This window comes from Streptomyces coeruleorubidus (assembly GCF_008705135.1).
In the GTDB taxonomy this organism is placed as follows: domain Bacteria; phylum Actinomycetota; class Actinomycetes; order Streptomycetales; family Streptomycetaceae; genus Streptomyces; species Streptomyces coeruleofuscus.
The window spans coordinates 3825001-3940343 of record NZ_CP023694.1 but is presented as its reverse complement, the minus strand read 5'-3'; the positions used below and the strand labels follow the sequence as shown (position 1 = coordinate 3940343).

103 protein-coding genes, 1 tRNA gene, 2 pseudogenes and 1 riboswitch (1 of these 107 running past the window's edge) are annotated in these 115343 nt (G+C 71.4%); of the genes and pseudogenes, 64 read left to right on the top strand and 42 right to left on the bottom strand.

The genetic code is table 11. From position 1 onward, the window contains the following. Positions 1–185: 185 nt before the first annotated feature. From CP976_RS18090 to CP976_RS18025, 14 genes are all read left to right on the top strand, one after another. Positions 186–485 carry a hypothetical protein gene (locus tag CP976_RS18090; protein ID WP_150481316.1) on the top strand — a complete coding sequence of 100 codons (300 nt, stop codon included), beginning with the start codon at positions 186–188 and terminating at the stop codon, positions 483–485. A 12-nt stretch (positions 486–497) separates the two neighbouring features. Then, positions 498–1448, top strand: a complete 951-nt coding sequence (locus CP976_RS18085) for an ATP-binding cassette domain-containing protein (protein WP_150481315.1) — start codon at positions 498–500, stop codon at positions 1446–1448. Then, positions 1445–2185 (top strand): hypothetical protein, encoded by a 741-nt coding sequence (locus tag CP976_RS18080; protein ID WP_150481314.1) that lies wholly within the window; start codon positions 1445–1447, stop codon positions 2183–2185. Before CP976_RS18085 ends, CP976_RS18080 begins: the two co-directional genes overlap by 4 nt. Before the next feature lie 202 nt (positions 2186–2387). Then, the gene (locus CP976_RS18075) at positions 2388–3035 is read left to right on the top strand and encodes a SurA N-terminal domain-containing protein (protein ID WP_150481313.1); all 648 of its coding nucleotides are present in this window, start codon (positions 2388–2390) and stop codon (positions 3033–3035) included. A gap of 147 nt (positions 3036–3182) precedes the next feature. Further along, positions 3183–4199 carry a nucleoside triphosphate pyrophosphohydrolase gene (locus CP976_RS18070; RefSeq protein ID WP_150481312.1) on the top strand — a complete coding sequence of 339 codons (1017 nt, stop codon included), beginning with the start codon at positions 3183–3185 and terminating at the stop codon, positions 4197–4199. A 126-nt stretch (positions 4200–4325) separates the two neighbouring features. Beyond that, on the top strand, positions 4326–5606 hold the full coding sequence (locus CP976_RS18065) for a cytochrome P450 family protein (RefSeq protein ID WP_150481311.1): 1281 nt from the start codon (positions 4326–4328) through the stop codon (positions 5604–5606). A 147-nt stretch (positions 5607–5753) separates the two neighbouring features. Next, positions 5754–6737 carry a LysM peptidoglycan-binding domain-containing protein gene (locus CP976_RS18060; protein WP_150481310.1) on the top strand — a complete coding sequence of 328 codons (984 nt, stop codon included), beginning with the start codon at positions 5754–5756 and terminating at the stop codon, positions 6735–6737. 228 nt (positions 6738–6965) lie between these two features. Beyond that, positions 6966–7144, top strand: a riboswitch (cyclic di-AMP (ydaO/yuaA leader). 4 nt (positions 7145–7148) lie between these two features. Then, positions 7149–7829 carry a transglycosylase family protein gene (locus CP976_RS18055; protein WP_150481309.1) on the top strand — a complete coding sequence of 227 codons (681 nt, stop codon included), beginning with the start codon at positions 7149–7151 and terminating at the stop codon, positions 7827–7829. 265 nt (positions 7830–8094) lie between these two features. Continuing rightward, the gene (eno, locus tag CP976_RS18050) at positions 8095–9375 is read left to right on the top strand and encodes a phosphopyruvate hydratase (RefSeq protein WP_059424418.1); all 1281 of its coding nucleotides are present in this window, start codon (positions 8095–8097) and stop codon (positions 9373–9375) included. 104 nt (positions 9376–9479) lie between these two features. Continuing rightward, on the top strand, positions 9480–9956 hold the full coding sequence (locus CP976_RS18045) for an FtsB family cell division protein (RefSeq protein WP_150481308.1): 477 nt from the start codon (positions 9480–9482) through the stop codon (positions 9954–9956). Positions 9957–10001: 45 nt separating this feature from the next. Next, positions 10002–10532 (top strand): DUF501 domain-containing protein, encoded by a 531-nt coding sequence (locus CP976_RS18040; protein WP_150481307.1) that lies wholly within the window; start codon positions 10002–10004, stop codon positions 10530–10532. Then, positions 10529–11470 carry a Ppx/GppA phosphatase family protein gene (locus tag CP976_RS18035; protein ID WP_150481306.1) on the top strand — a complete coding sequence of 314 codons (942 nt, stop codon included), beginning with the start codon at positions 10529–10531 and terminating at the stop codon, positions 11468–11470. Before CP976_RS18040 ends, CP976_RS18035 begins: the two co-directional genes overlap by 4 nt. Positions 11471–11904: 434 nt before the next feature. Continuing rightward, positions 11905–13317 (top strand): NAD(P)/FAD-dependent oxidoreductase, encoded by a 1413-nt coding sequence (locus CP976_RS18030; RefSeq protein WP_086840150.1) that lies wholly within the window; start codon positions 11905–11907, stop codon positions 13315–13317. A 243-nt stretch (positions 13318–13560) separates the two neighbouring features. After that, the gene (locus CP976_RS18025; RefSeq protein WP_150481305.1) at positions 13561–14853 is read left to right on the top strand and encodes an SAM-dependent methyltransferase; all 1293 of its coding nucleotides are present in this window, start codon (positions 13561–13563) and stop codon (positions 14851–14853) included. Positions 14854–14934: 81 nt separating this feature from the next. On the opposite strand, the gene CP976_RS18020 is transcribed toward CP976_RS18025, so the two are convergent. Both CP976_RS18020 and CP976_RS18015 read right to left on the bottom strand, forming a co-directional pair. Then, positions 14935–17463 carry an ABC transporter permease gene (locus CP976_RS18020; protein WP_150481304.1) on the bottom strand — a complete coding sequence of 843 codons (2529 nt, stop codon included), beginning with the start codon at positions 17461–17463 and terminating at the stop codon, positions 14935–14937. A 38-nt stretch (positions 17464–17501) separates the two neighbouring features. Continuing rightward, on the bottom strand, positions 17502–18272 hold the full coding sequence (locus CP976_RS18015) for an ABC transporter ATP-binding protein (protein ID WP_150481303.1): 771 nt from the start codon (positions 18270–18272) through the stop codon (positions 17502–17504). A 484-nt stretch (positions 18273–18756) separates the two neighbouring features. On the opposite strand from CP976_RS18015, the gene CP976_RS18010 reads away from it, so the two are divergent. The 3 genes from CP976_RS18010 to CP976_RS18000 all read left to right on the top strand — a co-directional run bounded on the left by CP976_RS18010 (position 18757) and on the right by CP976_RS18000 (position 21336). Then, positions 18757–18840 (top strand) — tRNA-Leu (locus tag CP976_RS18010). A 134-nt stretch (positions 18841–18974) separates the two neighbouring features. Then, a complete protein-coding gene (locus CP976_RS18005) occupies positions 18975–20201 on the top strand; it encodes a 4-hydroxybenzoate 3-monooxygenase (protein WP_150481302.1) in 1227 nt (408 codons plus the stop codon). A gap of 226 nt (positions 20202–20427) precedes the next feature. Then, complete coding sequence (locus CP976_RS18000; RefSeq protein ID WP_150481301.1) at positions 20428–21336, top strand: Bax inhibitor-1/YccA family protein; 909 nt, start codon at positions 20428–20430, stop codon at positions 21334–21336. Positions 21337–21426: 90 nt separating this feature from the next. Here the strand turns inward: CP976_RS18000 and CP976_RS17995 are convergent, their stop codons facing one another. Beyond that, positions 21427–21657, bottom strand: a complete 231-nt coding sequence (locus tag CP976_RS17995) for a DUF4287 domain-containing protein (protein ID WP_086840140.1) — start codon at positions 21655–21657, stop codon at positions 21427–21429. A 101-nt stretch (positions 21658–21758) separates the two neighbouring features. Between CP976_RS17995 and CP976_RS17990 the strand changes: the two genes are divergently transcribed. Continuing rightward, complete coding sequence (locus tag CP976_RS17990; protein ID WP_167537356.1) at positions 21759–22064, top strand: hypothetical protein; 306 nt, start codon at positions 21759–21761, stop codon at positions 22062–22064. A gap of 68 nt (positions 22065–22132) precedes the next feature. Here CP976_RS17990 and CP976_RS17985 read toward each other — a convergent pair whose 3' ends face one another. The 3 genes from CP976_RS17985 to CP976_RS17975 form a co-directional block, all read right to left on the bottom strand. Further along, positions 22133–22915 (bottom strand): hypothetical protein, encoded by a 783-nt coding sequence (locus CP976_RS17985; RefSeq protein ID WP_150481300.1) that lies wholly within the window; start codon positions 22913–22915, stop codon positions 22133–22135. A gap of 273 nt (positions 22916–23188) precedes the next feature. Next, positions 23189–24406: an acetyl-CoA C-acetyltransferase gene (locus tag CP976_RS17980; RefSeq protein WP_150481299.1), complete on the bottom strand. Its 1218-nt coding sequence runs from the start codon at positions 24404–24406 to the stop codon at positions 23189–23191. A gap of 141 nt (positions 24407–24547) precedes the next feature. Continuing rightward, complete coding sequence (locus CP976_RS17975; protein ID WP_150481298.1) at positions 24548–25573, bottom strand: SGNH/GDSL hydrolase family protein; 1026 nt, start codon at positions 25571–25573, stop codon at positions 24548–24550. 157 nt (positions 25574–25730) lie between these two features. Here CP976_RS17975 and CP976_RS17970 point away from each other — a divergent pair, with 157 nt between their 5' ends. Then, entirely contained in the window at positions 25731–27119 is a 1389-nt protein-coding gene (locus tag CP976_RS17970) for a cystathionine beta-synthase (protein WP_150481297.1), read from the top strand. A gap of 337 nt (positions 27120–27456) precedes the next feature. Here CP976_RS17970 and CP976_RS17965 read toward each other — a convergent pair whose 3' ends face one another. Beyond that, positions 27457–28350, bottom strand: coding sequence for a helix-turn-helix transcriptional regulator (locus CP976_RS17965; RefSeq protein ID WP_150481296.1), 894 nt, complete (start codon positions 28348–28350; stop codon positions 27457–27459). A 145-nt stretch (positions 28351–28495) separates the two neighbouring features. Between CP976_RS17965 and CP976_RS17960 the strand changes: the two genes are divergently transcribed. Continuing rightward, positions 28496–29257 carry an SDR family oxidoreductase gene (locus CP976_RS17960; protein ID WP_150481295.1) on the top strand — a complete coding sequence of 254 codons (762 nt, stop codon included), beginning with the start codon at positions 28496–28498 and terminating at the stop codon, positions 29255–29257. Positions 29258–29272: 15 nt separating this feature from the next. Here the strand turns inward: CP976_RS17960 and CP976_RS17955 are convergent, their stop codons facing one another. From CP976_RS17955 to CP976_RS17945, 3 genes are all read right to left on the bottom strand, one after another. Continuing rightward, positions 29273–29698: a hypothetical protein gene (locus CP976_RS17955; RefSeq protein ID WP_167537560.1), complete on the bottom strand. Its 426-nt coding sequence runs from the start codon at positions 29696–29698 to the stop codon at positions 29273–29275. 139 nt (positions 29699–29837) lie between these two features. Further along, entirely contained in the window at positions 29838–30821 is a 984-nt protein-coding gene (locus CP976_RS17950; protein ID WP_229876182.1) for a M56 family metallopeptidase, read from the bottom strand. Beyond that, complete coding sequence (locus CP976_RS17945) at positions 30818–31210, bottom strand: BlaI/MecI/CopY family transcriptional regulator (protein ID WP_150481293.1); 393 nt, start codon at positions 31208–31210, stop codon at positions 30818–30820. Before CP976_RS17945 ends, CP976_RS17950 begins: the two co-directional genes overlap by 4 nt. Positions 31211–31323: 113 nt before the next feature. Between CP976_RS17945 and CP976_RS42935 the strand changes: the two genes are divergently transcribed. Next, entirely contained in the window at positions 31324–31497 is a 174-nt protein-coding gene (locus CP976_RS42935) for a hypothetical protein (protein WP_167537355.1), read from the top strand. 50 nt (positions 31498–31547) lie between these two features. Here CP976_RS42935 and CP976_RS17940 read toward each other — a convergent pair whose 3' ends face one another. The 3 genes from CP976_RS17940 to CP976_RS17930 form a co-directional block, all read right to left on the bottom strand. Continuing rightward, positions 31548–31829 carry a metal-sensitive transcriptional regulator gene (locus CP976_RS17940; RefSeq protein WP_150481292.1) on the bottom strand — a complete coding sequence of 94 codons (282 nt, stop codon included), beginning with the start codon at positions 31827–31829 and terminating at the stop codon, positions 31548–31550. A 31-nt stretch (positions 31830–31860) separates the two neighbouring features. Next, entirely contained in the window at positions 31861–34134 is a 2274-nt protein-coding gene (locus CP976_RS17935) for a heavy metal translocating P-type ATPase (RefSeq protein WP_150481291.1), read from the bottom strand. Positions 34135–34303: 169 nt separating this feature from the next. Continuing rightward, entirely contained in the window at positions 34304–34576 is a 273-nt protein-coding gene (locus CP976_RS17930) for a heavy-metal-associated domain-containing protein (RefSeq protein ID WP_150481290.1), read from the bottom strand. Positions 34577–34749: 173 nt separating this feature from the next. Between CP976_RS17930 and CP976_RS17925 the strand changes: the two genes are divergently transcribed. The 6 genes and pseudogenes from CP976_RS17925 (at position 34750) to CP976_RS17890 (ending at position 41259) form a co-directional block, all read left to right on the top strand. Next, positions 34750–35745 carry a hypothetical protein gene (locus tag CP976_RS17925; protein ID WP_150481289.1) on the top strand — a complete coding sequence of 332 codons (996 nt, stop codon included), beginning with the start codon at positions 34750–34752 and terminating at the stop codon, positions 35743–35745. A gap of 1209 nt (positions 35746–36954) precedes the next feature. After that, entirely contained in the window at positions 36955–38097 is a 1143-nt protein-coding gene (locus tag CP976_RS17910; protein WP_229876185.1) for a PLP-dependent cysteine synthase family protein, read from the top strand. Continuing rightward, positions 38094–39396: pseudogene (locus tag CP976_RS17905) on the top strand (MFS transporter). Before CP976_RS17910 ends, CP976_RS17905 begins: the two are co-directional and overlap by 4 nt. A 190-nt stretch (positions 39397–39586) precedes the next feature. Continuing rightward, the gene (locus CP976_RS17900; protein WP_229876192.1) at positions 39587–40039 is read left to right on the top strand and encodes a DUF6153 family protein; all 453 of its coding nucleotides are present in this window, start codon (positions 39587–39589) and stop codon (positions 40037–40039) included. Between the two features lie 88 nt (positions 40040–40127). Then, on the top strand, positions 40128–40814 hold the full coding sequence (locus tag CP976_RS17895; protein WP_150481286.1) for a DUF305 domain-containing protein: 687 nt from the start codon (positions 40128–40130) through the stop codon (positions 40812–40814). Positions 40815–41004: 190 nt separating this feature from the next. Continuing rightward, complete coding sequence (locus CP976_RS17890) at positions 41005–41259, top strand: beta propeller repeat protein (protein ID WP_190146994.1); 255 nt, start codon at positions 41005–41007, stop codon at positions 41257–41259. On the opposite strand, the gene CP976_RS17885 is transcribed toward CP976_RS17890, so the two are convergent. Beyond that, complete coding sequence (locus CP976_RS17885) at positions 41243–42139, bottom strand: DUF5134 domain-containing protein (RefSeq protein ID WP_229876195.1); 897 nt, start codon at positions 42137–42139, stop codon at positions 41243–41245. The genes CP976_RS17890 and CP976_RS17885 overlap by 17 nt on opposite strands. A 150-nt stretch (positions 42140–42289) precedes the next feature. Here CP976_RS17885 and CP976_RS17880 point away from each other — a divergent pair, with 150 nt between their 5' ends. Both CP976_RS17880 and CP976_RS17875 read left to right on the top strand, forming a co-directional pair. Then, positions 42290–43132 carry a MurR/RpiR family transcriptional regulator gene (locus tag CP976_RS17880; protein WP_150481285.1) on the top strand — a complete coding sequence of 281 codons (843 nt, stop codon included), beginning with the start codon at positions 42290–42292 and terminating at the stop codon, positions 43130–43132. Between the two features lie 102 nt (positions 43133–43234). Then, positions 43235–43819 carry a hypothetical protein gene (locus CP976_RS17875; protein WP_150481284.1) on the top strand — a complete coding sequence of 195 codons (585 nt, stop codon included), beginning with the start codon at positions 43235–43237 and terminating at the stop codon, positions 43817–43819. A 91-nt stretch (positions 43820–43910) separates the two neighbouring features. On the opposite strand, the gene CP976_RS17870 is transcribed toward CP976_RS17875, so the two are convergent. Further along, positions 43911–45302 (bottom strand): type III PLP-dependent enzyme domain-containing protein, encoded by a 1392-nt coding sequence (locus CP976_RS17870; RefSeq protein WP_150481283.1) that lies wholly within the window; start codon positions 45300–45302, stop codon positions 43911–43913. Between the two features lie 127 nt (positions 45303–45429). Here CP976_RS17870 and hutU point away from each other — a divergent pair, with 127 nt between their 5' ends. From hutU to CP976_RS17845, 5 genes are all read left to right on the top strand, one after another. Next, a complete protein-coding gene (gene hutU / locus CP976_RS17865) occupies positions 45430–47148 on the top strand; it encodes a urocanate hydratase (RefSeq protein ID WP_150481282.1) in 1719 nt (572 codons plus the stop codon). A 68-nt stretch (positions 47149–47216) separates the two neighbouring features. Beyond that, complete coding sequence (locus CP976_RS17860; protein ID WP_190146999.1) at positions 47217–48419, top strand: allantoate amidohydrolase; 1203 nt, start codon at positions 47217–47219, stop codon at positions 48417–48419. Continuing rightward, entirely contained in the window at positions 48410–49762 is a 1353-nt protein-coding gene (locus CP976_RS17855; RefSeq protein WP_190146995.1) for a formimidoylglutamate deiminase, read from the top strand. The genes CP976_RS17860 and CP976_RS17855 overlap by 10 nt, the downstream gene beginning before the upstream one ends. Beyond that, on the top strand, positions 49759–51048 hold the full coding sequence (hutI, locus tag CP976_RS17850; protein WP_150481279.1) for an imidazolonepropionase: 1290 nt from the start codon (positions 49759–49761) through the stop codon (positions 51046–51048). The genes CP976_RS17855 and hutI overlap by 4 nt, the downstream gene beginning before the upstream one ends. Positions 51049–51115: 67 nt before the next feature. Then, positions 51116–51439: a hypothetical protein gene (locus tag CP976_RS17845; RefSeq protein ID WP_150481278.1), complete on the top strand. Its 324-nt coding sequence runs from the start codon at positions 51116–51118 to the stop codon at positions 51437–51439. A gap of 102 nt (positions 51440–51541) precedes the next feature. On the opposite strand, the gene CP976_RS17840 is transcribed toward CP976_RS17845, so the two are convergent. Then, on the bottom strand, positions 51542–52468 hold the full coding sequence (locus CP976_RS17840; RefSeq protein WP_167537354.1) for an RNA polymerase sigma factor SigF: 927 nt from the start codon (positions 52466–52468) through the stop codon (positions 51542–51544). A gap of 238 nt (positions 52469–52706) precedes the next feature. Here CP976_RS17840 and CP976_RS17835 point away from each other — a divergent pair, with 238 nt between their 5' ends. From CP976_RS17835 to CP976_RS17820, 4 genes are all read left to right on the top strand, one after another. Further along, complete coding sequence (locus CP976_RS17835) at positions 52707–53084, top strand: STAS domain-containing protein (RefSeq protein WP_086562403.1); 378 nt, start codon at positions 52707–52709, stop codon at positions 53082–53084. Positions 53085–53327: 243 nt separating this feature from the next. Next, positions 53328–53882 carry an ATP-binding protein gene (locus CP976_RS17830; protein ID WP_150481277.1) on the top strand — a complete coding sequence of 185 codons (555 nt, stop codon included), beginning with the start codon at positions 53328–53330 and terminating at the stop codon, positions 53880–53882. A 337-nt stretch (positions 53883–54219) separates the two neighbouring features. Next, the gene (locus CP976_RS17825) at positions 54220–54921 is read left to right on the top strand and encodes an LPXTG cell wall anchor domain-containing protein (RefSeq protein WP_150481276.1); all 702 of its coding nucleotides are present in this window, start codon (positions 54220–54222) and stop codon (positions 54919–54921) included. Between the two features lie 31 nt (positions 54922–54952). Beyond that, positions 54953–55987, top strand: coding sequence for a hypothetical protein (locus CP976_RS17820; RefSeq protein ID WP_150481275.1), 1035 nt, complete (start codon positions 54953–54955; stop codon positions 55985–55987). Between the two features lie 53 nt (positions 55988–56040). Here CP976_RS17820 and CP976_RS17815 read toward each other — a convergent pair whose 3' ends face one another. Beyond that, the gene (locus tag CP976_RS17815) at positions 56041–57546 is read right to left on the bottom strand and encodes a peptide MFS transporter (RefSeq protein ID WP_150481274.1); all 1506 of its coding nucleotides are present in this window, start codon (positions 57544–57546) and stop codon (positions 56041–56043) included. Between the two features lie 518 nt (positions 57547–58064). Between CP976_RS17815 and CP976_RS17810 the strand changes: the two genes are divergently transcribed. Together CP976_RS17810 and CP976_RS17805 are read left to right on the top strand one after the other, a co-directional pair. Then, positions 58065–58742, top strand: a complete 678-nt coding sequence (locus CP976_RS17810; RefSeq protein ID WP_150481273.1) for a response regulator transcription factor — start codon at positions 58065–58067, stop codon at positions 58740–58742. Between the two features lie 38 nt (positions 58743–58780). Then, on the top strand, positions 58781–60058 hold the full coding sequence (locus CP976_RS17805) for an ATP-binding protein (RefSeq protein ID WP_150481272.1): 1278 nt from the start codon (positions 58781–58783) through the stop codon (positions 60056–60058). 16 nt (positions 60059–60074) lie between these two features. On the opposite strand, the gene CP976_RS17800 is transcribed toward CP976_RS17805, so the two are convergent. Beyond that, on the bottom strand, positions 60075–60581 hold the full coding sequence (locus tag CP976_RS17800; protein ID WP_150481271.1) for a GtrA family protein: 507 nt from the start codon (positions 60579–60581) through the stop codon (positions 60075–60077). Between the two features lie 162 nt (positions 60582–60743). Between CP976_RS17800 and CP976_RS17795 the strand changes: the two genes are divergently transcribed. Genes CP976_RS17795 through CP976_RS17785 form a run of 3 tightly spaced genes read left to right on the top strand, consistent with a single transcriptional unit; the run spans position 60744 to position 63633 of the window. Continuing rightward, on the top strand, positions 60744–61919 hold the full coding sequence (locus tag CP976_RS17795) for a 5-(carboxyamino)imidazole ribonucleotide synthase (protein ID WP_150481270.1): 1176 nt from the start codon (positions 60744–60746) through the stop codon (positions 61917–61919). Beyond that, entirely contained in the window at positions 61916–62440 is a 525-nt protein-coding gene (gene purE, locus CP976_RS17790) for a 5-(carboxyamino)imidazole ribonucleotide mutase (RefSeq protein WP_086854832.1), read from the top strand. The genes CP976_RS17795 and purE overlap by 4 nt, the downstream gene beginning before the upstream one ends. Positions 62441–62445: 5 nt before the next feature. After that, positions 62446–63633, top strand: a complete 1188-nt coding sequence (locus CP976_RS17785) for a dipeptidase (protein WP_150481269.1) — start codon at positions 62446–62448, stop codon at positions 63631–63633. On the opposite strand, the gene CP976_RS17780 is transcribed toward CP976_RS17785, so the two are convergent. Beyond that, positions 63573–64715: an alkene reductase gene (locus tag CP976_RS17780; RefSeq protein ID WP_150481268.1), complete on the bottom strand. Its 1143-nt coding sequence runs from the start codon at positions 64713–64715 to the stop codon at positions 63573–63575. The genes CP976_RS17785 and CP976_RS17780 overlap by 61 nt on opposite strands. Positions 64716–64768: 53 nt before the next feature. On the opposite strand from CP976_RS17780, the gene CP976_RS17775 reads away from it, so the two are divergent. After that, entirely contained in the window at positions 64769–65128 is a 360-nt protein-coding gene (locus CP976_RS17775) for a MerR family transcriptional regulator (protein WP_150481267.1), read from the top strand. A gap of 112 nt (positions 65129–65240) precedes the next feature. After that, entirely contained in the window at positions 65241–66374 is a 1134-nt protein-coding gene (locus CP976_RS17770) for a dipeptidase (RefSeq protein ID WP_150481266.1), read from the top strand. A gap of 16 nt (positions 66375–66390) precedes the next feature. Here the strand turns inward: CP976_RS17770 and CP976_RS17765 are convergent, their stop codons facing one another. After that, a complete protein-coding gene (locus CP976_RS17765; protein ID WP_150481265.1) occupies positions 66391–66786 on the bottom strand; it encodes a VOC family protein in 396 nt (131 codons plus the stop codon). 14 nt (positions 66787–66800) lie between these two features. Continuing rightward, entirely contained in the window at positions 66801–67172 is a 372-nt protein-coding gene (locus tag CP976_RS17760) for a VOC family protein (protein WP_150481264.1), read from the bottom strand. A 129-nt stretch (positions 67173–67301) separates the two neighbouring features. Here CP976_RS17760 and CP976_RS17755 point away from each other — a divergent pair, with 129 nt between their 5' ends. Then, complete coding sequence (locus tag CP976_RS17755; RefSeq protein WP_150481263.1) at positions 67302–67805, top strand: CGNR zinc finger domain-containing protein; 504 nt, start codon at positions 67302–67304, stop codon at positions 67803–67805. Positions 67806–67818: 13 nt separating this feature from the next. Here the strand turns inward: CP976_RS17755 and CP976_RS17750 are convergent, their stop codons facing one another. From CP976_RS17750 to CP976_RS17725, 6 genes are all read right to left on the bottom strand, one after another. Next, a complete protein-coding gene (locus CP976_RS17750) occupies positions 67819–68556 on the bottom strand; it encodes a cupredoxin domain-containing protein (RefSeq protein ID WP_150481262.1) in 738 nt (245 codons plus the stop codon). Further along, complete coding sequence (locus tag CP976_RS17745; RefSeq protein ID WP_150481261.1) at positions 68553–69053, bottom strand: hypothetical protein; 501 nt, start codon at positions 69051–69053, stop codon at positions 68553–68555. Before CP976_RS17745 ends, CP976_RS17750 begins: the two co-directional genes overlap by 4 nt. A gap of 111 nt (positions 69054–69164) precedes the next feature. After that, positions 69165–70169, bottom strand: a complete 1005-nt coding sequence (locus CP976_RS17740; RefSeq protein ID WP_150481260.1) for a cupredoxin domain-containing protein — start codon at positions 70167–70169, stop codon at positions 69165–69167. A 25-nt stretch (positions 70170–70194) separates the two neighbouring features. Then, positions 70195–71529, bottom strand: a complete 1335-nt coding sequence (locus CP976_RS17735; protein WP_150481259.1) for a copper resistance CopC/CopD family protein — start codon at positions 71527–71529, stop codon at positions 70195–70197. After that, positions 71526–72146, bottom strand: a complete 621-nt coding sequence (locus CP976_RS17730) for a hypothetical protein (protein ID WP_150481258.1) — start codon at positions 72144–72146, stop codon at positions 71526–71528. The genes CP976_RS17735 and CP976_RS17730 overlap by 4 nt, the downstream gene beginning before the upstream one ends. Positions 72147–72562: 416 nt before the next feature. Beyond that, complete coding sequence (locus CP976_RS17725; RefSeq protein WP_150481257.1) at positions 72563–73906, bottom strand: UDP-glucose dehydrogenase family protein; 1344 nt, start codon at positions 73904–73906, stop codon at positions 72563–72565. A gap of 185 nt (positions 73907–74091) precedes the next feature. On the opposite strand from CP976_RS17725, the gene CP976_RS17720 reads away from it, so the two are divergent. Continuing rightward, positions 74092–75249, top strand: a complete 1158-nt coding sequence (locus tag CP976_RS17720) for an acyl-CoA dehydrogenase (RefSeq protein WP_150481256.1) — start codon at positions 74092–74094, stop codon at positions 75247–75249. Positions 75250–75297: 48 nt separating this feature from the next. On the opposite strand, the gene CP976_RS17715 is transcribed toward CP976_RS17720, so the two are convergent. Then, positions 75298–75855, bottom strand: coding sequence for an acyl-CoA thioesterase (locus tag CP976_RS17715; RefSeq protein ID WP_059420204.1), 558 nt, complete (start codon positions 75853–75855; stop codon positions 75298–75300). Between the two features lie 119 nt (positions 75856–75974). On the opposite strand from CP976_RS17715, the gene CP976_RS17710 reads away from it, so the two are divergent. Continuing rightward, the gene (locus CP976_RS17710; RefSeq protein WP_150481255.1) at positions 75975–77276 is read left to right on the top strand and encodes an LCP family protein; all 1302 of its coding nucleotides are present in this window, start codon (positions 75975–75977) and stop codon (positions 77274–77276) included. A 72-nt stretch (positions 77277–77348) separates the two neighbouring features. Here CP976_RS17710 and CP976_RS17705 read toward each other — a convergent pair whose 3' ends face one another. Together CP976_RS17705 and CP976_RS17700 are read right to left on the bottom strand one after the other, a co-directional pair. Continuing rightward, complete coding sequence (locus tag CP976_RS17705; protein WP_150481254.1) at positions 77349–77711, bottom strand: four-helix bundle copper-binding protein; 363 nt, start codon at positions 77709–77711, stop codon at positions 77349–77351. Between the two features lie 123 nt (positions 77712–77834). Continuing rightward, on the bottom strand, positions 77835–79319 hold the full coding sequence (locus tag CP976_RS17700; protein WP_150481253.1) for an LCP family protein: 1485 nt from the start codon (positions 79317–79319) through the stop codon (positions 77835–77837). Positions 79320–79446: 127 nt separating this feature from the next. Between CP976_RS17700 and CP976_RS17695 the strand changes: the two genes are divergently transcribed. Beyond that, complete coding sequence (locus CP976_RS17695; protein ID WP_150481252.1) at positions 79447–80505, top strand: glycosyltransferase family 2 protein; 1059 nt, start codon at positions 79447–79449, stop codon at positions 80503–80505. Between the two features lie 52 nt (positions 80506–80557). Here CP976_RS17695 and CP976_RS17690 read toward each other — a convergent pair whose 3' ends face one another. The 6 genes from CP976_RS17690 to CP976_RS17665 form a co-directional block, all read right to left on the bottom strand. Next, complete coding sequence (locus CP976_RS17690; RefSeq protein WP_150481251.1) at positions 80558–82159, bottom strand: LCP family protein; 1602 nt, start codon at positions 82157–82159, stop codon at positions 80558–80560. Positions 82160–82251: 92 nt separating this feature from the next. Then, positions 82252–84042 carry an LCP family protein gene (locus CP976_RS17685; RefSeq protein ID WP_150481250.1) on the bottom strand — a complete coding sequence of 597 codons (1791 nt, stop codon included), beginning with the start codon at positions 84040–84042 and terminating at the stop codon, positions 82252–82254. A 227-nt stretch (positions 84043–84269) separates the two neighbouring features. Continuing rightward, entirely contained in the window at positions 84270–85901 is a 1632-nt protein-coding gene (locus CP976_RS17680; RefSeq protein ID WP_190146996.1) for an LCP family protein, read from the bottom strand. Positions 85902–85976: 75 nt separating this feature from the next. Beyond that, positions 85977–87719: an LCP family protein gene (locus CP976_RS17675; protein ID WP_150481249.1), complete on the bottom strand. Its 1743-nt coding sequence runs from the start codon at positions 87717–87719 to the stop codon at positions 85977–85979. 240 nt (positions 87720–87959) lie between these two features. Then, on the bottom strand, positions 87960–89180 hold the full coding sequence (locus CP976_RS17670; RefSeq protein WP_190146997.1) for an LCP family protein: 1221 nt from the start codon (positions 89178–89180) through the stop codon (positions 87960–87962). A gap of 304 nt (positions 89181–89484) precedes the next feature. Continuing rightward, positions 89485–90240, bottom strand: a complete 756-nt coding sequence (locus tag CP976_RS17665; RefSeq protein ID WP_150481247.1) for a TIGR03089 family protein — start codon at positions 90238–90240, stop codon at positions 89485–89487. A 150-nt stretch (positions 90241–90390) separates the two neighbouring features. On the opposite strand from CP976_RS17665, the gene CP976_RS17660 reads away from it, so the two are divergent. Together CP976_RS17660 and manB are read left to right on the top strand one after the other, a co-directional pair. Beyond that, complete coding sequence (locus CP976_RS17660) at positions 90391–91908, top strand: peptidoglycan recognition protein family protein (RefSeq protein ID WP_150481246.1); 1518 nt, start codon at positions 90391–90393, stop codon at positions 91906–91908. A gap of 134 nt (positions 91909–92042) precedes the next feature. Further along, positions 92043–93125 (top strand): mannose-1-phosphate guanylyltransferase, encoded by a 1083-nt coding sequence (manB, locus tag CP976_RS17655; RefSeq protein ID WP_150481245.1) that lies wholly within the window; start codon positions 92043–92045, stop codon positions 93123–93125. A 235-nt stretch (positions 93126–93360) separates the two neighbouring features. On the opposite strand, the gene CP976_RS17650 is transcribed toward manB, so the two are convergent. The 4 genes from CP976_RS17650 to CP976_RS17635 form a co-directional block, all read right to left on the bottom strand. Beyond that, complete coding sequence (locus CP976_RS17650; RefSeq protein ID WP_150481244.1) at positions 93361–94362, bottom strand: DNA-3-methyladenine glycosylase family protein; 1002 nt, start codon at positions 94360–94362, stop codon at positions 93361–93363. Positions 94363–94479: 117 nt separating this feature from the next. Next, a complete protein-coding gene (locus CP976_RS17645; RefSeq protein ID WP_150481243.1) occupies positions 94480–95808 on the bottom strand; it encodes a coenzyme F420-0:L-glutamate ligase in 1329 nt (442 codons plus the stop codon). Continuing rightward, complete coding sequence (gene cofD, locus CP976_RS17640) at positions 95805–96764, bottom strand: 2-phospho-L-lactate transferase (protein ID WP_150481242.1); 960 nt, start codon at positions 96762–96764, stop codon at positions 95805–95807. The genes CP976_RS17645 and cofD overlap by 4 nt, the downstream gene beginning before the upstream one ends. 116 nt (positions 96765–96880) lie before the next feature. Further along, a complete protein-coding gene (locus tag CP976_RS17635) occupies positions 96881–97387 on the bottom strand; it encodes a cysteine dioxygenase (RefSeq protein ID WP_150481241.1) in 507 nt (168 codons plus the stop codon). A 659-nt stretch (positions 97388–98046) separates the two neighbouring features. Here CP976_RS17635 and CP976_RS17625 point away from each other — a divergent pair. The 3 genes from CP976_RS17625 to CP976_RS17615 all read left to right on the top strand — a co-directional run bounded on the left by CP976_RS17625 (position 98047) and on the right by CP976_RS17615 (position 103772). Continuing rightward, entirely contained in the window at positions 98047–98310 is a 264-nt protein-coding gene (locus tag CP976_RS17625; RefSeq protein WP_010034659.1) for a WhiB family transcriptional regulator, read from the top strand. A gap of 267 nt (positions 98311–98577) precedes the next feature. Continuing rightward, a complete protein-coding gene (locus tag CP976_RS17620) occupies positions 98578–102249 on the top strand; it encodes a glycosyltransferase family 2 protein (RefSeq protein ID WP_150481239.1) in 3672 nt (1223 codons plus the stop codon). Next, positions 102246–103772 (top strand): DUF5719 family protein, encoded by a 1527-nt coding sequence (locus CP976_RS17615; protein WP_150481238.1) that lies wholly within the window; start codon positions 102246–102248, stop codon positions 103770–103772. Before CP976_RS17620 ends, CP976_RS17615 begins: the two co-directional genes overlap by 4 nt. Positions 103773–103859: 87 nt before the next feature. Here the strand turns inward: CP976_RS17615 and CP976_RS17610 are convergent, their stop codons facing one another. Next, positions 103860–104315: a metallopeptidase family protein gene (locus tag CP976_RS17610; protein ID WP_150481237.1), complete on the bottom strand. Its 456-nt coding sequence runs from the start codon at positions 104313–104315 to the stop codon at positions 103860–103862. A 294-nt stretch (positions 104316–104609) separates the two neighbouring features. Between CP976_RS17610 and CP976_RS17605 the strand changes: the two genes are divergently transcribed. The 9 genes and pseudogenes from CP976_RS17605 to CP976_RS17560 all read left to right on the top strand — a co-directional run bounded on the left by CP976_RS17605 (position 104610) and on the right by CP976_RS17560 (position 114048). Further along, positions 104610–105032: a DUF3499 domain-containing protein gene (locus CP976_RS17605; RefSeq protein ID WP_150481236.1), complete on the top strand. Its 423-nt coding sequence runs from the start codon at positions 104610–104612 to the stop codon at positions 105030–105032. Positions 105033–105166: 134 nt separating this feature from the next. Beyond that, positions 105167–106011 (top strand): annotated as a pseudogene (locus CP976_RS44670) (L-lactate permease). A 103-nt stretch (positions 106012–106114) separates the two neighbouring features. After that, positions 106115–107479 carry a phosphomannomutase/phosphoglucomutase gene (locus tag CP976_RS17590; protein WP_150481235.1) on the top strand — a complete coding sequence of 455 codons (1365 nt, stop codon included), beginning with the start codon at positions 106115–106117 and terminating at the stop codon, positions 107477–107479. A 244-nt stretch (positions 107480–107723) separates the two neighbouring features. Beyond that, positions 107724–107894: a Trm112 family protein gene (locus CP976_RS17585; protein WP_150481234.1), complete on the top strand. Its 171-nt coding sequence runs from the start codon at positions 107724–107726 to the stop codon at positions 107892–107894. A gap of 129 nt (positions 107895–108023) precedes the next feature. Next, positions 108024–109151, top strand: coding sequence for an SIS domain-containing protein (locus tag CP976_RS17580; RefSeq protein ID WP_150481233.1), 1128 nt, complete (start codon positions 108024–108026; stop codon positions 109149–109151). A gap of 55 nt (positions 109152–109206) precedes the next feature. Next, positions 109207–110358: a mannose-6-phosphate isomerase, class I gene (gene manA, locus CP976_RS17575; protein WP_150481232.1), complete on the top strand. Its 1152-nt coding sequence runs from the start codon at positions 109207–109209 to the stop codon at positions 110356–110358. Positions 110359–110511: 153 nt separating this feature from the next. Then, on the top strand, positions 110512–111492 hold the full coding sequence (locus CP976_RS17570) for a cation diffusion facilitator family transporter (protein WP_150481231.1): 981 nt from the start codon (positions 110512–110514) through the stop codon (positions 111490–111492). A 362-nt stretch (positions 111493–111854) separates the two neighbouring features. Continuing rightward, entirely contained in the window at positions 111855–113312 is a 1458-nt protein-coding gene (ahcY, locus tag CP976_RS17565) for an adenosylhomocysteinase (RefSeq protein ID WP_150481230.1), read from the top strand. A 121-nt stretch (positions 113313–113433) separates the two neighbouring features. Then, positions 113434–114048, top strand: a complete 615-nt coding sequence (locus CP976_RS17560) for a hypothetical protein (protein WP_150481229.1) — start codon at positions 113434–113436, stop codon at positions 114046–114048. Between the two features lie 35 nt (positions 114049–114083). Here the strand turns inward: CP976_RS17560 and CP976_RS17555 are convergent, their stop codons facing one another. After that, positions 114084–115076: an RDD family protein gene (locus tag CP976_RS17555; protein ID WP_150481228.1), complete on the bottom strand. Its 993-nt coding sequence runs from the start codon at positions 115074–115076 to the stop codon at positions 114084–114086. A gap of 127 nt (positions 115077–115203) precedes the next feature. Between CP976_RS17555 and CP976_RS17550 the strand changes: the two genes are divergently transcribed. After that, positions 115204–115343, top strand: partial view of a stage II sporulation protein M gene (locus CP976_RS17550; protein WP_150481227.1) — the start only. The gene runs 868 nt beyond the window's last position; the window shows 140 of its 1008 coding nt (coding positions 1–140); its start codon is at positions 115204–115206; its stop codon lies off the right edge, out of view.

Here is a 115343-nt window from a genome sequence, read left to right as displayed (position 1 = left end):
TCCGGCTCTCGGTGACCTTGTCGGCCGCGGGAGCGGGGGCTCCGCTCGGCCGTCACCAACGGTCAGGGTTCCGGCCGGTCACCCGGCCGGCTGTGCGGCCCGCGGAACCAGCCGGTTCCGCGGGCCGCACACCCCTTCCCGACACCCGACCCTTTGACAAGCCCTCGAGGAAAACCAAGGAAGACATGAGCAACGGATCCTTCTCGGCACGGGGGCAGGAAGCCCCGGAGTCCGTCCGCGGCGACGCCTGGCCCGTAGTCCCGCTCGCAGTGGCCCTGCTGCTGCTCCGCTGGCAGGGAGACCAGACCTGGGCGTACGTCACCGCTGCCGTGATCGGCGGCGTCGGGCTCCTGGCGGCGCTGATCGGACTCACCGAGTGCGTCAAGGCCGTCCGCCGCGGACTCGCGCCCGGCAAGGTCGTCTGGGTCGTCGCCGTCCTGTTGCTCGCGAGCTTCGGCGTGGTGCAGCAACTGATCGTGGCCTGAGGCGGGTTGAAGATGACCAAGGCGACGATCGAAGTGTCGGGGCTGGTCAAGACGTATGCGAAGAAGCGCGTCGTCGACGGCCTGTCCTTCACCGTGAACCCCGGAACCGTCACGGGGTTCCTCGGCCCGAACGGGGCCGGCAAGTCCACCACTCTGCGCATGCTGCTCGGGCTCACCCGGCCCGACGCCGGCACCGCGCTCATCGGGGGACGCGGCTACCACGAGCACCCCGAACCGCTCAGGGTCGTCGGCGCGTTGATGGACGCCCGCTGGACCCACCCCAAGCGCTCCGCCGGCGCTCATCTGACCTGGCTGGCCCGCAGCAACCGGATCCCCGTGCAACGGGTGGACGAGGTGCTCGCGCAGGTCGGGCTCACCGACGTGGCGGGCAAGCGGGTCGGCGGGTTCTCGCTCGGCATGGCGCAGCGCCTCGGGCTGGCGGGCGCACTGCTGGGCGACCCGGGCGTCCTCGTCCTCGACGAACCCGCCAACGGCCTCGACCCCGAGGGCATCGCCTGGATGCGGGGACTGCTGCGCGCACTGGCGGCCGAGGGACGCACCGTCTTCGTCTCCAGCCATCTGCTCGCCGAGATGGCGCAGCTGGCGGACGACGTGGTGATGATCGGGCGCGGGAAACTGATCACCCAGGGCTCCGTCACGGACCTCACCTCCCTCAGCTCCACCGAGGAGGTGCTGGTACGCGCCGAGGAGCCCGAGCGGCTGCGCGACCTGGTCGTGGAGCACGGCGCGACCGTCGTCGAGGCACCCGAGCGCGCCGAGGCGCTGCTCGTCTCCGGGATGAGCAGCGAGGACATCGGCCGGGCGGCGGCCCGGGCCGGACTGGTCCTGTTCGAACTGGCGCCGCGCCGCCGCACGGTCGAGGACGCCTATCTGAAGCTCACGGCCGATTCGGTCGAGTACCGGGGCTCCGTGCAGCAGCCGATGGAAGGGAGCCGGGTATGACCACGGCCGTACTGCGGACGGAAGTCGACAAGCTGCGGTCGCTGGCCTCGACGTGGTGGTTCCTCGGCATCACCGCCGCGGTGTCGCTGGCCCTGAGCGGCTTCGGGGTGCGGGAGACGGCGGAAGGACAGGAGCCGGGTATCGCCGACGTCCTGACGGGACCGGCCTTCGCCCAGTTGCTCATCATGGTCTTCGCCGCCCGTTCGGCCACCATGGAGTTCCGCACGGGCACGATCTGGGCCTCCCGCCTGGCCGTGCCGTCCTGGTACCGGCTGCTGACGGGCAAGGCGGCGGTCGTCGCCGGGCTCGCCGCACTCGCCGGGGCGGTCCTCATGGCCGGTGGCCTCGCCGTGGCGGCGCTGGCGGAGCCCACCGCGCGGCTCACCCCGGACTCCGGACTCGACTGGCGCCAGCTCCTCACCGTCCCCGTGGCGTTCGCGATCACCGCGGTGATCGGCCTCGCGGTCGGGCTGCTGCTCAAGAGCGGCGGCGCGACCGTGGCGGTCGTGCTGGTGTGGTCCCTGGTGGCCGAGCCGGCGCTGGGCGCCGCGGGCGAATGGCTGCTCCGCGTCGACATCGGTGCCTGGCTGCCCTTCATCGCGCTCAGCGACTTCCAGGGACAGCCCGGCGGAACGCCGTTCCCCGGCGGTCCCTACGCGGCGGGTCTCTACGTCACCGCCCTCGCCGTCGGCCTGCTGACGGCGGCGATCCGGTTGCAGGAGCGCAGGGAACCCTGACCGCACCGGAGACCCGGAAACCCCGGGAGGGGAGCCGCGCCCACCCCCCGGACGCGGCTCCCCTCCCGGCCCGGTCCGCGCGGCGGTGCCGGAAGTCCTGGTGAATCGTTGGTCGAATGGGTTGGCCAGAGCTGGGCCACTGCCTACCATCGATCACCGCAAGACCTTGTGCACCGTCGCACAATCTCCTCGGGAGGTCCCCTTGCACCGCCGCCGTCGCACCGCGCTCGTCCTCACCGCCGCGATCGCCGCGGCGGCGCCCCTGCTCACCGCCTGCGGCAACGACGCGCATCCCGGCGCGGCGGCCGTGGTGGGCGGCCAGCGGATCACCGTCTCCCAGCTGGAGGAACGGGTCGGCGAGGTACGCGCGGCCCAGCGGGCGGCCGTGCAGAGCGACGCCCAGTACCAGCAGGCCATCGCCGGGACCGGCGCGCTCACCCGCGACACCCTGCAGACCATGATCCTCGACCAGGTGCTGCACCGCGCCGCCGAGGACGCCGGTGTGACCGTCACCCGCAGGGAGATCCAGGAGATGCGGTCCGGGCTGGAGGAGCAGGCCGGCGGCGCCAAGCAGCTGGAGACGACCTGGCTCCAGCAGTACGGCGTCCCGCCGCAGCGCCTCGAGGAGAACCTCCGCCTCCAGCTCGAGGCCCAGAAGCTCGCCGAGAAGCTCGGCACCGACACCAACCGTCCCGAGTTCTGGAAGGCCCTGTCCGAGGCCTCCAAGGACCTGAACGTCGACCTCAACCCGCGCTACGGCACCTGGGACGTCCAGAAGAGCAGCCGGGCCGACGCGAAGACGCCGTGGGTGCGGGACGTGTCGGCGGCCCAGGCGCAGCAGGGCATGTAGCAGCGGAGCACGCGGGGACGCCCCGGCCACGGGGCCTGCGGAAACCGAGGCCTGCGGAAACCGGGGACTGTGGAAACCGGGGACTGTGGAAACCGAGGCCTGTGGATAACTTCGGGGGCTGTCGGCGGCGTGGGATAGCTTCGAATCGTGAACGCCAACAGCCCCGAAGCCACCCCGCGACCCGGCCAGGCCGCCCCCGGCACGGCCGACACCGCCGTCCCCGGCCGCATCGTCCTGCTCACCACCAGCCACCGCGTCGCCCCCGGCCTGCTGTCCTGGCCCGCCTGGCAGGCACTGCACGCGGCCGACCAGGTGCTGTGCGCGGACGGCGCGCACCCGCAGCTGCCGTATCTGCGCGAGGCGGGGATAGCCGTCGACGAGGCGTCCCCGACGGCCCAGGAGCTGCTCGACGCCTGCGCCGGCGGCCGCACGGTGGTCGTCGTGGCGACGGGCGAGGGCGAGCCGGCCCTGACGGACGGCCTGGCCCGCCTCGCCGGCACCGGCCGCGTCGCCATGCCCGAGCTGGAGCTGCTCCCCGCCTCCTACGACCTGCCGGGCGCCCGCCTGCTCGATCTCGTCCAGGTCATGGACCGCATCCGCGCCGAGTGCCCGTGGTCGTCCCAGCAGACCCACAAGGGCCTGGCCAAGTACGGCATCGAGGAGGCGTACGAACTCGTCGAGGCGATCGAGGAGGGCGACCGCGACGAACTGCGCGAGGAGCTCGGTGACGTCCTCCTCCAGGTCGTCTTCCACGCCCGGATCGCCGAGGACGACCTGGAGAGCCCCTTCTCCGTCGACGACGTCGCCGCCGGCATCGTCGCCAAGCTGATCCACCGCCACCCGCATGTCTTCGGCGACGAGACGGCCACCACGCCGGAGGAGGTCAAGGCGCACTGGCTGCGCACCAAGGCGGTCGAGAAGCAGCGCACCTCGATCACCGAGGGCATCCCCCTCGGCCAGCCCGGCCTGGCCCTCGCCGCCAAGCTGGCGTCCCGGGCCCGCGCGGCGCACCTGGACATAGCGCTCCCGCCCGTCGAGGGCATCGGCTACGAGCTGCTGGCCCTGGCGGTCCGCGCGGAGTCGGAGGGCGTCGACCCGGAGGCGGCCCTGAGAGCGGCGGCCCGCGCCTACCGGGACGCGATCAGGGAGGCCGAGCAGGGCTGAAACCGGCCCGGGGCAGGGCACAGGAGGCGGAGAACGGCCGGGACGGGCCGAGGGCAGGGAGGCGGAGGGCGGCTGGGGACCGGCCGAGGGAGGGGAAGGGGGCGGGGAGCCGGATACCGTCGGGGGGTGACCGACCAGCCCCAGCCCAGCACCCCGGCCGTCGCTCCCGACCTCTTCACCTGGGAATTCGCGAGCAATCCCTACCCCGCCTACGCCTGGCTCCGCGAGCACGCCCCCGTGCACCGCACCAAGCTGCCCAGCGGCGTGGAGGCCTGGCTGGTCACGCGGTACGCCGACGCCAAGGAGACGCTCGCCGACCACCGGCTCTCCAAGAACCCCGCGCATCACGCCGAACCCGCGCACGCCAAGGGCAAGACCGGCATCCCCGGCGAGCGCAAGGCCGAGCTGATGACGCATCTGCTCAACATCGACCCGCCGGACCACACCCGGCTGCGGCGGCTCGTGTCCAAGGCGTTCACGCCCCGCCGGGTCGCCGAGTTCGCGCCGCGGGTGCAGGAGCTCACGGACGGGCTCATCGACGGGTTCGCGCGGAAGGGGTCCGCCGACCTCATCCACGAGTTCGCGTTCCCGCTCCCCATCTACGCCATCTGCGACCTGCTCGGCGTCCCCCGCGAGGACCAGGACGACTTCCGTGACTGGGCGGGGATGATGATCCGTCACCAGGGTGGGCCGCGGGGCGGCGTGGCGCGGTCCGTGAAGAAGATGCGCGGCTACCTCGCCGATCTCATCCACCGCAAGCGGGAGGCGCTGCCCACCGAGCCGGCCCCCGGCGAGGACCTCATCTCCGGTCTCATCCGCGCCTCCGACCACGGTGAGCACCTCACCGAGAACGAGGCCGCGGCCATGGCCTTCATCCTGCTGTTCGCCGGCTTCGAAACGACCGTGAACCTGATCGGCAACGGCACCTACGCGCTGCTCACCCACCCCGAGCAGCGCGCGCGACTCCAGGCGTCCCTCGCCGCCGGGGAGACCGGCCTCCTGGAGACCGGCGTCGAGGAGCTCCTGCGCTACGACGGGCCCGTCGAACTCGCCACCTGGCGGTTCGCCACGCAGCCGCTCACCATCGGCGGGCAGCGGATCGCGCCCGGCGACCCGGTCCTCGTCGTCCTGGCCGCCGCGGACCGGGACCCGGAGCGGTTCGCGGATCCGGACGTGCTCGACCTCGCCCGCCGCGACAACCAGCACCTCGGTTACGGCCACGGCATCCACTACTGCCTCGGCGCCCCGCTCGCCCGCCTGGAGGGCCAGACCGCGCTCGCCACCCTCCTCACCCGCCTCCCGGACCTGCGGCTCGCCGCGGACCCGGCCGAGCTGAGATGGCGCGGCGGCCTCATCATGCGCGGGCTGCGCACCCTGCCGGTGGAGTTCACGCCGACCCCAAGGTGACACGCCGTCAGGAATGTGATCTTCACGTGATCTGCGCGGCATGAACTTGTGACAAGTGATCGTCTGCCGATACGTTCACCCATCATCAGCGCGGCCCGGGGGACCCTGCGCCGCGCCGGTCACTGCTGTCTCGCGAAAGGTCTCCGTATGCTCTCCGGGAACGGTCGGCACCGTCGCCCCCGCCAGGCTCCGGCTCTCCTCGTCGCGGCCGGAGTGACCGGCTCCGCCATCGCGATCCCGCTCCTCGGAGCCTCCGGCGCCAGCGCGGCCGACGGCACGACCTGGGACCGGGTCGCGGACTGCGAGACCGGCGGCGCCTGGAGCCAGAACACCGGCAACGGATACTTCGGCGGCCTCCAGTTGTCCCAGGAGGACTGGGAGAACCACGGCGGCCTCGACTACGCCCCGAGTGCCGACCTGGCCAGCCGTTCCCAGCAGATAGCCGTGGCCGAGAGAATCCTCGCCGACCAGGGGGTCGGCGCGTGGCGCACCTGCGGGCTGCTCTCGGGTCTCCAGCAGGACAAGGACTCGGACACCTCCGGCTCGTCCGCTCCGACGGACTCGCCCGGACTGCTCGACTCCTCCGAGTCGTCTTCTTCGTCTTCTCCATCCACGTCGCCGTCCCCTGACGCGCCGTCGACCTCGGAGGACGAAACCGCCGAGTCCGACAAGTCGTCTGATTCTGCCGATTCCTCGACTCGGGAACAGGCGCAGGAACAGCCGCAGGACCAGTCACGGGATCAGGAGCCCGACAGCTCTTCCTCGACTGATCCCGAGAGTGACAAGTCTGACAAGTCGCCGCAGAACGACGATTCTTCGGCCCTCACCGACACCGGCTCCGGCCGCCATCGCGGCCCCAGTGCCGACGAGGACACCACGGCCGAGGACGGCCGTCCGTCCGGGGCCGCGGGCCGGCACGCCTCGCGCGGCGACGAAGCATCGCGCGAGGCGACGGACGGCTCCTACGTCGTCCGCCCCGGCGACAGCCTCTGGTCCATCGCCGACTCCCTTGACCTCAGCGGCGGATGGCGCGCGCTGTACGTCGGCAACGAGGTGGCCGTCGGCGTCGACCCGAACCTCATCCGCCCCGGTCAGAAGCTGGCGGTACGGGTCGAAGCGGACGACGAGTAGCCGGTGGGGCAGTACGGAAACGGCGGCGGAAGTCACCCCTAAACCGTGCGAGTTCACGTCACCGTTCGCGCCGAATGTCCCATATAAGCCCGGTGAGAGATAGATCTCAGAAGCCCTGATCGTCTTTGAAATTCCGCGGATCGCATGTCTACGGTCATGACCGCTCGTCACCACGAGCCCCGGCTGCCGCAACGCCGAATCCTGCCAGCGGCCGCACGGGAACAGTCGTCGCGTCAAGCGCCGTAGGCAGGAGCGGGGGACCCAAGGTAAGTGCCGGGCCCGGCGGTCGAGGCAACTCGACGGCAGGTCCGGCTTGGGGTGAAGCCGTGTCCCGGGAGGGACGCGGCCGGGCAACTCAACCGGCCCGAACCCGACAGCTCACCTCGCAGGCGTCGGTGAGGGGATCTCTCCATGCTGTTTTCCGGCAAGGGCACGCACCGCCGTCCGTCCAAGGCCTCTCGGGTCATCGCCATCGCCGGTGTCACCGGTGCCGCCGTCGCCGCCCCGCTGATGGCGGCCGGCAACGCCTCCGCCGCCACCGCCTCCGAGTGGGACGCCGTCGCCCAGTGCGAGTCCGGCGGCAACTGGTCCATCAACACCGGCAACGGCTACTACGGCGGTCTGCAGTTCTCCGCCTCCACCTGGTCCGGCTACGGCGGCACCAAGTACGCCTCCACCGCCGACCAGGCCACCAAGTCCCAGCAGATCGAGATCGCCGAGAAGGTCCTCGCGAGCCAGGGCAAGGGCGCCTGGCCGGTCTGCGGCAAGGGCCTGTCGAGCGCCGGCTACAGCGGCGGCTCCGAGCAGAGCAGCGGCTCCACCGAGTCCCGCCAGGCCGAGCAGCAGCCGGCCTCCCGCTCCGACGAGCGCCCGGCCCAGACCCAGAAGACCCAGAAGACCGTCACCACCCCGACCGGCAAGAAGGTCAAGAAGGGCGACGGCGAGTACAAGGTGGTCAAGGGCGACACCCTCAGCTCCATCGCGACCGAGCGCAAGGTCGAGGGCGGCTGGGAGAAGCTGTTCGAGCTGAACAAGGACATCGTCCAGGACGCCAACCTCATCTACCCGGGCCAGCAGCTGCACCTGAAGTAAGCAGCGGCCCGCCCCCGTCCCCACGGGCTCCCCGCTCCGGTGCGTCTCCCCCCGTACGCACCGGGGCGGGGTTTTTTCTGCCGGTCTTTGCGATCCGGCTTTGTTCCGTTCGGAAACAATTTACTCTCGGTTCTGTCCATGGGGTGGGCGACCCGGTGGCCGATCGCGCCGAGCCGGTTAGGCTCATGTCGCGAGCCACCGCGGCCCGCACCGCGCAGGGCCCGAGCGGCCCGCGTACCCGCGTCACATCAAGAAGGAGATGCTCGTGCCGTCCATCGACGTCGTCGTAGCCCGGGAAATCCTGGACTCCCGAGGCAACCCCACGGTCGAGGTCGAGGTCGGCCTCGACGACGGCAGCACCGGTCGTGCCGCCGTCCCGTCCGGCGCCTCCACGGGCGCCTTCGAGGCCATCGAGCTGCGCGACGGCGACTCGAACCGCTACCTCGGCAAGGGTGTGGAGAAGGCCGTCCTCGCGGTCATCGAGCAGATCGGCCCGGAGCTGGTCGGCTACGACGCCACCGAGCAGCGCCTGATCGACCAGGCCATGTTCGACCTGGACGCCACCGACAACAAGGGCTCCCTCGGCGCCAACGCCATCCTCGGCGTCTCCCTCGCCGTCGCCCACGCCGCCTCCGAGGCCAGCGACCTGCCGCTGTTCCGCTACCTGGGCGGCCCGAACGCGCACCTGCTGCCGGTGCCGATGATGAACATCCTGAACGGCGGCTCGCACGCCGACTCCAACGTGGACATCCAGGAGTTCATGATCGCCCCGATCGGCGCGGAGTCCTTCTCCGAGGCCCTGCGCTGGGGCGCCGAGGTCTACCACACGCTGAAGAAGGTCCTGAAGTCGAAGGGCCTGGCCACCGGCCTCGGCGACGAGGGCGGCTTCGCCCCGAACCTCGGCTCCAACCGCGAGGCCCTCGACCTCATCCTCGAGGCGATCAACGAGGCCGGCTACACCCCCGGCGAGCAGATCGCCCTGGCCCTCGACGTGGCCGCGTCCGAGTTCTACAAGGACGGCGTCTACACCTTCGAGGGCAAGGACCGCTCGGCGGCCGAGATGACCGAGTACTACGCGGAGCTCGTCGACGCGTACCCGCTCGTCTCCATCGAGGACCCGCTGTTCGAGGACGACTGGGAGGGCTGGAAGACCATCACCGACAAGCTCGGTGACAAGGTCCAGCTCGTCGGCGACGACCTGTTCGTCACCAACCCCGAGCGCCTGGCCCGCGGCATCGAGGAGGGTGCGGCCAACGCCCTGCTGGTCAAGGTCAACCAGATCGGTTCGCTCACCGAGACCCTGGACGCCGTGGAGCTGGCCCAGCGCAACGGCTTCAAGTGCATGATGTCCCACCGCTCCGGCGAGACCGAGGACGTCACCATCGCCGACCTGGCCGTCGCCACCAACTGCGGCCAGATCAAGACCGGCGCCCCGGCCCGCTCCGAGCGCGTCGCCAAGTACAACCAGCTCCTGCGCATCGAGGAGATCCTCGACGACGCGGCGGTGTACGCCGGCCGCAGCGCGTTCCCGCGCTTCAAGGGCTGACCCGACCCGTAAGAGGCAGCGTCGTACGTACGTCCCCGTACCCGGTCCCGTACCGTGTCCGGGGACGTACGCGCGTATGACGGTGGAGCGGGAGGCGGACAGACATGGCCGTGAAGGACCGGGACCGGTTCTCCACCGCGACCAGGATCCGGGTGCTCGGCGAGCAGACCGCGGCCCGGGTCTACCGCTCCCAGACCAAGCGCCAGGCCCGCCGCTCCCGGCTGACCGGCCGGGCCGCGCTGCTCGCCCTGGTGATGTGCTCGCTGATCGTGGCCCTGGCCTACCCGATGCGGGAGTACGTCTCGCAGCGCGCCGAGGTCGACGACCTCCAGCGCGAACAGCGGCAGGCCCGCCAGCGCGTCGAACGGCTGCGCGACCAGAAGGCGCGCTGGCAGGACGACGCGTACGCCGAGCAGCAGATCCGGAAGCGGTTGCACTACGTCATGCCGGGGGAGACGGGGTTCATCGTCGTCGACCCGCACGCGGCGCGGCAGTCGCGCGCCGACCTCGGGGCGGCCGACCGCCCCTGGTACTCGAACGTCTGGGACGGGGTCGACAAGGCCGACGCCTCGGACCAGTGAAGTGACCCGAGAGAACACCCAGAGAAAGACAGCCTGAACACAGCCATGGAAACGCCCCCGCCGACCACTCCGCGCACCGAGCCCACCGACGCGGACGTCGAGGCCTTCAAGCAGCAGCTCGGCCGGCCCCCGCGCGGCCTGCGCGCGATCGCGCACCGGTGCCCGTGCGGGCAGCCCGACGTCGTCGAGACGGCCCCGCGGCTGCCGGACGGGACGCCGTTCCCCACGCTGTACTACCTGACGTGCCCGCGCGCCGCCTCGGCGATCGGCACGCTGGAGGCGAACGGCGTGATGAAGGAGATGACCGAGCGGCTCGCCTCGGACCCGGAGCTGGCGGCGGCGTATCGAGCGGCGCACGAGGACTACATCGGGCGCCGTGACGAGATCGAGGAGCTGAAGAACTTCCCGAGCGCGGGCGGCATGCCGGACCGGGTGAAGTGCCTGCACGTGCTGGTGGCGCACTCGCTCGCCGCGGGGCCCGGGGTGAACCCGCTCGGGGACGAGGCGATCGGGATGCTGCCGGAGTGGTGGCTCAAGGGCCCGTGCGTGACGGACGCCGAGGAGGACGCCCAGTGACCCGTGTCGCCGCCGTGGACTGCGGTACGAACTCCATCCGGCTTCTCGTCGCCGACGCCGACCCTGCCACCGGCGAACTGGTCGACCTGGACCGCCGTATGACGATCGTGCGGCTCGGGCAGGGCGTCGACCGCACCGGCCGGCTCGCCCCCGAGGCGCTCCAGCGGACCTTCGCGGCCTGCCGCGAGTACGCCGGGATCATCAAGGAGCACGGCGCGCAGCGGCTGCGGTTCGTGGCGACCTCCGCCTCCCGGGACGCCGAGAACCGGGACGAGTTCGTGCGCGGCGTGCTGGACATCCTGGGCGTCGAGCCCGAGGTGATCTCCGGGGACCAGGAGGCCGAGTTCTCCTTCACCGGCGCCACCAAGGAACTCGCCGGGCGCGACCACCTGGCCAAGCCCTACCTCGTGGTGGACATCGGCGGCGGCTCGACCGAGTTCGTCGTCGGCGACGACCACGTCCGTGCGGCACGCTCGGTGGACATCGGCTGTGTCCGCATGACCGAGCGGCACCTGATCCGGGACGGGGCCGTGACCGACCCGCCGTCCGAGGAGCAGATCGCGGCGATGCGGGCGGACATCGACGCCGCCCTCGACCTCGCCGGGGAGACGGTCCCGCTGCGCGAGGCCCGCACCCTGGTCGGCCTGGCCGGGTCCGTGACGACCGTGTCGGCGATCGCCCAGGAGCTGCCCGAGTACGACTCGGCCGCCATCCACCACTCCCGCGTCTCCCGCGAGAAGGTCCGCGAGATCACCGACTGGCTGCTGCGCTCCACGCACGCCGAGCGCGCGGCCGTGCCCTCCATGCATCCGGGCCGGGTCGACGTCATTGGGGCGGGGGCCCTCGTCCTGCTGTCGATCATGGAGCGGATCGGCGCGGAGGAGGTCGTGGTCAGCGAGCACGACATCCTCGACGGCATCGCGTGGTCCGTCGCCTAGGACAGGCTCCAGGCCGCTTCTGAGCAGGCAAGGATCACGTTTGAGCGGGTCCGAGGGGCGCGCGTGCGCCCCTCGGGGGCAGGCCCCCGGAAAAGTTCGTGAAGTTCTTCACAAGGAATTCGGCACTCCAGGGCGACTGGAAGGGCCGCGTTGACCCTTCTGGGGGGCCCGACAGCCCTTTGAACGTGTTCAGAAGCATGATATGGGCGCGCCCGGAGAGGTCGCCGGAGGAGGGTCCGGCGGAGCACTCACAGGGGGGCCGGCGGGCCAGAGAGGCAGCTCACGCGGCATTGACAACGGTCCGCAGTGCACAAAGGGACCCGGTTGTCACCATGACATGGATCACGGGAGTCGCGGAGGATAACACACCCCTCGGAAGAGCTTGTGAAGGGGCGCACGAGCTACCCCCCTGAGGCGGGTGGATACTCGATGGCATGAGCACCACGGAGCGTCCCAGGATCCTCGTAGTAGGCGGTGGGTACGTAGGCCTGTACGCAGCTCGGCGCATTCTCAAGAAGATGCGCTACGGCGAGGCGACCGTCACGGTCGTCGACCCCCGGTCGTACATGACCTACCAGCCCTTCCTCCCCGAAGCCGCCGCCGGCAACATCTCCCCGCGCCACGTCGTCGTCCCGCTGCGACGCGTGCTGCCGAAGGCGGAGGTCCTCACCGGCCGGGTCACCACCATCGACCAGGACCGCAAGGTCGCCACGATCGCGCCGCTGGTCGGCGAGGCGTACGAGCTGCCCTTCGACTACCTGGTCGTCGCGCTCGGCGCGGTCTCCCGCACCTTCCCGATCCCCGGCCTCGCCGAACAGGGCATCGGCATGAAGGGCATCGAGGAGGCCATCGGCCTGCGCAACCACGTCCTCGAGCAGCTCGACAAGGCCGACTCCACCAACGACGAGGAGATCCGCCGCAAGGCGCTGACCTTCGTCTTCGTGGGCGGCGGTTTCGCCGGTGCGGAGACCATCGGCGAGGTCGAGGACCTTGCCCGCGACGCGGCGAAGTACTACAAGAACGTGTCCCGTGAGGACATGCGGTTCATCCTGGTCGACGCCGCCGACAAGATCCTCCCCGAGGTCGGCCCCAAGCTCGGCAAGTACGGCAAGGAGCACCTCGAGGGCCGCGGTGTCGAGGTCTACCTGTCCACTTCCATGGACTCCTGCGTCGACGGCCACGTGGTGCTGAAGAACGGCCTCGAGGTCGACTCGAACACCATCGTCTGGACCGCCGGCGTCAAGCCGAACCCGGTCCTCTCCCGCTACGGCCTGCCCCTCGGGCCGCGCGGCCACGTCGACTGCGAGACCACCCTCCAGGTCAAGGGCACCGACTACATCTGGGCCGCGGGCGACAACGCCCAGGTCCCGGACCTCGTCGGCCGCAAGGCGGGCAACGAGAACGCCTGGTGCCCGCCGAACGCCCAGCACGCGCTGCGTCAGGCCCGGGTCCTCGGTGACAACGTCCTGTCCGGCATGCGGGGCTTCCCGCAGAAGGACTACTCCCACGCCAACAAGGGAGCGGTGGCCGGTCTCGGCCTCCACAAGGGCGTCGCGATGATCGTCATGGGCAAGATGAAGATCAAGCTCAAGGGCCGTCTCGCCTGGTACATGCACCGTGGCTACCACGGCATGGCGATGCCGACCTGGAACCGCAAGATCCGCGTCTTCGCCGACTGGACGCTCGGCATGTTCCTCAAGCGCGAGGTCGTCTCGCTCGGCGCGATCGAGACGCCGCGCGAGGAGTTCTACGAGGCCGCCAAGCCGGCCCCGGTCGCCTCCGCGCCGAAGGAGAAGACCGAGGCGAAGGCCAAGGAGAAGACCGAGGAGAAGGCTAAGGCCTCCTGACCTCCGGCTACTCCAAGTCCTGATCGAAGGACCTGATCAAAGGACCTTCACCGAAGGACCTCCCGCCATCCGTGGTGCGGGAGGTCCTTCGGCGTTCCCGCGGTGCTCCTGTGGCGTTCCTGCGGTTCCCTCGGAGTGGTGGTTTTGCCCAGACATGACGCGTGCCGGGGACTGCGCCGAGGCCCCGCAGGTGTTTACGTGGTGTCGGACATTCCGGGATTCCCCGTCACGGAGGTGTACACCATGGCAGACGCCGCGCCGCGGCTCCAGGGCCTCTTCGCACAGTTGCTGGGAGTATCGCTACCCGTGCGCATCCGCGCCTGGGACGGTTCGCAGGCGGGCCCGCCGGGCGCGCCGACCCTGGTCGTACGCAACCGCCGCGCGCTGCGCCGCCTGCTGTGGAAGCCGGGCGAACTCGGCCTGGCCCGCGCCTGGGTGGCGGGCGATCTCGACATCGACGGCGACCTCTACACCACCCTCGACCTGCTGGCCGGTCACATCTGGGAGCGCGACGAGGACGCCCGCACCCTGGCCCAGGCCCTGCGCGACCCCGAGGTCCGCGCCGCCGTACGCGGGCTCGTCAAGCTCGCCGGGACCCCGCTGCCGCCCGCGCCGCCCAGCGAGGAGGCCCGTCGGCCGCGCCGCAACCTGCACACCAAGCGCACCGACAGACGCGCCATCAGCCACCACTACGACGTCGGCAACGACTTCTACGAGATCGTCCTCGGCCCGTCCATGGTGTACTCCTGCGCCTACTGGCCCAGCCCCGAGAGCACCCTCGAACAGGCCCAGCACGACAAGCTCGAACTGGTCTGCCGCAAGCTCGGCCTGGGCCCCGGTCAGCGGCTGCTCGACGTCGGCTGCGGCTGGGGCTCGATGGCCGTCCACGCCGCCCGGGAGCACGGAGTGAGCGTCGTCGGCGTCACACTCTCCCAGGAGCAGGCCGCGTACGCCCGCAAGCGCGTCGCCGACGAGGGCCTCACCGACAAGGTCGAGATCCGGGTCCAGGACTACCGCGACGTCCGCGACGGGCCCTACGACGCGATCTCCTCCATCGGCATGGCCGAACACGTCGGCGCCGAACGGTACCTGGACTACGCCACCGACCTGCACGGGCTGCTGAAGCCCGGCGGACGGCTCCTCAACCACCAGATCGCCCGCCGCCCGCAGCGGGACGAGACGGCGTACGACGCCGACGCGTTCATCGACTCCTACGTCTTCCCCGACGGCGAGCTCCAGCCCATCGGCGTCACCGTCGCCCAGTTGGAGCGCGCCGGGTTCGAGGTGCGCGACGTCGAGTCGATCCGCGAGCACTACGCCCTCACCCTGCGCCGGTGGGTCGCCCGCCTGGAGGCCGACTGGCAGCGTGCCGTCCACCTCACCAGCCCCGGCCGCGCCCGCGTCTGGCGTCTGTACATGGCCGCCTCCGCGCTCGCCTTCGAGCACAACCGCATCGGCGTCAACCAGGTCCTGGCCGTGCGGACCCCCGAATCGGGAGAGTCGGGCATGCCGCTGCGCACCCGTACCTGGAACTGAGCGCAACCGCCCCCGAACCTGGAGCCGAGACGCCGAAGGGCCCCTTTCCCACCGTGGGAAAGGGGCCCTTCGACGTCTCGGCTACTCCGCCTTGATCGCCTCCAGCATGTTCAGCCGGGCCGCCCGCCGGGCCGGCCACAGCGCGGCGAGGACACCCACCGTCGCGGCCAGCAGCAGGAAGACACCCATCCGGGCCCAGGGCAGGACCAGTTCGTAGGTCGCCATCCTCGAGGCCAGCAGCTCACCGGCCGCCCAGCCGAAGAACACGCCCAGCCCGATGCCCAGCACGGCGCCGAACAGCGAGATCACCAGGGATTCCAGACGGACCATCCGCTTGATGCCCTTGCGGTCCAGGCCGATCGCCCGGAGCATGCCGATCTCCTGGGAGCGTTCGAAGACCGACATCGCCAGGGTGTTGATGACCCCGAGGACCGCCACGATCACCGCCATGGCGAGCAGGCCGTAGACCATGTTCAGCATCAGTGTGAACATCTGCGCGATCTCGTTGGAGATGGCCTGCTTGTCCTGGACCTTGATCGCCGGGTTGGTGCCGAGGGCCTTCTCCAGCTTGTCCTGCGTCGCGCCGGACGTGCCGCCGGAGGTCTTCACCATGACCTTCATGTTGTACGGATCCGACTCGTGCGGGGCGAGGGTCGCCTGGTCGAGCAGGATGCCGCTCAGGAAGTCGTTGCTCTCGTAGGTCCCGGCGACCGTCAGCTTCTGCTTCTTGCCGTCCTCGAAGGAGACCGTGAAGGCGGACCCGGCCTTCCAGCCGTAGGACTTGGCGGTCTCGCTGTCCACGACGATCCGGCTGCCGCCGACCTTGAAGGAACCGGTGTCGACCTCCGGGCCGGCCAGCTCGCCGATCGCCGCGCCGTTGACGCCGGTCAGGTACTCGGTCTGGCCGTCGATCCGGGAGACGGCGTTGAGCATCGGGCTGGTGGCGGTGACGCCGTCGGTCCGCTCCAGCTTCTTCTCGACGTCCGGCGACAGCGGGTTGCCGTTCGCCATGGACACCACGTAGTCCGCCTTGATCGACGACGACGCCATCTTCTCGATGGCCTGCTGGAGGCTGCCCGCCATCACCGTCATACCGGTGATCAGAGTCAGGCCGATCATCAGCGCCGAGGCGGTGGCGGCCGTACGGCGCGGGTTGCGCACCGAGTTCTGCCGGGCCAGCTTGCCGGAGATGCCGAAGGCGCGCAGCACGGGCGCCGCGGCGGCGATCAGCGGGCGGGACAGCAGAGGGGTCAGGATGAACACGCCGATGATCAGCAGCACCGCGCCGAAGCCCATGGGCACCTGGCCGTCCGAGCCGTCCATCGTCGTGGCCACCAGGATGACGGCGATGCCCACGGCCGAGACGAGGGCGCCCAGCGTGTTGCGCAGCACCAGCGACTTGGTCGTGGCCTTGGCGTGCACGCTGTTCATGGCCGCCACCGGCGGGATCTTCGCGGCCCGGCGGCCCGGCAGCCACGCCGCCAGCATGGTCACCAGGATGCCGACCGCGAGCGCGGTGAGGATCGTGGCGGGCTTGATGATGAGCGGCCCGTCCGGCACGGTCGCGTCGAACGTCCCCATCAGGGAGCGCAGTCCGGCTCCGATGCCGATGCCCGCGACCAGCCCGGCCACGGCGGCGACCGCGCCGACCACGAACGCCTCGATGAGCACCGACCGCGTCACCTGCCGCCGCGAGGCGCCGACCGCCCGCATCAGCGCCAGCTCCTTGGTGCGCTGGGCGACCAGCATGGTGAAGGTGTTGGCGATGATGAACGTGCCGACGAACAGGGCGATACCGGCGAAGACCAGCAGGGCCGTCTGCATGCCGCTCATCGACCGGGCGATCGTCTCCGCCTGGTCGTCGGCGAGCTGCTTGCCCGTGGTGGTCGCGACGGTGCCCTCGGGCAGTGCCTGGTCCAGCTCCGCCTTCAGCGCGGCCTGGGTGATGCCCGGCTTCGCCTTGACGTCGATCTGGTCGTACACGCCGGCCTTGCCGAACAGCTTCTGGGCGGTCGCCGTGTCGAACAGGGTGAGGCTGCCGCCGGCCGCGACGTTGCCGTCGTCGGTGGTGAAGATGCCGGTGATCTTCGGGGTCAGGACCGGCCCGTCGACCGACATGCGTACGGTGTCACCGACCTTGTAGCCGGCGCGCTCGGCCGTCTCGGAGTCGATGAGGACCTCGCCCCGGCCCTTGGGGGCGTGCCCGCTGACCAGGGGGTAGCGGGGGTCCTTGGTGCCCCAGTAGTTGCCGCCCTGCGACTGGAAGCCCTCGCCGATCAGCTTGCCGTCCTTGTCGGCGATGGCGGTGAAGCCCTGCACGACCCCGATGGCGGACGCGGCCCCGGGGACGCGCTCGCTCTCGTCGAGCGTGGCCTGGGTCAGGTCGTGGAGCTTGCCGACCCGGTCGCCCTCGGCGTCCTGATAGTCCGCCGTCATGGCGACGTCGACCTGGTCGAAGCCCTTGGCGGAACTCTTCTGGAAGGCGTCGGAAATGGTGTTGGTGAAGACCAGGGTCCCCGACACGAAGGCCACGCCGAGCATCACGGCGAGGACGGTCATCAGGAGCCGGGCCTTGTGCGCGAGCACGTTGCGCAAGGCGGTACGGAACATGGGTTCTTCTTCTCAGTCCTGTCGGTCCTGACGGGGGATCAGCTGGTGCGGCCCTTGGCGTCGAACGCCTTCATGCGGTCCAGGACCGACTCGGCCGTCGGCCGGTACATCTCGTCGACGATCCGTCCGTCGGCGAGGAAGATCACCCGGTCCGCGTAGGCCGCGGCCACCGGGTCGTGAGTCACCATCACCACCGTCTGACCCAGCTCCCGAACGGAGTTGCGCAGGAAGCCCAGCACCTCGGCGCCGGAGCGCGAGTCGAGGTTTCCGGTGGGCTCGTCACCGAAGATGATCTCGGGCCTGGAAGCCAGCGCCCGTGCCACGGCGACGCGCTGCTGCTGACCGCCCGACAACTGTGCGGGACGGTGGCCGAGCCGGTCCGCCAGACCCACCATCCGGATGACGGAGTCCAGCCACTGCTTGTCCGGCTTGCGGCCCGCGATGTCCATCGGGAGGGTGATGTTCTCCAGGGCCGTCAGGGTCGGCAGCAGGTTGAACGCCTGGAAGATGAAGCCGATCTTGTCCCGGCGCAGCTTGGTCAGCTGCTTGTCCTTGAGGGAGCCGAGCTCGGTGTCGCCGATGCGCACCGACCCGGAGGAGAAGGTGTCGAGACCGGCCACACAGTGCATCAGCGTCGACTTGCCTGAGCCGGAGGGGCCCATGATCGCGGTGAACTCGGCCTGCCGGAAGTCGACGGACACCCGGTCGAGGGCGACCACCTGGGTCTCACCCTGTCCGTAGATCTTCGACAGATCCGTGGCGCGCGCGGCCACGGCGGTGGCCCGGTCGGTGAGCGGTGCGGTGGTCACGGGATGACACTCCTGTCGGACGGCGGTGTTCTGGGAAGGACTCGTTCCATCGTCCGGGTCCCACGCCGCCGTGTAGTCAGCCGTTGTTCCGGTTCCGGGGGCCGACTGCGGTCTGACCGCGAGGGGCGGTGTCATACCTGGGGATGACGAACGCCCCTGAGGGGAACCGGTGTCGGAGGAGCGAGTGCTCAACGCGCCGGGAAACCGGGTGACCCCGTGTCAAGAACCGGGTGACCCCGTGTCAAGAACCGAGTGACCCCGTGTCAAGAACAGGTGGAGTGCCCTTGTTCAGACGGTGAAATTCCGTCATTCCGCATGCGCCGCCGACAGCCGCACGCAAGGCTACTGGCAAGTGCGGATGGCGCGTTCCACGTGCTGATGCACCCTCAGACGTCAATAAAATAAGACAACATCGGTCCGCCCTTCCGCTGTTCGGGGGACCCGTCCCGATAGTCTCGGAACCTCGATGCGGAGCCCATGGCCTGCCCGGATGGTGGAATGCAGACACGGCGAGCTTAAACCTCGCTGCCCCTTCGCGGGCGTGCCGGTTCGAGTCCGGCTCCGGGCACCTTCCGATCCCTGTGTGGTTCATTGAGAAGTTCGCGGCGTACCCGTTGACAGCGGTCGCATGCCGTCAGAGACTCGCATCCAATAATGGTGAAAAAAATTTCACTACACGAACGGATGAGAAGAGGGCGTCCGATGCGCACCACCGTCGGCATCATCGGAGCCGGCCCCGCCGGCCTCCTCCTCGCCCGGCTGCTCCACAACGCCGGCATCGACTCGGTCGTCCTGGAGATCCGCGACCGCGCCTACGTCGAGCGGCGGCAGCGCGCCGGCATCCTGGAGCAGGGCACCGCGGACGTGCTGCGCGCGGCCGGCGCCGGGGCGCGGCTGGACCGCGAGGGGCTGCGCCACGACGGCATCGAACTGCGCTTCGACCGCAGGCGTCACCGCGTCGACTTCCCCGCCCTCACCGGCGGACGCTCCGTGATGGTCTACGCCCAGACCGAGGTCTGCAAGGACCTCATCGCCCTCCAGCTCGCCGAGGGCGGCCCGCTGCTGTTCGAGGCGGAGGCACTGGCCGTGGAGGACGCCGGCACCGACGCCCCGCGCGTCCGCTTCCGGCACGAGGGCCGCGAGGACGTCCTGGAGTGCGAGTACGTCGTCGGCTGCGACGGCTTCTGGGGCGTGGCCCGCAAGGCGATCCCGGCCGAACTGGTCCAGGTCTTCGAACGGACGTACCCCTTCGGCTGGCTCGGCATCCTCGCCGACGTGCCGCCCTCGCACGACGAGCTCGTCTACGCCCGCCACGACCGCGGCTTCGCGCTCCTCTCCATGCGCCCGCCCGTCACCCGCCACCACCCTTCCAAGGAAGTCGCTTCGCTCCCCATTGAATCCTTCGTCTCCCGGCTCTACCTCCAGGTGCCCGACGGCACCGACGCCGAGGCGTGGAGCGACGAGGCGATCTGGGACGAGCTGGAGCGCCGCTGCGAGACCGCCGACGACTGGCGCCTGGAGCGCGGCCCGATCACCCAGAAGTCGGTCACGCCCATGCGCTCCTACGTCCACGAGCCGATGCGCCACGGCCGCCTCTTCCTCGCCGGCGACGCGGCCCACATCGTGCCGCCCACCGGCGCCAAGGGGCTGAACCTCGCCGTCGGCGACGTCGTGACGTTCGCCCGGGCCCTGGCCCACCGGCAGGAGACCGGCTCACCGGAGCTGCTCGACGCCTACTCGGAGACCTGCCTGCGCCGGATCTGGCAGGCCGAGCGGTTCTCCTACGACATGACGACCCTCCTGCACCGCGCCCCCGGCGCGACCGGCTTCGAGGACCGGCTCCAGCTCGCCCGGCTGGACCGCATCGCCTCCTCCCGCGCCGCCGAAACCGACCTGGCCGAGGGGTACACGGGCTTCTCGTTCGGGTGATGTCCCGGGTGGCGTAAGGGCGGCGTCAGCGGGTGATCTCCGTCCGGTTCCGGACGTGTCGCAGCTTGGTGATGAATGACCCCCTCCGATGAGGGGAATCACGAAGCCGCGTAGCGTGTTGCGCAGCACGACGAGGGAAAGATCCTCCCCAAGCACTAGGGTCATTCCTTTGCCTACCTATTACTCTTGAGCCAAGGTCACGCAGTGTTGGCCATGGAGGAGTGAAATGAGGAGCAGAAACCCGGTCTTCTCGCGACGGGGGTTCAGCCGCGACAACGGCTACGCGGGCTTCAACACCGCGCCGCAGGCCGGGGGTCCCGCTGTCGCCACCCAGGGCAACCCGTACGCGCAGCCGACGGGCAACCCCTACGCGCAGAACCCGTACGCGCAGAACCCTTACGCCCAGCAGGACGTGCAGCACGGCGCGCCGCCGCAGGCCCCGGCCACCACCGGCCGGATGACCATCGACGACGTCGTCCTGCGCACGGCGAGCACGCTCGGTGTGCTCATCCTCACCGCGGCGCTCTCCTGGGCCCTGCTGCCGGTCGACGACGCCAACATCAGCCGTAGCTACGGCATCGGTATCGGCGCCGCGCTGATCGGCATGGTCCTGGCGTTCGTCCAGTCCTTCAAGCGCAAGGCCTCGCCCGCGCTGATCCTGACGTACGCCGCGTTCGAGGGTGTCTTCCTCGGCGTCGTGTCCAACATCGTCGACAGCCGCATCGCCGACGGCGCGGCCATGCAGGCCGTGATCGGCACGATGGCGGTCTTCGCCGGTGTGCTGATCGCCTACAAGGCCGGCTGGATCCGCGTCAACCGCCGCTTCTACGGCTTCGTGATGGCGGCCGCGCTCGGCTTCATCATGCTGATGATGGTGAACCTGCTGTTCGCGGTGTTCGGCGGCGGTGACGGCCTCGGCTTCCGCAGCGGTGCCATGGGTGTCATCTTCGGAATCGTCGGCATCATCCTCGGCGCCTGCTTCCTCGCCCTGGACTTCAAGCAGGTCGAGGACGGAGTCGCCTACGGCGCCCCCCGTGAGGAGGCGTGGCTCGCGGCCTTCGGTCTCACGCTGACGCTGGTGTGGATCTACCTGGAGTTCCTGAGGCTCATCTCGATCCTCAACAGCAACGACTAGTCTGCGACGCGTCGTGCGCGAAGGGCCCCGGCTCCGGCCGGGGCCCTTCGGCGTCTGCCGGGCGGCTCCGTCGTCGAGACGTGTCCGCGCCTAGAGCAGTTTGCGCGCGGCCCTCCTCAGGTCGTACTCATGGATGATCGCCTTGGCGTGGCCGTACGCGAGGTCGTGTTCGTGCCGGAGCCAGCTGACCTTTTCCTCGAAACGGAAGAGTGCCGGGCCTTCTTCGACGGTGCGAAGCCAGTCGGAGATCTCACGACCGGTGCAGTGGGGGATGCGGGCGAGCATGTTGCGATGGGTCTCTTCGGAGAAGACTTGGGACATCGGCGCCTCCGGACGCTGGGATGTAAGCCGGTCCTTCAGGTCACCGTGCCTGAGTGTTCGCCCGTTGGCAACAGTCCCGGTGCGACGCGTACGCTCGCGGCGTGGTTGATACGACGCCTCTGACCCGTGCGGTGGATCACTTCGCCGATCGTTTGAGGGCTGCGCCCCAGAGCCGGTTGCAGCGGGGCGCTGCCGCTGAGGCTCTCGGGCTGGCCCGGGAGTTGGCCCGGAGGGCGCAGGTGCTCGAGGGGCTGGAGCCTCGGGAGATGCCGGATGCGGGGATGTTTGCAGCGGCAGATCAGATCACCGTTGCCGCGCATGATCTGGCGGTGGTGATTCCCAGTGGTGCCGATGTCGATGACGCGGTGCGGTTGGTTGAGGAGGCGCAGAAGCGGGCGGGGGTTTAGCGCCGTTCGCGGGTGCCGGTAGTTCGTGGCTGGTCGCGCAGTTCCCCGCGCCCCTTCGGGGCGCTCCCCTAGAGGGACGCTATGACCCTGTCGGCCAGGATGTAGACGTTTTCCTCGCCGCACTCGAACGTCAGGGTGTAGGCGCCCGAGATGCCGGAGCCGCCCAGGAGGACCGGGGTTTGGCCGGCGCGCAGGGCCGCGGCGAGGTGCTCCGCCGTCTCCCGGTGGCCCGGGGTCATGCACAGGGTCGTGCCGTCGGCGAAGACGTAGACGTCGAGGGTGCCCAGCGGGCCCGGGCGGACGTCCGTCAGTTCCACGCGCGAGGCGGCCAGCTCCTCCAGCGTGGCGACCGTGCGCTCGTGGTCGTTCGCCACCGGTGACTGCGTCGGCACGAAGTCCGGGTGGGAGGGGTGCCGGCGGCGGGCCGCGGCCAGCTCCGGGGACTCGGCGGCCGGCTCCTCGGTGTCCGCGCCCGGCTCGGACACCGGCTCCAGACCCGCGAAATCGGCCTGCCGGGGCAGGAACAGGTCGACGTCGGGCAGACCCAGCAGGGGCGGTGCGTCGGAGGCGTCACGGGCCTCCTGGGCGGCCCAGAACGCCCGCGCCTCGGCGAGCTCCCGCTCGCGTTCCTCCGCGAGCGCCGCCGCCACGGCGGCCCGTATCTCGTCGGTGTCGGCATGTGCGCGGGCGGCGGGCAGCAGTGCACGAGTGGTGGCGGCGCGGTTCTCGGCCAGCGCGGTGTGCAGGGCCGCGACCTGTCGGCGCAGCTGCAGCACGGTGCGCAGGACGGCGACACCCACGGCGCCCGTGGCGGCCGTGGTGACCAGCAACGCGATCGGCATGGCGCTCACTGACGTACTCCCGGTTCAAAGTCGACCCCCGACTTCCTACATCAGCTTGAAGGGCGGACTAACCAGCTGTCAGTGCGTAACGTCACGAAACGGACAGGGCTTCGGAGTCGGGGGCGTGGGTGGGGCTGCTGTGACCTGGGCTTCTCTCCGCGTAGAGGGAGATAGGTCACATCCTGGGGGAGATTGGATCACAAAACAGCCCAGAACCCCGGGGTTTCCGGGGTTCTGGGACGGGGCCTCACAGCGCGTGCTATGGCGGCTACGGTGCGGTGCTCAGCTCAGGCGCTCGATGACCATGGCCATGCCCTGGCCGCCGCCGACGCACATCGTCTCCAGGCCGAACTGCTTGTCGTGGAACTGGAGGGAGTTGATGAGCGTGGTCGTGATGCGGGCGCCGGTCATGCCGAAGGGGTGGCCGACGGCGATGGCGCCGCCGTTGACGTTCAGCTTCTCCAGCGGGATGCCCAGGTCGCGGTAGGAGGGGATCACCTGGGCGGCGAACGCCTCGTTGATCTCGACCAGGTCGATGTCGTCGATGGTCAGGCCGGCCCGCTTCAGGGCCTGGTTGCTCGCCTCGACCGGGCCGAGGCCCATGATCTCGGGCGAGAGGCCGGAGACGCCGGTCGACACGATGCGGGCGAGCGGGGTGATGCCCAGCTCGCGGGCCTTGGTGTCGGACATGATCACGAGCGCGGCGGCGCCGTCGTTCAGCGGGCAGCAGTTGGCGGCCGTGACCAGGCCGTCGGGGCGGAAGACCGGCTTGAGGCCCTGGACGCCGTCCAGCGTGACGCCGGCGCGCGGGCCGTCGTCCTTGGAGACGACCGTGCCGTCGGGGAGGGTCACCGGGGTGATCTCGCGCTCCCAGAAGCCGTTCTTGATGGCCTCTTCGGCGAGGTTCTGCGAGCGGACGCCGAACTCGTCCATGTCCTGGCGGGTGACGCCCTTGGCGCGGGCCAGGTTCTCGGCGGTCTGGCCCATCGCAATGTACGGGTCGGGCAGCAGGCCGTCCTCGCGCGGGTCGTGCCAGGTGGAGCCCTCGGACTGGGCGGTCGCGGCGGTGCGGGCCTCGGCCTCGGCGAAGAGCGGGTTGTGCGTGTCCGGGGTGTCGGAGCTGCCGAACGCGTAGCGGGAGACCATCTCGACGCCGGCCGAGATGAAGACGTCGCCCTCGCCGGCCTTGATGGCGTGCAGGGCCATGCGGGAGGTCTGGAGGGAGGAGGAGCAGTACCGGGTGACGGTGCAGCCCGGCAGGTGGTCCATCCCCATCTGTACGGCGACGATGCGGCCGAGGTTGTGGCCCTGCTCGCCGCCGGGCAGGCCGCAGCCGAGCATCAGGTCGTCGATGTCCTTCGGGTCCAGCTCGGGGACCTTGGCCAGGGCGGCCTGGACGATCGTGGCGGTGAGGTCGTCCGGGCGGAGGTCCTTGAGGGAGCCCTTGACGGCGCGGCCGATGGGGGAGCGGGCGGCTGAGACGATCACGGCTTCGGGCATCACGGCTCCATTGACGTACCGGGTGGTCTGGCTGGGCTGTCTGGGAAGTTACCCGTACGTATGGCCTGGGTCACGGGTGTGGCGGTGTGACCCTGACCGCAGTTTTCTAAGCGCTTGCTTTTTCCGGCTCCCCGGGCTTTCTCAGCTCGACGGTGTGGCGGGAGCCGGTTCCTGCTCGGGTACCCGCCGGCGCCTGCGGCGCTTCAGCAGCGCCCACGGCCCCCTCGGGCCGCTCGGCATGGCGGCCGTGACCTCCGTACCCGCCTCCGACGCGGCCTCCGCCGCCGCCCGGGCGACCGGCAGGAAGCCCTCGCGGCGGGAGGCGTCCGGGCGCTCCTCCTCGGCCGGCCACAGGCCGAGGGAGGCGCAGACGGTCGGCAGGACCGCCATCGCCGCCGTCGCGTAGCCCTCGGCAGAGGGGTGGTAGCTGTCCGGGCCGAACAGCTCACGCGGGTTCGCGGCGAACTCGGGGCCGAGCAGGTCGCCCAGGGACACGGTGCGGCCGCCCTGTTCGACGACTCCGATCGTCTGGGCGGCCGCCAGCTGGCGCGAGGCCCGTCGGGCCAGCCAGCGCAAGGGCTGCTGGACCGGCTCGATCGTGCCCAGGTCGGGGCACGTGCCGACCACGACCTCGGCACCGGCCGTCCGCAGCCGCCGCACCGCCGAGGACAGGTGGCGCACCGAGCGGGTCGGGGGCATGCGGTGGGTGACGTCGTTCGCGCCGACCATGATCACGCAGATGTCGGGGACCGGATCGGGGTCGGCCAGCACCAGGGCCACCTGACGGTCCAGGTCGTCCGAGCGGGCCCCGGGCATCGCCACCGTGCGCAGCTCCACCGGGCGTTCCGCCAGCGCCGCGAGGCCCGAGGCCAGCAGCGCTCCCGGGGTCTGCCCGGCCCGGTGCACGCCCTGGCCGGCGGCCGTGGAGTCGCCCAGCATCGTCAGCCGCAGCGGCACCTCACCGGGGACGTCGTACGTACGGCCGTACCGGCCGTCGGCGTTCGGCACATGGGGTGACATGCCGTTGCCCACCCGGCGCCGCGCCAAATGCACCTCCGCCAGCACCAGCCCGGCGGCTGCCGCCCCGGCCAGCCCGATCCCGCCACCGCCGTACGCCGCACCCGCCGCGATCCGCCGGGCCACCCGCGCCCTCGACATGCTCGTCATGCGTCGCCGCCACCTCCTCGAACCCGTACACCCAGTGCTTGCCCCGTACAGACCGTCGCCCAATCTCAACAGGGAGTGAACGACCGTCATGGATGACCGGCAGGCCATAGGCTGGCGGCATCAACCAAGACCATTTCTGCGGCAACCGGAGACAACGGTGCAGTTCCACGACTCGATGATCAGTCTCGTCGGCAACACCCCGCTGGTGAGGCTCAACAGCGTGACCCAGGGCATCAGGGCGACCGTCCTGGCCAAGGTGGAGTACTTCAACCCCGGCGGGTCCGTGAAGGACCGCATCGCCCTGCGCATGATCGAGGCGGCCGAGGAGAGCGGCGCGCTCCTGCCGGGCGGCACGATCGTCGAGCCGACCAGCGGGAACACCGGCGTGGGTCTCGCCATCGTGGCGCAGCAGAAGGGGTACAAGTGCATCTTCGTGTGCCCCGACAAGGTGAGCACCGACAAGATCAACGTGCTGCGCGCGTACGGCGCCGAGGTCGTCGTCTGCCCGACCGCCGTGGACCCCGAGCACCCGGACTCCTACTACAACGTCTCCGACCGGCTGGTCCGTGAGACGCCCGGGGCCTGGAAGCCCGACCAGTACTCCAACCCGAACAACCCCCTGTCCCACTACCACTCCACCGGCCCCGAGCTGTGGGAGCAGACGGAGGGGAAGATCACCCACTTCGTGACGGGCGTGGGCACCGGCGGCACCATCTCCGGCACCGGGCGCTACCTGAAGGAGGTCAGCGACGGCAAGGTGAAGGTCATCGGCGCCGACCCCGAGGGGTCCGTCTACTCCGGCGGGTCCGGGCGGCCGTACCTCGTCGAGGGCGTCGGTGAGGACTTCTGGCCCACCGCCTACGACCGTACCGTCGCGGACGAGATCGTCGCCGTGTCCGACAAGGACTCCTTCCAGATGACCCGCCGCCTGGCCAAGGAGGAGGGCCTGCTGGTGGGCGGCTCCTGCGGCATGGCGGTCGTCGCCGCGCTGGAGGTCGCCGAGCGGCTCGGCCCGGACGACGTCGTCGTGGTCCTGCTGCCGGACAGCGGCCGCGGCTACCTCAGCAAGATCTTCAACGACGAGTGGATGGCCGACTACGGCTTCCTGGAGGACGCGGGTCCGAGCGCCCGCGTCGGTGACGTGCTCGCCGACAAGGAGGGCGACCGCATGCCCTCCCTCGTCCACATGCACCCGGAGGAGACCGTCGGCCAGGCCATCGACGTGCTGCGCGAGTACGGCGTCTCGCAGATGCCGGTCGTCAAGCCGGGCGCGGGCCACCCCGACGTGATGGCGGCCGAGGTCGTCGGCTCGGTCGTGGAGCGCGAGCTGCTGGACGCGCTGTTCAGCAAGAGCGCCTCGCTGGAGGACCCGCTGGAGAAGCACATGTCCGGCCCGCTGCCCCAGGTCGGCTCCGGCGAGCCCGTCGCCGACCTGATGGCCGTCCTCGGCAAGGCGGACGCGGCGATCGTCCTCGTGGAGGGCAAGCCGACCGGTGTGGTCAGCCGGCAGGACCTGCTGTCCTTCCTCGCCCGGTCCGCGAAGTGACGGCGAACGGCCGGTGAACCACCCGTTGACGGGGCGCACTTGCCGTTCGTCCGCGATCTTCGTGGACTTCGCGGAAGTGGTACGAGCGCGTCACGTTCGCGCAGCACCCGCTTAACACGAGTCCTGCACATTGGTGGGTGTCGGCAGGGCGGGAGCGGCTCCCCGCCCCGGCCGGCGCCGTTGGCGTCAAGGACCTCCGGAGCGGCTCCCGGACCTCCACCGACGTCACAGACGCGCAAGCCCGGCCTGACCAGGCCCGCGTCTTCCGCGGGGACCGCCGTCGTCCCGCCCCCCGTCAAGGGGGTGCGGCGGTCCCCGCGCTTTTCTTTTGCGGGCGTCAGCCGGCCCGGCTCGTCATCCAACTCCCCAGCAGTGCCAGGCGCTCCGCCGTCTCCGAGCCGGGCTGCGGCGCGTACGCCACGATCGTCTGGTCCGGGGCGGCCGGGATCCTGAGGGTCTCGAACGGGAGGGTCAGCAGCCCCGCGACCGGGTGCCGGACCTGCTTCACGCCGTGGTCGCAGGGCTTGACCAGGTGGTCGGCCCACAGCCGGCGGAAGTCGGCGCTGGCGCGGGAGAGTTCACCGACGAGTTCGCCCATGGCGGGGTCGTCCGGGTGGTGGCCCGCGTTGAGGCGGAGGTGGGCGACCGTCTGAGAGGCGATCGCCGGCCAGTCCGGGTGGAGGTCGCGGGCGGCGGGGTCGAGGAAGACGCGGCGGGGCAGGCTGAGGTCGCCGGGGGACCTGTCGCTGAAGCCGACCACGGCGTCACCGAGGGCGTTCCAGGCGAGGACGTTCATGCGGTGGTCCAGGACGTAGGCCGGGTTGCGGTCCATGCCGTCCAGGATGAGCTGGACACCCGGACGTACCCGGGAGGTGGCCGCGACCTCCCGCGGCGCGGATTCCCGGGACGCGTCGGGACCGCCCTCGGCCCGCCGACGGGGCCGGGCCACCGCCCGCAGGTACTCGTGCTCCGCCTCGTCCAGCCGCAGCACCCGCGCGACCGCGTCCAGCACGGCGTCCGAGACTCCCCCGGACTTCGTCCGGGAGGGGTCCCCAGGACCCCTGCCCTGCTCGAGACGGATGTAGTAGTCGACGCTCACCCCGGCAAGCTGCGCCACCTCCTCACGACGCAGACCCGGGACACGGCGGCGGCCGTACGAGGTCAGCCCCACCTCCTCCGGCTGGATACGGGCGCGGCGCGAGCGCAGGAAGTCTCCCAGTTCTCCGTCCATGGGCCCGAGCCTAGGCGGCCCGGGGCCGGCGAACCTGGTACTGCCGGACCCAGGAAAAGCGGCGCCCTGGGTACGGCCGCAGCGGGAGCCGAGGGTGGTGGACGAGGCCGGGGAGACGCCCCGGCCACCACCGAGGGGACACTCCATGCCGTACGAGAACCTGGCCGGCCGTACCGCCGTCGTCACCGGAGCCGCGAGCGGGATCGGTGAGGCCGTCGCCGTCCTGCTGGCCGCGCAGGGCGCACGGGTGGCGCTGCTCGCCCGGCGTGAGGAACGGCTGGCGGCGCTCGCCGGGAAGATCCGCGCCGACGGCGGGCAGGCCCTGGCCGTCGTCGCGGACGTCACCGACGAGGCGTCCGTGACCGACGCCGCCGACCGGATCCACGCCGAGTACGGGCCCGTCGACCTGGTCGTCAACTCCGCCGGCGTCATGCTGCCGCACCCCGTCGACGCCCGGCGCGCCGACGAGTGGCAGCGGATGCTCGACACCAACGTCGCCGGGGTACTGCGGATCACCGGCGCCTTCACCGGCGACCTGGTGGGCGCGGCCGCGGACGGCCGTACGGCCGACATCGTGAACATCTCGTCCGTCGCCGCGCACGTCAGCTTCCCGAACTACGCGGTGTACGGCGCGACCAAGGCCGCCGTCACCCATCTGTCGCAGGCCCTGCGCTCCGAGTTCGGGCCGCGGGACGTCCGGGTCACCAACATCGAGCCCGGGATCGTCGAGAGCGAGCTGCGCACGCACATCGACGACGCGGAACTGGCACGGCAGGTGGCGGGCATAGTGGACGAGGTGGGCGCGCTGTCCGCCGAGGAGCTCGCCGACCTGGTGGCCTACGTGACCAGCCGCCCGCGCCGGGTCAACCTGCGGCAGATCGTCGCGCTGCCGACCCACCAGGTCTGAACGGCGCGTGCCCGCTCAGTCCTCCCAGTCGCTGTTCCGGGAGGACTTGCGGCGGCCGCCGAACAGACCCGGGTTGGTGCGGGCGGCCTGCACGACGTTGACACCGACGATGCCCGCCCAGGCGGTGAGCAGACCGGGCAGATGGGCCACACCCCCGCCGATCGCGGACAGCGGCACCGCCAGGACCAGGGAGACGATCCCGAAGCCGAAGCGCTCGCCCCAGGAGTCCGTGGCCCTTGGCGACCGGGAGTCCCGGGCCGTCTGCATCTGCTGCTCGGCGAGCTGCCGGCGCACCCGGCGCTCCACCGCGCCGTCGATCCGCTGGTCGACCTTCTCCAGGAACGAGTCGACCAGCGCGGACTCGTAATCCTCGCCCAGATCCCTGCGCGCGTGCAGGGTGGCGTCGAGTTCCTTCTTCAGGTCGGTGTCCCGCGCGTCCATTCCGGTCATGTCACTGACGGTAGAAAGCCGGGGCGCCCGCCGCACTGGGGTTAGCCCCCCTCTCCGGGCGGGGCCTGCCGGGCGCGAGGCGGAGAGCCGTCGTCGCGCACGGGGCGGGGTACCGGAGGATGCCCCGGAGTCAACCGGTGATACCCGGAACGGAACAGCAGGCCAGGACGAGCGGAGTCAGGGCCGCCGCCGCGCTGAGTGCCACGAACACCGTCCGCAGGGTCGGAGAGTATGTGTCCTGCGGTGTGAGGATGCGGCGCATGCGCAACACCGCCGACGGTCCGCCCGCCGCGAAGGCCATGTGGGGCGCCTGACCGGATGCCACGGCGTACAGGGCGGTGGCGAGTGCGTCCCGCGAACACCTGCGCAACGCCCGGTCGTCGGCTGCCATCTCCAGCAACAGCGCCACCTCGGTGTGGGCCAGCCGGGCCAAGGGCAGTCCACGGAAGAGGGCACCGAAGGCCCCGGCCGCGGCCACCAGCAGATGGTGGCGGCCGGCGATGTGCGCCCGCTCGTGTTCCAGCACCGCTGTCACCTGCTGTCCGGTCAGGACCTCAAGTGCTCCCGAACTGACCACGACTTGGGAGGCACGACCCGGCAGGCAGTACACGGCCGGGGTGTCATGCTCCAGCACCGTGGCACGCAACTCCGGTCGCCTGCTGCCGACGAGGCGCAGCAGTTCGGCGTGCCGTAGCCGCAGACGTCTCGCGCTCAGGAGTTCACGTGCGAAGGCGACGGCGAAGGCGGCGGGCACGGCGGCCGCCGCGACCAGGGCCGCCCACACGCGGGTGTCCACGCCCGCCGGGCCGTTCGGGAGGAGAGGCCCGCAATCCGCGCCGCCGGAGACGATGCAGGCCTCGGTGAAGCGGGACAAGTGGTGGCTGCTCGCTGTCGGAAGCGGCACTTGCAGGGCCGCCAGGGACACGGAAGTGATGAGGGACAGCCCGAGCAGGGTCCACACCGTGAGAGCCAGCCGGGGCGTCCGGTGCGCCCAGTGGCTGCGGGCGAGCGCCCTCGGCAGCAGCACTCCGGCCACCAGGGCGACGGTCAGGGGCGGCAGCACATGATGGCCGGGAACGAGCAACCCGCCTGAGTAACCGAGGAGTTCGGTCACGAGGGTGCTCCGGGCTCCTCGGCGCTGCCGGGAACGCGGCCCATCGCGCGCAGTGCGGCAGCCAGCGCGGACACGTCCTCCGGTGACATGTGCTCCACGAATCGCTGCAGCGCGGCCTGGCGGTCCTCGGTGTTGCCGAGCGCGTCCTGCATGAGGGCGGCGGTGTATTCCTCACGGCTGCGCTCGGGTTCGTACAGCCAGGCCCGCCCGGCCTTCTCGCGGCGGAGCAGGCCCTTGCGGTGGAGGATGTCCGCGACCGTCATCACCGTCGTGTAGGCGACCGGACGCATGCGATTGATGTCGTTGACGATCTCCCGGACCGTGGCCGGCCGGCCCCAACGCCAGAGCCGGTCCATGATTTCGGCTTCCAGGTCACCCAGCCGTCGCACCCGTCCCCCTCTTCTTCCCCGTCACCGAGGTGCCTCACATCGTATGGCACCCCTCTTCACCGCAGGATGGTCACACAGGCGTCACGTATACGGGTAGGGGGTATGTTGCCCTCATGTTCTCACTCGGCAGGGAAATCGCCGTCGGAGCCCCGAGAAGCCCGTGCGCGAAGGTCTGCGGAAGCGACCTGGGCGGCGCCGAGTTGGTGCTGCTGCGCCAGGTACTGGGCCTGTGTCTGCGCCTCAGCCTCCGGCTGAGCGCCGACTGCCCCGCGGGCAAAGGGGCCTGAGCAGCTCCGGGCCCGGGCGGTGGAACCGCCCGGGCCCGGGAACCTGGAGGTCACGCCCGTACGAGCCGGGCGATTGCCTTGGACGCCTCGTCGACCTTGGTCCTGGCCTGCTCACCGCCCTCCACGATGGCCTGCGTGACGCAGCAGTTGAGGTGCTCGTCCAGCAGGGCCAGCGCGCAGGACTGGAGCGCGGCGTTGGTGGCGGCGACCTGGGTCAGGACATCGATGCAGTAGGTCTCCTCCTCGACCATGCGCTGCAAGCCCCTCACCTGGCCCTCGATCCGGCGGAGCCGTCGCAGGACGACGTCCCGGTGGGTCTGCTCTGCGGCCACGGCGGCCTCCTTCCCGTCCTGGTCGGCCGCTTCAGCGGTCGGCGGGCTGGAAGCCGCGCAGCCGCAGGCTGTTGCCGACCACGAAGACCGAGGAGAAGGCCATGGCCGCTCCGGCGATCATCGGGTTGAGCAGACCGGCGGCGGCGAGCGGCAGCGCGGCGACGTTGTAGGCGAAGGCCCAGAAGAGGTTGGACTTGATCGTGCCCAGCGTCTTGCGGGACAGGCGGATGGCGTCCGCCGCGGCCCTCAGGTCGCCCCGCACGAGCGTCAGGTCTCCCGCCTCGATCGCGGCGTCCGTACCCGTTCCCATCGCCAGGCCCAGGTCGGCCTGAGCCAGTGCGGCCGCGTCGTTGACACCGTCGCCGACCATCGCGACCGAACGGCCCTCGTCCTGGAGGCGCTTGACGACATCGACCTTGTCCTGCGGCATGACCTCGGCGATCACGTGCTCGGGCGCGATGCCCACCTCCGCGGCGACGGCCTCGGCGACCGCCTTGTTGTCACCCGTCAGCAGGATGGGGGTGAGGCCGAGCCCGCGCAGCCGCTCGATGGCCTCCGGGCTGGTCTCCTTGACGGCGTCGGCGACCTCCAGGACCGCGCGGGCCTCGCCGTCCCAGGCGACCGCGATGGCGGTCCGCCCGGCCGCCTCGGCCTCGGCCTTGGCACGCCGCAGCTCCTCCGGCAGGGACATCGCCCACTCGTCCAGCAGCTTCTCGCGTCCGACCAGGACCGCGTGGCCCTCGACGATGCCCTGGACGCCGAGGCCGGCGATGTTGGCGAAGTCCTCCGGAGCGGGGAGCGTGCCGACCCGGGCGGCGGCGCCGGAGGCGACGGCCTGGGCGATGGGGTGCTCCGAGGAGTGCTCCAGGGCGCCGGCGAGGCGCAGGACGTCGTCCTCGCCGGTGCCGTCGGCGGTGTGCACGGCGAGCAGGGTCATCTTGCCGGTGGTGACGGTGCCGGTCTTGTCCAGGATGATGGTGTCGACCTTGCGCGTCGTCTCCAGGACCTCCGGGCCCTTGATGAGGATGCCGAGCTGGGCGCCGCGCCCGGTGCCGACCATGAGGGCGGTCGGGGTGGCCAGGCCCAGGGCGCACGGGCAGGCGATGATCAGGACGGCGACCGCGGCGGTGAAGGCGGCGGTCAGTCCGGCGCCGTTGCCGAGCCAGAAGCCCAGGGTGCCGAGCGCCAGGGCGATCACGACCGGTACGAAGACCGCGGAGATCCTGTCGGCGAGCCGCTGTGCGGCGGCCTTGCCGTTCTGCGCGTCCTCCACCAGCTTGGCCATGCGGGCGAGCTGGGTGTCGGCGCCGACGCGGGTGGCCTCGACGACCAGGCGGCCGCCGGCGTTCAGCGTGGCACCGGTGACGGCGTCCCCGGTGCCGACCTCGACCGGAACCGACTCGCCGGTGAGCATGGAGGCGTCCACGGCGGACGACCCCTCGACGACCACACCGTCGGTGGCGATCTTCTCACCGGGCCGCACCAGGAACCGGTCGCCGACCTTCAGCTCGCCGACGGGAATGAGCTCTTCCCGGCCGCCCCGCACCACCGTGACTTCCTTGGCGCCGAGCTCCAGCAGGGCCTTCAGCGCCGCCCCCGCCTTCCGCTTGGAGCGCGCCTCGAAGTAGCGCCCGGCCAGGATGAAGGCGGTGACGCCGGCCGCGGCCTCCAGGTAGATGTTCCCGGCGCCGTCGGTGCGGGCGATGGTGAGCTCGAAGGGGTGGGTCATGCCGGGCGTGCCGGCGGTGCCGAAGAACAGTGCCCACAGGGACCACAGGAACGCCGCCGAGGTACCGACGGAGATCAGCGTGTCCATCGTGGCGGCACCGTGCTTGGCGTTCGTCCAGGCGGCCTTGTGGAAGGGCCAGGCGGCGTACGTCACCACGGGGGCCGCCAGCGTGAGCGAGAGCCACTGCCAGTACTCGAACTGCAGCGCCGGGACCATGGCCATCGCGATCACGGGGACGGCGAGCGCCACAGCGGCGGTCAGCCGCTGGCGCAGCGGCCGCAGCTCGTCGCTCTCCTCCTGGGCCGGGCCCTCACCGGACGCCGAGTCGTCGGAGCGGGCGGTCTCGGGCCGGGGCTCCCGCGCGGTGTAGCCGGTGGCCTCGACCGTCGCGATCAGGTCCGAGACGGTCACGTCCTCGCGGAAGGTGACCTTCGCCTTCTCGGTGGCGTAGTTGACGGTGGCCTCGACGCCGTCGAGGCGGTTGAGCTTCTTCTCGATCCGGGCGGCGCACGAGGCGCAGGTCATGCCGCCGATGGCGAGTTCGACCTCGGCGGCGCCGGGCGTGGTGGTGGTCATGTCTGCTCCTCGGACTCACGGACGCGATGCGCGAAAGAAGAGATGCGCGAAAGAAGAGATGCGCGAAAGAAGAGATGCGCGAAAGGAGGGTTGTACGAAGGAAGAGGTGCGCGAGAGGACAGGGAGAACGGGGGCCGCGAGGATCTGCGGCCCCCGCCCGGCTCGTGGGTCAGGCGGCCACGCGGCCGGCGAAGTCGTAGCCGGCCTCGTCGACGGTCTTGGCGATCAGCGCGTCGAGCGCCTCGTCGGGCTCGGCCGCGGTCGTCACCGTGACCAGACCGGTGCCGATCTCGACCTCGACCGCGGTGACCTCGTCCAGGCCGCCCACCGCCTTCCGGACGACGCCCTGGCAGTGCGCGCTGCCCACGCCGCCGACCTTGTAGGTGGTCTTGATCTCCGTCGTGGTGTGGCAGCTTCCGTCAGGGGTGCAGCAGTTCGACACGGGTCCTCCGCAACTAGTAGTTCATACCCCTGGGGGGTATCTGCAACGGCTCCATGTATACCCCCCACCCGTATGTCATGGCAAGGGCTGTCCGGACTTGACTTCATACCCCCTGGGGGTATGTTGAAAGTATCGGTCGCATGCACGAGCGGCCCGGAGACTAGGAGTGGGTCATGAACACCGGACTGCGGATCACCGTCTTCGCCGCCGCGCTCGCCGCGACGTTCGGCGCCGCCTACGGCGTGGGCGGCGTGGTCGACCCGGTCTCGCCCGAACCGAAGAGCGGCACGCACAGTGACGGCGAAGGCCACGCGTCCGCCGGGCACGAGAAGGAGACGGCCGGGCACCACGAGGCGCAGGGCGGCGGTCACGCGGCGGCACCGCCAGGCGGCCTCGAGATCTCCAGCAGCGGCTACACGCTCGACCTGAAGACCCCGCGCGTCGAGGCAGGCAAGAAGACCGACCTGCGCTTCGCCGTGGTCCAGGACGGGACCGGACGCAAGGTCACCGCGTACCAGCGCGAGCACGGCAAGGATCTGCATCTGATCGTCGCCTCACGCGACCTGACCGTCTACCGCCACCTGCACCCCACCCGGGCCGCGGACGGCACCTGGTCGACGCCCGTGAACCTGCCCGAGGCCGGCGGCTACCGCGTCTTCGCCGACTTCAAGCCGAAGGGCGGCGAAGCGCTCACCCTCGGTGCCGACCTCGCCGCGTCCGGGCCGTACGAGCCCGGCGAGCTGCCCGAGCACAACACCACGGCGAAGGTCGACGGCTACGAGGTGAAGCTGCGAGGCGCGCTGACCCCTGGCAAGGCCGGCGAACTCACGCTGATGGTGGCGAAGAACGGCAAGCCGGTCCGCAACCTCCAGCCCTACCTTGGTGCTTACGGCCACCTTGTCGCCCTGCGCTCCGGCGACCTCGCCTACCTGCACGTCCACCCCAACGGCGAGCCCGGCGACGGCAGGACGAAGCCCGGCCCCGAGGTGTCGTTCACCGCGACGGCGCCGAGCGCCGGCGCGTACCGCCTGTTCCTGGACTTCCAGCACGAGGGCACGGTCCGTACCGCGGCCTTCACGGTGCACGCGGGCGGTGCGGCGGACGAGTCCGAGCAGCCCTCGCGGAGCCGGTCCGCCGAGGAAGAGGAAGAGACCGGGCACACACACTGAGGTGAGCGGGACCGTGGGCGACCACGGCCGGCGAGCCGCTAGGATCACGGCATGGTTACGGCTTGGTCGCCCTGGCGCAGCGTCAGGACCCGCTCCGGTGCGGGTCCGCTGTCGCGCGTGCTGGCCTTGGCCGTGCTCCTGTTCGGTGTCCTCGTCACGCACGGCGTGCACGTGGAGAGTGCCCAGGGGCACCTCTCCGCCGGCGCGACGGTCCTCGCCGCACCGTCGGCCGACGGTGTTCGCGGCGCAGCCGTCGAGCCCGCGCCGCCGGTCGCCGCGGAATCCGACGATCAGCATGGCGGCCATGGGCCGTCACATCCTGGCGAGCACTGCGTGTCCGGGCAGCCTCAGCAGGGCTCAGCCCTGGCATCTCCCTGCTCCACGGCGGCGGTTCGCGAATCGTCCCGTTCCTACGGCGCCTCGACCGTTCGAGGGCCGGCCGCCGGTGGCCCCATGGGCGGCGCGTCTCCCGTGGCTCTGAGAGCAGCCTCCGTAGTGCAGCAGGTCTAGGGGTACGGAGTTCCTCCGACCGGCTCGTCGAAGCCGTCCTGCCCCCACCCATGTCTGCGCCTCACTCCGTCCTTGCCGGAGACGTGGCAGCAGCGCGGAGGACCTGTGCCGACACATATCCGTACGCTCACGCATGCCCCATGGGCCCCATCCGGCTCTCGCCCGGGGCGCCGACTCGTCGCGGCGATCCGCGGCGCCCTCGTGATGGCACTCGTGCTGTGCGCCGTCCTGCACGGCGTGCCTCAGGAGACGCACGAACCGGTGCCCGTGCCTGCCGGATTCTCGGTGATGGCCGCAGGCGAGGAGCCGCATGGACCCCACGGTCCCCACAGCCCTCACGTCCCCGACGGTGCTGCGGACTGTGCGGCCGACGTGATCGTCCGGACCGCGGCCCAGCCGGCCGACGAGCTTCCCCTCGGCGCGCCGGCCGTCGTCGTACTCGTCGCCGTGTCACTGGCCGTGGGGAGACCCCTCGCACGGCATACCCACCGCAGACGCCGCAGTGCACGCACCGGCCGCGTGGAACTCGTCCGGACGTCTCGGTGGCGGATCTAGACCACCCGCTCGCAGCCGACCGACCTTACGGCTGCCGCGTGCCCAGGGCGTGAGCGCGGACCCGCAGTCCGCGTCCGCCGCCTCGCCATGGGGCGCGAGATGAACCCGCACCGGCATTCATCGAGCGAGAGTGAACACACAGACATGCAGTCATTGACCAAGGCCGCGATCCCCTCGGGCCGGTCCGCCCTGTCCGGGCTGGTGGGCAACACCCCGCTGCTGCGGGTGTCGGAGCCGCTGGCCCCGGCCGGACGCGGCTTCTGGGCGAAGCTCGAAGGGTTCAACCCCGGCGGCATCAAGGACCGTCCGGGGCTGCACATGGTGGAGCGGGCCCGGGCCCGTGGCGACCTGCGGCCCGGCGGACGGATCATCGAGTCCACCAGCGGCACCCTGGGCCTGGGACTGGCTCTGGCCGGAATGGTGTACGGCCACCCGGTCACCCTGGTCACCGACCCGGGTCTTGAGCTGTCCATGACCCGGCTGCTGACCGCGTACGGAGCCCAGGTCAACGTCGTCTCCGAGCCGCACCCCACGGGCGGCTGGCAGCAGGCCCGCCGCGAACGCGTCCAGCGGCTGCTGGAGCAGCACCCCGGCTCCTGGTGCCCGGACCAGTACAGCAACCCCGACAACGTCGCCGCCTACACCCCGCTGGCCCTCGAACTCGCCTCCGAGCTGGGCCACATCGACGTACTGGTGTGCAGCGTCGGCACCGGCGGCCACTCGGCCGGCGTCTCCCGGGTCCTGCGCCAGCTCTACCCGGAGCTGACCGTCGTCGGCGTGGACACGACCGGTTCGACGATCTTCGGCCAGCCCGCCCGGCCCCGGCTGATGCGCGGACTCGGCTCCAGCATCTACCCCCGCAACGTCGCCTACGAGAACTTCACCGAGGTGCACTGGGTCGCCCCGCGCGAGGCCGTGTGGACGTGCCGCCAACTGGCCGCCTCCCACTACGCCACCGGCGGGTGGAGCGTCGGCGCGGTCGCGCTGGTGGCCGGCTGGCTGGCCCGGACGATGCCCGCGGACGCACGGATCGTCGCGATCTTCCCCGACGGCCCGCAGCGCTACCTGGGAACGGTCTACGACGACGACTACTGCGCCGCCCACGGCCTGCTGGACTCGCCACCGTCGCCCGAACCGGAGCTGATCGGCCGCCTGGACGAGAAGGAGGTCACCCGCTGGACCCGGTGCACCACCGTGGTCGATCCCCTCACCCTGCGGAGCCAGGAGCAGGACGACGCCGGGGACCTGCCCGGCGGCGAGTCCGACGCCACGGAGGAGGGCCGGTGAAGGGGCTGCTCACCCAGGTCCGGTCGTACGAACGCAGCGTCCAGCTGCTGATGGTGAACCAGTTCACCATCAACCTCGGCTTCTACATGCTGATGCCCTACCTGGCCGCCCACCTCTCCGGCACCCTCGGGCTGGCCGGCTGGATCGTCGGACTCGTCCTCGGCGTACGGAACTTCAGCCAGCAGGGCATGTTCCTGGTCGGCGGCACGCTCGCCGACCGGCTCGGCTACAAGCCGATGATCGTCGCCGGGTGCGTGCTGCGCACCCTCGGCTTCGCGACGCTCGGACTGGTCGATTCCCTGCCCGCCCTGCTCGCCGCCTCCGCGGCCACCGGGCTGGCCGTGGGCGCTGTTCAACCCGGCCGTACGGGCGTACCTCGCGGCGGACGCGGGCGAGCGCAGGGTCGAGGCGTTCGCGTTGTTCAACGTGTTCTACCAGGCGGGCATCCTGCTGGGCCCGCTGGCGGGCATGGTGCTGACCGGTGTGGACTTCCGCGTCACCTGCCTGGTGTCCGCCGCGATCTTCGCGCTGCTGAGCGTCGTACAGATCCGCGCGCTGCCCGCCCGGCGGCCCGAGGACGCCAAGCGGCAGGACGGCGACGGCGGTCAGGGCGTGTTCGCCCAGTGGCGCGGCATCCTCGCCAACCGGCCGTTCCTGCTCTTCTCCGTCGCCATGATCGGCTCGTACGTCCTGTCCTTCCAGGTCTACCTGGCGCTGCCGCTTGAGGTGCGCCGGCTCGGCGGCGAGGGGGAGTCCGGCACGGCGGCGGTGGCGATGCTCTTCGCCGTCTCCGGGCTGACCACGATCCTCGGCCAGACACGGGTGACGGCATGGTGCAAGGCGCGCTACGAGCCCGGCCAGGCGCTCGTGCGCGGGCTGGCGGCGATGGGCCTGGCCTTCGTGCCTCTCCTGCTCGCCACCGCCGTGCCCGTACCGGAGTCCGGGATCGGGCTGTGGCTGCTCGCGGCGGTTCCGCCGACGCTCGCCGCGCTGCTGCTGGCCATCGGCACGATGATCGCCTACCCGTTCGAGATGGACACCATCGTCCGCCTCTCCGGTGACCGCCTCGTCGCCACCCACTACGGCCTGTACAACACGATCTGCGGCATGGGCATCACCGTCGGGAACCTGGGCACGGGCGCCGCGCTCGACGCCGCGCGGGCGGCCGGGATGCCCGCGCTGCCGTGGATCGCGCTGACCGTGCTCGGCCTGGCGTGCGCCGCCGCCCTGTACGGCCTGCACCGCACCGGCCGGCTGGCGGCACAGCCCGCTTCGGAGCCGCTGGCCGCGAGCGTCTGACCCACCGGTCCTCAGGACCAGGGGCGGGGCACCGCACGGTGGCCCGCGCCTGGCCCTGTCCCGGCGTCGACGAGGCCGAGCAGGGCGACAAGAGGCGTACGAGGGCCAGGACTCGTCCGAATCCGAGCGGTGGCGGTTAAGTCCCAACTGACTTAGTAGTATTCCGGTACGGTCGAGTACGGAGGGCGAGTTGACCAAGAGCGGGCGGCTGCGGGCAGGCGGGGCCTTCGGGTACCTCCTGTTGGTCGTCATGCTCACGCTGGGCGTATTCGCCATGCACACGCTCGGCCACCCGGAGGAGTCGCACGGGCCTGGCATGGCCGGCGCTGTCGCCGGTGCCGAAGGCGCCCGACACGACAGCATGGCCCGGAACACCGCGCCCCTGGACGACCCCGCGCCCGAGCACGGGAGCGCGGCGTCGGCCGCCAAGTCGCCGGTGCACGAGCTCCCCGGCGGCATGGATCCGATGTCCGTGTGCCTGGCGGTTCTCACCGTGTGGCTGATCGGGCTGTTCCTGCATGCGCTGGTGGTCCGCAGGCACGAGCGGCTGACCGCCCTGCTCGCTCGATCGATGGCCTTGGCGCGCCCGGGCACTCCGCCGCCGAGACCGCTCCTCTCCCAGTTGTCAGTTCTGCGGATATAGGCCGAACCGCCGCGCGGCCCCTTCAGTGCTGCCCGCGCAGACGCCCACTCCGCACAGCCAGAAACTGACGACAAGAGGTATTCCGCACATGACTGCCTACAAGCACGCCCTCAACCGCCGCCTGAGCAGCCGTCTCGCGGTGGTGGGCGCCATCACAGCGGGCGGGCTGCTGCTCGCCGCCTGCGGCGGGGACGACATGAAGGGCATGGACCACGGGAGCGGCAGCTCCGCCTCCGCCTCCGCCTCGCCGACCCGGGCGACGGGGGAGAGCGCGGCGCCCGGCGCGTTCAACGACGCGGACGTCATGTTCGCGCAGATGATGATCCCGCACCACGAGCAGGCCCTGGAGATGTCCGAGCTCGCGGACGGCCGGGCCTCCGACGCGGAGATCAAGAGCCTGGCCGCGGACATCGAGAAGGCCCAGGACCCCGAGATCCGGACCATGAAGTCCTGGCTGAAGGCCTGGGGCAAGCCGGAGTCCGCCGGGGAGAGCATGCCCGGCATGGACCACGGGTCCGGCGGCATGGATCACGGGTCGGGGATGTCCGGAATGATGTCCGACGAGGACATGAAGAAGCTCGAGGCCGCCAAGGGCACCGAGTTCGACCGGATGTTCGCGGAGTTGATGATCGAGCACCACAAGGGCGCGATCACCATGGCGGAGGACGAGCAGAAGAAGGGCCGTGACGCCACGGCCAAGAAGCTCGCCGCCGACGTCGTGAGGACCCAGTCCGCCGAGGTCGAGAAGTTCGAGAAGATCCTCGACCGGCTCTGATCCGCATCACCCACCGACCGCCCGGGGCTCCGAGGCGCACCCGAGGAGCCCGGGCGGTCACCCTCACCCTGGCCTCATGCTCCGACAGCGGAGACGGCAGAGACCCGACCGGCTCGCACATCACCCCCGGCCCCAAGGGGGAGCCCGAGCCGGTGGGCGACAGCAGGGCGCCCCGGGGAGGGGGCCGGTGATGGCCTTCCTCTCCTGGACCGCCAAGGACGGCCTCTACGGCATCGACAGCTCCGGCGGCCTCAACCGCAGCACGGACGGCGGCACCACGTGGAAGAAGGTCTCCACCCTGCCGGGCGGCCGGCCGCAGGCGCTCACCGCCGTCGCGGCAGAGCATGGCCTCGCCGCCACCCGGACCGGGTGTTCGAGAAGCGCCTGGCCGTCACGTCGAGCGGCGGCCACTGATCCGCGACGGGTGGTCAGGCGGCCATCATGACGAGCATGGCGCACATCGTGCCGCCCATGCCGATGTGGGCCGTCAGCGCCGCGCCCGGTGACGTGCCCGGTGGGCGACGGCGGCTTCGGCTGCCCGCTGCCGCGTGGGCCCGGCGCCGGTCGCCTCCCGGCCGTGCCCTGTCCCAGACGGAGAGGGCCAGGGACGCGGCGAACACCACGATCGCGTCGGGCAGGGCGAGGAACCGCCGCGCCCAGCGGCCCTTGCCCGCGGCGCGGCCCGCTCCCGCCGGCCGGTCGGTGCCACGGAGCCGCGCCCGGACGGCCGCGACGATCGACAGCAGGAAGTACACGGCGAGGGCGAGCAAGACGGCACGCCACACGGAAGTGGAGTCCGCCGACGCGGGGCTGTGGGCCGCGCCGCTCGTCATGTCGTGGGCGGTCGTCCCCGAGGAGTGGTCCATGCCCTCCATCCCGGCCGTGCCCGCCGCCCCCACGGTGTCGGAACCGTGCCCGTGCCCGTGACCCATGCCGGCCATCGAGTGCCCGCCCAACGCGAGGACCGGCGCGGAGTTCGTACCCGGCATGGCGAGCGTCATGATCACCATGGCGGCACTGCCGATGATGTGATGCGCCCAGCGGCGGCCGTGTCGCCAGCCGTGCAGCCGGGCGTGGCGCACGGACAGGGCCACGCCACCCAGGCCGACGGCGGTGAAGACCCCCACCCACCACAGACCGTGGTCGCCGAAGCCGGCCGCCGTCGCGGGCAGGAACATCGCGGCCATGCCACCGGCCATGACGAGATCGCCTCCGGCCGCGAACCGGGCCTCTCCGCTGTCGGCGGCTGCCAGCCGGGCCGCGCTCACGACGGCCACGAGTGCGGCGACCGCCGCCAGCATCCAGTTGAGGTTCGGACTTCCCATCGCTGCCCTCCGCATCGACTACGGATGTCCTTAGTACGTTGGAGTGTCGAGAGACGTTCAGCGGCAGGGCCGGCTCTTCGGTCCCGCTTGCCGGTCTGCATATGCTCATGCAGAATCCTCAGCTACTGCATAGGCGAGGGGGAGCACGTCATGAGCGCGACCGACAGCCCTGCCGCGCGGTTGCAGGCGCTCTTCGAGGGGCACCGGCTGACGCCGACCCAGCGGCGCATCGCGCACAGCATGGTGCGGCGCGCCGCCGACGTGCCGTTCCTGTCGAGCGTGGAGCTCGCCGAGCTGGCCGGGGTCAGCCAGCCGTCCGTGACCCGTTTCGCCGTCGCCCTCGGCTTCGACGGCTACCCGGCCCTGCGCCGCCACCTGCGCGAGGTCGCCCCCGCCGAGCCCGCCGCGGACGCCGGGTCCTACAACGAGTACCAGCAGGCCGTCGAGGCCGAGATCGAGAACCTGAGGCACCTGGCGGAGGCCCTGGCCGACCCCCGACCCGTGCAGCGGGCGGGGCGCCTCCTCGCGGCCTCCCGGCCGCTCCCCGTGCTCGGACTGCGGGCGGCGGCCGCCCAGGCGCACGGCTTCGCCTACTTCGCCGCCAAGGTCCACTCCGACGTACGGCTCCTCAACGAGGGCGGCACGATGGTCCACGACCGCATCGACGCCGCCGTCCGTGCCGGTGCGACCGCGCTGCTGTGCTTCGCGCTGCCCCGGCACCCCCGCGAGGTCGTCGACACCCTCGACTACGCCCGACAGGCCGGGCTGACCGTCGTCACGGTCGCCGACTCCGCCTTCGCACCGGTGGCCAAGGTGTCCGACCTGCTGCTGCCCGCCGCCGTCGGCACCGGCCTCGCCTTCGACACGGCCTGCGCCCCGATGCTGCTCGGCCGGGTCCTGCTGGAGGCGATGTGCGACGACCTGCCGGAGGCCCAGTCGCGACTGGAGGAGTTCGACGTGAAGGCGGCGGCCCGGGGGCTGTTCGTCGACTGACCGTACGGGCACCGCATTCTCAGACTCGTCTCACGTTGTGTCGCTAACGTGTTTCTCCTGTAACACCCTTCAGGCGCTTCGCAGACCGGACGGAGGATGAACGTGACGCGCGGAGGACAGGGACTGGCTCGGGTGGCCGTCGTCGTACGGGCGGGGGCGGCACCGCTGTGGTGGCTGGGTGTGGTCGCGGCGGGCATCGGCTCGCTGCCCCCGGGACTGACGGGCCGTCGCATCGGCCTCCTGGCCGGGGCGGCACTGTTCGTCCTGGCGACGGCCGCGGTGGCCTACGGGCGCCGCAAGCGCTACGTCACCCTCGCCGCCTGCGCGGCCCGCGCCGGCAAGCACGACATCCTCCAGGACCGCGCCGTCACATCACGCAACTGGCGCCGCCACCACCGCTGGTGGCTCGTCCTCGCCTTCCTCGCCGCCCTGGGCAGCGCCTTCGCCGTACCCGCCGCGGCCGGCCTGCTCCTGGCCGGCTGCGGCGCGGGGCTGTGGCTGAAAGCCGCGTGGCTCGGCCGCCGCGAGCGCGCGGACGAGGTGTTGCTGTGGGTGCGGGTGGACTGGCTGCGCGGGGGCGCGGGCGGCGCCGCGGGCAAGCGGGTCAAGGCGTACCGCAGCACGGGCATCGCGGCGGGCGACGCGGCACCGGGCGGGGCGAGAAAGAAGACGCCGGCGCTCGTGTGAGGGGGCTTGCTCGCGCAGGAGGGGCGTGGGGCTGTGCCGTACGGCTCCGCCGCGCGGGCCCGACCAGCCACCACGACCCCGCAGCCGGGCGCTACGGAAGTCCCCACGGCGCCCGGCCGCCCAGCAGCGCATCGACCTGAGCCCCTCCGGATTCCGCCACGACCTCCTCGACCGTCTGCGCCTCCCGCACCACCGCGAAGGCGACACGCCCCTCACGGCCCGGCCCGAAGCCGTGAACAGCGGGCCGGACCAGCGAGTTGTAGCCATAGTGGTGCGCGAAGTAGTACGCCCCCGTATCCAGCGCCGCCGCGAAGTCTCCCTGCTCCAGCAGCGGCAGCGCACACCCCTCGGCCAGCAGGTCGCCCGAGAAGCACGCCGGTCCGGCCACGTCTTGCACGACGGCCGGGCCCTCCTTCGGGCGCCCCTTGGAGTCGTACGCGGCGATCCTCAGCGGCCAGGCTTCCGGCGCGTACACCGTCCGCGTCGCGACCTGCACGCCCGCGTGCGTGACCGCCACCGGCCGGCCGCCCGCGCTCTTGGCGTATTCGACGCGCGCCACGACCGTCCCGTGCTTCGCCAGCAGTGACCGCCCGAACTCCGTCACCAGTCCGTACCGCCCGTCGAACAGCCCCGGCACCTCCTCGGCCAGCGTCCGCGCGTACTGCGCGTACGTCGGCGTCGTCGCGTCCGACGCGAAGTTCACCGGCAGCCCGCCGCCGATGTCGAGCGTGTCGACCTGTCGCCGCCCGGCCCGCCGGTTGATCTCCTCCGCCAGCTCGTACGTCTCCGCCACGCCCCGCGCCATCAGGGACAGCGGGACCCCCTGGGACCCGGTGTGCGCGTGCAGCCGGGTGAGCCACGGCCGGTCCAGATACGCGCGGACGACCCACTCCCGGGCGCCCTCGTCGCGCAGCGCCACTCCGAACTTCGACGTCGCCGTGGCCGTGGACGTCGCCTCGATGGAACCCCCGCCGATCTGTGGGTTCACCCGTATCCCGAGCGGCGACCGGCTGGCGGCGGACCTCATCAGGGCGTCGATCCGGTCCAGCTCCTGCGGATTGTCCGCGTTGACGGCGATGCCCAGGGCCAGCGCCTCGCGCAGCTCCCCGGGCGTCTTGGCCGGCGAGTCCAGCACCGTCATCTCCGGGCCCAGCCCCGCCGCCCGTGCCAGCGCCAGCTCGCCGGGGCTCGCCACCTCGGCGCCGACGCCCTCCTCGCGCAGCAGCCGCAGCACCGGCACCAGCGGGGTCGCCTTCACCGCGAAGGCGTGCAGCACGGGCGTGCCCGGCGCCACGACCGCGTCGAACGCCGCCCGCAGCTCCGCCGCCGACTCCCGGATTCCGGTGACGTCCAGCAGCCCGACGATCGGGCTGTCGGGCCCGAGCAGCCCCTGTTCCACCGCGGCCTGCACCGCCTCGTCCCGCCGGGCCGCCCGCCCGGCGCCGGTGCCGTCCGCCTCTTCCGCCTCGATGTGTGTGCCCATCCATCCAGCCAAACATCCACGGCACCGCCGCGCCGACGCCCCGACGTATTGACTAGCTCTATTCATGAGGCCAGGATGTGAATAGAAGTAGCAACATCCGCTGGGAGCGCCCCTCAGGAGGCAGACCATGTCAGGACCCCGCCCGCCCGTCTCCCTCCACCACCCTCAAACGAGGCCCTACGGGCCGCCCTCTGGCCCCGTCCGAGCACCGCGCGGTACGGAACGAAGCGCCCTGGGATGGCAGCAGGAAGCCGCCCTGCGCATGCTCCAGAACAACCTCGACCCGGAGGTCGCCGAGCACCCCGACAAGCTCGTCGTCTACGGCGGCACCGGCAAGGCGGCCCGCGACTGGCGCTCCTTCGACGCGATGGTGCGGACGCTGCGGGGGCTGAAGCAGGACGAGACCATGCTGGTCCAGTCCGGCCGGCCCGTCGGCGTCATGCAGACCCACGAGTGGGCCCCGCGCGTCCTCATCGCCAACTCCAACCTCGTCGGCGACTGGGCGAACTGGGAGGAGTTCCGCCGCCTGGAGGCCCTCGGCCTGACCATGTACGGGCAGATGACGGCCGGCTCCTGGATCTACATCGGCACCCAGGGCATCCTCCAGGGCACCTACGAGACCTTCTCCGCCGTCGCCGCGAAGAAGTTCGGCGGCAGCCTCGCCGGGACGATCACGCTGACCGCCGGTCTCGGCGGGATGGGCGGCGCCCAGCCGCTCGCCGTGACGATGAACGACGGCGTGGCGATCTGCATCGACTGCGATCCGCGGGCCATCGAGCGGCGCATCGAGCACCGGTACCTGGACGTCAAGGCCGACTCCCTGGACCACGCGCTGCGGCTCGCCGTGGAGGCCCGGGACGCCCGCCGCCCGCTGTCCATCGGCGTTCTCGGCAACGCCGCCGAACTGGTGCCGCAGCTGCTCGCCATGGGCGCCCCGATCGACATCGTCACCGACCAGACCTCCGCCCACGACCCGCTGGCCTACCTGCCCCTCGGCACCGACTTCGAGGACATGGCCGACGCCGCCGCCAAGGACCCGGCCGGCTTCACCACCCGGGCCCGCGAGTCGATGGCCCGGCACGTCGAGGCCATGGTCGGCTTCATGGACGCCGGCGCGGAGGTCTTCGACTACGGCAACTCCATCCGAGGCGAGGCGCAACTCGCCGGATACGACCGGGCCTTCGCCTTCCCCGGCTTCGTCCCCGCCTACATCCGCCCGCTGTTCTGCGAAGGCAAGGGCCCATTCCGCTGGGCCGCCCTGTCCGGCGAGGCCTCCGACATCGCGAAGACCGACAAGGCGATCCTCGACCTCTTCCCGGAGAACGAGTCCCTGGCCCGCTGGATCCGCATGGCCGGGGAGCGGGTCCACTTCCAGGGCCTGCCCGCCCGCATCTGCTGGCTCGGCTACGGCGAGCGGGACAAGGCCGGTGAGCGGTTCAACGACATGGTCGCGAGCGGGGAGCTGGCCGCGCCGGTCGTCATCGGCCGCGACCACCTCGACTGCGGATCCGTCGCGTCCCCCTACCGGGAGACCGAGGCCATGCTCGACGGGTCCGACGCGATCGCCGACTGGCCGCTGCTGAACGCGATGGTGAACGTGGCGTCCGGAGCGTCCTGGGTGTCCCTTCACCACGGCGGCGGTGTCGGTATGGGGCGGTCGATCCACGCGGGGCAGGTGACGGTGGCCGACGGTACGAGGCTGGCCGGCGAGAAGATCCGGCGGGTGCTGACGAACGACCCCGGCATGGGAGTCATCCGGCATGTCGACGCCGGGTACGACATCGCGGAGTCGGTGGCTCAGGAGAAGGGCGTCCGTGTCCCGATGCGTGAGGGTGACGAGGCGTGACCGAAGCCAGCGGCACCGGTTCGGTGGGGGCGGGAGGCCGCCGGCCTGTCGGCGCCTCCTTCCACCAGATGTGGCGCGACCTGCTGCCCATCGGCCGGCACCCCGCCTCCCACGGCTACCGCCGCTTCGCCTGGAGCGGTGTCGACGGTGACTGCCGGGCCTGGTTCGAGGAGCAGGCCGCTGCCCGTGGACTGCGCTACGAGGCCGACCGGAACGGGAACCAGTGGGCCTGGCTGGGTGACCCCGCCGTCGGGGACGCCGTCGTCACCGGGTCGCATCTCGACTCCGTGCCGGACGGCGGGGCCTTCGACGGCCCCCTCGGGGTCGTGTCCGCCTTCGCCGCACTGGACGAACTGCGCGGCCGGGGCGCGCGGTTCACCCGGCCCCTCGGCATCGTGAACTTCGGGGACGAGGAGGGCGCCCGGTTCGGGCTCGCCTGTGTCGGGTCCCGGCTCACCGCCGGGCAGCTCACCCGCGAACAGGCCCACCGGCTCACCGACGGCGAGGGCGTGACCCTGCCGCGCGCCATGGAGGCCGCCGGATACGACCCCGACGCCATCGGGGCCGACCCCGAGCGGCTCGCCCGCATCGGCGCCTTCGTCGAACTGCACGTCGAGCAGGGCCGGGCCCTCGACCTGTCCGGCGACCGGGTCGGCATCGCCAGCGCGATCTGGCCGCACGGCCGGTGGCGGTTCGACTTCCGGGGCGAGGCCAACCACGCCGGCACCACCCGGCTCACCGACCGGCGCGACCCCATGCTGTCCTACGCCGAGACCGTCCTCGCCGCCCGCCGCGAGGCCGAACTCGCCGGTGCCGTCGCCACCTTCGGCAAGATCGCCGTCGAGCCGAACGGCGTCAACGCCATCCCCTCCCTCGTGCGCGGCTGGCTCGACTCGCGCGCCGCCGACCAGGACAGCCTGGACGCCGTGGTCGCCGGCGTCGAGAAGGCTGCCGGGGAGTACGCCGCCGCCCACGGCGTCGATCTCGCCGTCGTGCGCGAGTCGTTCACCCCCGTGGTCGAGTTCGACCACGCCCTGCGCGACGAACTCGCCCGCATCCTCGGCAGGGACGCCGACCTCACCGTCCCCGTCCTCGGCACCGGCGCCGGACACGACGCCGGGATCCTGTCCGGGAGCATCCCGACCGCCATGCTGTTCGTACGCAACCCCACCGGGGTCTCCCACTCGCCGGCCGAGTCCGCCACCGAGGACGACTGCGTGGCCGGGGTACTCGCGCTCGCCGACGTACTGGAAGGACTGGCGTGCAGGTGACCACAGCAGCCACGCGCACGTACTGGCTGGAGCACGCCTGGCTCGGCACGTACGTCGAGCCGGGCGTGACCCTCGACGTGCGGGACGGCCGCATCGCCGCCCTCCGCCCCGGCACGCCCACCCCGCCCCCCGGCGCCGAGATCCTGCGCGGCCTCACCCTCCCCGGCCTCGCCAACGCCCACAGCCACGCCTTCCACCGCGCCCTGCGCGGCACCGTCCAGGTCGGCTCCGGCACCTTCTGGACCTGGCGCGAGGTCATGTACGCCACGGCCGCCCGGCTCACCCCGGACACCTACCACGCCCTCGCCCGCGCCGTGTACGCCGAGATGGCCCTGGCCGGCATCACGGCGGTCGGCGAGTTCCACTACGTCCACCACGCCCCCGGCGGCACCCGCTACGCCGACCCCAACGCCATGGGCGAGGCCCTGATCGCGGCCGCCGCCGAGGCCGGTATCCGCATCACCCTCCTCGACACCGCCTATCTCTCCTCCGGCTTCGGCCAGCCGCCCACCACCCCTCAGCTCCGCTTCTCCGACGGCACGGCGGAGGCCTGGGCCGAACGCTGTTCAGTTCTCAAGGAACAAGATCACGCGCGGATCGGGGCGGCGATCCACTCCGTGCGGGCCGTGCCCGCCGACGAGCTGGCGACCGTCGCGCGGTGGGCGGAGGAACGGCGGGCCCCGCTCCATGTGCACCTGTCGGAACAGACGGCCGAGAACGACGCCTGCCGGGAGACCCACGGCCGCACCCCGACCCGGCTGCTCGCCGACCACGGGGTACTCGGCCCGCGCACCACCGGCGTCCACAACACGCACCTCACCGACGAGGACATCGCCCTGCTGGGCGGCTCCGGCACCGGCACCTGCATGTGCCCCACCACCGAGCGGGACCTCGCCGACGGCATCGGGCCCGCCGTCGCCCTGCAACAGGCGGGCTCGCCGCTCTCCCTCGGCTCCGACAGCCACGCCGTGATCGACCTGCTCGAAGAGGCACGCGCCATGGAGCTGAACGAGCGCCTGCGCACCCGTACCCGAGGCCACTGGACGGCGGCGGCCCTCCTGCGGGCCGCCTCTGCGGACGGGCACTCGGCACTCGGCTGGGAGGACGCGGGCGCCCTGGAGCCCGGCGCGCTCGCCGACTTCACGACGATCGCGCTCGACTCGGTCAGGACGGCAGGGCCGCTTCCGCGGCTCGGGGCCGAGACGGCCGTATTCGCCGCGTCGGCAGCAGACGTGTCGCATACGGTCGTGGGAGGCCGGCACGTCGTACGGGACGGGGAGCACTCGCTCGTACCGGATGCGCCACGAGCCCTCGCCGACGCCGTCGCAGCCCTGCGCGGATGACCCCGGGCCGCCCCTCCGAGCGGTCGGCCCCCGAACCCGACCCCACCGCCGACCAGGCCACCAAGGACGCCATGAGCAACGCGACGACCGTCAGCCCCGCCCACTCCGCGAGCACCGCGAGCACGCTCATCACCAACATCGCAGCCTTGGTCACCAACGACCCCTCCCTAGGTGACGGAACCCCCCTCGGACTGGTCCAGGACGCGGCCGTCGTCATCGAAGGCGACCGCATCGCGTGGACCGGTGATCAAAGCAAAGCACCCGCCACTGACAATCGGGTCGACGCCGGCGGCCGGGCGGTCCTCCCCGGCTTCGTCGACTCCCACTCCCACCTCGTCTTCGCGGGCGACCGGACGCAGGAGTTCAACGCCCGGATGTCGGGGCGGCCGTACAGCGCGGGCGGCATCCGCACGACCGTCGCGGCCACCCGCGCCGCCACGGACGAGGAACTGGAAGCCAACGTCACCCGTTACCTCGCCGAGGCCCTCCGCCAGGGCACGACCACCTTCGAGACGAAGTCCGGCTACGGCCTCACGACCCACGACGAGTCCCGTGCCCTGCGCGTCGCCGCCCGCCACACCGACGAGGTCACCTACCTCGGCGCCCACATCGTCGCCCCCGAGTTCGCCGAGGACCCGGCCGCCTACGTCGCCGTCGTCACCGGCGAGATGCTCGACGCCTGCGCCCCGCACGCCCGCTGGATCGACGTCTTCTGCGAGAAGGGTGCCTTCGACGGCGACCAGGCCCGCGCGATCCTCACCGCCGGCAAGGCACGCGGCCTGCACCCCCGGATCCACGCCAACCAGCTCTCCTACGGCCCCGGCGTGCGGCTGGCGGTCGAACTCGACGCGGCCAGCGCCGACCACTGCACCCACCTGACGGACGAGGACGTCGACGCCCTGGCGAACAGCCGCACGGTCGCCACCCTCCTCCCCGGCGCCGAGTTCTCCACCCGCGCCGAGTGGCCGGATGCCCGCCGTCTCCTCGACGCGGGCGTCACCGTGGCCCTCTCCACCGACTGCAACCCGGGCTCGTCCTTCACCTCGTCCGTCCCGTTCTGCATCGCGCTCGCCGTACGGGACATGGGCATGACCCCGGACGAGGCCGTCTGGTCGGCCACGGCGGGCGGCGCCGCGGCCCTCCGGCGCAACGACATCGGCCGCGTCACCCCGGGCGCGTACGCCGACCTGACGCTTCTCGACGCCCCGAGCCACGTCCACCTGGCCTACCGGCCGGGCGTCCCGTTGGTCAGCGGGGTGTGGCGCCGCGGAGAGCGTGTGGTGTGACCACCGGCTCCGGGACAATGCGGTGTCGCGTCGGCGGACGACCGGCACGGCAGGAGGGTGGGGACGGATGGCAAAGCACTGGTCGGCGCCACTCCTGGTGAACGTGCTGCTCGGGATCCCGGGCGTGGTGCCGTTCTGGCTGCTGTGGTACCTCGTGGTGAACTGGCCGCTCGCCGAACTCGGCTGGACCGTGCGGGAACCGACGGAGAACGACGGCATGGCCCTCTGGCTCGTGATCGTCGTCCCCGTGGTCACGCTGTACGGACTGATCTGGTGGCTCGCCAACATGCCGCTGCGCCACCGGACGGCCCTCGCTCCGCGCACGTACTGGCTGCTGAGCCTGGCGGCTCCGCTCGTCCCGACGGCCGCGCTGATCCTGAACCCCTGGTAGACCGCCGACGGCACGCGCCTGGGGGCGGACCGTTCGGTCCGCCCCCGAAGGAAGCGTTCACCCGGTACAGCGTCGTCCGGTGAGGATCTCGTCAGGTGAGGATCACTCCTCGACAGTCAGCCCCTTGCGCAGCCGTACCAGCGTCCGGGACAGCAGACGCGACACGTGCATCTGGGAGATGCCCAGTTCCTCGCCGATCTCCGACTGGGTCATGCCCGCGACGAAGCGCAGCGACAGGATCTTCCGGTCACGCGGGGGAAGTTCGGCGATCAGCGGCTTCAACGACTCGACGTACTCGATGCCTTCGAGCCCGTGGTCCTCGTAGCCGATGCGGTCCGCGAGGGCGCCCTCGGAGTCGTCCTCCTCCGGCTGGGCGTCCAGCGAGGAGGCGGTGTAGGCGTTCGACGCGGCCATGCCCTCGACGACCTCGTCGTTGGAGATGCCGAGGCGCTCGGCCAGCTCGGTCACCGTCGGGGCGCGGTCCAGCTTCTGGGCCAGCTCGTCACCGGCCTTGGCCAGGTCGAGCCGCAGCTCCTGGAGCCGCCGCGGAACGCGCACGGACCACGAGGTGTCGCGGAAGAAGCGCTTGATCTCGCCGACGATGGTCGGCATCGCGAAAGTGGGGAACTCGACACCCCGAGACAGCTCGAAGCGGTCGATCGCCTTGATCAGGCCGATGGTGCCGACCTGGATGATGTCCTCCATCGGCTCGCTGCGGGAGCGGAACCGGGAGGCGGCGAACTTGACCAGTGCGAGGTTCAGTTCGACGAGCGTGTTGCGGACGTACGAGTACTCGTGGGTGCCTTCCTCCAGCGATTCGAGGCGCTCGAAGAGGGTCTTGGACAGGGCCCGTGCGTCGACCGCGCCGACTTCCTCGTACGGGGGGATGTCCGGAAGTCCGGCGAGAAGGTCGTCCGGTGTGACGAGCGTCTCAACCTGCTCGATGGGATCCAGATGTTCCGGAGGGGGTGTCGACGTCGCTTCCTGGGTACGCGATGCGTCGAGCCGGGGTGACATGATGTCCTCCATCGTTCTCGGCATATGGCTGCCGGAGCCAGTACGTGCACTGCGGTGTGCGGCGCCTCCAAAGCCGGCCGTGTCGGTTACGTGTCCTTACTAGGCCTACCCGCTTTCCCGAGCCCACCGCAAGTGCGTTTTGTGGGCATATGTCCGTTTGTGCGTGGTTGTTCGGGTGTCGAAGCGTGGAGGGAAGGCGTAGTGTTCGTGGGCGTCAGCAGCAGTCACGACGTCGGGAGAGAGAGACGGCATGGACCGCGGGACAGTCGGCAGCGCACAGTCTGGCCGGCTTCTGGTGGAGGTGCGGGAAGAGGGCTCTAGTGCCGTCGTGACCCCGGCGGGTGAGTTGGATCACCACACCGCCGATCTGTTGCGTGAGCCACTCGACGACTGCCTCGCCAAGGGATTCAAGCGTCTGGTCATCGACTGCGCGCGCCTGGAGTTCTGCGACTCCACGGGACTCAACGTGCTCCTGGGGGCGCGACTGAAGGCAGAGGCCGCCGGTGGTGGCGTGACACTCGCCGGGATGCAGCCGGTGGTGGCACGCGTGTTCGAGATCACGGGTGCGGATGCGGTCTTCAGCGTCCATGACACGCTTGAGGCGGCCTTGGCCGACGAGTCGGGCTGACCGGCGGTGTGTCGGCGCGCCGAGCCTCGGCCATCCCCCTGTGACCGATGCCCTACGCCTGTCACGCCCTTCGTGTCGAATACGGGGGTGTTCCGCCGGTCCCGTCGGGCAGGAGACATCCTGAAACGGTCGTCCATCAGGGCGGCAAGGGCGCCGCGAAACCGTCGTGCCGCGCACCGCGTGACTGACTGTGCAGTGAATTTTTTGAATCGTGAACTGGTGAATCGGTGAGGTGAAGCGCTGATGAGCACCACCCGGCCCTACTCGCCGGGCGACCGCGGGCCGGAGCCCAGCGGCGCTTCCGGGGCGTCCGAGGGTGGCGTACCGGCGGGCGGTGCGTCCGGCGAGGGCGTGTCCGCGCCGTCCGGAGCCGCGGCACCGCCGGGGGGCCGGCAGGTGCGCCGGCTGAGCTTCGACGGGGCGAGCGGTGTCGTTCCGCTCGCCCGCGACTTCGCCCGCCAGGCGCTGTACGCGTGGGGCTGGCTGCCGGCCGCCTCCGCGGACCAGCGGGCCGCCGCCGAGGACGTGCTGCTCGTCGTCTCCGAGCTGGTCACCAACGCCTGCCTGCACGCCGAGGGGCCGGACCAGCTCTGGATCACCTGCGACAACAAGGTGATCCGCATCGAGGTCGCCGACCGGGGCACCGGCCAGCCGTCACCCCGCACCCCGCACCGGGCGGGCCGCCCGGGCGGCCACGGCATGTTCATCGTCCAGCGTCTGTGCCTGGACTGGGGCGTCGTCCGCACGCCGGGAGTCGCCGGCAAGACGGTGTGGGCCGAACTGGGAGCCCCTGCCTGATCCGGCGGCGTCGCGCGCACGCCGGACGCGGGTTCCTCCCTCGGCCGTTCGGGTGAAGGGGAGCGGGCAGTTCGCCCCCTGAGTGCCTGAGTGCCTGAGTGCCTGAGTGCCTGAGTGCCTGAGTGCCCGAGTGCCCGAGTGCGTGAATGCCTGCGGCCCAGAGGCCTGAGTGCCCGGCTGCCCCACGGAACCTCCGCCGCACATCCCCCCTCCGTCACCCCTCACGCGCCGGATCCCCACGGTTCCCGCGCGCACGTGTCTTCCTTCCTCGACGCCCCGGGCGTACCTTGACGGCCCGATCTGATACTCCGTCAGGAACAGGAAGGGGAGCGGCACCGTGTCGTACCGGAATCGAACCGCCGCGCTCGCGTCCGCCGCGGCCCTGGCCGGCTCGGTGGTGTTGATGGCCGCCCCCGTGGCCCGGGCCGAGGTCGTCGACGTCAACTACCAGTGCAAGACGCCGATCGGCGACAAGAGCGCCGTCTCGCCCATCGACATCAAGGGTGCCAAGAGCGGCGACGGCTACCGGATCACCATGTCCTGGCAGAAGGGCGTCTCCTCCAGCCCGGTCGAACTGGGCAAGGGCGCGATGACCCCGAGCGCCACCATCGCCCTGGGCGGCGCGGACGGCGGCACCATGACGGTGACCGGCCCCGCCAACGACGCCGCGATCCCCGCCAACACGCCGATCAAGATCAACGACCTGAGCGGCACGTACACGCCGAAGAAGAGCGGCGAGGTCACCTTCACGGCCGGCGTGCTCACCATCAAGGCGCTCGGCACGACCACCACGTGCACGCCGACGAACGACCCGGGCCCGTCCCTGACCCTCGACGTCACGGCCGCGAGCGGCGGCGGCGCCACCGGCTCCACCCAGGGCGGCGGCTCCGGCTCGGGATCCGGCGCCGAACTCCCGCAGACCGGGCCGGAGGACTCGGCCGTCGCCCTCGGCACCCTCGGCGGGACGGTCCTGCTCGCCGGCGCGGCGGGTGCCCTGTGGCTGACGCGACGTCACCAGGGGGCGCGAGCACGCCACTGAGCGCACCCCCGTACGACCGCTGGAGCCGCCGATGCCGTACGTCGTCCGTGTTCCGTACCTCTCAGTGCCCCTTCTGCTGGTGCTCCTGCTGGGCCTGGCGGGCGCCGGGCCCGCCGGGGCGGTGGACCGGCCCGTCGTCGAGCTGTCCAGGGCCCAGGCCGGGACCGGCGGTTCGGTCACCGTCACCGGCAGCGGCTGGCGCCCGCGTGCCCTGCTGACGCTGCTGGTCTGCGGGCAGGCTGAGCCGTCCCGGGGCGTGACCGGCGGCACCAACTCCTGCGCCAACGCCGACGGCCGGGCCGTCACCACGGACGCCGAGGGGCGCTTTCGCCGCGAACTGCCCGTCGTGGAACCGCCCGTGCCGTGCCCCTGCGTGGTGCACGTGGCGACGGTGACCGGGGCCGGGGCCGAGGCCGAGGCCGAGGCCGACGCGGTTCTCCAGGTCGCCGGGCACGCGGTCGAGCCGCTGCCCGCGGACCGGGCCGGCGGGCGGCTGTCCCTGCTCGCGGACACCCGGCTGCGCGGCTCCGGCGGGCTGCTGACCTGGTTCGGCTCCCCGCCCGCCCGGACGCTCGTGGTCACCGTCGGGAACGTCGGGACGTCCCCCGTGAAGGACCCCGTCTTCCAGGTCGGCACCTCCCACGGCGTGTTCGCCCCGCAGTGGCAGGACCAGCGCTGGCGCGGCACGATCCGGCCCGGTGGCAAGGCGCGCATCGAACTTCCCGTGGAACTCGCATCCGGGGCGCACGGCGACTACACCGTGTCCCTGAAGTACGGCGGCAAGGTCCTCGCCGAGCACCCCTGGGGCGTGGGCCGCCCGTGGGGGGTGACCCTGTTCTGGGTCCTCGTCTGCCTGGTCGTCCCGGCGGCGCTGTTCCGCGCCGGCCTGGCCGTCGTGGACCACGCACGCCCCCGTCACCCCGTCCACGCGGCCCGCCCGCCGCGCCGCCTGCTCCCGCGCCTGCCCGCCGCACGCCGGCCCTCGGACCTGCCGTGGGTCGCCCCGGACGCCGAACCGCCGAGACCGACGAAGGACATGAAGGACATGAAGGACATGCGGACATGAAGAAGGGCCGCCGCACCACGCGGGTGCGACGGCCCTCTGTCAGGCTCCGGTGATCAGCGGACGTCGCCCATGAGCCCCTTGACCTTCTTGCGGAACATGTACACCGCGAAACCGGCGACCACGGCCAGCGCCGCCTCCAGGGCCACGAAGCCGGCCCGGTCGAGGTTGATCCCGCCGACGGCCGGGTTGGACAGCAGCGCGGTGACGGAGTCGCCCGCGGTGACCGCGAGGAACCAGACGCCCATCATCTGCGACGCGTACTTCGCCGGCGCCATCTTCGTCGTCACGGACAGACCCACCGGCGACAGCGTCAGCTCGCCGACGGTCTGCACGAAGTAGATCGCGACCAGCCACATCGCCGCGGCCTTGTGACCGCCCTCCGCGATCGACAGCGGAGCGAGGAAGAGGAAGAAGGACGCACCCACCAGCATCAGGCCGGAGGCGAACTTCACGATGGTGCTCGGCTCCTTGCCGCGCCGGTTCAGCCACAGCCACAGCCAGGCGAAGACGGGCGCCAGGGCCATGATCAGCACCGGGTTGACCGACTGGTACCAGGAGACCGGGAACTCCCAGCCGAAGACGGTGTTGTCGGCCTTCTCGCTGGCGAAGAGCGACAGGGTCGAGCCGCCCTGGTCGTAGATCATCCAGAAGACGGCGGCGGCGACGAAGAACCAGATGTACGCCGACACCTTCGAGCGCTCGCCGGCGTCCAGGTCCTTGTCGCGCAGGATGCGGGTGATGACCAGGATCGGCACGATCAGGCCGAGGAGCGTGAGCGGGATCAGCGCCCAGTTCAGGGTGAAGTGGCCGGTGCCGCCGACCAGCGCGTAGAAGACCACGGCGACGGCCAGCCAGATCAGGCCCTTGCGCAGGGTGGCGGCCTTCTCGGCGGGCGACAGCGGGGTGGGGACCTCGCTGCTCTTCGGGTTCAGGTGGCGGCCGCCCAGCAGGAACTGGACGAGGCCCAGCGCCATGCCGAGCGCGGCCAGGGCGAAGCCCAGGTGCCAGTTGACGTTCTCACCCACGGTGCCGATGACCAGCGGGGCGACGAAGGCGCCGAGGTTGATGCCGATGTAGAAGACGGTGAAGCCGCCGTCCCGGCGCGGGTCCTCCGGACCGTCGTAGAGGTGGCCGACCATCGTGGAGATGTTGGCCTTCAGCAGACCGGAGCCTATGGCGACCAGGCCCAGGCCGACGTAGAAGCTCGCGGCCGCGGGCAGCGCCAGGCACAGGTGGCCGAGCATGATGACCAGGCCCGCGACGGCGACGGTCTTGCGGGGGCCGAGCACACGGTCGGCGAACCAGCCGCCGGGCAGGGTGAGCAGGTACACCAGCGACAGGTACACGGCGTAGATCGCCGTCGCCGCGCCCGCGCTCAGGTGCAGGCCACCAGGGGCCACCAGGTACAGCGGGAGCAGGGCCCTCATGCCGTAGTAGGAGAACCGCTCCCACATCTCGGTCATGAACAGAGTGGCCAGTCCGCGGGGGTGGCCGAAGAAGGTCTTCTCGGGGCCGGGGGTGCCCGGACGGGCCGAGTCCTTCGTCAGGCTGGACGCCATGGTCGTTCCTTGCTGGTCGGGACGCGCCCCGCAGCAGCGGTGGTGCGCCCGGTGGGGGGCAGCCGGCACCGGTGCGTACGGCCGTCCGTCCGACGCCTACGGGGGGCCGCTCCGGGTCAGGAGCGGTGGGCGGTCGCCACCGGGATCCACGCCTCTACGCGCGTATCCGCACGACGAGGCCCGGCCACAGGTCGTTTTCCGGTTCAGGGCTGGCGGGGAACCAGCCCGCACACAAAAGAGACCTCCAGGGGCAAACGGCCTCCGAAGGTCGCCATGGTGCTACAGGCGTTGATTCACCATACGGCAGGACACTGCCGCATATGGAAGGACTTGAGACACGGATCACAGGTGCAGGGGGAACCGTAAGCCCCATTTCCATGGTCCTTACCAGGATCGCACCCCATAGCCAGAGGTTTGTATGCGTACCCGCGGAACGTAAGAAGCGGGTATGCCGCGGGTAAGAATCAAGGCTTCCGGTCACACCCCAGCTCAGGGCCTTGCAGGTCTACCATCACCTCATGACCCGTGTACTGCTCGCCGAGGACGACGCGTCCATCTCGGAGCCGCTGGCCCGTGCTCTGCGCCGGGAGGGCTACGAGGTCGAGGTGCGTGAGGACGGCCCCACCGCTCTCGACGCCGGATTGCAGGGCGGCGTCGACCTGGTCGTGCTCGACCTGGGTCTGCCCGGCATGGACGGTCTGGAGGTCGCCCGCCGCCTGCGAGGCGAAGGCCACAGCATCCCGATCCTCATCCTGACCGCGCGCGCCGACGAGGTGGACACCGTCGTCGGGCTCGACGCGGGCGCCGACGACTACGTCACCAAGCCGTTCCGGCTCGCCGAGCTGCTCGCCCGCGTCCGCGCCCTGCTGCGCCGCGGCGCCGCCGAGCCGCAGCAGCCGCCCGCCACCCACGGCGTGCGCATCGACGTCGAGTCGCACCGCGCCTGGATGGGCGAGGAGGAGCTCCAGCTCACCGCCAAGGAGTTCGACCTGCTGCGGGTGCTGGTGCGCGACGCCGGCCGGGTCGTCACCCGCGACCAGCTCATGCGCGAGGTCTGGGACACGACGTGGTGGTCGTCGACCAAGACCCTCGACATGCACATCTCCTGGCTGCGCAAGAAGCTCGGCGACGACGCGGCCAACCCCCGCTACATCGCCACGGTGCGCGGTGTGGGCTTCCGCTTCGAGAAGAGCTGAGCCGCGGGGCAGGCACGGGTAAACACGGGTAACAGGACATGCGCCGCCGACTGATCCAGTCCACGCTCGCCGTGGTCCTCGTCGTGATCGCCGTCTTCGGCGTCTCCCTCGTCATCGTCGAGACCAGGACGATCAGCAACAGCGCCCAGGAGCGGGTGGAGTCCGAGGCGGTCCGGCTGGCCAGCATCGTCGACAGCCGGCTCTTCGTCGCGCAGCAGGTCGACGCGGAGGTGCTGCGCAAGCAGGTCACGCAGGACCGCTACTACGCGGTGATCCGGATCCCCGGCGAGGAGCCCATCGAGGTGGGCTCCAAGCCGTCCGGTGACGTGATCACCGCGACCGCGCCCGGCGAGGAGGGCGAGACCGTCACCGTCCAGGAGCCGCGCTCCTCGGTGACCCGGGAGGTCGGCCGCACGCTGCTGATCATCGGGCTGGTCGCGCTGCTGGCGGTGGTGGCCGCGGTGCTGCTGGCGGTCCGCCAGGCGAACCGGCTGGCGTCGCCGCTGACCGACCTCGCGGAGACGGCCGAGCGGCTCGGCTCGGGCGATCCGCGCCCCCGGCACAAGCGGTACGGCGTGCCCGAGCTGGACCGGGTGGCGGATGTGCTGGACGGCTCGGCCGAGCGCATCGCGCGCATGCTGACCGCCGAGCGGCGGCTGGCCGCGGACGCCTCCCACCAGCTTCGGACGCCGCTGACGGCGCTGTCGATGCGGCTGGAGGAGATCACCCTCACCGACGACCCGGACACGGTGAAGGACGAGGCGACGATCGCGCTGACGCAGGTCGAGCGGCTCACGGACGTCGTGGAGCGGCTGCTGACGAACTCCCGCGATCCGCGCACCGGCTCCGCCGTCACCTTCGACCTCGACGAGGTCATCCAGCAGCAGCTCGCCGAGTGGCGTCCCGCCTACCGCAGCGCGGGCCGGGCGATCGTCAGCTCCGGCAAGCGGCATCTGGAGGCCGTGGGCACGCCGGGAGCGGTCGCGCAGGTGCTGGCCGCGCTGATCGAGAACTCCCTGATGCACGGCGGCGGCACGGTGGCGCTGCGCACCCGCGTCACCGGCAACCAGGCCGTCATCGAGGTGACGGACGAGGGCCCCGGCGTCCCCGCCGACCTCGGCGCCCGCATCTTCGAGCGGGCGATCAGCGGCCGCAACTCCACGGGCATCGGCCTGGCCGTGGCCCGCGACCTGGCGGAAGCGGACGGCGGCCGCCTGGAGATGCTCCAGACCAAGCCCCCGGTGTTCGCCCTGTTCCTGTCCCGCACGCCCGTCGGGAAGTCCCGCGGCGGCGCGGACGAGCCGATGATCCGCTGACGCGGCTCACGACGGCTTACGGCACCCGCTGCCCGGCCCGCGAGCGCCTGGCGCGTTCGCCCTTCAGGATCGATTCCGCGTCCGCCACCGCCTCACGGGGCGGAAGGGCGCGGAACACCCAGCTTCGGTACGACCAGAAGCGGAACAGCGTGGCGATGCCGATGCCGAGGAACTTGAAGATGTTGTTCTGCAGCGGGGTGTCCCAGCCGAAACCGTACGTGGCCGCGTACAGGACGCCGTTCTCGATGACCAGCCCGACCGCGCTGAACAGCAGGAACAGCGACATCTCCCGCGTACGGCGGGTCTTGTCGCGGTCGCGGTAGGTGAAGTAGCGGAAGCCGACGTAGTTGAAGACGATCGCGACGACGGTCGCGATGACGCTCGCGCGCACCACCTGGAGGTCGGTGACGTGCCGTACCAGGTTGAACACGAGGAGGTTGACCAGCACCCCGGCACCGCCCACCGCGCCGAACTTGGCGACTTCGTGGAGGAACCGTCGGAGCCGCGAAGCACCATGTCCCATGGTCGTGCAGGCCCCCGTCCGTGGTTGGCGTCAACTCAGCCATGCTAACCACCCTCCCGCGCGATCTTCCTGCGGACACCGGTGGACGGCCGGAGACGGTCCGGGCAGGGCCGGGGAGGGGCAGGAAACCGGCCACCCTGGCGCGGCCGATACCCTGGGGGCGTGACGTTCCCGGTAGTCGGCATGGTCGGCGGGGGCCAGCTCGCTCGTATGACACACGAGGCAGGCATCCCGCTCGGCATCAGGTTCAAGCTCCTCAGTGACACCCCGCAGGACTCCGCTGCGCAGGTCGTGAGCGATGTCGTCGTCGGCGATTATCGCGACCTCGACACGCTGCGCGAGTTCGCCCGCGGGTGCGACGTGATCACCTTCGATCACGAACACGTACCCACCGAGCACCTCAGGGCCCTGGAGGCGGACGGCATCCCCGTGCGCCCGGGCCCCGACGCGCTCGTGCACGCCCAGGACAAGGGCGTGATGCGCGCGAAGCTCGACGCGATCGGCGTGCCCTGCCCGAGACACAGGATCGTTTCCGATCCGCAGGACGTGGCCGCCTTCGCGGCGGAGGGCGGTGGGGGCACCTCCCGCTCGAGCGAAGCCGAGAGTGGGGGATTCCCCGTCGTCCTCAAGACCGTCCGCGGCGGCTACGACGGCAAGGGCGTGTGGGTCGTCGACTCCGTCGAGGAGGCCGCCGACCCGTTCAAGGCCGGTGTCCCCGTGCTCGCCGAGGAGAAGGTCGACTTCGTCCGCGAGCTCGCCGCCAACGTCGTACGCTCCCCGCACGGGCAGGCCGTCGCCTACCCGGTCGTCGAGTCCCGCCAGGTGAACGGCGTCTGCGACACGGTGATCGCGCCCGCCCCCGGCCTCGACGAGGCCCTCGCCCTGCGGGCCGAGGAGATGGCGCTCAACATCGCCAAGGAGCTCGGCGTCGTCGGCCACCTCGCCGTCGAGCTGTTCCAGACCCGCGACGGCCGCATCCTCGTCAACGAACTCGCGATGCGCCCGCACAACTCCGGCCACTGGTCGATGGACGGCGCCGTCACCAGCCAGTTCGCCAACCACGTCCGGGCGGTCCTGGACCTGCCCCTCGGCGACCCGCGCCCGCGCGCGAAGTGGACGGTCATGGTCAACGTCCTCGGCGGCGACTACCCGGACATGTACTCCGCGTACCTGCACTGCATGGCCCGCGACCCCCAGCTCAAGATCCACATGTACGGCAAGGACGTGAAGCCCGGCCGCAAGGTCGGCCACGTCAACACCTACGGCGACGACCTGGACGACGTGCTGGAGCGCGCCCGTCACGCAGCCGGCTACCTGAGAGGCACCATCACCGAATGAGCCCTGTTGTTGGCATCGTCATGGGGTCGGACAGCGACTGGCCCGTCATGGAGGCCGCCGCCAAGGCCCTCGACGAGTTCGAGATCGCCTACGAGGTCGACGTCGTCTCCGCGCACCGCATGCCGCGCGAGATGGTCGCGTACGGCGAACAGGCCGACGAGCGCGGGCTCAAGGTCATCATCGCCGGGGCCGGCGGCGCCGCCCACCTGCCCGGCATGCTCGCCTCCGTGACCCCGCTGCCCGTCATCGGCGTGCCCGTGCCGCTGAAGTACCTCGACGGCATGGACAGTCTCCTGTCGATCGTGCAGATGCCGGCCGGCGTCCCGGTCGCCACGGTCTCCGTCGCCGGTGCCCGCAACGCCGGTCTGCTCGCAGCCCGCATCCTCGCCGCGCACGACGAGGAACTGCGCGCCCGCATGCGCGAGTTCCAGCAGGAGCTGAACGACCAGGCCACCGAGAAGGGCAAGCGCCTGCGCTCCAAGGTCGAGGGCGCGAGCGGCGGTTTCGGTTTCGGGAAGTGACCCCCATGACGTCCCTCGACGACGCCCGCACGCTCCTCGCCGAGTTCCCCGTCGCCGACGGGCACAACGACCTGCCCTGGGCGCTGCGCGAGCAGGTCCGCTACGACCTCGACGCCCGCGATGTCGCCGCCGACCAGAGCGCCCACCTGCACACCGACATCCCGCGGCTGCGCGCGGGCGGGGTCGGTGCGCAGTACTGGTCGGTGTACGTCCGCACGGACTCGCCCGACCCGGTCGCGGCCACGCTCGAACAGATCGACTGCGTACGGCAGTTGATCGACCGGCACCCGGAGGACCTGCGGCCCGCGCTGACGGCCGCCGACATGGAGGCCGCGCGCCGGGAGGGCCGTATCGCCTCCCTCATGGGAGCGGAGGGCGGCCACTCCATCGCCAACTCCCTGGGCACCCTGCGCGGTCTGTACGGGCTCGGCGTGCGCTATCTGACCCTCACCCACAACGACAACGTGGACTGGGCGGACTCCGCGACCGACGAGCCGCGGGCCGGCGGCCTCACCGCGTTCGGCCGGCAGGTCGTGCGGGAGATGAACCGGCTCGGGATGCTCGTCGACCTGTCCCACGTGGCGGCGACGACCATGCGCGACGCGCTCGACGCGAGCTCCGCCCCGGTGATCTTCTCCCACTCCTCGGCGCGGGCCGTGTGCGACCACCCGCGCAACATCCCGGACGACGTCCTGGAGCGGCTGCCCGCCAACGGCGGCATGGCGATGGTGACGTTCGTGCCGAAGTTCGTGCTCCAGGCCGCCGTCGACTGGACCGCCGCAGCCGACGAGAACATGCGCGCCCACGGCCTCCACCACCTCGACACCACCGCGGAGGCCATGAAGGTCCACCGCGCCTTCGAGGAGCGGCACCCGCGCCCGGTCGCCACGGTGTCCACGGTCGCCGACCATCTGGACCACATGCGCGAGGCCGCCGGCATCGACCACCTCGGCATCGGCGGCGACTACGACGGCACGGCCTTCACGCCCGACGGCCTGGACGACGTCTCCGGCTACCCGAACCTGATCGCGGAGCTGCTGGACCGCGGCTGGTCGAAGGCCGACCTGGCGAAACTGACCTGGAAGAACGCGGTGCGGGTGCTCGACGCGGCCGAGGACGTGGCACGGGGCCTTCAGGCCACGCGGCCGCCGTCCAACGCCACCATCGAGTCGCTCGACTCGCTCGACGGCTGAGCGTCGAGGGTGGGGTAGTCGGTGTAGCCGGTCGCCCCGCCCACGTACATGAAGTACCGGTCGCGCATCTCGTTCAGCGGCGCCCGGTGCCGCAGCCGCGTCACCAGGTCGGGGTTGGCGAGGAAGGGCCGGCCCAGGGCGATCAGGTCGGCTCCGGCGGCCAGCAGCGCCTCGGACGCCCGGTGCACGCCGTCCGTGGAGATCTCCTTCAGCACGGGGTTGGCGACGATCACCCCGGGCCAGCCGGCGCGCACCTTCCGGAACACCGGCGTGTCCGGGTCGGCGTACCCCAGGTGCAGGTAGGCGAGCCCCAGCCCGCCGAGCCGTTCGACGAGCGCCGGGTAGATCTCCTCGGTCTCGCCCTCCTCGATGCCGTTGACGGTGTTGCCGGGGGAGACCCTCAGACCCACTCGCCCGGCCCCGATCTCGGCGGCCACGGCCTCGGTCACCTCGGCCGTGAACCGGATCCGGGCGGCGACCGGCCCGCCGTAGCCGTCGGTGCGGAGGTTGGTGTTGCGGGCGAGGAACTGGTGGAGCAGATGGCCGTTGGCGGAGTGCACCTCCACGCCCTCGAAACCCGCGTCGATCGCGTTCCGGGCGGCGCGTGCGAAGTCGGCGACGGTGGTGCGGATGTCCTCGGCGGTCATCTCCCTGGGCACCACGGCCGGCCGGTGACCCTCCGGCGTGAAGATCGTCTCGGGCAGTGGGACGGGCGAGGGCGCGACCGGGGTGAGCCCGCTGGTCGCGGGGTGGCCGACCCGACCGCCGTGCTGGAGCTGGAGGAACATCCGTCCGCCCGCGTCCCGGACCGCGTCCGTGACCTGCCGCCAGCCGGCCACATGCGCCGGGCTGTGGACGGCGGTGATGTTCGGGTACGTCTGCCCGACCGCGTTCGGCGTCGCGGCCTCGGCGATGATCAGTCCCGCGGAGGCGCGCTGGGCGTAGTACGTGGCCATGAGCGGGGTCGGGGTGCCGTCGGCCTCGGCCCGGTTGCGGGTCAGCGGGGCCATCACGAGCCGGTTGGGCAGGTCCAGCCCGGGGAGACGAGCCGGTTCGAAGAGTGCTGTCGTGTGCTGCGTCATGCCCGTACGCTAGAACCTGACACTCATGTCAGATTCAAGTCGGGGAGTGGGACGTGCGGATCGGTGAACTGGCCCGGCGCACCAACGTGAGCGAGCGGTCGCTGCGCTATTACGAGAAGCAGGGGATGCTCACCGCCGAGCGGACGGCCGGCGGGCACCGGGAGTACCCGGAGGCGGCCGTGGACCGGGTCATCCGGATCCAGGAGCTGTTCGCGGCGGGACTGTGCAGCGAGAAGATCGTCCAGCTGCTGCCGTGCATGCGGGACTCGGACGGCCGGCCCTCGGCCCGCGCCACGCCCAACCTGGTCGCCGAACTCACCACCGAGCGCGCCCGCATCGACCGGATGATCGCCGACCTGGTCCGCTCCCGGGACACACTCGACGAGGTGATCGAGGCGGCCCGGCTGCCCTGAGAGCGTCGCTGCGCGAGCCCGGGACCGTACTCCGAACGCCCCGCCCACCAGGAACCCTTCAGCGCTCCGTGCGACGGTGACCGTACCTCACGAACGACCGTACGGAGTCGCCATGGCAGACCTCCAGGACGACCTGCGCACCACCGCCGCGGCCGGTGAGTTCGACGACCTGGCCGAGCCGTACTCGGACGAGGCCGTCATGGCGGCGGATCCCTACGAGCCCGTCTCCGATCCGGACGACGCGCCGATGACCCGGGCCCACGCCATCCTCGCCGCCCACCCCGTCGCCGACGGCTACAACGGACTGCCCTGGGCGCTCAAGCGCCTGTCCCACTACGACCTGGAGGAGGGCGAGAGCACCGTCGACACGGACGTGCCCCGCCTGCGCCGAGGGCATGTGGGCGCGCTGTTCTGGTCGCTGCACCTGCCCGACGGCCTCGACGGCGACCGGGCCGTCGGCGCCACGCTGGAGCAGCTGGACCTGGCCAAGGCCGTCGCCCGGACCTGCGACGAGGGACTGCGGCCGGCCTGCACAGCGGGGCAGGTCGCGGACGCCCGCAACTGCGGCCGCGTCGCCGTGCTCCTCGGGCCCGCCGGGGCCCCGGCCGTGGGCGACTCGCTGGGCATCCTGCGCCAGCTGCACTTCCTCGGCCTGCGTGTGCTGACGCTGACCGGGGTGTCCTGGGCGAGCGACGCGGGGCTGACACGGTTCGGTGAGGAGGTCGTGCGCGAGATGAACCGGCTCGGCGTCATCGTGGACCTCTCCGGTGCCTCCGCGCCGACCGTCCGCCGTGTGCTGAGCCTCTCCCGGGCGCCCGTGCTGTGCAGCCGCTCCGGCGCCCGTGCCCTCCGTCCCCACCCGGTCAACCTCCCCGACGACCTGCTGGCGGAGCTGGGCGCGGCCAAGGGGCTGTGCCTGGTGCCGCTGACCGCCGAGCAGACCGGCCCGACCGTCCGCGACGTCGCCGACCATCTCGACCACATCCGGGCCGTGGCCGGTGCGCAGTGCGTCGGGCTGTCCGGCACGTACGACTCGGGCTCGGCCCACCCACAGGAGCTCGGCGACACCTCCTGCTACCCGCGGCTGATCGCCGAGTTGCTGCGGCGCGGCTGGGACGAGGCCGACGTGGCCCTTCTGACCTGGGGTAACGTCCAGCGGATGCTGCGCGGCGCCGACTTCACCGCCCGCGCCGCCCAGCAGCGACGCGAGCCGTCGGCGGCGACGATTTCCGAGCTGGACGGGTGACCGGCAGGTGGGTGACTCAGGTGGTGTGCTCGATCCGGCACAGGCAGAACGGATGCCCCACCGGGTCGGCGTACACCCGGAAGTCCTTCTTCTCGTAGTCCTCCCGGTCCAGCACCCGCGCCCCCAGCGCCAGCACCCGCTCCTCGGCCGCGTCGATCTCCTCCCAGGTCGACCCGCCGTCGAAGTCCAGGTGGAACTGCTGGGCGTTGTGGTCGGCCCTGGGCCACTCCGGCGGGGAGTACCCGGGCGAGCGCTGGAAGGCGAGCCGCGGCCCGTCGGGGATCCGCAGCACCACCCAGTCGGGGTCGTCGTCCTCGGGAGTACCGCCCCCGACCTGCGCGTAGAAACGGGCCAGCTCGCGCGGGTCGGGGCAGTCGACGACGACGGAACGGAAACGTGCCACAGCGGACATGAAGCCTCCCGGTGTCAGCAGGCGCAGAGGCAGAACGGGTGCCCGGCCGGATCGGCGTAAACCCGGAAGGTCCGCGTCCGGTCCTCGGTGTCCAGCGGCTTCGCGCCGAGCGCCAGCACGCCCTTCTCGGCCGCGTCCAGGTCCTCCACGTCCAGGTCGAGATGGAACTGCTGCGAGCCGTCGGGCGAGGGCCACTGCGGCGGTACGTACCCGGGAGCTTCCTGGAAGGCCAGCGCCGGTCCGCCCGGCACCTTCAGGTCGACCCACTCGCCCGAGTCGTCGGCCTCCACCGTGGGAGTGCCGCCGAGCACCTCGGCGTAGAAGCCGGCCAGTGCGTGAGGGTCGGGACAGTCCAGGACGACGACACCCAGCTTGGCGAGAGCCATGACTTCCTCCTTGAAGTCGCTGTTACCCGTCAGCGTTACCTGCACATCGCGGATAACCGGTAACCGTTACTCCATGCTGGCCCATTGGCGGTAACCTCGCAAGGGGAATCCGAGAGGTACGGTCCAGCCATGACGGAGAGATCGCCCGCCCCCGGCGGCCTGGCCCTGGTCGAGGCCCTGGTGAACACGCTGGACATCGAGTCGGGTGCCGACTCGCTGGACACGGCGGAGGGCCGGGCACGCTTCGGGATCACGCGCGACGAGGTCGAGGACGTCCGCGCACTGCGCGAGTCCCTGCGCGTGGCCCTGCTCGCCCACGCGGGGCACCCGCCGCACCGCGAGGTGACCCCGCTGGGCGACCTGCTGGCCGGGGCACCGCTGGTGGTGTCGGTCGACCGGCGGGACGGCTCGGCGACCCTCGCCCCGGCCGACGAGGGCCCCCTGGTCTCCCGCGTCGCGGCCGCCGTCGCCGAGGCCCTGGTCGCCGGCACCTGGGCCCGGCTCAAGGCCTGCGAGGCCACCGACTGCCTCTGGGCGTACTACGACCGCAGTCCGGCCGGCCGCGGCCGCTGGTGCTCGATGCAGGTCTGCGGGGCCCGGGCGAAGATGCGCCGCTACCGGGCGAAGGGCTGACCTGCGCGAAGGCCTACGCTTCCTCCTCCCGGGGCGCGTGGGGCGCCTGAGGAGCGGACGCCCGGGAGCCGACCAGGAGCAGGCACAGCACCGCGACCCCGGCGACGATGCCGGTCAGTACGAGCAACGGGTCGAGGGGGCGGGTGACGGAGGCGGTCGTCTGGGTCTGCGGCTGCTGCGCGACCTGTGCGGCCGGGGGCGAAGGGGAGGCCTGCGGTGACTGGCCCGCGGCCGCCGAGGAGGCCGTGGACGCGGCGGAGGGCGGTGACGGGGACGGCCTGCGCGTCGTCGGCGGCCCGCTGCCCGGCGTGGTGAGGCTCGGCGCGGTCGCCCGGTGTCCGGAGTCGGAGCCGGTGTGATGCTCGTGCGCCGTCGGTGCCGCCGTCGTCGCCGGTGCCGCCGCGCGGACCGTGATCCCGGCCGTCATGTTCGGGTGGACGGTGCAGACGTAGCCGTACGACCCGGCCGTGGTGAACGTGAAACTCCAGCTCTGCCCCTTGTCGAGCATCGGGGAGTGGACCGAGACCGGGCCCGAGGTGGTCTTCACGTCGTGCGGAGCCGTGTCCTGGTTGGTCCAGGTCACCGTGGACCCGGCCGGGACGCTCAGGCTCGCGGGCGAGAAGGCGTACCCCTTCATCGTCACGCTGTACGAGGCCGCCGACGCCTGCCCGGCCGGCAGCAGCGGCAGGGCGAGGAGCGTCAGGACGGCGGACGCGGCGGCGCTCCGGGCCGTCCGCCGGGCCGCCCTCACGCGAACTCCGCCGCGACCAGCAGCCGCAGCCGGGTGGCCGGCCGGCGCCACGGCAGCCGGAATTCCGTGGCGCGGCGCAGCAGCCGGTACGGCAGCCGGGCGTGCCCGACGACCAGCAGCCGGTCGTCGGCCCGCTCGACCACCCGCAGCCGCAGCAGGACGGGGAAGGCCGAGCCGTTCAGGCCGAGGTCGCCGGTGAGCTGGAGACGGCCGCCGTGGACCTCGTCGACCTGCTCCGAGGTGAACACGGCGGACAGCAGGCGGTCGTCGAACTCGTAGCGGAACGAAGGGCGTTCGGCGTCCTCCGGCACGGTGAGGGACGCCCCGCCGAGCGTGACGCGACGGCGCAGCACCGGCAACGGCCCGTACCAGGCGGTGAGTTCGGTGAGCGAGCGGCCGGGGGCCACGGTGTACCGGCCGGGCAGCGGCAGCCGGCGGCCGGCGCCGTCGCGCGACCGGGGCGGGGGAGGGACGGTGGGCAGGGTGACGGTCGTCATCCCGGTCTCCTTGGAAGGCGGTTCCCGAAGCATGGCGATGGTGTGGAGAATGGAGCGGGCGCCGCTCCGGCCGGCTGAGCCCCGGCCGGAGCGGCGTCCACCTCTGTCCCGTCAGCAGTTGTTCGTGAGGAAGTCCGTGGTGGGCGTGAGCATCTGCCCGGCCCAGACGGTGTGCATCTTCACGTAGCTGTCGGGGTTGAGCAGGTCCGTGACCTGCTGTCCGAGCGATTCCTCCAGATGTGCCTTGTTGACGTGGTTCAGCAGCGCGCTGAGGGTGTCGTCGAGCACCGTGCCGCCGCCTTCGACGGCGGGCTTGAGGATGCTCTCGACCCACACCGTGTGCATCTTGATGTACGAGTCGAGCGCGAGTGCGTCCTGCACCTGCTCGCCCGGGGACCGCTCCAGGTGTGCCACGTAGAGGTGCTGGAGGATCGGCAGCAGCACGTTCTGGACGCTGGTGCACTGCTCGTCGTCACCGGAGCCGCCACCGCCGGTACCGCCCGTGGGAGTCGGCGTGGGGGCCGGTGACGAGGGGGGAGTGGGTGTGGGGCCGGTCGTCGGCGGGGCCGTAGGAGTGGGCGTGGAGGTGGGCGTGGGGGCGGGCGTCGATCCGCCGCCACCGCCGCCGGAGCCCTCGACGACCTTCACCGATGCCACCATGTCCGGGTGCACGGCGCAGTAGTACTCGTACGTCCCCGCCTTGCTGAAGGTGTACGACCAGGAGTCGCCCTGCTCCAGCGTCCCCGAGTCGAACTTCACCGGGGCCTTGGTGGTGGTGACCGTGTGCGGCACGCTGTCGTGGTTGGTCCACTGGACGGTCTGGCCGACCTCGACGACGAGCTGCTTCCCGTCGCCGAACTTGTTGCCCATGATGTCGACCTGGTGGTCGGCCTTGGCGGCGGCGGGCTGTGCCTCGGCGGCGGCCACGGGCGCCTGAGCCGCGCCCGTGGTCTGCTCCGAGCCGGCCGGCGTGGAACCGGAGACCGCGCTCAACAACCCGAGGCTCAGGACGGCGGCCAGCGCCGCGCCGAGCCCGGCGACCAGCAGACCCCGGTTCCCGGCGGGCGGCCTGCGCCGCCCGTGTCCGGTCTCGTCGCTGTCGTTGCTTCGTTTCACTTGTGCTCCTTGTGCTTGGGGGAGTTCAGCGGCCGGGGTCGGCCGTGACCAGCAGGCTCGTCACGGCGAGCACGACGAGGACGAGCCCCGTCTCGACCGCGACCGAGTAACCGAAGGGCCGCACGGTGGCGGCGTCGCCGCGCAGCAGCACGGCGAGATCGAGTCGGGTGCGCACCCACTGACGGCTCGCGAACGCGGCGAGCAGGACGGCCCCGAGCACGCCCGTCTTCAGCAGGAGCAGCTGCCCGTACGAGGTGTGCAGCAGGGCGTCGTACGACCCCACCACCTGCCAGGCGAGCACCAGCCCGGCGCCGACGATCCCGGTGACACTCACCGCCGCGAGCCGTGAGTAACCCGGCACCACCACCGCCAGCTCCCGGGCTCGCCGACGCGGCAGCACGGCCAGCGTGAGCACGGCCAGCCCGCCGATCCACAGCGAGGCGCCGAGCAGATGGACGAAGTCGGCGACGGCACCCCACGTGGGCTCGGCGCCCTCGGAGCTGTGACCCGTCATACCGGTCGTCCGCAGCAGCCCGAACGTCACCGCGAGGGCGCCCACCCGCCAGCCCGGGGAGCGGGAGGTGCTGGCCCCGCCCTGGAGGAGGGCGCCGAGCACCACGGCCGCCAGCACCCACACCAGAGCGCGGGCGGCGAGCACGACCCCGGGCTCGGTGGCCAGCAGATCGGCGTACGTCCCAGGGCGCAGCGCGTCCCGCAGTCCGCCGAGCGTGCCGTAGGCGCCCTGGAGACCGATGGTCGCGACGGTGGCCAGCAGCCCGACCGTCCAGGCGAAGACGAGCAGCGCCCGGGACCGTGGCTCCTGGGCGCCGCGCGGCCACAGCAGCACGACGAAGGCGAGACCGCCGACGAACAGGGCCAGCGCGAGATAACCGGCCCAGCGGGCGGCGGCGAGACCTTTGCGCACCGAGGGGGAGGCAGCGGGAGCGGAGGCGGCGGCCTCGTCGCCGCCGGTCCCGGCGGCCGCAGCGCCGATGGTGAGGGCGATCCGGCCGGAAGAGGCGTGCCCGTCCTCCGCGTCGACGACGGACCACATGACGGCGAACTCACCGTGCTCCGGGGCGTCGAGCGCGACCCGGACGGCGTCGGCCCCGCCGCCCGGCGTACGGGACACCGGCAGCCGGTCGCCGCCCATCGTCAGCACACGGACGTCGGCGAGGTCGACGGCCTCGTCGAAGGTGAGGGTGAGGTGGCCGGGGGCCTTGTTCAGCTCCGCCCCGTCCTTCGGGGAGGAGGAGACCAGCTCGGTGTGGGCGGAGGCGGCCTGGGGCGCTCCGGCCAGGACGTAGAGGAGGGGGGTGAGCAGGAGGAGGAGCAGGGCGCGGCGAGCGGTCGTGGTCACGGGGTCGCCTCCGGCCCGGGGGACGCGATGCCGCCGAGGAGGCTGCCGACCGGGGCCAGGCCGACACAGGGGGAGGGCTGCGGCGTGGGCGTCTCGCCCGTACCGTCGAGCAGCCCGAACACGGGCTCGGTGAGCCCGCCGAGGAGCGGTTGTACGAGGGTGACCTCGCCGTCCTCGCAGGTGTCGCCGTCGGCGGGGGCGGACCCCGACGGGGTGGGCGTGGGGGAGGGGGAGGGGGAGCCGGCACCGGGGTCGGAGGGCGGGGAGGCCGTATGGCCGGTGTGGCCGGACCCGCCCGCACCGCCGGTGCCGTACCCGGGACCCGCGCCGATTGCGCCGTACCCCGGCAACGGGCCGCCGCCGATGGGAACCTGGCCCGCCCCGGCGCCCGGATCCGATACGCCCGGGTCACCCGGCGCGTCCGGCGCGGGGTTCGCCGGCGCGGTGGCCGCGGGCGGTGATGTCGGGGGAGCGGCCGTCTGCGTGCCGCCGGAGGCGGAGGGGGCACCGATGCCCGACGCGTAACCCAGCACGATGACCACGGCGCCGACAAGCGCTCCGGCCACCAACTCGTCGCGGTGATCCCGCGGCCACTCCGCCCGGGAGAACAAGGGCATGGGGCACTCCTGGCATGGTCAAGTCAAGCCACACTGAAGGTGTGGCGAATGACGACCAGTGGAGTGGAAGGGGGATTCCGCGCAACTACGCGTCGGTTAATCGATTGTTTCCTGACCCTCTCTCCCGGTGGGCCGACCCGAGAAATCGGTCGATTCCGCGTGCCACTCGAATGAAATTCGAACTCATATTGGTGATTTCGAGGGCGACGGCATATGTCGGGCCCGGAGGAGGCTGCTGGCCTTGGGGGGCCTGCCCGAGCGCGGCCTCGGCGCCCGGGCGCGACAGCGAAAGAAGCACAGAAAATCCGCGCGGATCCGCTCGCTCCTTCACCGATCCCGCGAGAATTCCCGAATCTGCCGCGAAGCCGTCAGGAATTCACGGAACCGGACCGGATTCGAGCTCGTGCGGCCGGAACTCAGGCGGTCGGCCGCCCCATCGCCCGGTACGTCCACCCGGCCTTGCGCCAGCGCTCCGGGTCGAGGGCATTGCGGCCGTCGAGGATGATCCGGGCCGCCGCGACCTCCCCGAGCGCCTCCTCGTCCAGCTCGCGGAACTCCCGCCACTCCGTCAGATGCAGCACGATGTCGGCGCCCCGCACGGCGTCCAGCGCCGAGTCGGCGTAGCCGAGGGTCGGGAAGACGCGGCGGGCGTTCTCCATGCCCTTGGGGTCGTAGACCGTGACCTGTCCGCCCTGGAGGTGGATCTGCCCGGCGACGTTCAGCGCGGGGGAGTCCCGTACGTCGTCCGAGTCGGGCTTGAAGGTCGCGCCCAGGACCGCCACCCGCTTGCCGAGGAACGGCCCGCCGCCCAGCGCCTGCCGGGTCAGCTCCACCATCTGCCCGCGCTGGCGCATGTTGATGGAGTCGATCTCGCGCAGGAACGTCAGCGCCTGGTCGGCACCCAGCTCACCGGCCCGCGCCATGAAGGCGCGAATGTCCTTCGGCAGACATCCGCCACCGAACCCGATCCCGGCCCGCAGGAACTTCTTCCCGATCCGGTCGTCGTACCCGATGGCCTCCGCCAGCTTGGCCACGTCACCGCCCGCGGCCTCGCATACCTCCGCCATGGCGTTGATGAAGGAGATCTTCGTGGCGAGGAAGGAGTTCGCTGAGGTCTTCACCAGCTCGGCGGTCGGGAAGTCCGTGACGACGAACGGCGATCCCTCGGTGATCGGCGTGGCGTACACCTCCCGCAGCAACTTCTCGGCCCGCTCGCTGCGCACGCCCACCACGATCCGGTCGGGGTGCAGCGTGTCCTTGACGGCGAAGCCCTCGCGCAGGAACTCCGGGTTCCACGCCAGCTCGGCGTCCTCGCCGGCCGGCGCGTGCGCGGCCAGGTAGGACGCCAGCCGGTCGGCGGTACCCACGGGCACGGTCGACTTGCCGACGACCAGGGCGGGGCCGTGCAGATGCGGGGCGAGCGAGGCGAACGCGGAGTCGACGTAACTCATGTCGGAGGCGTACTCGCCGTGCCGCTGCGGGGTGTTCACGCAGACGAAGTGCACATCCCCAAAGGCGCCGACCTCGGCCCAGTCCTGGGTGAAGCGCAGCCGCCCGCTGGAGCCCTCGAAACCGGCGACGTGCTTGCGCAGCAGCTCATCGAGCCCCGGCTCGTACATCGGGGCCTCGCCGCGCTCCAGCTTCTCGATCTTCTCGGGCACGACGTCGAGGGCGAGCACCTCGAAACCCAGCTCGGCCATGGCCGCCGCGTGTGTCGCGCCGAGATAACCGGTGCCGATCACGGTGATCTTCAGGGCCATGGGTGCTCCAGGGGTCTACGGCAGGTGCGCGCCCGAGCATATCCGGGGCATGGGAGCGCGCTTCACAGGGCAACTTTCCCGCTGTCGTCTAGCTCACGTATCCCTCCGGTGAGCGACCCCATAAACTTTTGATTACTTAACGGTAGTTAGCGCCACCATCGCAGCGTTTTGGAGCGTGAGAGACCTTGGCCGGATCGGCTGACTTCGACCTGTACCGCCCGTCCGAGGAGCACGACATGCTCCGCGACGCCGTCCGCTCACTGGCCGAGGCGAAGATCGCGCCGTACGCCGCCGCGGTGGACGAGGAGGCCCGCTTCCCGCAGGAGGCCCTCGAGGCGCTGGCCGCGAACGACCTGCACGCCGTGCACGTACCCGAGGAGTACGGCGGCTCGGGCGCCGACGCACTGGCGACCGTCATAGTGATCGAGGAGGTCGCGCGGGTCTGCGCCTCGTCCTCCCTCATTCCCGCGGTGAACAAGCTGGGCTCGCTCCCGGTGATCCTCTCCGGCTCCGAGGACCTGAAGAAGCGGTACATGACCCCGCTCGCCAAGGGCGACGGCATGTTCTCGTACTGCCTGTCCGAGCCGGACGCCGGATCCGACGCCGCCGGCATGAAGACGAAGGCCGTCCGCGACGGCGACCACTACGTCCTCAACGGCGTGAAGCGCTGGATCACCAACGCGGGCGAGTCCGAGTTCTACACGGTGATGGCGGTCACCGACCCGGCCAAGCGCTCCAAGGGCATCTCGGCCTTCGTCGTCGAGAAGTCCGACGAGGGCGTCTCCTTCGGCGCCCCCGAGAAGAAGCTCGGCATCAAGGGCTCCCCGACCCGCGAGGTCTACCTCGACAACGTCCGCATCCCCGCCGACCGCATGATCGGCGAGGAGGGCACCGGCTTCGCCACGGCGATGAAGACCCTCGACCACACCCGCATCACGATCGCCGCCCAGGCCCTCGGCATCGCCCAGGGCGCCCTCGACTACGCCAAGGGCTACGTCCAGGAGCGCAAGCAGTTCGGCAAGCCGATCGCCGACTTCCAGGGCATCCAGTTCATGCTCGCCGACATGGCCATGAAGATCTCGGCCGCCCGCGCCCTGACCTACCAGGCCGCCGCCGCCTCCGAGCGCGGCGACGCCGACCTCACCTACCTGGGCGCCGCCGCCAAGTGCTTCGCCTCGGACGCGGCGATGGAGGTCACCACGGACGCGGTCCAGCTCCTCGGCGGGTACGGCTACACCCGCGACTACCCGGTGGAGCGCATGATGCGCGACGCCAAGATCACACAGATCTACGAGGGCACGAACCAGGTCCAGCGGATCGTGATGGCGCGCAACCTGCCGTAACAGGCCCCTGCGTCAGCTGGTGAGCCTCCCGTCCCGCGGGAGGCTCACTCAGTCCTCGAACCCCTCCGCCGCCCGCTTCTCCCGCAGTTCCATGATCGCCCGGCGGCGGGCCAGGCGATGGGTGCGGCGGATCTGGGCCTCCTGGTAGCGGCGCTTGTCGCGTTCGGTCTCCGGGAGGACCGGGGGCACCCGGCGGGGCTTGCCGTCGGCGTCCACGGCCGCGAAGACGAGGTAGGCGGAGCCGACCTGGGTGGGCGGGGCGGACTCGTTCCAGCGTTCGGCCAGGACACGGACGCCGACCTCCATGGAGGTGCGGCCGGTCCAGTTGACCTGTGCCTTGACGTGGACCAGGTCGCCGACGCGGACCGGCTCCAGGAACGCCATCTCGTCCATGGACGCGGTGACGGCCGGCCCGCCGGAGTGCCGCCCGGCCACGGCACCCGCCGCGTCGTCCACCAGCTTCATGATCACGCCACCGTGCACCGTCCCCAGAAGGTTCGTGTCGTTGTGGGTCATGATGTGGCTGAGGGTGGTGCGGGAGGCCGAAGTCGGCTTGCCCGGGATATCCGGAGTGCCGGAATCCGCAGCTGGGGCCTGGTCTGTCATGGCCCCTACCTTATGCCGAGGCGGTATGAGGGGTTTTTGTGTCAGCTTCGCCACAGCCGTGCTCTGATTTTCCGACGACTCTTGTATGGCCCACTACCGGGACCGGCACACTGGGGCGCATGAACAATTGGCCCGAGGGATGGTCCGACGACAACCGCGGCAGCCGGTACGGACGCGGAAGCGCGAGCGCACAGCCCGAGAGCGCCCGCGTGATGCGGCAGGTCCGCCGCGGTCCGGCGCCGTCGCCCGGGCAGGCCGGCTACGGAGGCGCCCCGCCGTACGGCGGCGGAGTACCGCAGCAGCCTTCGTACGTCAACGGCGGCTACGCCGAGCCGCCGGGCGGCTACGACAGCGGCTACAACACCGGCCAGGTCTACGGATCCCCCGGTGGCAGAGGCCCCGGCGGTCCGGGCGACGACCTGTACGAGCCGCGCCCCGCGCCCAACTGGCGCCGCCGTATCAAGGTGACGGCGATCACGGTCGTGACGGTGCTGGTCGTGACGAGCGTCGCCACGTACTTCTGGGCCGACTCCAAGCTCAACCGCGACGTCGACCTGTCGAAGGTCATCGACCGGCCGGAGGCGGGCGAGGGCACGAACTACCTGATCGTCGGCTCCGACAGCCGCGCGGGCCTGTCGGCCGAGGACAAGAAGAGGCTGCGCACCGGGTCCGCCGAGGGCAAGCGCACGGACTCGATGATGATCCTGCACACCGGCAGCAACGGCCCGACGCTGATCTCGCTGCCGCGTGACTCGAACGTCACGATCCCGTCGTACAAGGGGTCCGACTCCGGCAAGCTCTACCAGGCCACCGGCCGCCAGACGAAGCTGAACGCGGCGTACGCGGAGGACGGCCCCGAACTGCTGGTCCGTACCGTCGAGGCCAACACCGGACTGCACATCGACCACTACGTGGAGATCGGCTTCGGCGGCTTCGCGAACATCGTGGACGCGGTCGGCGGTGTCGAGATGGACATCCCGCAGGACATCAAGGACACCAAGTCGGGCGCGGACCTCAAGAAGGGCAAGCAGACCCTCAACGGCGAGCAGGCCCTCGCCTTCGTCCGCACCCGCTACGCGCTCAGGGGTTCCGACCTGGACCGTACGAAGAACCAGCAGAAGTTCCTGTCGGCCCTGGCCAACCAGGTCGCCACCCCGAGCACGATCCTCAACCCGTTCAAGCTGTACCCGACCATGGGCGCGGGCCTGGACTCCCTCGTGGTCGACAAGGACATGGGCCTGTTCGACCTGGCGTCGATGTTCTGGGCGATGAAGGGCGTCAGCGGCGGCGAGGGCAAGTCGATGAACATGCCGATCTCGGGCAACTCCCCGAACGGCAACCTCCAGTGGGACAGCGTGAAGCTGAAGACGCTGGTCAGCCAGCTGAAGAACGACGAGACGGTCACCGTCTCGGGCAACTGAGCACCGGCATGCGTCGGGGGCACCCACGGGGGTGCCCCCGACTGCTGTGAGGCGGCCCTCACACCGCGGTCCTCACATCGTGGCGGCCGACATCGTGCGGCACGTCTCGGCACAGCGGCGACACGCCTCGGCGCAGCGCATCATCTGGGCGTCGTCCGGCATCGACATACACGCCTCGGCGCACATGTCACAGGCCCGGGCGCACATCGCGCACATCTCGGCCGACAGCGGCGAGCGCCGCATCATCATGTCGGCGCACATGCGCGTCATCTCGGCGCAGTCCATGACCGCGCGCATGATCTGCATCTGGGCCTGGCCGCCCATCTGGAGGCAGGAGCTCATGGTCTCCTCGCACACGCTGTGGCAGGTCATGCACGCCTGGACGCAGTCCTGCATCTCCTTGCTCAGCGGGGTCATGTCGGCTTGCTGGGTCATGATTCCTCCCGGGTGGGCGGTGAGGGCCGGGGGCCGGCCCTCGTGCCCTTCCGTCCTACGCCTGCCCGGCCCGCACCGCCATGGGGCGGAAGGAAGAATTCCGCCATGCGTGCGCCGCGGCCCCTACGAGCACGCCACCTCGTCCCCCCGCACCACCCCGGCCTCGCCCTGCCCCGGGTCCTCGGCCCGTACCTTGCGTACGCGTTCGAAGTCCGTGCCGGCGATGACCTTCAGGGTCGCCCCGAGGCCCTCGACCGGGCGGAGTTCGCTGCCCGGCAGGGCGGTGGCGAGGGACTTGGCCGAGCGGTCCCAGCGGGGGTCGTAGGCGACGACGGTGCGCTTGACGTCGCGGGCGGCGGCGTTCACCGGAGCCCGGGTCGTGCGGAAGCCCGTCGAGGCCAGGGCCGTGTCGACACGGCGGCCCAGCCCGGGCGTGCGGGTGCCGTTCTCCACCTGGACGTGGATCTGCTGGGGGGCGACCGACACGATCCGTGCCGCGCTGCGCGACCGGTGCGCGGACAGCGGCCGGTCCTGGCGCAGGGCGTTGAAGAGCCGCTCCGCCTTCACGGGGTCCCACTTCAGCGTGGAGCCGACGTCCTTCACGACGTATCCGATCCGCCCGATCGGGACGGTCGTGAACTCGGAGGAGGAGGGGGAGAAGTTCCGCATGGCCCGGCCCAGGTCCAGCATCTCGTCCGTGCCGAAGCCCTTGTCGGCCCGCACCGAGCCGAGCACGGCCCGCGCCACGTCCCGGAACTTCATCGGGTTGAGGAGGATCCCAGAGGAGGTGATCCGCTCCACGAGCGCCGCCATGAAGCGCTGCTGCCGTTTCATCCGGCCGAGGTCCGACGCCCCGTCGACGTGCCGTGCGCGTACGTACTGGAGCGCCTGCCCGCCCGCCAGCGTGTGCCGCCCGGCCGGGAGGTCCAGGCCGGTGTAGCTGTCCTTCAGGGGGTCCGCGGTGCAGATCGGTACGCCGCCGACCACGTCCACGGTCCGCATGAAGCTGGTGAAGTCGACCTCCAGGTAGTGGTCGATCTTCACCTTCGTCATGCTCTCGACCGTCCGCACGGTCAGCTGCGGCCCGCCCTCGGCGTACGCCGCGTTCAGCTTGACCGGGTGCCCGCCGTGCCGTTTGCCCGTCGTTCGGTCGACGTGCGCGGGCATCACGGCGTACGAGTCGCGCGGCAGGCTCACCACACTCGCCCGCTCCCGGTCCTCCGAGATGTGCACGATCATGATCGTGTCGGTGCAGTGGCAGGGCTCCCCGCCCAGCCGGTACTTCCGCCGCTCCTCCTTGCCGATCTTCTCGCGGCCGTCGGTGCCGACCAGCAGCACGTTCATGCCGTGGCCCGCCTGTGGCCGGTTCTTCATGTCCTTGAAGGGGTCGACCCGGGCGATGTCCGCGTCCAGGCTGGTCATCACCGCGTGCCCGATACCGGCGGACGCGAGGACCACCACGGACAGGGTGGTGACCACCCGCACGCCCCAGCGCGGCTTCCGGCGCCGTACGGGCGGGGCGGACCTGCGCGGGGCGCGCCCGGGGGAGGGCTGCGGGCGGCGCTGCGGAGCGGCGGTGGACCGAGGGGACCGCGGCGGCGTGGGCAAGGGGGCACCTCCGGACGACGGCCGTACGTGGGATCCGTGAAACCGTAGGCCGATACGATCTGCGGCCCGCGGTAGCGCCCCGGCGGCGCGCACCGGTGTCCCCCGTTCGCGGTAACGTGAGGCCCCTATGAACGCCAATCCCGACGTGCGGCTCCCCGCCGTTTCCGTGATCATGCCCGTCCTCGACGAGGAACGGCACCTGCGGGGAGCAGTCCAAGCGATCCTCGCGCAGGAGTACGCCGGCGAGATGGAGGTCGTGATCGCCCTCGGTCCGTCCACGGACCGCACGGACGAGATCGCCGCCGAACTCGTGGCCGAAACTGCGTCTCTCAAAAGCAAGCGCGTGCATACCGTTCCGAATCCGACCGGCCGTACGCCGGCCGCCCTGAACGCGGCGATCAACGCCTCCCGTCACCCGATCGTCGTCCGCGTCGACGGGCACGGCATGCTCTCGCCCAACTACATCGCCACCGCGGTGCGGCTCCTGGAGGAGACCGGCGCGCAGAACGTCGGCGGCATCATGCACGCCGAGGGCGAGAACGACTGGGAGCACGCCGTCGCCGCCGCGATGACCTCGAAGATCGGGGTCGGCAACGCCTCCTTCCACACGGGCGGACAGGCCGGCCCGGCCGAGACCGTCTACCTCGGAGTCTTCCGGCGCGAGGCGCTGGAGCAGCAGGGCGGCTACAACGTGGAGTTCATCCGCGCCCAGGACTGGGAGCTGAACTTCCGGATCCGGGAGGCCGGGGGCCTCATCTGGTTCTCGCCCGAGCTGAAGGTGTCGTACCGGCCCCGGCCGAGCGTGAAGGCGCTCGCCAAGCAGTACAAGGACTACGGCCGCTGGCGGCACGTCGTCGCCCGGTACCACGAGGGCTCGATCAACCTGCGCTACCTCGCCCCGCCGACCGCCGTGTGCGCGATCGCGGCCGGGACCCTGGTGGGCGCGCTGCTGACGCCGTGGGGTTTCGTGGTGCCCGGCGGCTATCTCGCGGCGATCCTGCTCGGCTCGGTCCCGGCGGGCAAGGGGCTGCCGCTGAAGGCTCGGCTCCAGATCCCCGTGGCGCTGGCCACCATGCACATGTCGTGGGGCTGGGGCTTCCTGACCAGCCCGCGGTCGCTGGCGAAGAAGGTCATCGCGTCCCGGCGTCCGGCGGTCCGGGCGGACGCGGACGCGACCACCGGCTGACGCACACCGCACGCCTTGCGGGCCCCTCCCCTTCGGGAGGGGCCCGTTTCCGTCACCAGGTGAAGTTCGGGTTCACGTGCATACAGGCCTTGTCGTCCGCGCCGTTGAGCGCCTGGGCCGACTTCGGGGTCTTGTTGTTACGCTTCGGTGCCTTGTAGGCCGTGCCCTCCCGCCAGTCGGCGCCCACGACGAGCGTGACGCCGGAGACGTCGGTCGACCGCTTCACCGAACCGAGCGGAATCCCGAGGGCCTTGGCGATCCGCTGGGCGTCGCCCTCCAGGTCGGCGCTCGGGTAGCGGACGACGGTCCGCTCCTCGCTCCACGAGCCGGTGGTGTCGGCGACGGCCTGGGTGAAGCCCTGCCCCGTCAGCAGTCCGGCCACCGTGCTCGCGCGCCCGCGTGCCGCGGCCCGGGTGTCGGTCCGGGTGCCGTTGCGGACCTGGACGGGGATCTCGCCGTCGGCCGCGGCCGGGTCGGCGGAGGCCTTCTCCGCCGCCTTCTTCCCGTCCTTGTCCTTGCCGTCCAGCGCGATGTCCTCCCGCACCAGCCGGAACAGCTGCTCGGCGTCCTCCGTGGGCTCCACGCGGGCGCCGACGTACCGGTTGGGCATCGTGGTCATGGTGATGCGCTCGGGCTCCACCTTGCGCAGCTCGTCGCTGAGGTCGTAGAGCTTCTTGACGGTGTCGAGGCCGGGGTCGACGGTCAGGGCCCGGGTGGCCTCCTCGGCCAGTCGGCGGAGCTTGTTCGGGCTGCTGAGGGTGGCGTTCTCGCGCAGCTGGCGGACCATCGCGTTCATGTACATGTGCTGGGCCTTGGCGCGGGCGAGGTCGCTGCCGTCCTCGAAGCCGTAACGGGTGCGCAGCCATTGGAGGGCCTGCTCGCCCTGGATGTACGAGGTGCCCTTCTCCAGCTTCAGGCCCGAGCCCTTGCCGTCGGAGGTGCGCGAGTGGATGTTGGCGTCGACGCACACCGGGACGCCGCCGACGGCGTCGGCCATGGACACCACGCCCGCGAAGTCGACCATGATGAAGTGGTCGATGTGGATGCCGGTGAGCTCCTGCCAGGTGGCCACGGTGCAGCCCGGGCCGCCGTTGCCGAGGCTCTGGTTGGTCATCGTCCGCCCCTGGGTTCCCGGGTACACCTTCCCGTCGTCCGGGTCGGTGCACTTCGGGATCTTCACGAGCGTGTCGCGGGGCATGCTGATGACCGACATGTTGGTGCGGTCGGCGGACAGGTGCAGCAGCATCTGCACGTCCGCCAGCGGCGCGGCGCCGAACGTCTCACGGGCGCCGCCGAGTTTCTGGTTCTCCTTGCTGTCCCGTGCGTCCGAGCCGATGAGCAGGATGTTCAGCGGGGTCTGCCCGGCGGCGTTCGGCGTCGGTGCGGCGACCTTGTTGTCGCCGAGGTTCAGCGCGTCCTTCTTGATGTTGCCGTTGAGGTGCCGGTAGTAGAGGTATCCGGCCCCGGCTGTCCCGAGTATGAGAAGGGCGAGCACGGCGGCGGACCACCTCAGCAACCGCCGGGTACGCCGAGGCCGGCCCTCGCCGCTCGGGCCGCCGGGGGTGCCGCCCGTCGCCGACGTGGTCCCGCCCGGGCCCGGTTCCTGGCGGACGCCCTGCCGCGTTTCGTTCTCCCGCACACCGCTCTGCGTCACTTCCCCGGTCCTTCCCGCCCCCCGGCGCATGCAACAGGCCCGCCCTGCCCCCTGTTAGACGCACGACGGGCCTGTCAGTTGCCCTCAGCGGGTCAACTCGCACACTTCACCTTGTCGGCGGTGGACTTCTCCACGTCCGCCGCCTCGACCGGGGCGTTGAGCTTCACGCCGGCGCCCTTGAAGTCCTTGCCGAGGGTCAGGGTCATCGCGGGCACGCCCTGGGAGTTGGTCACGCTCTCGCCGGGCTTCATCGCCGACCCTGGCAGGCCCATGATGTCGGCGAGGCGGCGGGCCTGGTCGGCCTGGTCGGGGGCGTACTCGAGCGTGGTCCTCGCCAGTGCGGCGGGCGCGTTCCCGCCGTTCTCGGACTTGGTCACGCCCTCCTCGACCTGGAGGTACTGGAGGGTCTTCTGCGCGCTGCCGGTGACGGCCCCGCCGTTGAGGACCCGGACCCGTACCTCGGAGGCCGGGGCCTTGCTGCCCTTCAGCCGTGCGGCCTCGGCGTCCTTCTCCTTCTTCTTCTGCTCCTTGACCTCGGTGAACGAGACGTCGTTCTTGATCATGTCGAACACCTGGGGAGCCTTCGACTCGTCCAGGACGACCGTCGCCTTCACCGTCTCCGCCGGGTTGTCCTTCACCGGGACGGTCGCGAAGGCGATGTTCTTGGTCGGCACCTTCTTCAGCTCCAGGGCGATGTCCTTGAGCGTGCCGACGTTGCCGATGGCCTTGTCCACGGTCAGCGCCTTGGTGGCGGCCTCGGCCAGTTTCAGCAGCTTCGAGGGGCTGGTGAGGGTGTCACTGGAGGACATCTTGCGCATGAGCGAGCCCAGGAACTGCTGCTGCACCTTGATCCGGTCCAGGTCACCGCTGTTGCCGAAGCTCTTGCGGGTACGGACGAACGCGAGTGCCTGCTCGCCCTCGACCGTCGACGGGCCCGCGGGCAGGACGAGTTTGGACTCCTTGTCGTTGACCGGCTTCTCCACGCAGACGTCGACCCCGTCCACCGCCGTCGTCAGCGTCTTCACCGCGTTGAAGTCGGCCATCATGAAGTGGTCGACCTGGATGCCGGTGTTCTCCTTCACCGTGCGCATCGTGCAGCCCGGGTCCCGGCCGTCCTCCCCGAGGCTCCGGTTGAAGCGGACGCCCCGCAGGCCCGGGACGACCTTCTCCGAGCCGTCCTCCAGCTTCGTCGGGCAGTCGGGGATGTCCACGATCAGGTCCCGGGGGATGCTGAGCGCGGTCGCGTTGGAGCGGTCCTTGGCGACGTGCAGCAGGATCGTGGTGTCGGCGTGGCCGGAGCTGCCCTTGTCGCCGTAGCCCTCGTTGCCCTCACCGGTGCGTTTGTCCGTGCCGATGATGAGGACGCTGAAGGCCTCGTCCTTGCTGAAGTTGCTGGCGCCCGCGCTGCCGACGTCGGTCGTCGTGACGTTGCCCTCCAGGTGCTGGAGGTAGAAGTAGCCGGCCGCGCCGACCCCGACCAGCACGAACGCCATCGTGCCGCCGGTCCACATCAGCACCTTCTTGGCCTTCTTGGGCTTCCGCTGCACCGGCCGGCGCCCGCCGCGCCGCCCGGGCGGCGGCTCCTCGGGCGCACCGCGCCGCCGGCGCTGGGGCGGAACGTCGGTGCGGGTGGCACCGCCCTCACGGGATGCCGCGCTGGGGGAGGCCGCGTTGCGGGGAGCCCCGTTACGGGGAGCCGCTTTGCGCGGTCCCGCCGTACGGCCGCCCGCCCCCGTCGGGGGAGTGGTTCCACGTGCCCCGGATACCGGCGACTGCGCTGCGGATGGAGTCAGTCGCAGTTCGTATTCACCGGTGTTCGGATTCAGTACCCACTGGTCTGCGGGGTCGATCTGGTCCCCCCGCCCACGGCGTTGCGCGTCCACGGTTGTCTGTTTCCTCCGTCGGGGCACGCGGCGCCTTCTCCCCCCGGAAGGCGCACGGGTACTTGTCATCACAGAAGCACTGGATCGCTCACACTATCCGCCCAGTTGAACGTCGGTGTGCACTGAATGACAAATTCAGCGTCCATACATTTGGGCAATTCCGCCCAATTCCATGGGGGGAAGGGGAAGGAAGCCGTCGACCGGTGTGTGAGTTGCTTCTCCGGCCGTTACCAGCGGTAGGGCGCGTACACGTCCATGCACTGCCCGGCGTCCGAGCCGTTGAGGGCGTCCGCGTCACCGGGCAGGTCCCCGGCCTTCGGAGCCGGCTGTTTCGGATAGGCCGTACCCGTACGCCAGTCGGCGCCCACGACGACCGTGACGCCGGAGACATCGGTCGACCGCCGCACCGAACTCGCCGGAATGCCCAGCGACTTGGCGACACGCTGCGCGTCGCCCGCCAGCTCGGCGCTCGGGTAGCGCACGACGGTCCGGTCCTCGGACAGCGCGCCGGAGGTGTCCGCGGCGGCCTTCGCGAAGCCCTTGGCCACGAGCGACTGCGCGATGGCGCCCGCGCGCCCGCTCACCGGACCGAGGGTGTCCGAGCGCGTGGCGTTCTGCACCAGGACGCCGATGGCGTCGTCCGCCGCGGCCGGATCCTCGGACTGCTCGGACTGCTCGGAGGCCTGGGAGGGCTTCTTGGCGCCAGGCTTCCCGCCCTTGCCGTCGAAGGGCACGTCGTCGCGGATCATGTCCCACACCCGGTCGGCGTCGGCACCGGCCGGGACCAGGTGGTTGCGGTCCTGCGGGTCCTCGGCCGTGGGCAGCGTCGTCATGGTGATGCGGTCCGTCGGGACCGTCTTGAGCTGCATTCCCAGGTCGTACAGCTTCTTCACCGTGCCGAGCTCCTCGGACACGTGCAGCGACCTGGTGGCCGCCTCGGCCAGGTCGGTCAGCCGGCCGGTGTCGGTGAAGACGTTCTGCGCCTTGAGCGTGCGGATCATCGAGTTCATGTACATGTGCTGCGCCCGGGCCCGCAGCGGGTCGCTGCCCCAGGCGTGCCGGGTGCGCAGCCACTGGAGCGCCTGCTCGCCCTGGACCTTCTTCCGGCCGGCCGTCAGCTTCAGACCCGACCCGCCGGGAACGCCGGGCAGTGGCCGGTCCCACACGTTCTGCCGCACGCACACCTCGACCCCGCCGATGGCGTCCGCCATCTTCACCACGCCCGCGAAGTCGATCGTCATCCAGTGGTCGATGTAGACCCCGGTGAGGTTCTCCCAGGTCGCGAGCGTGCAGCCCGCTCCGCCACGGGCCAGTGAGGCGTTGATGATCGTGTTGACCGGCGGGTACGTCCGCCCGGTCTTCGGGTCGGTGCACTTCGGTATGTCGACCCGGGTGTCGCGCGGAATGCTCACCACGGCGGCGCTCTTGCGGTCCGCGGCCAGGTGGATGAGCATCTGCACGTCGCCCAGCGGCGGATTGCCCCGGTCCTTCCGGGCGCCGCCCAGCTTCACGTTCTCGTCGGAGTTACGGCTGTCGGAGCCGACCAGCAGGATGTTCAGGGGCGTCTGCCCGGCCTCGTTCGGGGCGGACTTGCGCGCCTTGGAGTCGCCGCTGCTGCGCCGGCCCTTCTCGATGTTGCCGTTCAGGTGCTCGTAGTAGAGGTAGCCGGCACCGGCGGTCGCGAGGATCAGCATCGAGAGGGACGTCGCCGACCAGCGCAGGACGCGGCGTCCGCGGCCGGGCCGGCGTCCTCCCGGGCCGTCGCCGACCCCCGGCCCGGCGGGTCTGCCCGGGACCGGCTCGCTCGGGACGGCACGCGGCTTCGTCCCCTCCCCGTACACACTGCTGCTCTGTGCCATCTGCTCTTCTCCACCCCCGCGTCACCGGACAAGGCCTGCCGTACGCCCTGTGAGACGTACGGCGGGCCCGTCAGGTCACTCGGCGCACTCGACCTTGTCCGCCGTGGACTTGTCCACACCCTCCGGCGCCTTCGACGGAGCGGTGAGGGAGGTGCCCGCACCCTTGAAGTCCTTGCCGAGGGTCAGGGTCATCGCGGGCACCCCCTGGGCGTTCTCGACGCTCTCGCCCGGCTTCATCGCCGACCCTGGCAGGCCCATGATGTCGGCGAGGCGGCGGGCCTGGTCGGCCTGGTCGGGGGCGTATTCGAGCGTGGTCTTCGCCCCCTCGGCGGGCGCGTTGCCGGCGTTCTCCGACTTGGTCACGCCCTCCTCGACCTGGAGCCAGCTGAGCGTCTCCTGGGCGCTGCCGGGATCGGCACCGCCGTTGAGGATCCGCACCCGGACCTCGGAGGCCGGGGCCTTGCTGCCCTTCAGGCGGGCGGCCACCGCGGCCGCCTCCTTCTTCTTCTTGTCCTTGACCGCGGTGAAGGAGACGTCGTTCTTGATCATGTCGAAGACCTGCGGGGCCGTCGACTCGTTCAGCACGACCGTGCTCTTGACCTTCTCCGTCGGGTTGTCGATCACCGGGGTCGTGGTGAACGTCAGGTTCTTGGTGTCGAGCTTGCCCAGCTCCAGACCGAGGTCCTTGAGCTTGCCGATGCTGTCCAGCTGCGAGTCGACGGTCAGGGCCTTGGTGCCCGCCTCCGCCAGGTCGAGCATCTTCGAGGGGCTGGTGAGCGTGTCGTTGGACTTCAGCTTGCGCATCAGCGCGCTCAGGAACTGCTGCTGGAGCCCGATCCGGCTCAGATCGCCGCCGAAGCCCACGGCGTGCCGGGTGCGCACGAACGCCAGCGCCTGCTCGCCCTCGATCGTGTGCGTGCCCTTCGACAGCTTCAGGTGCGAGTCCGGGTCGTCGATGTCCTTGCCCAGGCAGACCTCGACCCCGCCGACCGCGCTGGTCAGCGTCTTGACCGCGTTGAAGTCGGCGACCATGAAGTTGTCCGGCTTGACCCCGGTGAGCTCGGTCACGGTCCGCATGGTGCAGCTGGGGGTACGGCCGTCCTGGCCGAGGCTGGTGTTGAAGCGGGCCTGCTGCGTGCCCGGGATGATCTTCTGCGACCCGTCCTCCTGCGTGGTCGGGCAGTCCGGCACGTCGACGATGAGGTCACGCGGGATGCTCAGCGCGGTCGCGTTCGAGCGGTCCTTGGAGACGTGCAGCAGGATCGTGGTGTCGGCGTGCCCGACGCTTCCCGAGTCGCCGTAGCTCTCGTTGCCCTTGCCGGTGCGCTTGTCGGTGCCGATCAGCAGGATGTTGATGGCCTTGTCCTTCTGGAAGCCACCGGTGCTCGCGCCGTCGTCGGAGACGGACGCGATGTTGTCGTTCAGGTGCTCGATGTAGAAGTACGCGGCGCCCGCCCCGGCGACCAGCACGAACGCCATCGCGCCGCCGGTCCACAGCAGGGCCTTCTTCCCCTTCGCGGCCTTCTTGGCCGGCCGACGCCCGCGCCGCCCCGGCAGCGGCTCCTCCGGCGCCCCGCGGCGCCTGCGCGACGGCGGCACCGAACGGCCCGGCGTCTCGGGCCGCGGCCTGCCGGGCGCCTGCGTACGGCCGCGCGCCGGCGGGGCCGCGTCGGGGGCCGGTGGCCTGCGGGGACTCGGGACGCCCGACTGCGGTGAGGAAGCAGGCAGTCGCAGTTCGTATTCGCCGGTGTTCGGATTGAGCACCCACTGGTCTGCGGGATCGATATCGTCCGCCCGCCCACGGCCTTGCGCGTCCACGGTTGTCTGTTTCCTCCGTCGGGGCACGCGGCGCCTCCCCCTCCAAGGCGCCCGGGTCTCGGTCACACAGTGCGCGACCTCAGGACCGTCCTCAGAGCCGGGCGCACCGGATCGCTCACACTAACCGCCCAGTTCAGTGCCGAACGACGGCGGTGACAAATTCCACGTCCCTACACCTGGGCAATTCGCCCATTTCTCGGGTGAAGAGTTCATTACCTTGGAGTTACGTTGGTGCCCGCTTTACTCGCAGGTGTCCTCGGCTGCCGTGTTCCCCCGGAACGTCGGTGGAGGAGAAACGGTGACGACGGGCTTCGCAAACGGCCCCGGATACGAATCCCCGTACGACCCGTCACGCGAATCGGTGGGCCTCGGCGGGGCGGAACCGCGCGGATCGTCCCCGGCCACCGCCACGGGTGTGTCCGTACGCAGCCGCTCGAACAGCCTCTCCGCCTGGGGTTCCACGAGTTGATCGCGATTGGCGTCGTACGCGTACGACTCCCGTGGAACGGTCAGGAATTGCACACGTTCCATGGGGATGTCGCGCAGCCCGCGCACGAGTTCGTACAAACCGCGAAGACTGGCCAGACCCGGGTCGGTTGTGAGAGATGACGTGGCGGCGTCCAGCACGGGATACAGCTTCACCGGATTCAGCAGGACGTCATTGCTGCGCACCTTGTTGACGAGTGCCCCGAGAAACCGTTGCTGACGCTCCATGCGCTCCGTGTCGCTGCCGTCGCCGAGCGTCTTGCGGGCGCGGACGTAGCCGAGCGCCTGCTCGCCGTCGAGGGTCACCCGTCCGGCGGGGAGCCGCAGCTTGGCGGCCCGGTCGTCGATCGGCTCGCGCAGGCACACCTCCACGCCGTCGACGGCGTCGACCATCTCCTTGAAGCCGTGGAAGTCGACGACGACGTGGTGATCGACGCGGATGTCGGTGAGCTTCTCGACGGTCCGGATGGTGCAGGCGGAACCGCCCACCTGGAAGGCCTGGTTGAACATGGTGAACCGCGGCACGCTGCGCGAGCCGTCCGGGCGCCGGCAGCCCGGCAGTTCCACCATCAGGTCCCGGGGCAGGGAGACGGCGGTGGCGCTGTCCCGGCCCGCGGACAGGTGCAGCAGGATCGTGGTGTCCGACCGCTCGGTCCCGGAGTCACGCCCGTAGCGCGCGTTGTCGTCGCCCTCGCGCGAGTCCGACCCGATCAGCAGGATGTTCCGCGCGTCCTTGACCAGCGAGGTCGGCCGCTCCTTCTCGTACCGCGCGAGCTCGGCGGCGGCGGCCTCGTCGGGCGTGATGTTCCCGCTGAGCTTCGCGTACACGGCCCATCCGGCCCCGCCGGCCGCGATGACGACACCGGCGACCCCGAACGCCCCGATCCGCACCCACCGCCGCCGACGCCGCCGCACCAGCCCCGGCCCACTGGCCGAGGCACCCGCCCCCGACCCAAGCCTCCCGGTGTCGCCCACGACAGAGACCACCCCTCACGACGTACGAACGTGCGCGCGCACTGCTCCTACGACTGTGGCGTGGATGGGGGGTGGGCGTGGGGTGGGGGTGGGCTGAACGGGGGAGAGGCATTCGCCTTGGCTGCGGCCGCCCGCCCCCCTGAGCTGGTGCCGCCGGTCCCGCTGAGCTGCGGCCGCCGGTCTCGCTCGGCTGCGGGCAGTCGTGCCGCTTGGGGCGGCACCCGTCCCAAGGAGGCGGCATCCCGCCGCGCCGGGCTGCGCATCGCCCCGCCCTCAGCACCAACGCAGGGCGCTCGAAAGCGCCCTACCGGGCAATGACCGTAACCCGCTCGCTCTCCACCCGCTTGTCCAGCACTCCGTCCCCCGCTTGCTCCAGATGCCGGCACAACACCACAGAACCCCCCGTGGCCAACGGCCCGTACAACCCCGCGTTCAACCCCTCCCACGTGTCGTACGGCAACCCCGACAGAATCCGCGACCCCGGCCCGGTCAACCCCAGCCCCGTCGCCTCCGCCCGGGCCCGCTCGACGACCTCCGCCCCGCTGAACTCCCGCCCCGCCACGATCAGCGCAGGCTCGTCCGGATCCACCGGCGCATACGGCACGAACCGGTCCCCCTGCCCCGGCACCTCCACCGCGTAGTCGACAAACCCCTCGGGCACCTGCGGAAACCGCCCCCCGAGCGGCCGCAGCGCCATCGCGACCCGCGCCCCGGAACACGCCCGCGCCGCCTCCAGCCCGTCCGGGCCGCTCACCACGACATCGGCCGCCCGCGCATCCCCGGCGACGTCCGCGACGACTCCCACCGACGAACACGCCAGCAGCCACACGGCCGTCTGCCAGTGCGCGGGCAGCAACAGTGTCACCCGGTCCCCGGGCTCGACGGACAGCTCGTCCTGGAGGAGGTTGGCGGTCTTGGCCACCCAATTGGCGAAGGTGGCCACGGACAGTTCGACACGTTCGCCCGTGGCGTCGTCGTAGAAGGTCACCAGGGGGCGTCCCGGATCCGCGGCGAGCGCGGAATTCAGCAGGTCGGCAGGGGTGCGATCGGTGGCGTTCACCCGCTCAAGCGTACGCGGCACCCAAGCCTCCACCCAACGGCCGGGCCACCGCCCCGCCGTGAATCCGCCACCGGTTCGGCCGAACCACGGCCGACGGTCCGTCAAGTCCCAAATAGACAGACTTATAGGACTATGTCAAAGATCGGGGGCATGCGTGGATTTCTCGTTTCTTCGATCGGTGTCACCTGTGCGGCCGCTCTGGCCCTTCCCCTCACTCCGCCCGCCGTCGCGACCACGGCGAGACCGGTGCCGGCCACGGAAGCGGCCACGGCCGCGAGACCCGCGCCCCGCGCGGGGACACCGGACACGACCATGGCCGGCCGGCGCGCGGCCGAGCCGTACGCCCCCGGCAGCACCCAGTCCCTCCCTCTCGAACCCCTCTCCCGCAACCGCGCCACCCCCACCGCCCCCGATGCCCACGAGCAGGGCGTGACCCGCCGTCCCGTACGCCACTTCTCCCTCCTCGGCGTCGTCTGGGACGACCCCGAAGCCGAACTGCACGGCCGCGTCCAGGTCCGTACCCGAGCCGCCGACACCGGCACCTGGTCGGGCTGGCAGGACGTCGAGACGCACAACGCCGACCACGCGGCCGACCGGGGGACCCCGGAGAGCACGTCGGGCCGCGTCCGCGGCGCCACCGCACCGCTGTGGGTGGGGGACTCCGACGGCGTGGAACTCCGGGTCCGCTCCCAACCCGAGAAGGCGGAAGCCGCCTCCGCGCACCACGGCACGGGCATCCGCAATCTGGCCGCCGCCCCGCCGCTCCCCTACGGCCTCCGCCTCGAACTCGTCGACCCGGGCGATGACGCCCCGCCGCACGGCGCCTCCGCGGACGGCCCCCGCACCGCCGACCTCGCCGAGACCTCCGCCGCAGCCGGGGCCTCCGCCGCCGAGGCCTCCGCCGCAGCCGGGGCCTCCGCCGCCGCAGAGGCCTCCGTCGTCAACGCCGACCTGGCTCCCCTCGACGCCACCGAGATCCCGGCGCTGAACAGCGCGGAGACAGAGCAGGAGTTCCTCGCCCTCAACGCCGGAGAGCTGACGGAGCAGCAGCAGGCGAGGCCGTACGTCGGTCCGCGCCCGCGCATCGTCACGCGGCGTGGCTGGGGCGCGAACGAGGGGCTGCGGGAGCGGGGCTTCCGGTACACCAAGAAGGTCAAGGCGGCCTTCGTGCACCACACGGCTTCCGGCAACAACTACCGCTGCTCGCAGGTCCCGTCACTCATCCGCAGTATCTACCGCTACCACGTCAAGAGCATGGGCTGGCGGGACATCGGCTACAACTTCGTCATCGACAAGTGCGGAAAGATCTACGAGGGCCGCGCCGGGGGCGTGTCCAGGCCGGTCCTCGGTGCCCACACTCTTGGTTTCAACAACAACAGCATGGGGATCGCCGTCCTCGGGTCGTACGGCGCCAAGAAGCCGTCGTCCGCCGCAGTCAAGGCCATCGCCCGGCTCACGGCGTGGAAGCTGGGCCTGTACGGGATGAATCCGCGGGGGAAGACATACCTGAAGTCGGCTGGCAGCAATCTCCACCGAAAAGGTAAGAAGGTACGACTGAACGTGATCTCCGGTCACCGGGACGGATTCAGGACGTCCTGCCCGGGACGCAAGCTCTACGGCAAGCTCGGCTCGGCCCGCTCCAACGCGGCCCGGTACCAGGGCCGCTGAGAATCACGTTCACCGCCATCGGGGGGCAGCGGGCGGAATGCCGCACGGCCAGCGAAGGCGCCACGGAACGGTCTGCATACACTGACCGGCCGAAAGACAGTTCGGCCGGTCCCGGCAGGAAGCAGAGACGACACGTGACAGAAGCGATCCTCCTGGTCGGCGGCAAGGGCACCCGGCTGCGCCCGCTCACGGTGCACACGCCCAAGCCCATGGTGCCGGCGGCCGGGGTGCCCTTCCTCACGCACCAACTGGCGAGAGCGAGAGCGGCGGGTGTCGAGCACATCGTCCTGGCCACGTCCTATCTGGCCGAGGTCTTCGAGCCGTACTTCGATGACGGTTCCGCGCTGGGACTGCACCTCGAATACGTGACGGAGGAGGAGCCCCTGGGCACGGGAGGCGCCATCCGCAACGTCGCCTCCCGGCTGCACTCGGGCCCCGACGACCCGGTCCTCATCTTCAACGGCGACATCCTGACGGGCCTCGACATCCGGGCCCTGGTCGACACCCACGAGACCACGGGCGCGGACGTCTCCCTGCACCTCACCAAGGTCACGGACCCGCGCGCCTACGGCCTCGTCCCCACGGACGACACGGGCAGGGTCCTGGCGTTCCTGGAGAAGCCGCAGACGCCCGAGGAGATCGTCACCGACCAGATCAACGCGGGGGCGTACGTCTTCCGGCGCTCGGTCATCGACACGATCCCGCTGGGCCGGCCGGTGTCGGTGGAGCGCGAGACGTTTCCGGAACTGTTGACCGCCGGGGCCCACCTCCAGGGCATGGTCGACTCGACGTACTGGCTGGACCTGGGCACACCGGCGGCGTTCGTCCGGGGCTCGGCGGACCTGGTCCTGGGCCGGGCCCCGTCCCCGGCGGTCCCCGGCCGCTGCGGCGACCGCCTGGTCCTGCCGACGGCGACGGTCGCGGCCGACGCGAAGCTGTCCGGCGGCACGGTGGTCGGCGAGGGCGCCTTCGTGGCGGAGGGCGCGCGCGTCTTCGGCAGCACGATCCTTCCGGGCGCCGTGATCGAACCCGGCGCGGTCATCACCGACTCCCTCATAGGCACCCGGGCCCGCGTCGGCGAACGCTCCGTCCTCACCGGCACGGTCATAGGCGACGGCGCGATCATCGGCCCCGACAACGAACTCCGCGACGGCGCCCGCATCTGGTGCGACGCCCAGATCCCAGCGGGAGCGGTCCGCTTCTCTTCGGACCGATAGCGCCCAGGCCGCCGCTGCGGGCAGTCGTGCCGCTGGGGCGATGGGGGAGGGTGGGCGGCGGCATTCCGTGGCGCCGGGTAGGGCAACTCCCTCGGCTTGGCGGCCGCCGGCCGCCGCTGCGGGCAGTCGTGCCGCTTGGGGCGGCACGGGTGGGCGCAGCGGCACCCCGTTCCGCCGGGCTGCGGACCCACCCGGCCTCAGCGCCAACGCCGCAGCACCGGAAACCCGGGTCGGCTCACAACCTCCCGATATCCCACCGCGGCATCTTCGGCGCCCGACGCCCCGGCACCCTTCCACTCAGCAGAATCAACCGAGCCGCCCGATGCCGCTGCCCCGCATACGGCTCCAGCAACTCCAGCATCACCGAGTCATCCGCATCCCGGTCCCCGGCCAACGCCCACCCCACGATCCCGGGCAGATGCAGATCCCCCACGGTCACCTCATCCGGCGCCCCATGACTGCGCTGCACCGTCTCCGCCGAGGTCCACGGCCCAACACCGGGCACCACCTCAAGCCGCGCCCGAGCCACCCCCGGCTCCATCCCGGCCGCCTCCTCCAACCGCCCGGCCACCCGCACCGCACGCAGAATCGTCGACGCCCGCTTGTTGTCGACCCCGGCCCGATGCCACTCCCACGACGGAATCAGCGCCCACGCGCGAGGCTCCGGCATCACATACATCCGCCCGGGCGCGGGCCCCGGCGCCGGCTCCCCGAACTTCCGCACCAGCAACCGCCACGCCCGATACGCCTCATCGGTCGTGACCTTCTGCTCCAGAATCGACGGAATCAGCGACTCCAGCACCAGCCCGCTCCGCGTCAGCCGCAACCCCGGCCGCCGGTGCCGGGCCAGCGCCACCAGCCGGTGCCGGGGCACGAACGCGGACGGATCATCGGCGGCCCCGAGCAGCTCCGGCAACCGGTCCAGCAGCCACTCCGCCCCGGGCCCCCAGGCCTGGCCGCGCACGCCACCGCCGTACGCGCAGACCCGTAGCGTCCCGGGCCCGGCGGGCGTACGACAGGCCCGCCACACGGAGCCGTCCGGCATCGCCCGGAACGTCGGATCACCCGGCCCGCGCCGCAGCGGCCCGAGCACCAGACCGAGATCCAGCGGCCCGTCCGGCACCCAGTCGCGCACCCGCCCCGGGCCGGCGGCCTGCCGCGGCACGCCACCGGCGACGCCGACCTGCCCGCCGCGCACGGTCGTGCGCGTGGGCCGCGGAGCGAACCGTCCTGCCATGAGCGAAGTCCCTGGGATACGAGAGGACGATGTACGAGAGGGGAGACACGAGAGGGGAGACACGAGAGGCGAGAAAAGAGGAGCAGCGCTAAGAGCGTAAGCGCCGACCGCCGCCGGTCACCGCACCTCGATGAAAGCCCCCGCGTCCCGCTCCGGCCGCGCCCGCGGCTCCTCCGCCGGATGCCCGACCGCCACCGCGCCCATCGGATCCCAGTCCGCCGGCAGCCCCAGCACCTCGCGGACCACGTCCCGGCAGAACATCGTCGAGGACACCCACGCCGACCCCAGCCGCTCCCCGGCCAGCGCGACCAGGAAGTTCTGCACGCCGGCGCCGGTGGCGACCACGAACATCTCCCGCTCGGCCCCGTCGCGCCGCGCGTCGCCGTAGGTGTGCGAGCCGTCCATGACCAGACAGGGGACGGCGAGGTACGGCGCGTTCCGCAGCACGTCCCCCCGCCGCACCCGCTTGGCGATGGACTCCTCCGTCTTGCCGTCCCGCCGCAGATCGGCGATCCAGGCGTCCCGCATGGCGTCGAGCAGCCGCGTCCGCGACTCCTCCGACTCCAGCAGCACGAATCGCCACGGGGTGGTGTGGTGCGGCGCCGGCGCCGTCACCGCCGCGGCCACCGCCCGCCGTACCGCTCCGGGGTCGACGGGCTCGTCCGTGAAGGCCCGGACCGTGCGCCGCTGGGTCACCGCCAGCCGTACCGCCTCCGACGTACCGAGCCGGAACATGTCGTCGCGCGCGCCGCGCACCATGGCCCGCGCTCCCTCTCCGTCGTCCCGCGCCAGCAGGTGCGGCAGGCCGCGCACCACGGCGACGGGGAGCCCGGCCGCCTTGCCCTTGACGAGGTCGCCGGCCGCGGCGAGTTCGTCGGCCGTGGCGACGACGGTGGCGCTGAGCGGGTTGCCGTGCGCGTCAGTGCCGCCGCGCAGGTCGTCCAGTACGCGCACTCCGGCGGCGCCGATCGCGACGTCCGTGAGCCCCGCGCGCCAGGGCCGCCCGAACGTGTCGGTGACGACGACACCGACGTCGACGCCGAGGACGTCCCGCAGTCCGGCGCGGATCGCACGGGCGGAGGCGTCCGGGTCCTCGGGCAGCAACAGCACCGTCCCGGACGGGGTGTTGGACGCGTCGACCCCGGCCGCGGCCATGACGAGGCCCTGCCGGTTCTCGACGATCCGGAGGCTGCCGCGCCGGGCGACCACCCGTACCGTCTCGGCGTCGATGGCCGCTTCCCGGTCGGCCGCCCGGACGGCCCGGCCCTCCGCCTTGGACACGATCTTCGACGTGACCAGCACTACGTCCCCGTCGGCCAGACCGGGCTCGGCGGCCGCGATCAGCTTGGCCAGGTCGTCCCCGGCCGCGACCTCGGGCAGCCCGCCCAGGGCCCAGACCCGGTACCCGTCGGCGCCCTGCCGGTTCTCCGGGGCCTCGCCGCTCAAGCTCCCCGCACCTCCTCCGCCAGTGTCAGGGCCTCCCGCGCCATCCGCGCGGTCGCGTCGGTGTCGGTCATCATCAGCGGCACGGCCCGGCAGCGGATCCCGGCCGCCTCGACCCGCTCCACCGCGCCGGCGTCCACCGTGTCGACGAGCCAGCCGTCCAGCAGGCCCGAGCCGTAGTGCTCGGCCACCGCCGGCGCGGTCGACTCGACGCCCACAGCGGCGAGCACCTTGTCGGCCATGCCCCGCACGGGCGCGTCACCGACGATGGGGGACAGGCCGACCACCGGCACTCCGGCGTCGGCGATGGCCTCCCGGATGCCGGGCACGGCGAGGATCGTGCCGATCGACACGACCGGGTTGGACGGCGGGAAGAGGATCACGTCCGCCTCGGCGATCGCCTCCAGCACCCCCGGCGCCGGCTTCGCCTGGTCGGCACCCACCGGCACGATCGCCTCCGCGGGCACCGAGGCGCGCAGCCGCACCCAGTACTCCTGGAAGTGGATCGCCTTGCGCTCGCCGTCGATCTCGACGGCCACGTGCGTCTCGACGCGGTCGTCGGACATCGGGATCAGCCGCACGCCCGGCTCCCAGCGGTCGCACAGCGCCTGGGTCACCGCGCTCAGCGGGTATCCCGCGCCGATCATCTGCGTCCGCACGATGTGCGTGGCGAAGTCCCGGTCGCCGAGGCCGAACCACTCGGGCCCGACGCCGTACGCCGCGAGCTCCTCCTTGAGGTGGAAGGTCTCGTCGGCGCGCCCCCAGCCCTGCTCCTCGTTGATGCCGCCGCCGAGCGTGTACATCACCGTGTCGAGGTCCGGGCAGACCTTCAGCCCGAAGAGGTGGATGTCGTCCCCGGTGTTGCCGATGACCGTGATGTCCGCGTCCGGCACGGCCCGCTTCAGACCACGCAGGAACCGGGCACCACCGATGCCGCCTGCCAGAACCACAATGCGCATGGAAGCCAGTCTTGCAGGCGCCTACGACAACCGGTCGGCGACCACCGCAACCGGTCAGCGGCCACGGCAACCGGTCAGGCACTCACGCCAACCGATCGGGCACGGCACGCCATCGGTCAGGCGGTCACGACGCCCGGCACGCTCCGGGCCTCGCAGTGCTGGGCCGTGTGCATCGGCATCTCCGTCAGGCCCGGGTAGTAGACGTGCAGGCTGACCGCCGGCTCCAGTGCGTCGTTCAGGACTTCGTGCACGTACCCCGGCGCGAAAACGTGCTGCGCGCCTGCCCGCAAGGCGCGTGTGCCCCGCTCCGTGCGCTCGGTCAGCGTGCCGTCCAGCACGGTCAGCACACCGGAGGAGCGGCCGTGGTCGTGCGGCCCGCTGCCCTGTCCGGGCACCCAGGACAGCAGCCACACCTCGTAGCCCGGGCCCGTGCGCAGCCGGTGGTACCAGCGGCTGGTCGCGTCGTACCGGACGAGGTGCTCCCACTGGGAGCGGTCGGCGGCGATGGAGCGGGCGAGTCCGACGAACTCGGCGACGGTGGCCGGGTGCTCGCGCGGGGTCTGGAGCAGATGCGGGACTTCGAGGATGTCGCCGGCGATCTGGAGGTCGCTGTCGCTGTTCATGGGTGGTGGTGGTTCCTCAGTGAAAGAAGGTCAGAGGGAACAGAAGCCGAGAGACGGGTGGCTCGGCCTTCAACTGGAGCAGGTGGAGCTCAACAGCTGGAACAGCAACAGCTACAGCGAGCGCGGGCAGCACCGAGGGACCCGGCGGTGCGGGTCGAGGTGAGTGCCAAGTTCGCGAGCATGCCCACTAGGACACCGGTTCACACCCTCACTGTCAACTCGGCACCCGCTCTGTGGGATGTGGTTCACCTCATCCGGTCGTTCACTCAGATGAAAGGTTTGTTCATGCCGCGCCCGGGACACATGGCGTCCAACCGGGCGCGCAAACCCCGTTGCGTAGTCGTGATCCGACTGTGATCCGTTTCGCTTCGAGGTGCGTGTCGGAACGAGATCGAACCACTGAGCGTCCTTCTCCGTACAGGTCTGCGAGGGGTCCGGCGGACGGCGTGAGCCCCTGCGGGCTCCGTCGGTGTGTCAGGTTTTATGGTGATTTGAACACTTTCCGCTTGGCCTTGGTTCCGCAGAGTGAATAAGGGGCTCAATAGCAGATCTCGGCTTGACTCGCCCGGAGCAGCACACTTGTAATTTCACTCGTGTCGTTCAGCCGGAATCGGTAACGGCTAGATCACGGGGACGCGAAAGACGGACGAGGGGCGCACATGACCGAGACGGTGCAGCAACTGCTGGTCGACGACGCGGACGAGGAACTCGGCTGGCAGGAGCGCGCACTGTGCGCCCAGACCGACCCCGAGTCCTTCTTCCCCGAGAAGGGCGGCTCGACCAGGGAGGCCAAGAAGGTCTGCCTCGCCTGTGAGGTCCGCTCCGAGTGCCTCGAGTACGCCCTCGCCAACGACGAGCGATTCGGCATCTGGGGCGGCCTGTCCGAGCGGGAGCGCCGCCGGCTGAAGAAGGCGGCGGTCTGATCCCGGACGGCGCGATACACCGACAGCGCGCGCCCGACGGGCAACGCGCATCCGGACAACGCCGATCCGACGGACAACGCGCATCCGACAGACAGCGCACATACGTACGCACGCACGGTTCGAACGGCCCGTCGCAGGTGGGTTATCCACAGGCGGCGGGCCCCCTTGTTGCGCAGCCGATAGTGTGGTCGCTCGTCCGAGACGCCCCGCTGCCCCCACCGGCCGCAGGCGTCCACCGCAGTCCACCGAACCGGGGCCCGTACCTCGATGTCCGTGCACAGCCACCCGGCAGCTCATCACGACAGCGCTGCCGCACCTGAGTTCCCGCGTCATGTGGTGACCGCGGTCCTCGTCTCCCACGACGGCGCCCGCTGGCTGCCCGACGCGCTCGCCGGGCTGCTCGGCCAGGAGCGACCCGTCCAGTACGCGATGGGCGCCGACACCGGCAGCGCGGACGCCTCCGCCCAGCTGGTCACCGACGCCCTCGGCGCCGACCGCGTGCTGCACCTCGCCCGCCGCACCGGCTTCGGCCAGGCCGTCGAGGAGTGCGGCCGCACCGCCCCGGTCCTCACCCCCGAGCACCTCCCGTACCTGAAGCGGCCCAGCGGCTGGGACCCGGTCACCCGCTCCTGGCGCGACGACGCGTACGACATGCCCGAGCTCCCGCACGGAGAGCCGGTGCAGTGGCTGTGGCTGCTGCACGACGACTGCGCCCCGGAGCCCGACGCCCTGGCCCAGCTGCTGCGGGTCGTGGACAACGAGTACGAGCTGGGCCGCGAGGACGTGGCCGTCGTGGGCCCCAAGCTCCGCGGCTGGTACGACCGGCGGCAGCTGCTCGAGGTCGGCGTCAGCATCGCCAACTCCGGCCGCCGCTGGACCGGCCTGGACCGCCGCGAGCAGGACCAGGGCCAGCACGACCACGTCCGGCCCGTGCTGTCGGTGTCCACCGCCGGCATGCTGATCCGCCGCGACGTCTTCGAACAGCTCGGCGGCTTCGACCGGCACCTGCCCCTCATGCGCGACGACGTCGACCTGTGCTGGCGCGCGCACGCGGCGGGCTACCGCGTCCTGGTCGCCCCCGAGGCGGTCGTCCGGCACGCCGAGGCGGCCTCCCGCGAGCGCCGCACGGTCGACTGCGTGGGCCGCACGGCCGCGTCCCCGCACAAGGTCGACAAGGCCGGCGCCGTCTACACCCTGCTCGTCAACGCGCGTACGGCCGTGCTGCCCTGGGTGCTGCTGCGGATCGTGCTCGGCACACTGCTGCGGACCGTCGCCTACGTCGTCGGCAAGGTCCCCGGACAGGCCGTCGACGAGATCCGCGGCCTCATGGGCACGCTGCTCAGGCCCGAGCGGATCCTCGCCGGGCGGCGCGGCAGAGGCACACCCCGGATCGACAAGGACGAACTGCGGCCGCTGTTCCCGCCGCCCGGCGCGACCGTCCGCATGACCGTCGAGCAGGTCGCGGGCAACGTCGTCGGCCGCTCCGACGCCGAGGTCGCCTCCGGCGCCGGACGGCACGGCGGTGCCGTCGAGTCCGGCCCCGGCGGCGACGACGCCGACTTCCTGGAGATCGAGCAGTTCGCCCGGCTCAAGCGCATCGCGCGCAAGCCCGGGCCGGTGCTCTTCCTGGTGCTGCTGCTCGTCTCCCTGGCCGCCTGCCGCGAACTCCTCGGCGGCGGCGCGCTCTCGGGCGGCGCCCTGCTGCCGGCCCCGTCCGACTCCTCCGAACTGTGGGCGCGCTACCTGGACGCCTGGCACCCGGTCGCCGCCGGCGGCACCTCCTCCGCGCCGCCGTACCTCGCGCTCGTGGCCATGCTGGCGTCCCTGTTGTTCGGCTCGACCGGCCTCGCCGTCACGCTGCTGCTCGTCTGCTCGGTGCCGCTGGCCGGTCTCAGCGCCTACTTCGCCTCCCGCCCGCTGGTCGAGTCCAGGCTGCTGCGCGCGTGGGCGGCCGTCGTCTACGCCTTCCTGCCCGCCGCCACCGGCGCCCTCGCCGGCGGCCGGATCGGCACCGCCGTCCTGGCCGTGCTGCTGCCGCTCATCGCCCGCGCGGGCATCGCCGCCAGCGGCCTGGCGAATCCTGCGGGGACGCGCGGCAGTTGGCGTGCCACGTGGGCGTACGCGCTGCTGCTGACCATCACCACCGCCTTCACCCCGGTCGTGTGGCCCATCGCGCTGCTCCTCGGCGCCGGGCTGCTGGTCCTGCGGCGGGCCGACATCACGGCGTACGGGCTGCGGTTCCTCGCCCAGCTCGGCACGCCCCTGCTGGTCCTCGCGCCCTGGTCGCTGTCGCTGATCCCGTTCGGCTTCTTCCGGGAAGCCGGTCTGGAGTACCGCCCCTCGGCCGCCTCCGCCCTCGACCTGCTCGGCGCCAGCCCGGGCGGCCCCGGCACCGTCAGCGGCCTCATGCTGATCGGCATCGTGCTGGCCGCACTCGCCGCCCTGCTCCGCTCGGAACGCCGGCTGGGCATCTGGACGGCCTGGACGGCCGCCCTGACCGGTTTCGTCTTCGCGGTCCTGTCCAACAGCTCCACCTGGTCCGGCCCCGCGACGCTCGTCTACGGCATCGCCCTGCTGGCGGCCGCCGCGCTCGGCGCCGACGGGGCACGCGCGCGCGTGGCCGAGCAGAGCTTCGGCTGGCGCCAGCCGGTCGCCGTGCTGATCGCCTTCGCCTCGGCCGCGGGCCCGCTGCTCGTCGCCGCGGGCTGGATGATCCGCGGCGCCGACGGCCCCGTGGAGCGGCGCGACCCGACCCATGTCCCCGCGTTCGTCGCCGAGGAGAGCGGCAGCAGCGACCAGGCCCGCACCCTCGTCCTCGACAGCGACTCCCCCTCCCACGTCGGATACATGCTGGTCCGCGGCTCCGGCGCCCGACTCGGCGACGGCGAGATCGCCGCGGCCGACGGCGAGAACGGCAGGCTCGACAAGGTCGTCGCCAACCTCGTCGCCGGCTCCGGCGCCGACCAGGCCGACCAGCTCGGCGGCTTCGCCGTGCGCTACGTCCTCGTCCACCAGGGCGCGCCCCGCGATGTCACCCGCGTCCTGGACGCCACACCCGGCCTGACCCGGCTCAGCCAGCAGGACGGCGGGGCGCTGTGGCAGATCGACCAGGAGGTCGCCCGCGCCACCATCGTCCCCGCCTCCGGCTCCGGCACCCCCCAGCCCGTCGCCGCCGGGCCCGTCGAGATCCACACCACGATCCCGGCCGGCGCCGACGGACGCGTGCTGCGCCTGGCCGACACCGCCTCCGACGGCTGGACCGCCACGCTCGACGGCAAGCCGCTGACCCGTACCACGGTCGACGGCTGGGCCCAGGGCTTCGAGCTCCCCACCACCGGCGGCAGGCTGGACGTCACCTACGACGACCCGGTCGGCCACACCGCGTGGCTGTGGGCGCAGGGCCTCCTCGCCGTCGTACTCGTCGTGCTGGCCCTGCCCGGCAGGCGCCGCGACATCGACGACGACCTGCCCGAGGAGCCGGTCGTCCCGGCCCAGCCGGTCGCGGGCGAGGGCCGCCGAGCCCGCCGCCTGCGCGCCCAGGCGGAGGCGGAGGCCGAAGGGGCGGCGCAGCCCGAGGAGTTCCCGCCCCCGCAGCCCGAGCAGCCGCCGGCACCCGTGCCCCAGCAGAACCACGGACAGTGGGAGCACGCCGGCCGGCAGAGCGGCGAGTACGCGAACTACGGCGACCAGTACCAGGGCGCCCAGTACCCGGCGGACGCCTACGGACAGCAGTACCCGGCGGATCCGTACCAGGGCGGCCAGTACGACCCGTACGCGTACGGCGGCCAGCCCCAGAACCCGTCGTACGACCAGCAGGGTTACGACCAGACGGGCTACGACCAGGCCTACCCCCAGGGCTACGGCACGCCGTACGACCCGGCGCAGCAGCACCACCCCCACGGCACGGGCAGTGAGCGTCCCGACGGGAGCCAGCAGTGAACCGCACGACCCTGTCCCTGATCGCCGGCGCGACCGCGCTCGCCGCCGTCACCGGATTCGCCGCGCTGTCCGCCCCGGACACCCCGGGCGCGGAGTCCACCGTCAAGGCGGCAGCCCAACTGCCCGTCGAGCGCACGAGCCTGCTGTGCCCCGCGCCCAGCATGTCCGACATCGCGGAGACGTCCTACACCTCCTTCACCCCCGTCACGAAGGGCACCGGGAGCGGCGGCAAGGCCGAACTCCGGGCGGCCGCCCAGGAGTCGGCGGACGGCTCGGGCGCGGGCGGCGACAAGGGCAAGGACGACGGGCAGTCCGGCGAGCGGAAGACCGGGAAGTCCATGCCGACCTCCAAGGAGCCCGGCAAGCCGGTCACCGGTGACAGCTCGGGCGCCGAATCGCCCGCGCTGGTCGGGACCGCGGACGGCAGGTTCGCGCCCGGCTGGACCGTCCAGCAGACGACGGAGGTCGCCGCGGGGACCGGGCGCGGCCTCCAGGGCGTCAACTGCACGGCTCCGGACACGAGTTTCTGGTTCGCCGGCGCCAGCACCGCGGCCGACCGCACCGACTACGTCCACCTGACGAACCCCGACGACTCGGCCGCCGTCGTCGACATCGAGCTCTACGGCAAGGACGGCGCCCTCCAGTCCACGGTGGGGGAGGGCATCACGGTCCAGCCGCACTCCAGCGAGCCGGTCCTGCTGTCCACCCTCACCGACGAGGAGCAGACCAACCTCACCGTGCACGTCAACGTCCGCAGCGGCCGGGTCGGCGCCGCCGTGCAGGCCCTGGACGACAAGCTCGGCGGCGACTGGCTGGCCGCTTCCACGGACCCGTCGGGCAGCCTGGTCCTGCCGGGCATCCCCAAGGACGCCACCTCCGTGCGCCTGGTCGCCTTCACCCCCGGCGACGCCGACGCGGACCTCAAGCTGCGCCTGGCCTCCCCCTCCGGGCTGATCACCCCGGCCGGAAACGAGACGGTGCACGTCAAGGGCGGCATGACCACCGCCGTCGACCTGGGCGACGTGACACGCGGCGAGGCGGGCTCCCTGGTGCTGACGCCGACGGACCGGTCCGTGCCGGTCGTGGCGGCCCTGCGGGTCGTACGCGGCAAGGGCGACAAGCAGGAGACGGCGTTCATCCCGGCCACCCGCCCGGTCGGCACGCGCGCGACGTCCGCCGACAACAGCGCCAAGGGCAGCACGCTCTCCCTGATCGCCCCCGACCGCGCCGCCACGGTCGAGGTCACCGCCTCGGCGGGCAGCGAGGGCGGCACACCGGTGTCGAAGACGTACACGATCAAGGCGGGCACGACGCAGGACATCGAGCCCCCGGTCCCCGGCGGCCTGAAGGGCAGGTACGCGCTCACGGTCGAGCCGAAGTCCGGCGGTCCGGTCTACGGCGCCCGCACCCTGACGGCGACGGAGGGCGGCGTGCCCGGCTTCACCGTGCAGACGCTCCCCGACGACCGGGGGACGGTCGCGGTACCGGAGGCGGACGAGGACCTGTCGGTGTTGCAGAAGTAATCCTGACCGCTGCGGTCGGCGGTGCAGGCGCAGCCCTGACCACTGCGGTCGGTGCTGCGGAAGCAGCCCCGACCGCAGCCGGCCGTCTCAGCCCTGGTCCTCGCCGTACCGCGGATCCACCGTCTCCGGCGTCAGCCCCAGCAGCTCGGCGACCTGCTCGACGACGATCTCGTGCACCAGCGCCGCCCGCTCGTCGCGCCCCTTGGTGCGGATCTCGACCGGCCGCCGGTAGACCACGACGCGCGCGGGGCGCCCCTCGCGGGCGCTGACCGTGCCGCCCAGCGGAACGGCCTCGTCGTTCCAGGCCTGGCCGGGCCCGTCGAGCCGCGGCACCTCCAGCACCAGGAAATCGATGTCGGCGAGCTGCGGCCAGCGCCGCTCCAGGCGTTCCACGGAGTCCTGCACCAGATCCGCGAACGCCTCCGCACGGCTGGCGGCGAGCGGCACCTGCGGCGGTGCGATCGGGCCGCGCATGCCCCGGCCGTGGCGGTCACGGCGGCGGGGCCCGGGGGCGGCGGCTCGGGGCGTTACGGGCTTGTCCATCACTGGTGAAGGGTAGTCCCCGCCGCGCCCCCGCGCCCCGCACCGCACGGCGGTACGGACGGCTTCCGGCCGACCGGTACGGCATGTCGTTACATGACCATTCCAGCCAAGGTTGGGCTCGATTCCGTATCCCGCTGAGACCGGCGACCTCACGGCAATTGAGGGTTTTGTGACGACTCTTGACCGCTTGAGGGGTCGTTCGACATCCCGGACGGCGATGTCCGGGCAGGTCAGCAGGGTGGGCCGGAAGGGGGGTGTGGGGCGTTTCACAGCACGACACGGGGGAGTGACCTGGTGGAGAGTCGTCGCGGCCCGCTCAAGAGTGCGGTACCGTCCAACGTCGTGAGCCCTGTACGTCGCTGTTCGCGCACCGCCTGCGGCCGTCCCGCCGTCGCGACGCTGACGTACGTCTACGCCGACTCGACCGCGGTCCTCGGCCCGCTCGCCACCTACGCCGAACCCCACTGCTACGACCTGTGCGCCGAGCACTCCGAGCGCCTCACCGCCCCGCGCGGCTGGGAGGTCGTCCGGCTCCTCGACGGCTCGACTCCGGCGCGCCCCAGCGGCGACGACCTGGAAGCGCTTGCGAACGCCGTTCGGGAGGCGGCCCGTCCCCAGGAGCGGGCGGCCGGGGCCGGTGGCGGCGGGCGCGCGGCCGACCCGATGGAGGTCGCCCGGCGGGGCCACCTGCGCGTCCTCCGGTCGCCCGACAACTGACCGCACCCCCGGTTCCTCCCCGCGCACACCCATTGACGCGGGCTTGGCGCGGACATGACCATTCCGTTTTGAGGCCGCGAGAAATCGCTTTCGCGTGACGGAAACCAGGGGAGGCGCCCGCGTACGTCCAGGAACTGGAACCCGTCGCCGGCTCACTGGGCCTGTCCGCCCTCGTGGCGGCCCTGCCTCTCGTGATCGTCCTGGTCCTGCTCGGCGGCGTCCGCATGAAGGCGCACCTGGGGGGCCTGACCGGCCTCCTCGCCGCCGTCCTCGTCGCCCGGCTCGCGTAGGCATGCCCCTGGGGCAGGCGCTCTCCGGCGCCGTGCAGGGCGCCGTGTTCGGCCTCTTCCCCATCCTGTGGATCGTCGTCAACGCCCTGCGGGTGTACCGGATGACCGTCTCTGGTCTGGCTGGTGGACGGCCGACGGGGTCTGCGCGAGACCTGGGTGCCCGCCCTCGCCTGCGGAGTCGCCTTCGCCGTCGCCCAGTTCGCCGCCTCCAACTACGTCTCCATCGAAGCCATCGGTGATCCGAGCAGCAAGCCTGCTCCAGCGTGAGCGGGTAGTTGACGAAGGGCCAGTCGTAGTACCGGGGCCCACGGGCTGCGGTCACCTGGAGGGCGCCGATGCTACGTTCGTCACCCCAGCGTGCGAGCCCCTGAAGGCACAACTCCGGATACGTCCGGTGGACCCGGTTGTACGGGGTGTCGACCACGCTAGGTGCGGGGGGCAGTCAATCGCCCCTACTGCTCGCCGAGCTGCCGCCCGACCTCCTGGCCGCCGCCAACAGTTCCGGCGGCGTCCTCGGCAAGATGATCTCCCCGCAGAACCTCACCATCGCCTGCGCGGCCGTCGCCCTCGCGGGCCGCGAGGGCGACTTGCTGCGCAAGGTACTGCCGTGGAGCCTCGGCCTGCTGCTGGTGATGTGCCTGATCGTGGTCGGTCAGAGCACACTCGTCCTGGACTGGATGCTGCCGTGACCTGAGACGACGCCCGGGCGCCGACTCGGCGTCCGCCCAGCGCGCTGTCAGCGGCCGGGGGTAGTTTGTGCGGACCGACAGTACTTTTTCAGGAAGGTTGGCCGTGGCTGCTGATCTGTCTCAGGTCGTGAAGGCGTACGACGTACGCGGAGTCGTCCCCGACCAGTGGGACGAGTCCCTGGCCGAGCTCTTCGGAGCGGCCTTCGTGCGGGTCACCGGCGCGAGCGCCATCGCGACCGGGCACGACATGCGGCCCTCCTCACCGGGCCTGTCACGCGCCTTCGCGCGCGGGGCGGCGGCGCTGGGCGCCGACGTGACCGAGATCGGCCTGTGCTCGACGGACCAGCTCTACTACGCCTCGGGCGCGCTGAACCTGCCGGGCGCCATGTTCACCGCCTCCCACAACCCGGCGCAGTACAACGGCATCAAGATGTGCCGCATGGGCGCCGCCCCGGTCGGCCAGGACACCGGCCTCGCCGAGATCCGCGAACTGGTCGAGCGCTGGAGCGAGTCGGGCGCCCCCGAGCCGGCCGTCACGCCCGGAACCATCACCGGCCGCGACACGTTGTCGGACTACGCGGCGCACCTGCGCTCCCTGGTCGACCTGACCTCCATCCGCCCCCTGAAGGTCGTCGTCGACGCGGGCAACGGCATGGGCGGCCACACGGTCCCCGAGGTCTTCACCGGCCTGCCCCTCACGCTGGTCCCGATGTACTTCGAACTCGACGGCACGTTCCCCAACCACGAGGCCAACCCCCTCGACCCGGCCAACCTCGTCGACCTCCAGAAGCGAGTCCGGGAGGAGGGCGCCGACCTGGGTCTCGCCTTCGACGGCGACGCCGACCGCTGCTTCGTCGTCGACGAGCGCGGCGAGCCGGTCTCCCCGTCGGCGATCACCGCCCTGGTGGCCTCCCGCGAACTGGCCAGACACGGCGGCAAGGGCACGATCATCCACAACCTGATCACGTCCTGGTCGGTCCCCGAGGTCGTCGCGGAGAACGGCGGCACCCCGGTCCGCACCCGCGTGGGCCACTCCTTCATCAAGGCGGAGATGGCGCGCTCAGGCGCGATCTTCGGCGGCGAGCACTCCGCCCACTACTACTTCCGCGACTTCTGGAACGCCGACACGGGCATGCTGGCCGCCCTCCACGTCCTGGCGGCCCTCGGCGGCCAGCCGGGCACCCTCTCCGCCCTCGTCGCCCAGTACGACCGCTACGCCGGCTCCGGCGAGATCAACTCCACGGTCACCGACCAGGCGGCCCGCCTCGCCGCGATCCGCTCCGCGTACCAGGGCCGCGAGGGCATCACCCTCGACGAACTGGACGGCCTGACCGTCTCAGCCACCGACTGGTGGTTCAACGTCCGCCCCTCCAACACGGAGCCGCTGCTTCGCCTGAACGCGGAGGCGAGGGACCCGGAGACGATGGCCAGGGTGCGGGACGAGGCACTGGCGATCATCAGGGGCTGACGGGGAGGCGAGCCCAGCCTCTTGTCCGACCGGTTCGGGCGGCGGGTGGGCAAAGGCCCGGGGGTCAAGGGGGCGGAGCCCCTATCGGGGTCAAGGGGGCGGAGCCCCTTCACAAAGCCCAGCGCCCACCCCCGCACCCACCAACCACCCTCGCCTCACCGCGACCGGCGGTACCCTGACCAGGCACATCCGCACCACCCAAACACCAACGCCCCACCCCGCTTCATCCCCGAAGGGACCCCGCATGGCCATCGAAGCCGGCCTCCTCGACATCCTCGCCTGCCCGGCCTGCCACGCCCCCCTCAAGGAGCAGGACACCGAACTGCTCTGCACCGACCAGACCTGCGGCCTGGCCTACCCGGTCCGCGACGGCATCCCCGTCCTCCTGGTCGACGAGGCCCGCCGCCCCGCGTAGGCCCCGCCCGGGCAGACACACCCGCGTGAAACCCCGGTGCACATAGCCCCCGGCACAACGGGCACCGATCGTAGGACACCCCAAAAAGCGGGGCCCGGAACGGACCCCGGCCATCGGAGGCTGCCGCCCATGCTCGACGAATCGCTGCTCGACTCCCCGGAAGGCCTCTCCGAGGCCGACCACCGCGGGCTGCTCCGCGGCGCCGCAGAAGCCGGCGCCCGCGTCCGCACGGCCGCCCGCCACTCCGCCGAGGCCGGCATCAACGACCTCAAGCCCGACGGCCGTCCCCGCGCCGTCCTCATCGCCGGCCCGGGCGCCGCCGCCACCCACGCCGCCGACCTCATCGGCACCCTCGCCGGCGCCGGCAGCCCGGTCACGCGGCTGGCCCCCACCGGCGTCGCCCCCGCCGCGGGCGCCCTGCGCTGGGAACTGCCCGGCTGGGTCGGCTCCGTCGACCTCCTCCTGATCACCACCCCGGACGGCAGCGAACCGGGCCTGTCCCTCCTCGCCGAACAGGCCTACCGCCGCGGCTGCAACGTCGTCGCCGTGGCCCCCAGCCGCTCCCCGCTCGCCGACGCGGTGAACGGCTCGCACGGCCTGTTCGTCCCCATGGCGACCGCCCCGTACGACGAGGACGAGCCCCTCGCCGCCTCCGCCCCCGGCGTCCTGTGGGCGCTGCTCACCCCCCTGCTCGCGCTGCTGGACCGTACGGGAGTGCTCGCCGCGCCGCCGGACGCCCTCGGCAAGGTCGCCGACCGCCTCGAAGCCATCGCCGAACGCTGCGGCCCCGCCATCGCCACCTACAGCAACCCCGCCAAGACCCTCGCAGCCGAACTCGCCGACGCGCTCCCCATCGTCTGGACCGAGGGCATCTCGGCCGGCCCGGCGGGCCGCCGTTTCGCCGCCGCGCTCGCCGAGCTGTCCGGCACCCCCGCGGTCGTCGCCGAACTCCCCGAGGCCCTCGCCGCACACAGCGCCCTGCTCGCCGGCCCACTGGCCGCCAGCGCCGACCCCGACGACTTCTTCCGCGACCGCGTCGAGGAACCACCCGCCCTGCACGCGCGCGTGGTGCTCCTCCGCGACCGCCCCATCGGCGGCCTCACCGCCGCCCCAGGCGCCCGCGACCTGGCCCTCAGCCATGACACGCCGATCAGCGAACTGGAACCGGAGGAGGGCGGCGAGCTGGAGACCCTCGCGGAACTGATCGCCATCACGGATTTCGCCGCGGTTTACCTGGCGCTCGCTTCGAGGGCCTGATCATGCCAGGGACAACCTGACGCGCCAGCACGCCCGAACACGCAAGAGAGACCCCATGGACCGCCTCGACAACACCATCCGCCCCTACGCCTGGGGTTCTCCCACCGCCATCCCGCACCTGCTCGGTACCGAACCGACCGGCGAGCCACAGGCGGAGATGTGGATGGGCGCCCACCCGGGCGCGCCCTCACGCACCGACCGGGGCACGCTCGTCGAGGTCATCGACGCCGACCCGGAAAAGGAGCTCGGACCGGCCGCGGTCGCCAAGTTCGGCCCCCGCCTGCCCTTCCTCCTCAAGATCCTCGCCGCCGGCGCCCCGCTCTCCCTCCAGGTCCACCCCGACCTGGAGCAGGCCAAGGAGGGCTACGCGGACGAGGAGCGCCGCGGCATCCCCGTGGACGCCCCGCACCGCAACTACAAGGACGCCAACCACAAGCCCGAACTGATCTGCGCCCTTACCGAGTTCGACGGCCTGTGCGGCTTCCGCGACCCGCTCGCCGCCGCCGGCCTGCTCGACGACCTCGGCGTCGACTCCCTCAAGCCGTACGTCGACCTGCTGCACGCCCACCCCGAGGACGCCGCCCTGCGCGAAGTCCTCACGGCGATCCTCACCGCCGACCCCGAGGAGATGTCCCGGACGGTCGCGGAGGCGGCGGCAGCCTGCACCCGACTCGGCGGCGCCTACGCCCCCTACGCCGACATCGCCCACCACTACCCGGGCGACCCCGGCGTCCTCGCCGCCATGCTGCTGAACCACGTCCGGCTCCAGCCCGGCGAGGCCCTCTACCTCGGCGCCGGCGTCCCGCACGCCTACCTGAACGGCCTCGGCGTCGAGATCATGGCCAACTCCGACAACGTCCTGCGGTGCGGCCTGACCCCCAAGCACGTCGACGTCCCCGAGCTCCTGCGCATCGTCCGATTCCGGCCCAGCGACCCCGGCGTCCTGCGCCCCGAGGCCTCCCCGGACGGCGAGGAGCTCTACGAGACCCCGATCGACGAGTTCCGCCTGTCCCGCTACGTCCTCCCCGAGGCGGGCAGCGCCCACGACCTCACCCGCGCGACCCCGCAGATCCTGCTCTGCACCGCCGGTTCCGTCCGGGCGGGCGAGCACGACCTGACCCCGGGCCGGTCCGTCTTCGTCCCGGCCGGCGAAAAGGCCGAAGTGTCCGGAACGGGAACGCTTTTCCGGGCCACCGTCGTCGCCTGACCGTTTCGATGACCCCTTGCTGGTGACCTGAAGCACCGCGGCCCGAGCGGGCTGCAACAATGGCCCACCGTCAAGCACGGGCAAAGTCGCGGGCGGCGCAGCAAGGCGAGCGTCCGGGCCCTGGAACGGCGTACGAAGGGACAACGCGAACATATGAGCGCGTCAGGCGGCACCAAGGCGATCGTGGCGGCATTGGTCGCCAACCTCGCGATCGCGGTAGCGAAGTTCGTGGCGTTCATCTTCAGTAACTCGTCGTCGATGCTCGCCGAGTCCGTCCACTCGCTCGCCGACTCCGGCAACCAGGCGCTGCTCCTGGTCGGCGGCAAGAAGGCCAAGCGCGAGGCCACCCCGCAACATCCCTTCGGCTACGGCCGCGAGCGCTACATCTACGCCTTCCTCGTCTCCATCGTCCTCTTCTCGGTCGGCGGCATGTTCGCCCTCTACGAGGGCTACGAGAAGATCAAGCACCCGCACGAGCTGACGCACTGGTACTGGCCGGTCGGCGTCCTGGTCTTCGCGATCATCGCCGAGTCCTTCTCCTTCCGCACGGCCATCAAGGAGTCCAACGTCCTGCGGGGCAAGCGCTCCTGGAAGGAGTTCGTCCGCCACGCCAAGGCCCCCGAGCTCCCGGTCGTCCTCCTGGAGGACCTCGGCGCCCTCGTCGGCCTGATCCTCGCCCTCGGCGGCGTCGGCCTCGCCCTGCTCACCGGCGACAGCGTCTGGGACGGCATCGGCACCCTCTGCATCGGCATCCTGCTCATCCTGATCGCCCTGGTCCTCGCCGCCGAGACCAAGTCGCTGCTGCTCGGCGAGTCCGCCGGCGTCGAGGAGACCCAGAAGATCGAGGCAGCCGTCGTCGACGGCGACACGGTCACCCGCATCATCCACATGCGCACGCTCCACCTCGGCCCCGAGGAACTCCTCGTCGCCGCCAAGATCGCCGTCCGCCACGAGGAGACGGCCACCGAGATCGCCGCCGCCATCAACGCCGCCGAGGGCCGCATCCGCGAGGCCGTCCCGATCGCCCGCGTGATCTACCTCGAGCCGGACATCTACAGCGAGGCCGAAGCCGCCAAGGGCCCCGACCCCGAGGCAAGCCCCGGCGGTCCCGTCCCGCACCCCACCGACCACTGACCCCCTCCGCACGACTCCTCCGGTCACGGGGCCCGCCGAACCACTCGGCGGGCCCCGCCGCCTTCCACCACTCCCGCACCTCACCGACACCCCCACCCCCGCCCGTCACGGGATCGGCTTGATGTGTTTCCCTGCGGACTGGGGATCGCAGGCGCCCCCGGTGTAGCTTGGGACGGAGCCAGACGTCGCTGCTGATGGCGGTCGGGCGGTCCCACCGCGGACCGGCCGAGGGAGAGAGGGCCTCCGACGGACTGCGCTGCGCACACGCGGGCATGCCTGTGTCCTCTTTCGGGCACCCCTGTGTCCGCCGCCGCGCAGACCAGCCGTACCCACCTCGACCCAATCCCGAGGAGCAGCTCTCAATGACGACTGTCGACACGCGACAGGACTTCAAGGTCGCCGATCTTTCCCTGGCCGAGTTCGGCCGCAAGGAGATCACCCTCGCCGAGCACGAGATGCCGGGCCTGATGGCGATCCGCAAGGAATACGCCGAGGCGCAGCCCCTGGCCGGCGCCCGTGTCACCGGCTCCCTGCACATGACCGTGCAGACGGCCGTGCTCATCGAGACCCTGGTCGCCCTCGGCGCACAGGTCCGCTGGGCCTCCTGCAACATCTTCTCCACCCAGGACCACGCCGCGGCAGCCATCGCCGTCGGCCCGAACGGCACGCCCGACAACCCGCAGGGCGTCCCGGTGTTCGCCTGGAAGGGCGAGACGCTGGAGGAGTACTGGTGGTGCACGGAGCAGGCGCTGACGTGGCCGGACAGCGCCACCGGCGGTCCGAACATGATCCTGGACGACGGTGGTGACGCCACCCTCCTCGTCCACAAGGGCGTCGAGTACGAGAAGGCCGGCAAGGTCCCTGCCGTCGACACCGCCGAGAACGACGAGCACCGCGTCATTCTCGAACTCCTGAACCGCACCATCACCGACGGCTCCCAGAAGTGGACCCAGCTCGCTTCGGAGATCCGTGGCGTGACCGAGGAGACCACGACGGGTGTCCACCGCCTGTACGAGATGCAGCGCGACGGTGTTCTTCTGTTCCCGGCGATCAACGTCAATGACGCCGTGACGAAGTCGAAGTTCGACAACAAGTACGGCTGCCGCCACTCGCTCATCGACGGCATCAACCGTGCCACCGACGTCCTCATCGGCGGCAAGACCGCGGTCGTCTTCGGCTACGGGGATGTGGGTAAGGGCTGTGCGGAGTCCCTGCGCGGCCAGGGTGCCCGTGTGATCGTCACGGAGATCGACCCGATCTGCGCACTGCAGGCGGCGATGGACGGCTACCAGGTCACGACGCTGGACGAGGTTGTCGAGACGGCCGACATCTTCATCACCACGACCGGCAACAAGGACATCATCATGGCCTCGGACATGGCCAAGATGAAGCACCAGGCCATCGTCGGCAACATCGGCCACTTCGACAACGAGATCGACATGGCCGGCCTGGCGAAGATCCCCGGCATCGTCAAGGACGAGGTCAAGCCGCAGGTGCACACCTGGACCTTCCCGGACGGCAAGGTGATCATCGTGCTGTCCGAGGGGCGTCTGCTGAATTTGGGCAACGCCACGGGTCACCCGTCGTTCGTAATGTCCAACTCGTTCGCGGACCAGACGCTGGCGCAGATCGAGCTGTTCACCAAGCCCGACGAGTATCCGACCGGTGTCTATGTGCTGCCCAAGCACCTGGACGAGAAGGTCGCCCGCCTTCACCTGGAGGCGCTCGGCGTGAAGCTGACCACGCTGCGTCCCGAGCAGGCCGAGTACATCGGCGTGCAGGTCGAGGGCCCGTACAAGCCGGACCACTACCGCTACTGAGCCGAGCAGCACAGCGCTGCCGGTCAGGTCCCCCGAGGCAGGCCCCCGCACCCCCGTGCCGGGGGCCTGCCCCGTTTGACGGACCAGCGACCGGCCCAGCCCGTCAAGACCCAGGACCCCCATGCCCCGCGGCCGTTATTCGCTCCACGATCCGCACGATCACACCCCCCTCGCAGAAGAGCACTTCCACTGCGCCATCGGCCCTTCCGGCTGGCGCTACGTCTCCCAGCTGACCACCCCCTCGGGCGATCACCACGGCTCCGTCGACCTCACCCTCGACGAACTCGGCCGCCCCATCCGCCTCGAACTCCACGCCGCCGCCTGGCAGGTCCGCGGCGCCGCCCTCGACGGCGTCACCTGGGTCCGCACCGATCCCACCGGAACCGACGCCACCGAAGGCAATGTGCGCGCCCACGCCTTCACCGGCACCTCCCCGGCGTTCCTCATCGCCACCACCCGTCTCCTGCGCCTCACCCCCTCCTCAGCCGGCACCCGCGTACGCCTCGTCGCCTTCACGGATCCGGTCCTCGCCCCGCGCACCGTGGACCAGTCGTGGACCTTGCTGAAAAGAGAAGCACACGCCACTGACAACGGCCCCCTGACCGTGGACGAATACCAGGTCACAGCCCTGGACACGGGCGAACAGCACTCCGTGCACATCGCCGGCGATGTGGTGCTCGCGGCCCCCGGCATCGAGCTCGAAGACCTCGAATCACCGCCGTCGGTGTTCCCCTGAGCGCAACCTCCGCTGAACGGGCAGCCCCGCCCTCCCTACGCCGGCGGCACGAACCCGGTCCCGGGCCGATCGCCCGTCGGCACCTCATGCGACTCCTCGGGCGCGGCCCCGCCGGACGACTCGACAACAGCCGCGCCGGGCGGCACGACCGGCGGTCCGTACACAGCGGACGTCGCGCCCGCTGCCGAAGGGGTATCAGCAACTGAAGCCGCATAGGCAGCCGGACCGGCCTCAGCAGCCGGAGGAGCCCCGGCAGCCGACGGGGTCGACGAGCCCGGCCCGCTCCCGAAAGCCCGACGGGCCTCCCGCGACTGCCGTTCATGCACGACCGCCGCCAGATACGCCGCGGGCGGAACACCCTGCGGCACGGGAACCCCCGTACGTCCGGCGAGATCCGACGCCAGCCGCTCCGCCATGGACCAGCCGACCTGCGGGTCCAGTTGCTGCATACGCGTCAGGTACTGACGGACGGCGAGCCACAGCCCGTCGGGCACCGCAGACAGGTCGAGCCCCGAGAACCGCCCCGCCAGCCAGGGCGGAGGAGGCGGCACGAAGCCGGTCCGCGCGACCGGAATCCGCTCCCTCACGACGAGAGTCCCCGCGAACACATCCCCCAGCCGCCGCCCACGCGCCGATACGAACGAGGCGATACACGCGACGACCCCGAAGGTCATGAGGATCTCGATCACTCCGATCAAGCCCCTCACCAGCGCATGCCGGAACCGGATCGGCCCCCCGTCGTCCCGCACCACACGCAGACCGCACGCCACCTTCCCGAGCGAGCGTCCGTGACTGAGCGTCTCCACGGCGATCGGCCCGCCCACCAGCACGAGAACGAAGGTCGCGATCGACAGCGCCGTCTGCGCCGCCTCGTCCAGTGAGGCCGTGGAAACCACGATCGCGATGGTCACCGCTACATAGACGGCCACGGCCACCACAAGATCCAGCAACACGGCCAGCGCCCTGCTGGGCAACCTCGCGGGGCGCAGCTCCAGCGCCACCGCCTCGCCCGTCACCAGCTCACTCACGCCTGCCGTCCTTCCCCTGCCCTGCCCCCGACAGGGCCAGTCTGCCAAGCTGAGGGCGCATCGCGCCCCAGTACGACAAGCTGATCCACGAGAGCCGCCGACGAACAGCCGAGGAGCAGGCACACCGATGGACCTCGACGTCTTCGTCTCCGCCCACCGAGCGGAGTGGGACCGCCTGGAAGCTCTGCTGCGTCGCCAGCGTCGCCTCAGCGGTGCCGAAGCCGACGAACTCGTCACCCTCTACCAGCGCACCGCCACGCACCTCTC

Coding starts and splice junctions, on each gene's coding strand:
- CP976_RS17560 (WP_150481229.1), top strand. CDS start 113,434: ATGCCCCGCGGCCGTTATTCGCTCCACGATCCGCACGATCACACCCCC.
- CP976_RS17885 (WP_229876195.1), bottom strand. CDS start 42,139: ATGGGAAGTCCGAACCTCAACTGGATGCTGGCGGCGGTCGCCGCACTC.
- CP976_RS17960 (WP_150481295.1), top strand. CDS start 28,496: ATGCCGTACGAGAACCTGGCCGGCCGTACCGCCGTCGTCACCGGAGCC.
- CP976_RS17840 (WP_167537354.1), bottom strand. CDS start 52,468: ATGGAGGACATCATGTCACCCCGGCTCGACGCATCGCGTACCCAGGAA.
- CP976_RS18020 (WP_150481304.1), bottom strand. CDS start 17,463: ATGTTCCGTACCGCCTTGCGCAACGTGCTCGCGCACAAGGCCCGGCTC.
- CP976_RS18025 (WP_150481305.1), top strand. CDS start 13,561: ATGGCAGACGCCGCGCCGCGGCTCCAGGGCCTCTTCGCACAGTTGCTG.
- CP976_RS17860 (WP_190146999.1), top strand. CDS start 47,217: ATGTGGCGCGACCTGCTGCCCATCGGCCGGCACCCCGCCTCCCACGGC.
- CP976_RS17745 (WP_150481261.1), bottom strand. CDS start 69,053: ATGACGACCGTCACCCTGCCCACCGTCCCTCCCCCGCCCCGGTCGCGC.
- CP976_RS18045 (WP_150481308.1), top strand. CDS start 9,480: ATGGCCGTGAAGGACCGGGACCGGTTCTCCACCGCGACCAGGATCCGG.
- CP976_RS17705 (WP_150481254.1), bottom strand. CDS start 77,711: ATGACCCAGCAAGCCGACATGACCCCGCTGAGCAAGGAGATGCAGGAC.
- hutU (WP_150481282.1), top strand. CDS start 45,430: ATGTCAGGACCCCGCCCGCCCGTCTCCCTCCACCACCCTCAAACGAGG.
- CP976_RS17625 (WP_010034659.1), top strand. CDS start 98,047: ATGACCGAGACGGTGCAGCAACTGCTGGTCGACGACGCGGACGAGGAA.
- CP976_RS17760 (WP_150481264.1), bottom strand. CDS start 67,172: ATGGCTCTCGCCAAGCTGGGTGTCGTCGTCCTGGACTGTCCCGACCCT.
- CP976_RS17695 (WP_150481252.1), top strand. CDS start 79,447: ATGAACGCCAATCCCGACGTGCGGCTCCCCGCCGTTTCCGTGATCATG.
- hutI (WP_150481279.1), top strand. CDS start 49,759: ATGACCCCGGGCCGCCCCTCCGAGCGGTCGGCCCCCGAACCCGACCCC.
- ahcY (WP_150481230.1), top strand. CDS start 111,855: ATGACGACTGTCGACACGCGACAGGACTTCAAGGTCGCCGATCTTTCC.
- cofD (WP_150481242.1), bottom strand. CDS start 96,764: ATGCGCATTGTGGTTCTGGCAGGCGGCATCGGTGGTGCCCGGTTCCTG.
- CP976_RS18080 (WP_150481314.1), top strand. CDS start 1,445: ATGACCACGGCCGTACTGCGGACGGAAGTCGACAAGCTGCGGTCGCTG.
- CP976_RS17845 (WP_150481278.1), top strand. CDS start 51,116: ATGGCAAAGCACTGGTCGGCGCCACTCCTGGTGAACGTGCTGCTCGGG.
- CP976_RS17935 (WP_150481291.1), bottom strand. CDS start 34,134: ATGACCACCACCACGCCCGGCGCCGCCGAGGTCGAACTCGCCATCGGC.
- CP976_RS17975 (WP_150481298.1), bottom strand. CDS start 25,573: ATGACGAGCATGTCGAGGGCGCGGGTGGCCCGGCGGATCGCGGCGGGT.
- CP976_RS42935 (WP_167537355.1), top strand. CDS start 31,324: ATGTTCTCACTCGGCAGGGAAATCGCCGTCGGAGCCCCGAGAAGCCCG.
- CP976_RS17585 (WP_150481234.1), top strand. CDS start 107,724: ATGGCCATCGAAGCCGGCCTCCTCGACATCCTCGCCTGCCCGGCCTGC.
- CP976_RS17715 (WP_059420204.1), bottom strand. CDS start 75,855: ATGACAGACCAGGCCCCAGCTGCGGATTCCGGCACTCCGGATATCCCG.
- CP976_RS17580 (WP_150481233.1), top strand. CDS start 108,024: ATGCTCGACGAATCGCTGCTCGACTCCCCGGAAGGCCTCTCCGAGGCC.
- CP976_RS17730 (WP_150481258.1), bottom strand. CDS start 72,146: ATGCCCTTGTTCTCCCGGGCGGAGTGGCCGCGGGATCACCGCGACGAG.
- CP976_RS17835 (WP_086562403.1), top strand. CDS start 52,707: ATGGACCGCGGGACAGTCGGCAGCGCACAGTCTGGCCGGCTTCTGGTG.
- CP976_RS17635 (WP_150481241.1), bottom strand. CDS start 97,387: ATGAACAGCGACAGCGACCTCCAGATCGCCGGCGACATCCTCGAAGTC.
- CP976_RS18000 (WP_150481301.1), top strand. CDS start 20,428: ATGAGGAGCAGAAACCCGGTCTTCTCGCGACGGGGGTTCAGCCGCGAC.
- purE (WP_086854832.1), top strand. CDS start 61,916: ATGAGCCCTGTTGTTGGCATCGTCATGGGGTCGGACAGCGACTGGCCC.
- CP976_RS17755 (WP_150481263.1), top strand. CDS start 67,302: ATGACGGAGAGATCGCCCGCCCCCGGCGGCCTGGCCCTGGTCGAGGCC.
- CP976_RS17620 (WP_150481239.1), top strand. CDS start 98,578: ATGTCCGTGCACAGCCACCCGGCAGCTCATCACGACAGCGCTGCCGCA.
- CP976_RS17770 (WP_150481266.1), top strand. CDS start 65,241: ATGGCAGACCTCCAGGACGACCTGCGCACCACCGCCGCGGCCGGTGAG.
- CP976_RS17870 (WP_150481283.1), bottom strand. CDS start 45,302: ATGGGCACACACATCGAGGCGGAAGAGGCGGACGGCACCGGCGCCGGG.
- CP976_RS17765 (WP_150481265.1), bottom strand. CDS start 66,786: ATGTCCGCTGTGGCACGTTTCCGTTCCGTCGTCGTCGACTGCCCCGAC.
- CP976_RS17800 (WP_150481271.1), bottom strand. CDS start 60,581: ATGGGACATGGTGCTTCGCGGCTCCGACGGTTCCTCCACGAAGTCGCC.
- CP976_RS17710 (WP_150481255.1), top strand. CDS start 75,975: ATGAACAATTGGCCCGAGGGATGGTCCGACGACAACCGCGGCAGCCGG.
- CP976_RS18055 (WP_150481309.1), top strand. CDS start 7,149: ATGCTGTTTTCCGGCAAGGGCACGCACCGCCGTCCGTCCAAGGCCTCT.
- CP976_RS18005 (WP_150481302.1), top strand. CDS start 18,975: ATGCGCACCACCGTCGGCATCATCGGAGCCGGCCCCGCCGGCCTCCTC.
- CP976_RS18030 (WP_086840150.1), top strand. CDS start 11,905: ATGAGCACCACGGAGCGTCCCAGGATCCTCGTAGTAGGCGGTGGGTAC.
- CP976_RS17680 (WP_190146996.1), bottom strand. CDS start 85,901: ATGGCACAGAGCAGCAGTGTGTACGGGGAGGGGACGAAGCCGCGTGCC.
- CP976_RS17995 (WP_086840140.1), bottom strand. CDS start 21,657: ATGTCCCAAGTCTTCTCCGAAGAGACCCATCGCAACATGCTCGCCCGC.
- CP976_RS18085 (WP_150481315.1), top strand. CDS start 498: ATGACCAAGGCGACGATCGAAGTGTCGGGGCTGGTCAAGACGTATGCG.
- CP976_RS17925 (WP_150481289.1), top strand. CDS start 34,750: ATGAACACCGGACTGCGGATCACCGTCTTCGCCGCCGCGCTCGCCGCG.
- CP976_RS17980 (WP_150481299.1), bottom strand. CDS start 24,406: ATGCCCGAAGCCGTGATCGTCTCAGCCGCCCGCTCCCCCATCGGCCGC.
- CP976_RS17610 (WP_150481237.1), bottom strand. CDS start 104,315: ATGGACAAGCCCGTAACGCCCCGAGCCGCCGCCCCCGGGCCCCGCCGC.
- manA (WP_150481232.1), top strand. CDS start 109,207: ATGGACCGCCTCGACAACACCATCCGCCCCTACGCCTGGGGTTCTCCC.
- CP976_RS17805 (WP_150481272.1), top strand. CDS start 58,781: ATGCGCCGCCGACTGATCCAGTCCACGCTCGCCGTGGTCCTCGTCGTG.
- CP976_RS17895 (WP_150481286.1), top strand. CDS start 40,128: ATGACTGCCTACAAGCACGCCCTCAACCGCCGCCTGAGCAGCCGTCTC.
- CP976_RS17890 (WP_190146994.1), top strand. CDS start 41,005: ATGGCCTTCCTCTCCTGGACCGCCAAGGACGGCCTCTACGGCATCGAC.
- CP976_RS17820 (WP_150481275.1), top strand. CDS start 54,953: ATGCCGTACGTCGTCCGTGTTCCGTACCTCTCAGTGCCCCTTCTGCTG.
- CP976_RS17810 (WP_150481273.1), top strand. CDS start 58,065: ATGACCCGTGTACTGCTCGCCGAGGACGACGCGTCCATCTCGGAGCCG.
- CP976_RS17570 (WP_150481231.1), top strand. CDS start 110,512: ATGAGCGCGTCAGGCGGCACCAAGGCGATCGTGGCGGCATTGGTCGCC.
- CP976_RS17780 (WP_150481268.1), bottom strand. CDS start 64,715: ATGACGCAGCACACGACAGCACTCTTCGAACCGGCTCGTCTCCCCGGG.
- CP976_RS18040 (WP_150481307.1), top strand. CDS start 10,002: ATGGAAACGCCCCCGCCGACCACTCCGCGCACCGAGCCCACCGACGCG.
- CP976_RS18090 (WP_150481316.1), top strand. CDS start 186: ATGAGCAACGGATCCTTCTCGGCACGGGGGCAGGAAGCCCCGGAGTCC.
- CP976_RS17815 (WP_150481274.1), bottom strand. CDS start 57,546: ATGGCGTCCAGCCTGACGAAGGACTCGGCCCGTCCGGGCACCCCCGGC.
- CP976_RS17650 (WP_150481244.1), bottom strand. CDS start 94,362: ATGGCAGGACGGTTCGCTCCGCGGCCCACGCGCACGACCGTGCGCGGC.
- CP976_RS17910 (WP_229876185.1), top strand. CDS start 36,955: ATGCAGTCATTGACCAAGGCCGCGATCCCCTCGGGCCGGTCCGCCCTG.
- CP976_RS17660 (WP_150481246.1), top strand. CDS start 90,391: ATGCGTGGATTTCTCGTTTCTTCGATCGGTGTCACCTGTGCGGCCGCT.
- CP976_RS17965 (WP_150481296.1), bottom strand. CDS start 28,350: ATGGACGGAGAACTGGGAGACTTCCTGCGCTCGCGCCGCGCCCGTATC.
- CP976_RS17725 (WP_150481257.1), bottom strand. CDS start 73,906: ATGGCCCTGAAGATCACCGTGATCGGCACCGGTTATCTCGGCGCGACA.
- CP976_RS18060 (WP_150481310.1), top strand. CDS start 5,754: ATGCTCTCCGGGAACGGTCGGCACCGTCGCCCCCGCCAGGCTCCGGCT.
- CP976_RS17955 (WP_167537560.1), bottom strand. CDS start 29,698: ATGGACGCGCGGGACACCGACCTGAAGAAGGAACTCGACGCCACCCTG.
- CP976_RS17880 (WP_150481285.1), top strand. CDS start 42,290: ATGAGCGCGACCGACAGCCCTGCCGCGCGGTTGCAGGCGCTCTTCGAG.
- CP976_RS17785 (WP_150481269.1), top strand. CDS start 62,446: ATGACGTCCCTCGACGACGCCCGCACGCTCCTCGCCGAGTTCCCCGTC.
- CP976_RS17830 (WP_150481277.1), top strand. CDS start 53,328: ATGAGCACCACCCGGCCCTACTCGCCGGGCGACCGCGGGCCGGAGCCC.